Annotated in this window: 96 protein-coding genes (1 of these 96 cut by a window edge); 34 read left to right on the top strand and 62 right to left on the bottom strand. The window is 65.2% G+C overall.

Features of this window, described 5'->3' with window-relative positions:
- Positions 1-160: 160 nt before the first annotated feature.
- The gene (locus BM019_RS20730) at positions 161-3,229 is read right to left on the bottom strand and encodes a D-2-hydroxyglutarate dehydrogenase YdiJ (protein WP_092419757.1); all 3,069 of its coding nucleotides are present in this window, start codon (positions 3,227-3,229) and stop codon (positions 161-163) included.
- A 160-nt stretch (positions 3,230-3,389) separates the two neighbouring features.
- On the opposite strand from BM019_RS20730, the gene BM019_RS20735 reads away from it, so the two are divergent.
- Positions 3,390-4,292 (top strand): LysR substrate-binding domain-containing protein, encoded by a 903-nt coding sequence (locus BM019_RS20735; protein WP_092419760.1) that lies wholly within the window; start codon positions 3,390-3,392, stop codon positions 4,290-4,292.
- 12 nt (positions 4,293-4,304) lie between these two features.
- On the opposite strand, the gene BM019_RS20740 is transcribed toward BM019_RS20735, so the two are convergent.
- The gene (locus tag BM019_RS20740; protein WP_092419763.1) at positions 4,305-5,075 is read right to left on the bottom strand and encodes a phytanoyl-CoA dioxygenase family protein; all 771 of its coding nucleotides are present in this window, start codon (positions 5,073-5,075) and stop codon (positions 4,305-4,307) included.
- Positions 5,076-5,080: 5 nt separating this feature from the next.
- A complete protein-coding gene (locus BM019_RS20745) occupies positions 5,081-5,311 on the bottom strand; it encodes a hypothetical protein (protein ID WP_007925461.1) in 231 nt (76 codons plus the stop codon).
- 289 nt (positions 5,312-5,600) lie between these two features.
- On the opposite strand from BM019_RS20745, the gene BM019_RS20750 reads away from it, so the two are divergent.
- From BM019_RS20750 to BM019_RS20770, 5 genes are all read left to right on the top strand, one after another.
- Positions 5,601-6,992: an S-type pyocin domain-containing protein gene (locus tag BM019_RS20750; protein ID WP_092419766.1), complete on the top strand. Its 1,392-nt coding sequence runs from the start codon at positions 5,601-5,603 to the stop codon at positions 6,990-6,992.
- A 1-nt stretch (position 6,993) separates the two neighbouring features.
- Positions 6,994-7,467: a DUF6392 family protein gene (locus BM019_RS20755; protein ID WP_239691092.1), complete on the top strand. Its 474-nt coding sequence runs from the start codon at positions 6,994-6,996 to the stop codon at positions 7,465-7,467.
- Positions 7,468-7,492: 25 nt separating this feature from the next.
- Complete coding sequence (locus tag BM019_RS20760; RefSeq protein ID WP_092419769.1) at positions 7,493-7,963, top strand: DUF6392 family protein; 471 nt, start codon at positions 7,493-7,495, stop codon at positions 7,961-7,963.
- 39 nt (positions 7,964-8,002) lie between these two features.
- Complete coding sequence (locus BM019_RS20765; RefSeq protein WP_092419771.1) at positions 8,003-8,464, top strand: DUF6392 family protein; 462 nt, start codon at positions 8,003-8,005, stop codon at positions 8,462-8,464.
- Positions 8,465-8,567: 103 nt separating this feature from the next.
- Positions 8,568-8,990 (top strand): NUDIX hydrolase, encoded by a 423-nt coding sequence (locus tag BM019_RS20770; protein ID WP_092419774.1) that lies wholly within the window; start codon positions 8,568-8,570, stop codon positions 8,988-8,990.
- A 37-nt stretch (positions 8,991-9,027) separates the two neighbouring features.
- On the opposite strand, the gene BM019_RS20775 is transcribed toward BM019_RS20770, so the two are convergent.
- The 20 genes from BM019_RS20775 to BM019_RS20870 form a co-directional block, all read right to left on the bottom strand.
- A complete protein-coding gene (locus BM019_RS20775; protein WP_092419777.1) occupies positions 9,028-9,468 on the bottom strand; it encodes a CBS domain-containing protein in 441 nt (146 codons plus the stop codon).
- A gap of 95 nt (positions 9,469-9,563) precedes the next feature.
- Positions 9,564-9,953 (bottom strand): nitrite reductase small subunit NirD, encoded by a 390-nt coding sequence (gene nirD / locus BM019_RS20780; RefSeq protein ID WP_009043980.1) that lies wholly within the window; start codon positions 9,951-9,953, stop codon positions 9,564-9,566.
- The gene (nirB, locus tag BM019_RS20785; protein WP_092419780.1) at positions 9,953-12,514 is read right to left on the bottom strand and encodes a nitrite reductase large subunit NirB; all 2,562 of its coding nucleotides are present in this window, start codon (positions 12,512-12,514) and stop codon (positions 9,953-9,955) included. The genes nirD and nirB overlap by 1 nt, the downstream gene beginning before the upstream one ends.
- Before the next feature lie 393 nt (positions 12,515-12,907).
- The gene (locus BM019_RS20790) at positions 12,908-13,528 is read right to left on the bottom strand and encodes an RraA family protein (protein ID WP_175510696.1); all 621 of its coding nucleotides are present in this window, start codon (positions 13,526-13,528) and stop codon (positions 12,908-12,910) included.
- The gene (locus tag BM019_RS20795) at positions 13,519-14,298 is read right to left on the bottom strand and encodes an IucA/IucC family C-terminal-domain containing protein (protein ID WP_092419786.1); all 780 of its coding nucleotides are present in this window, start codon (positions 14,296-14,298) and stop codon (positions 13,519-13,521) included. The genes BM019_RS20790 and BM019_RS20795 overlap by 10 nt, the downstream gene beginning before the upstream one ends.
- Entirely contained in the window at positions 14,295-15,086 is a 792-nt protein-coding gene (locus BM019_RS20800; RefSeq protein ID WP_092419789.1) for an ABC transporter ATP-binding protein, read from the bottom strand. The genes BM019_RS20795 and BM019_RS20800 overlap by 4 nt, the downstream gene beginning before the upstream one ends.
- Before the next feature lie 10 nt (positions 15,087-15,096).
- Positions 15,097-16,128 (bottom strand): FecCD family ABC transporter permease, encoded by a 1,032-nt coding sequence (locus BM019_RS20805; RefSeq protein WP_092419792.1) that lies wholly within the window; start codon positions 16,126-16,128, stop codon positions 15,097-15,099.
- Positions 16,121-17,110 carry a FecCD family ABC transporter permease gene (locus BM019_RS20810; protein WP_092419795.1) on the bottom strand — a complete coding sequence of 330 codons (990 nt, stop codon included), beginning with the start codon at positions 17,108-17,110 and terminating at the stop codon, positions 16,121-16,123. The genes BM019_RS20805 and BM019_RS20810 overlap by 8 nt, the downstream gene beginning before the upstream one ends.
- The gene (locus BM019_RS20815) at positions 17,107-17,997 is read right to left on the bottom strand and encodes an ABC transporter substrate-binding protein (RefSeq protein ID WP_092419798.1); all 891 of its coding nucleotides are present in this window, start codon (positions 17,995-17,997) and stop codon (positions 17,107-17,109) included. Before BM019_RS20815 ends, BM019_RS20810 begins: the two co-directional genes overlap by 4 nt.
- Positions 17,990-19,858: an IucA/IucC family protein gene (locus BM019_RS20820; protein WP_092419801.1), complete on the bottom strand. Its 1,869-nt coding sequence runs from the start codon at positions 19,856-19,858 to the stop codon at positions 17,990-17,992. The genes BM019_RS20815 and BM019_RS20820 overlap by 8 nt, the downstream gene beginning before the upstream one ends.
- A 4-nt stretch (positions 19,859-19,862) precedes the next feature.
- Positions 19,863-20,636 (bottom strand): HpcH/HpaI aldolase family protein, encoded by a 774-nt coding sequence (locus BM019_RS20825; protein WP_092419804.1) that lies wholly within the window; start codon positions 20,634-20,636, stop codon positions 19,863-19,865.
- Positions 20,630-22,519, bottom strand: a complete 1,890-nt coding sequence (locus BM019_RS20830; RefSeq protein ID WP_175510698.1) for an IucA/IucC family protein — start codon at positions 22,517-22,519, stop codon at positions 20,630-20,632. The genes BM019_RS20825 and BM019_RS20830 overlap by 7 nt, the downstream gene beginning before the upstream one ends.
- An 18-nt stretch (positions 22,520-22,537) precedes the next feature.
- On the bottom strand, positions 22,538-23,953 hold the full coding sequence (locus tag BM019_RS20835; protein WP_092419810.1) for a DHA2 family efflux MFS transporter permease subunit: 1,416 nt from the start codon (positions 23,951-23,953) through the stop codon (positions 22,538-22,540).
- Positions 23,950-25,170 (bottom strand): type III PLP-dependent enzyme, encoded by a 1,221-nt coding sequence (locus tag BM019_RS20840; protein WP_092419813.1) that lies wholly within the window; start codon positions 25,168-25,170, stop codon positions 23,950-23,952. Before BM019_RS20840 ends, BM019_RS20835 begins: the two co-directional genes overlap by 4 nt.
- Complete coding sequence (locus tag BM019_RS20845) at positions 25,163-26,965, bottom strand: IucA/IucC family protein (RefSeq protein WP_092419816.1); 1,803 nt, start codon at positions 26,963-26,965, stop codon at positions 25,163-25,165. The genes BM019_RS20840 and BM019_RS20845 overlap by 8 nt, the downstream gene beginning before the upstream one ends.
- Before the next feature lie 234 nt (positions 26,966-27,199).
- Positions 27,200-28,576, bottom strand: coding sequence for a diaminobutyrate--2-oxoglutarate transaminase (locus BM019_RS20850; RefSeq protein WP_092420455.1), 1,377 nt, complete (start codon positions 28,574-28,576; stop codon positions 27,200-27,202).
- A gap of 360 nt (positions 28,577-28,936) precedes the next feature.
- Complete coding sequence (locus tag BM019_RS20855; protein WP_092419819.1) at positions 28,937-31,351, bottom strand: TonB-dependent receptor; 2,415 nt, start codon at positions 31,349-31,351, stop codon at positions 28,937-28,939.
- Positions 31,352-31,419: 68 nt separating this feature from the next.
- Entirely contained in the window at positions 31,420-32,385 is a 966-nt protein-coding gene (locus BM019_RS20860; RefSeq protein WP_009043996.1) for a FecR domain-containing protein, read from the bottom strand.
- The gene (locus BM019_RS20865) at positions 32,385-32,894 is read right to left on the bottom strand and encodes a sigma-70 family RNA polymerase sigma factor (RefSeq protein ID WP_007925423.1); all 510 of its coding nucleotides are present in this window, start codon (positions 32,892-32,894) and stop codon (positions 32,385-32,387) included. The genes BM019_RS20860 and BM019_RS20865 overlap by 1 nt, the downstream gene beginning before the upstream one ends.
- A gap of 227 nt (positions 32,895-33,121) precedes the next feature.
- On the bottom strand, positions 33,122-35,266 hold the full coding sequence (locus tag BM019_RS20870) for a phosphocholine-specific phospholipase C (RefSeq protein ID WP_009043997.1): 2,145 nt from the start codon (positions 35,264-35,266) through the stop codon (positions 33,122-33,124).
- Positions 35,267-35,556: 290 nt separating this feature from the next.
- Between BM019_RS20870 and BM019_RS20875 the strand changes: the two genes are divergently transcribed.
- On the top strand, positions 35,557-38,271 hold the full coding sequence (locus BM019_RS20875; RefSeq protein ID WP_092419822.1) for a hypothetical protein: 2,715 nt from the start codon (positions 35,557-35,559) through the stop codon (positions 38,269-38,271).
- A 45-nt stretch (positions 38,272-38,316) separates the two neighbouring features.
- Here the strand turns inward: BM019_RS20875 and BM019_RS20880 are convergent, their stop codons facing one another.
- Entirely contained in the window at positions 38,317-39,222 is a 906-nt protein-coding gene (locus tag BM019_RS20880) for a helix-turn-helix domain-containing protein (RefSeq protein WP_009043999.1), read from the bottom strand.
- Positions 39,223-39,384: 162 nt separating this feature from the next.
- Between BM019_RS20880 and BM019_RS20885 the strand changes: the two genes are divergently transcribed.
- From BM019_RS20885 to BM019_RS20900, 4 genes are all read left to right on the top strand, one after another.
- The gene (locus tag BM019_RS20885) at positions 39,385-40,743 is read left to right on the top strand and encodes a glutamine synthetase family protein (RefSeq protein ID WP_092419825.1); all 1,359 of its coding nucleotides are present in this window, start codon (positions 39,385-39,387) and stop codon (positions 40,741-40,743) included.
- Between the two features lie 223 nt (positions 40,744-40,966).
- Positions 40,967-42,055, top strand: coding sequence for a polyamine ABC transporter substrate-binding protein (locus BM019_RS20890; RefSeq protein ID WP_092419828.1), 1,089 nt, complete (start codon positions 40,967-40,969; stop codon positions 42,053-42,055).
- On the top strand, positions 42,052-43,353 hold the full coding sequence (locus tag BM019_RS20895) for an NAD(P)/FAD-dependent oxidoreductase (protein WP_092419831.1): 1,302 nt from the start codon (positions 42,052-42,054) through the stop codon (positions 43,351-43,353). The genes BM019_RS20890 and BM019_RS20895 overlap by 4 nt, the downstream gene beginning before the upstream one ends.
- Positions 43,354-43,498: 145 nt before the next feature.
- Complete coding sequence (locus BM019_RS20900; RefSeq protein ID WP_092419834.1) at positions 43,499-43,813, top strand: YceK/YidQ family lipoprotein; 315 nt, start codon at positions 43,499-43,501, stop codon at positions 43,811-43,813.
- A gap of 65 nt (positions 43,814-43,878) precedes the next feature.
- Here BM019_RS20900 and BM019_RS20905 read toward each other — a convergent pair whose 3' ends face one another.
- The gene (locus BM019_RS20905) at positions 43,879-44,646 is read right to left on the bottom strand and encodes an EAL domain-containing protein (protein ID WP_092419837.1); all 768 of its coding nucleotides are present in this window, start codon (positions 44,644-44,646) and stop codon (positions 43,879-43,881) included.
- 250 nt (positions 44,647-44,896) lie between these two features.
- Here BM019_RS20905 and BM019_RS20910 point away from each other — a divergent pair, with 250 nt between their 5' ends.
- Complete coding sequence (locus BM019_RS20910) at positions 44,897-45,901, top strand: AraC family transcriptional regulator (RefSeq protein ID WP_092419840.1); 1,005 nt, start codon at positions 44,897-44,899, stop codon at positions 45,899-45,901.
- 156 nt (positions 45,902-46,057) lie between these two features.
- Here BM019_RS20910 and BM019_RS20915 read toward each other — a convergent pair whose 3' ends face one another.
- Positions 46,058-46,582 (bottom strand): SgcJ/EcaC family oxidoreductase, encoded by a 525-nt coding sequence (locus BM019_RS20915; protein WP_085530781.1) that lies wholly within the window; start codon positions 46,580-46,582, stop codon positions 46,058-46,060.
- Positions 46,583-46,752: 170 nt separating this feature from the next.
- Here BM019_RS20915 and BM019_RS20920 point away from each other — a divergent pair, with 170 nt between their 5' ends.
- The 5 genes from BM019_RS20920 to BM019_RS20940 all read left to right on the top strand — a co-directional run bounded on the left by BM019_RS20920 (position 46,753) and on the right by BM019_RS20940 (position 55,078).
- On the top strand, positions 46,753-47,937 hold the full coding sequence (locus BM019_RS20920; protein WP_092419843.1) for a sensor histidine kinase: 1,185 nt from the start codon (positions 46,753-46,755) through the stop codon (positions 47,935-47,937).
- Positions 47,934-48,608, top strand: a complete 675-nt coding sequence (locus BM019_RS20925) for a response regulator (RefSeq protein ID WP_092419846.1) — start codon at positions 47,934-47,936, stop codon at positions 48,606-48,608. The genes BM019_RS20920 and BM019_RS20925 overlap by 4 nt, the downstream gene beginning before the upstream one ends.
- A complete protein-coding gene (locus tag BM019_RS20930) occupies positions 48,605-50,947 on the top strand; it encodes an ATP-binding protein (protein WP_092419849.1) in 2,343 nt (780 codons plus the stop codon). Before BM019_RS20925 ends, BM019_RS20930 begins: the two co-directional genes overlap by 4 nt.
- Positions 50,944-51,396 (top strand): response regulator, encoded by a 453-nt coding sequence (locus BM019_RS20935; RefSeq protein ID WP_092419852.1) that lies wholly within the window; start codon positions 50,944-50,946, stop codon positions 51,394-51,396. Before BM019_RS20930 ends, BM019_RS20935 begins: the two co-directional genes overlap by 4 nt.
- 499 nt (positions 51,397-51,895) lie before the next feature.
- Positions 51,896-55,078 carry a hypothetical protein gene (locus tag BM019_RS20940; protein WP_139217382.1) on the top strand — a complete coding sequence of 1,061 codons (3,183 nt, stop codon included), beginning with the start codon at positions 51,896-51,898 and terminating at the stop codon, positions 55,076-55,078.
- A gap of 151 nt (positions 55,079-55,229) precedes the next feature.
- On the opposite strand, the gene BM019_RS20945 is transcribed toward BM019_RS20940, so the two are convergent.
- The 7 genes from BM019_RS20945 to gabT all read right to left on the bottom strand — a co-directional run bounded on the left by BM019_RS20945 (position 55,230) and on the right by gabT (position 63,222).
- Entirely contained in the window at positions 55,230-56,489 is a 1,260-nt protein-coding gene (locus tag BM019_RS20945) for a T6SS phospholipase effector Tle1-like catalytic domain-containing protein (RefSeq protein ID WP_092419858.1), read from the bottom strand.
- 235 nt (positions 56,490-56,724) lie between these two features.
- Positions 56,725-58,080 carry an OprD family porin gene (locus BM019_RS20950; RefSeq protein ID WP_092419862.1) on the bottom strand — a complete coding sequence of 452 codons (1,356 nt, stop codon included), beginning with the start codon at positions 58,078-58,080 and terminating at the stop codon, positions 56,725-56,727.
- A gap of 80 nt (positions 58,081-58,160) precedes the next feature.
- The gene (locus BM019_RS20955) at positions 58,161-59,366 is read right to left on the bottom strand and encodes an acetyltransferase domain-containing protein (RefSeq protein WP_092419865.1); all 1,206 of its coding nucleotides are present in this window, start codon (positions 59,364-59,366) and stop codon (positions 58,161-58,163) included.
- Positions 59,367-59,446: 80 nt separating this feature from the next.
- Complete coding sequence (locus BM019_RS20960; protein ID WP_092419868.1) at positions 59,447-60,217, bottom strand: DUF4198 domain-containing protein; 771 nt, start codon at positions 60,215-60,217, stop codon at positions 59,447-59,449.
- Positions 60,218-60,644: 427 nt separating this feature from the next.
- On the bottom strand, positions 60,645-61,133 hold the full coding sequence (locus BM019_RS20965) for an Lrp/AsnC family transcriptional regulator (RefSeq protein WP_009044015.1): 489 nt from the start codon (positions 61,131-61,133) through the stop codon (positions 60,645-60,647).
- Between the two features lie 43 nt (positions 61,134-61,176).
- A complete protein-coding gene (locus BM019_RS20970; RefSeq protein WP_092419871.1) occupies positions 61,177-61,836 on the bottom strand; it encodes an HAD family hydrolase in 660 nt (219 codons plus the stop codon).
- Between the two features lie 96 nt (positions 61,837-61,932).
- Positions 61,933-63,222 carry a 4-aminobutyrate--2-oxoglutarate transaminase gene (gene gabT / locus BM019_RS20975; RefSeq protein ID WP_092419874.1) on the bottom strand — a complete coding sequence of 430 codons (1,290 nt, stop codon included), beginning with the start codon at positions 63,220-63,222 and terminating at the stop codon, positions 61,933-61,935.
- Positions 63,223-63,494: 272 nt separating this feature from the next.
- Between gabT and BM019_RS20980 the strand changes: the two genes are divergently transcribed.
- Positions 63,495-64,418 carry a 2-hydroxyacid dehydrogenase gene (locus BM019_RS20980; protein WP_092419877.1) on the top strand — a complete coding sequence of 308 codons (924 nt, stop codon included), beginning with the start codon at positions 63,495-63,497 and terminating at the stop codon, positions 64,416-64,418.
- Between the two features lie 137 nt (positions 64,419-64,555).
- On the opposite strand, the gene BM019_RS20985 is transcribed toward BM019_RS20980, so the two are convergent.
- From BM019_RS20985 to BM019_RS21045, 13 genes are all read right to left on the bottom strand, one after another.
- Positions 64,556-65,635, bottom strand: coding sequence for a tartrate dehydrogenase (locus tag BM019_RS20985; RefSeq protein ID WP_062825955.1), 1,080 nt, complete (start codon positions 65,633-65,635; stop codon positions 64,556-64,558).
- A gap of 33 nt (positions 65,636-65,668) precedes the next feature.
- On the bottom strand, positions 65,669-67,126 hold the full coding sequence (locus tag BM019_RS20990) for an NAD-dependent succinate-semialdehyde dehydrogenase (RefSeq protein WP_092419881.1): 1,458 nt from the start codon (positions 67,124-67,126) through the stop codon (positions 65,669-65,671).
- 602 nt (positions 67,127-67,728) lie between these two features.
- Positions 67,729-68,886 carry an acetylornithine deacetylase gene (gene argE / locus BM019_RS20995; protein ID WP_092419884.1) on the bottom strand — a complete coding sequence of 386 codons (1,158 nt, stop codon included), beginning with the start codon at positions 68,884-68,886 and terminating at the stop codon, positions 67,729-67,731.
- Complete coding sequence (locus tag BM019_RS21000; RefSeq protein WP_092419887.1) at positions 68,883-70,037, bottom strand: NAD(P)/FAD-dependent oxidoreductase; 1,155 nt, start codon at positions 70,035-70,037, stop codon at positions 68,883-68,885. Before BM019_RS21000 ends, argE begins: the two co-directional genes overlap by 4 nt.
- Complete coding sequence (locus BM019_RS21005) at positions 70,034-71,440, bottom strand: FAD/NAD(P)-dependent oxidoreductase (RefSeq protein ID WP_092419890.1); 1,407 nt, start codon at positions 71,438-71,440, stop codon at positions 70,034-70,036. The genes BM019_RS21000 and BM019_RS21005 overlap by 4 nt, the downstream gene beginning before the upstream one ends.
- Positions 71,422-71,730 (bottom strand): (2Fe-2S)-binding protein, encoded by a 309-nt coding sequence (locus BM019_RS21010; protein ID WP_092419893.1) that lies wholly within the window; start codon positions 71,728-71,730, stop codon positions 71,422-71,424. Before BM019_RS21010 ends, BM019_RS21005 begins: the two co-directional genes overlap by 19 nt.
- Positions 71,727-73,568, bottom strand: a complete 1,842-nt coding sequence (locus BM019_RS21015) for an ABC transporter ATP-binding protein (RefSeq protein WP_062825960.1) — start codon at positions 73,566-73,568, stop codon at positions 71,727-71,729. The genes BM019_RS21010 and BM019_RS21015 overlap by 4 nt, the downstream gene beginning before the upstream one ends.
- A gap of 1 nt (position 73,569) precedes the next feature.
- Entirely contained in the window at positions 73,570-74,445 is an 876-nt protein-coding gene (locus BM019_RS21020) for an ABC transporter permease (protein WP_092419896.1), read from the bottom strand.
- On the bottom strand, positions 74,442-75,398 hold the full coding sequence (locus BM019_RS21025) for an ABC transporter permease (RefSeq protein WP_092419899.1): 957 nt from the start codon (positions 75,396-75,398) through the stop codon (positions 74,442-74,444). Before BM019_RS21025 ends, BM019_RS21020 begins: the two co-directional genes overlap by 4 nt.
- A 48-nt stretch (positions 75,399-75,446) precedes the next feature.
- Positions 75,447-77,084 carry an ABC transporter substrate-binding protein gene (locus BM019_RS21030; protein ID WP_092419902.1) on the bottom strand — a complete coding sequence of 546 codons (1,638 nt, stop codon included), beginning with the start codon at positions 77,082-77,084 and terminating at the stop codon, positions 75,447-75,449.
- 89 nt (positions 77,085-77,173) lie between these two features.
- Complete coding sequence (locus BM019_RS21035) at positions 77,174-78,451, bottom strand: NAD(P)/FAD-dependent oxidoreductase (protein ID WP_092419905.1); 1,278 nt, start codon at positions 78,449-78,451, stop codon at positions 77,174-77,176.
- Positions 78,452-78,493: 42 nt separating this feature from the next.
- Positions 78,494-79,162, bottom strand: a complete 669-nt coding sequence (locus tag BM019_RS21040; RefSeq protein WP_053261333.1) for a haloacid dehalogenase type II — start codon at positions 79,160-79,162, stop codon at positions 78,494-78,496.
- A 452-nt stretch (positions 79,163-79,614) separates the two neighbouring features.
- Positions 79,615-81,087 carry an aldehyde dehydrogenase family protein gene (locus BM019_RS21045; protein WP_092419908.1) on the bottom strand — a complete coding sequence of 491 codons (1,473 nt, stop codon included), beginning with the start codon at positions 81,085-81,087 and terminating at the stop codon, positions 79,615-79,617.
- Positions 81,088-81,342: 255 nt separating this feature from the next.
- On the opposite strand from BM019_RS21045, the gene BM019_RS21050 reads away from it, so the two are divergent.
- Together BM019_RS21050 and BM019_RS21055 are read left to right on the top strand one after the other, a co-directional pair.
- On the top strand, positions 81,343-82,200 hold the full coding sequence (locus BM019_RS21050) for a GNAT family N-acetyltransferase (RefSeq protein ID WP_092419911.1): 858 nt from the start codon (positions 81,343-81,345) through the stop codon (positions 82,198-82,200).
- 65 nt (positions 82,201-82,265) lie between these two features.
- Positions 82,266-82,991 carry a cupin domain-containing protein gene (locus tag BM019_RS21055; protein ID WP_092419914.1) on the top strand — a complete coding sequence of 242 codons (726 nt, stop codon included), beginning with the start codon at positions 82,266-82,268 and terminating at the stop codon, positions 82,989-82,991.
- A 68-nt stretch (positions 82,992-83,059) separates the two neighbouring features.
- On the opposite strand, the gene BM019_RS21060 is transcribed toward BM019_RS21055, so the two are convergent.
- From BM019_RS21060 to BM019_RS21100, 9 genes are all read right to left on the bottom strand, one after another.
- A complete protein-coding gene (locus BM019_RS21060; RefSeq protein WP_009044034.1) occupies positions 83,060-83,308 on the bottom strand; it encodes a hypothetical protein in 249 nt (82 codons plus the stop codon).
- 194 nt (positions 83,309-83,502) lie between these two features.
- Positions 83,503-84,402: a polysaccharide deacetylase family protein gene (locus BM019_RS21065; protein WP_092419917.1), complete on the bottom strand. Its 900-nt coding sequence runs from the start codon at positions 84,400-84,402 to the stop codon at positions 83,503-83,505.
- A gap of 157 nt (positions 84,403-84,559) precedes the next feature.
- Positions 84,560-85,246 carry a phosphoribosyltransferase gene (locus BM019_RS21070; RefSeq protein WP_009044037.1) on the bottom strand — a complete coding sequence of 229 codons (687 nt, stop codon included), beginning with the start codon at positions 85,244-85,246 and terminating at the stop codon, positions 84,560-84,562.
- 23 nt (positions 85,247-85,269) lie between these two features.
- Positions 85,270-86,160 (bottom strand): universal stress protein, encoded by an 891-nt coding sequence (locus BM019_RS21075; RefSeq protein WP_053261340.1) that lies wholly within the window; start codon positions 86,158-86,160, stop codon positions 85,270-85,272.
- Between the two features lie 132 nt (positions 86,161-86,292).
- Entirely contained in the window at positions 86,293-87,060 is a 768-nt protein-coding gene (locus BM019_RS21080) for an ABC transporter permease (protein ID WP_062825972.1), read from the bottom strand.
- Positions 87,060-88,259: an ABC transporter substrate-binding protein gene (locus BM019_RS21085; RefSeq protein WP_092419920.1), complete on the bottom strand. Its 1,200-nt coding sequence runs from the start codon at positions 88,257-88,259 to the stop codon at positions 87,060-87,062. The genes BM019_RS21080 and BM019_RS21085 overlap by 1 nt, the downstream gene beginning before the upstream one ends.
- A 170-nt stretch (positions 88,260-88,429) precedes the next feature.
- Positions 88,430-89,242, bottom strand: coding sequence for an ABC transporter ATP-binding protein (locus BM019_RS21090; protein WP_092419923.1), 813 nt, complete (start codon positions 89,240-89,242; stop codon positions 88,430-88,432).
- The gene (locus BM019_RS21095) at positions 89,239-90,309 is read right to left on the bottom strand and encodes an acyl-CoA dehydrogenase family protein (protein WP_092419926.1); all 1,071 of its coding nucleotides are present in this window, start codon (positions 90,307-90,309) and stop codon (positions 89,239-89,241) included. Before BM019_RS21095 ends, BM019_RS21090 begins: the two co-directional genes overlap by 4 nt.
- Before the next feature lie 63 nt (positions 90,310-90,372).
- A complete protein-coding gene (locus tag BM019_RS21100; RefSeq protein ID WP_092419929.1) occupies positions 90,373-90,933 on the bottom strand; it encodes a carboxymuconolactone decarboxylase family protein in 561 nt (186 codons plus the stop codon).
- Between the two features lie 104 nt (positions 90,934-91,037).
- Between BM019_RS21100 and BM019_RS21105 the strand changes: the two genes are divergently transcribed.
- On the top strand, positions 91,038-91,961 hold the full coding sequence (locus BM019_RS21105) for an AraC family transcriptional regulator (protein ID WP_092419932.1): 924 nt from the start codon (positions 91,038-91,040) through the stop codon (positions 91,959-91,961).
- Positions 91,962-91,997: 36 nt separating this feature from the next.
- Here BM019_RS21105 and BM019_RS21110 read toward each other — a convergent pair whose 3' ends face one another.
- Positions 91,998-92,945 carry an ABC transporter substrate-binding protein gene (locus BM019_RS21110; protein WP_092419935.1) on the bottom strand — a complete coding sequence of 316 codons (948 nt, stop codon included), beginning with the start codon at positions 92,943-92,945 and terminating at the stop codon, positions 91,998-92,000.
- A gap of 337 nt (positions 92,946-93,282) precedes the next feature.
- Here BM019_RS21110 and BM019_RS21115 point away from each other — a divergent pair, with 337 nt between their 5' ends.
- From BM019_RS21115 to BM019_RS21130, 5 genes are all read left to right on the top strand, one after another.
- Positions 93,283-94,275 (top strand): aliphatic sulfonate ABC transporter substrate-binding protein, encoded by a 993-nt coding sequence (locus BM019_RS21115; protein ID WP_092419938.1) that lies wholly within the window; start codon positions 93,283-93,285, stop codon positions 94,273-94,275.
- Between the two features lie 64 nt (positions 94,276-94,339).
- A complete protein-coding gene (locus tag BM019_RS21120) occupies positions 94,340-95,188 on the top strand; it encodes an ABC transporter permease (RefSeq protein WP_092419941.1) in 849 nt (282 codons plus the stop codon).
- Between the two features lie 18 nt (positions 95,189-95,206).
- Positions 95,207-95,920 carry an ABC transporter ATP-binding protein gene (locus tag BM019_RS21125; protein WP_092419944.1) on the top strand — a complete coding sequence of 238 codons (714 nt, stop codon included), beginning with the start codon at positions 95,207-95,209 and terminating at the stop codon, positions 95,918-95,920.
- Between the two features lie 132 nt (positions 95,921-96,052).
- Positions 96,053-96,214 carry a hypothetical protein gene (locus BM019_RS30845; protein WP_175510700.1) on the top strand — a complete coding sequence of 54 codons (162 nt, stop codon included), beginning with the start codon at positions 96,053-96,055 and terminating at the stop codon, positions 96,212-96,214.
- Between the two features lie 62 nt (positions 96,215-96,276).
- Entirely contained in the window at positions 96,277-96,858 is a 582-nt protein-coding gene (locus BM019_RS21130; protein WP_162136179.1) for a helix-turn-helix domain-containing protein, read from the top strand.
- 49 nt (positions 96,859-96,907) lie between these two features.
- On the opposite strand, the gene BM019_RS21135 is transcribed toward BM019_RS21130, so the two are convergent.
- Positions 96,908-97,864, bottom strand: a complete 957-nt coding sequence (locus BM019_RS21135) for an SDR family NAD(P)-dependent oxidoreductase (protein WP_092419950.1) — start codon at positions 97,862-97,864, stop codon at positions 96,908-96,910.
- A gap of 123 nt (positions 97,865-97,987) precedes the next feature.
- Between BM019_RS21135 and BM019_RS21140 the strand changes: the two genes are divergently transcribed.
- On the top strand, positions 97,988-98,938 hold the full coding sequence (locus BM019_RS21140; RefSeq protein WP_092419953.1) for an AraC family transcriptional regulator: 951 nt from the start codon (positions 97,988-97,990) through the stop codon (positions 98,936-98,938).
- 58 nt (positions 98,939-98,996) lie between these two features.
- Here BM019_RS21140 and BM019_RS21145 read toward each other — a convergent pair whose 3' ends face one another.
- Both BM019_RS21145 and BM019_RS21150 read right to left on the bottom strand, forming a co-directional pair.
- Positions 98,997-99,506: a hypothetical protein gene (locus BM019_RS21145; RefSeq protein WP_062825983.1), complete on the bottom strand. Its 510-nt coding sequence runs from the start codon at positions 99,504-99,506 to the stop codon at positions 98,997-98,999.
- 381 nt (positions 99,507-99,887) lie between these two features.
- Positions 99,888-100,103, bottom strand: a complete 216-nt coding sequence (locus BM019_RS21150) for a TOBE domain-containing protein (RefSeq protein WP_009044054.1) — start codon at positions 100,101-100,103, stop codon at positions 99,888-99,890.
- A gap of 203 nt (positions 100,104-100,306) precedes the next feature.
- On the opposite strand from BM019_RS21150, the gene BM019_RS21155 reads away from it, so the two are divergent.
- From BM019_RS21155 to BM019_RS21180, 6 genes are all read left to right on the top strand, one after another.
- Complete coding sequence (locus BM019_RS21155; RefSeq protein ID WP_092419956.1) at positions 100,307-101,128, top strand: aldo/keto reductase; 822 nt, start codon at positions 100,307-100,309, stop codon at positions 101,126-101,128.
- 147 nt (positions 101,129-101,275) lie between these two features.
- Positions 101,276-104,098: a response regulator gene (locus tag BM019_RS21160; RefSeq protein WP_009044056.1), complete on the top strand. Its 2,823-nt coding sequence runs from the start codon at positions 101,276-101,278 to the stop codon at positions 104,096-104,098.
- Positions 104,085-105,275, top strand: coding sequence for a response regulator cyclic di-GMP phosphodiesterase PvrR (locus BM019_RS21165; protein WP_009044057.1), 1,191 nt, complete (start codon positions 104,085-104,087; stop codon positions 105,273-105,275). The genes BM019_RS21160 and BM019_RS21165 overlap by 14 nt, the downstream gene beginning before the upstream one ends.
- Positions 105,276-105,387: 112 nt before the next feature.
- Positions 105,388-108,600, top strand: coding sequence for a hybrid sensor histidine kinase/response regulator (locus BM019_RS21170; RefSeq protein ID WP_092419959.1), 3,213 nt, complete (start codon positions 105,388-105,390; stop codon positions 108,598-108,600).
- 74 nt (positions 108,601-108,674) lie between these two features.
- Positions 108,675-109,322, top strand: coding sequence for a response regulator (locus tag BM019_RS21175; RefSeq protein ID WP_009044059.1), 648 nt, complete (start codon positions 108,675-108,677; stop codon positions 109,320-109,322).
- A 39-nt stretch (positions 109,323-109,361) separates the two neighbouring features.
- Positions 109,362-109,775: a TIGR03067 domain-containing protein gene (locus BM019_RS21180; RefSeq protein WP_092419962.1), complete on the top strand. Its 414-nt coding sequence runs from the start codon at positions 109,362-109,364 to the stop codon at positions 109,773-109,775.
- A gap of 25 nt (positions 109,776-109,800) precedes the next feature.
- Here the strand turns inward: BM019_RS21180 and BM019_RS21185 are convergent, their stop codons facing one another.
- Positions 109,801-110,427 carry a TetR/AcrR family transcriptional regulator gene (locus BM019_RS21185; RefSeq protein WP_092419965.1) on the bottom strand — a complete coding sequence of 209 codons (627 nt, stop codon included), beginning with the start codon at positions 110,425-110,427 and terminating at the stop codon, positions 109,801-109,803.
- Positions 110,428-110,499: 72 nt separating this feature from the next.
- Here BM019_RS21185 and BM019_RS21190 point away from each other — a divergent pair, with 72 nt between their 5' ends.
- The gene (locus tag BM019_RS21190) at positions 110,500-111,708 is read left to right on the top strand and encodes a serine hydrolase domain-containing protein (RefSeq protein ID WP_092419968.1); all 1,209 of its coding nucleotides are present in this window, start codon (positions 110,500-110,502) and stop codon (positions 111,706-111,708) included.
- Here the strand turns inward: BM019_RS21190 and BM019_RS21195 are convergent.
- Both BM019_RS21195 and BM019_RS21200 read right to left on the bottom strand, forming a co-directional pair.
- Positions 111,693-113,981 carry an ATP-dependent DNA helicase gene (locus BM019_RS21195; RefSeq protein WP_092419971.1) on the bottom strand — a complete coding sequence of 763 codons (2,289 nt, stop codon included), beginning with the start codon at positions 113,979-113,981 and terminating at the stop codon, positions 111,693-111,695. The genes BM019_RS21190 and BM019_RS21195 overlap by 16 nt on opposite strands.
- A protein-coding gene (locus tag BM019_RS21200; RefSeq protein WP_092419974.1) for a VRR-NUC domain-containing protein crosses the window boundary here: on the bottom strand, positions 113,978-114,792 show its 3' portion. Its footprint extends 838 nt past the window's final position; only the last 815 of its 1,653 coding nucleotides appear in the window; its start codon lies off the right edge, out of view — the gene reads right to left on this strand; its stop codon occupies positions 113,978-113,980. Before BM019_RS21200 ends, BM019_RS21195 begins: the two co-directional genes overlap by 4 nt.

The raw sequence follows: 114,792 nt of genomic DNA on the forward strand, positions 1-114,792 counted from the left end.
TTGCCTGTGTAGCCGCTGCCGCAGGCTGCGCACGACCGCGCAGCGGGCGCTGGACCGGACACCACGTTTTTCCAGGCAGACCACGGACTCAGGCTTTACGGCAACTGCGTTGCCGTACGCAACCTCGCGGGCTCGGCAGCGGCTACATCGCCCCCTGTCGTCAGGTCGCTAGCGGGCGTTTACGCAGTTGTTCCAACAGAGCCTGGAGTGGGTGCTGCAGGCCCTGCCCCTCCTGGCGCTTGACCTGGCTGCGGCAGGAATAACCGTCGGCCAGCAGTCGGCCGCCCTGGCCGTGACGCGCCACCAGCGGCTGCCAGGACTGCTGGTAGATCACCTGCGAAGTGGCCAGGTTGCGGCTCTCGTGGCCGTAGGTGCCGGACATGCCGCAGCAACCGCTGGCCAGCACTTGCAACTTCAACCCCATCCGCGCGAACACCTGTTGCCACAGGCCGATGCTGCCCGGCTCGTTGGTCTTCTCGGTGCAGTGCGCGAGGAACTGATACGGCTCGGCCTCGGCGGTCGGGTTCGCTTCGGTCGACGCCTCACTAGGTACTGCAGGCAGCACCCGGGCCAGCCATTCCTGCGGCAGCAGCACTTCGGGCGCCTGAGCCGCCCCCAGGGTCTTGCGGTACTCCTGGCGGTAGACCAGGGTCATCGCCGGATCGAGCCCGACCAGGGGCACGCCGCTGGCTTGCAGCTTCAGCAGCGACTGCGCGTTGTAGCGCGCGGCCCGGGCAAAGGCGCCGAGGAAGCCCTGGACCTGCAAGGGCTTGCCGTTAGGCGCGAACGGCGCGAGGTAGATCTGGAAACCCAGGCGCTCGATCAGCTCCAGCCACTCGGCCGCCAGCGGCGTCTCGAAGAACCGGGTAAAGGCGTCCTGCACCAGGATCACGCTACGTTCGCGCTGTTCGGCGGACAGTGCCGCCAGTTGCGCGGCGTTGGCCATGCGCACGTTGCGCCGGCGGCACACCGCCTGGAAATCCAGGGTGCTGAGCAACGGGCTGTCGACCATCCCCGCCAGGTGCTGGAGCGCCCGGCTCACCGGCGCCGCGCCGATCAGCGCGTTGTACAGCCGCGGCAGGCGCGCGAGATAGGGAACGCTGAACTCCAGGGAACCGATCAGGTAGTCCTTCAGCGGGCGCAGGTAGCGGCCGTGGTACAGCTCGAGAAAGCGCGAGCGGAACTCCGGCACATTGACCTTGACCGGGCACTGCCCCGCGCAGGACTTGCACGCCAGGCAGCCGGCCATGGCGTCGTACACCTCATGGGAGAAGTCCTCGCGCCCGGCCAGCCGCGCCGCGCTGTTGTAGACGCGCCGGGCCAGGTTGGAAAGCCGCGCGCCACCGCCGTTCAGCACATCCACCCCCTGCTCGCCCTGCAGGCGCAGCCACTCGCGGATCAGCGAGGCGCGGCCCTTGGGCGAATGAATGCGGTTGCGGGTGGCCTTCCACGACGGGCACATGGCGTCGTCCGGGTCGAAGTTGTAGCAGGCGCCGTTGCCGTTGCAATGCAGGGCGCTGTCATAGCTTTGCCAGACGCGCTCGTCGATGGTGCGGTCAAGCTCGCCGCGCAGCACCACTTCGTCGACCCGGGTCAGGCGCGCCTCTGGCACCGAGGCCGGGGTGGCGATCTTGCCGGGGTTGAGCTGGTTGAACGGGTCGAACGCGGCCTTCAGGGCCTGCAGCGACGGGTAGAGCTCGCCGAAATAGTCCGGCACGTACTGCGAGCGCAGGCCCTTGCCGTGCTCGCCCCACAACAGGCCGCCGTGCTTGTGGGTCAGCGCCGCCACTGCATCGGAGATCGGCCGGATCAACGCTGCCTGCTCCGGGTCCTTCATGTCGAGGATCGGCCGCACGTGCAATACGCCGGCGTCGACATGACCGAACATGCCGTATTGCAGGCCGTAGCCATCGAGCAGCGCACGGAACTCGAGGATGTAGTCCGCCAGGTTCTCCGGCGGCACCGCGGTGTCTTCGACAAAGGGCTGCGGCCGCGCCTCGCCCTGGACGTTGCCCAGCAGGCCCACCGCGCGCTTGCGCATGGCGTACACCTGGTTCACCGCCTGGGCGCCGATGGCCAGGGTGTGGCCCAGGCGCACCACCGAGTTGTCCTGTTGCAGGTGGCGGACGAAGGCGTCGACCCGCTGCTCCAATTCCTCCTGATCGTCGCCGCTGAACTCGATCAGGTTGATGCCCAGGGTCGGGGTGTCGGCCTGCTCGGGGAAATACCGCGCCACGCCATGCCAGACGATGTCCTGCATGGCCAGCATCAGCACCTTGGAGTCCACCGTCTCGATCGACAGCGGTTTGAGCGCCATCAGCGCCTTGGCATCGCGCAGCGCATCCATAAAGCCGGCGTAGCGCACGTTGACCAGGATCGAGTGCCGGGGAATCGGCAGCACATTCAGCCGCGCCTCGACGATAAAGCCCAGGGAGCCCTCGGAGCCACAGAGCACGCTGTTGAGGTTGAAACGCTCCGGACTCTCGCGCAGGTGCGCCAGGTCATAGCCGGTCAGGCAGCGATTGAGCTTGGGAAAGATCGCCTCGATCAGCTCGGCCTGGTGGTCGGCGATGTCCTGGGCGCAGCGGTAGACCTCGCCGATCCGCCCGGGCTGCGCGGCCTCTTCGGCCAACTGGCGGTTGTCGATCGGCGCGCTGTCCAGGCGGCTACCGCCCAGCAGCACGGTGCTCAACGCCAGTACGTGATCGCGGGTCTTGCCGTAGGTGCAGCTGCCCTGGCCGCTGGCGTCGGTGTTGATCATGCCGCCGACGGTGGCGCGGTTGGAGGTCGACAGCTCCGGGGCGAAGAACAGGCCGTGGGGCTTGAGGGCGGCGTTCAGCTGGTCCTTGACCACCCCGCTCTGCACCCGCACCCAACGCTCCTCGACGTTGATCTCGAGGATCCGGTTCATGTGCCGCGACAGGTCGACCACGATGCCGTCGGTCAGCGACTGGCCGTTGGTGCCGGTGCCGCCGCCACGAGGAGTGAGCACCACCGCGCGATGTTCCGGGCTCGCCGCCAGCCGGGCCAGGCGCTCCACGTCCGCGACATCCCGGGGGAAGACCGCGGCCTGCGGCAGCCGCTGGTAGATCGAGTTGTCGGTGGCCAGCACCGTGCGCAGGCCCAGGTCACGGGCGATCTCGCCGCGAAAACCGTCCGCGGCCAGGGCGTCGAGGAAGCTTTGGTAGTGGGCCAGCGGGTCGCGTTCGGGGGCAAGCAGAGCAATCATCAAAAAGGTTTCCAGGCAGAGAAAAGGCGCAGCGGTGCATGCAAAACACGTATGCTTGCACGCAGCCCGAGGGGCGGTGGCCAGCCGAAAAAGCCTATTTTCCTAGAGCCTTGCACCTTGGGCAAATGTATTTCATGTGCTTTTTTCATGAGTTTTATGAATGAACCCCAGACGTCTCACTCCGTCGATGTCGGTGCTGGTGGCCTTCGAGGCCGCAGCGCGGCATGGCAGCTTCACCAAGGCCGCCGAAGAACTGGCGCTGACCCAGAGCGCCGTCAGCCGCCAGGTCCAGGCCCTGGAGTCGCTGCTGGAAGTGCCGCTGTTCAACCGTGACGGCCGGCATATCGAGCTGACCGCCGCCGGCGCCCTGTATCACCACGAACTGGCGGCGGCCCTGGCGCGGATCCGCAACGCCACCTTGCAGACCATCGCCCACAAGGCCGGCGGCGGCCCGCTGCACCTGGCGGTGCTGCCGACCTTCGGCTCGAAATGGTTGCTGCCGCGCATGCATGACTTTTACGCCAGCCACCCGGGCACCCTGGTGCATATCCATTCGCGGATCGTCACCAGCGACCTGTCGAAGGACACCGCCGACATGCACGCCATCATCTGCGCTGGCACTGGCCACTGGCCCGGCTACGAAGCCCATCGGCTGCTCTCGGAAAAGCTCACGGTGGTGGCCAGCCCCAAGGCCCTGCCCGAGCACGCTTCGATGTCCGTCGGCGACGTGGCCGGGCAGTTGCTGCTGAACGTAGTGTCGCGCCCCGACGCCTGGCCCGAATGGTTCGAGCAGAACGGCCTGCATCCGCGGGCGATGCGCATGGGCCCGGGGTTCGAGCTGACCGCGCACCTGATCCAGGCGGTGGTCGCCGGCATCGGCATCGGTCTGGTGCCGCGCATCCTGGTGCAGGACGAGATCCACAGCGGCGAGCTGGTGGCGCTGTTCGAGCCGGTGGACAGCGGCCGCGGCTATTACCTGGCCTACCCCAGCCGCTATCAACACCTGCCGTCGTTGCAGGCGTTCAGCCGCTGGTTGCTATCGATCCCCTTTCCCGACAGTTGACAGTCCCTTCGCTCAGTCGTATTCCGCTTCCTCATGCTCGCCCAGCAACCGCCGCTGGCGCGCCGAGGCCGCCGCCAGCACCTCGGGGTTGAAACGCCAGTGCAGGTACGGCGAAAACTTCTGCGCCACCATGCGCCGCCCATAGTGCACCTGCAGCAGGTAGCGGATGCGTTCGGCGCTGCTGTTCTCGCTGCCGGCATGCCACAGCTCGCTGCGAAACATCAGCGCGTCGCCGGCCTGGCACAGCACGGCCTGGGCAGTTTGGCCATGCCAATGTTCCTCGCCGGCCCGTGGCGGCCGCCCGGCTCGATGACTGCCCGGCACCACGCGGGTCGGGCACAGGTCCTGGTCGATATCGTCCAGGTACAGGTGGCAGGTGCAGATCTGCATCGGCAACTCGAAGGCCGGATCGCTGAGCAGGCTGCGCGGCAGTCGCATCGCCAGGTAATCCAGGTGCAGGCCCATCCCCTGGAAACCTGGATGGCAGCGCCAGGCGGTCTGGCCGATGACATGGCAATCCTCACCCAGCGCCGCTTCGGCCAGCTCGATCACCCCCGGCAGGTCGAGAAACGGTAGCCACAGCGGGTCGCGGTTGAACACGCATTTGTAGTGTTCGAGCAAGCCGCTGTAGTCCCAGTGCTGGGGCTTGAGGCCGTCGATGGCATGGCGCAGCAAGTTGATCCGGTCCCCGTCGAGCACCCCGGGCAACAGCACGAAGCCTTCGCGGTGCAAGGCCCGCAGGCGTTCGGCGGTCAGTGCTGGCGGGGGCAACACGGAGGTCATGGTGGCTAGTCGATGGGGCCGATATTGATCAGCCGGTCGCTGCCCAGCCCCGGCACCCTGGCCAGTACCCCGACCGGCGTGGCGGCGGAAAACTCGATGACATAGCCCATGCCGCTGCCGTCCTCTTCCATGGCCACCACCCAGCGCGCCACTTCATCGGGGTTCAGGCTCAGCGCCCGCGCCACCCGGCGCTGACGGCGTTCCTCGAGCGTTTCGTCCAGGGAGTCGTCGTTCATCTGGCTCAACCTCCGGCGGCTAACAGCCCCTCCGGGCCTGGTGCGGCCCTTACAACAGCTGTGAAAAACATTGTGGGCAAAAGTTGAATCCCGCTCCGTGCGCCGTGACGAACGGCAGCTTTTAGCGCCAGAAACGGATCGCCGGTTTTATCGCCGGCCCACACAAGCGAGTTTTCTTTCGAGCGTTTCAGAAAGGGCCTAAAGCGCCGCGCCAGGATGGCCCCCTAGGATGCGTGGCTTATCCAGAAGCCGGGGCCGCTCATGCATTTACTGATTTGCGCTTACTGACATGCGCTTGTTGAAAGCCTCCGACCGGCAGGCATGGAATGCGCACGATCCGTATTTCGCCGAAACCCAGGTGCGCATGGCGCTGCAACGCAACCGGTCAAGCCTTGCGGGGCTGGACGAGCTGTTGCGCGAGCACTACAGCATCAACAGCGACCGGGAAATTCTGGCCGCCGTCAGAAACGGCGACTGGGTGCTGGTCACCGACAGTTCCGCAGCCACAGCCAGCGGCAGCCTGCTCTGCCCCGAGCCCGAACCGCAGCCGGTCTACCTTCGGCAAGACCCGTGGCCCGATCCCGTTCCCCGCACCGACCTGGTCTTCGCCAAGTCCATCAGCAGCGTCCCCTGGGGCACCACCCGGGCCGGCAGCGCCAGCGAACCCGCGGGCAATTTCGGCAAGACCATGCTCATGGCCTCCTCGGCCACCGAGGTCGGGCTCGGCAGGGTCGCCGGCGAACGGCTCCTCAGGAACTTCGCCTGGTCAGTGCAGATGGCCGGCACCGCGGCCAGGACCCTCGGTGGCCCGGCGGGACAGGTGCTACTCCTGGCCATGACCCCGACCCGGCTCGGCGACGACGCCTTCTACAGCGAAGAACAACTGCGCGAGCTGCGCGCCGCCACCACCCGGGTGCGCTTCCAGTTCCGCCGCGACCGCCAGGGTGTGCTGCAAATCCATGGCATCCACACCAGCGCCCAGTCGGGCCAGGACAGCGTCCCGGTGATCAAGGCCCACTGGAACGCCGACAAAAACGCCATGCAGGCCCACCTCGGCACGCTCACCATCACCTGGACACCGCACAACGGCCCGGTGGTCACCGCCCCGACCCCCTACCCGGGGGTGACCGACGAACTGGCCAACCTCATGGTCCACCCCATCGCCGAAGGCGGCGACAGCCAACTCCAGGGCGCGCCGATCGACGAGCTCAAGGTCGAAGACTGCATCATCACCTTCCCGGCAGACAGCGGCATCCGCTCCTTGTACCTGGTCTTCGCCAAGCCTCTGGTCAACCCGCTGGAAGTCGGCCCGGCGAATGATCTTTCCAGTAGAAGCGCCAAGGATGGGCTGGATATTGATCACATACCGTCGCAGAAGGCGTTGGAAGCGTTTTTGAAGGCGAACGTCCCGGGCATTGCCCAACGCGACATCAAAGAACATCTACGCAAAGCACCAAGTATCGCAATTCCTCGTAAGGTGCATCAGAAGTACAGTGAGACGTATGGTGGTAGGAACACTAAGAACCAGCAGGCCAAGGATGCAGCTGACCTACGGGCTGCTGTAGACACTAATCTCGATGCCATCAAGCCGTACCTACTGGAAGAAGGCTTTACCGAAGAGCAGATTGAAACGGCACGCACAAACTTGCACGACCTCCATCAGGAACAAAACTGGTATTGATATGAACGCCGCAATGATTGATGACTTTGTTAAAAGTCTCGGGTGTACTTACCCCGAGTTGATCGCCTCTGGAATGTATCTTCCTGGAGGTCCGCCAACAGGTATTTTCGAGGACAGCGACACCCTATCAATGTCGCCTGAGCCTGGTATAGAGCTGGAATTTTGGGCCAGCAACCAGCGGTTTGAAGATCTATTTATTACCTTCCTCGAAACGTTTCCCGGAAGGCCAACCTACAAAGGAGGGCTTCCCTATCAGCTCAAAACCAAGATGAACCAGAGCTGGGTCAGATCACAGTTCGGTGAGCCTCTGGAGTCAAAGGGTCCATATAAAATCCCGGTGCGAGGACTGGTAGGCGGTTGGGAAACCTATCGTTTTCCGGGCATGTCCAAAAACATCAATGTGCTGTTCAAATACAACATTGAAATGGAAGTGGAAGGAATCGTCTTCCGACTAAACGAAAAATCCCACGCTTAGTTTTACGGGGCACACTGGCACGAATATGAACGCCGCAATGATCGATGACCTGATTAAAAGTATGGGGAAGACCTATTCCGAGTTGATCTCATCTGGAATGTATCTCCCTGGCGGGCCACCAAAAGGTATGTTCGAGGGTGATGAGACCTCGTTCATGTCACCTGCAGCCGGAATAGATTTGGGCTTTTCAGGCACTCAGCTCTTTGACTCTCTCGCTATCTACTTGCATAAGACCTCCGACGACGACTCAGTTTACGAGAATGGATTACCGTACCAGCTTCAACGTCGAATGAACCAAGCTTGGGTAAGGTCCCATTACGGAGAGCCTTTGGAGTCAAAAGCACCTTTCAAAATGCCGGTGCTTGGAATGACTGGCGGCTGGGATACCTACCACCTTCCCGGCACGACAAAAAACATTAGAACGGTATTTCAATACAACATGAACATGGAAGTTGAAGGAGTGGTGTTCAGGTCAAACAACAAGTCCAACATTTAACTCTGTGCGGATAAGGCTTGTATTGATATGAACGCTGCAATGATCGATGACTTGGTCAAAAGCCTCGGTCGCACTTACCCCGAAATGATTGCCTCAGGAATGTATCTCCCAGGAGGACCACCAAAGGGCATCTTTGATGACAGCGACAGGGTGACAGTGTCGCCGGAGCCAGGGGTCGAATTGGGCTTTTGGGCCATCACTCAACGTTTTGAAAACCTGTTCATTACCTTTCTTGAGGGTTTTGAAGGAGAGCCCATCTACCGAGGGAGTCTTCCCTACCAGCTCAAAACCAAGATGAATCAGACCTGGGTTAAATCTCAATATGGCGAGCCGCTGGAGTCAGGAGCGCCTTATAGAGTGCCTATCTCCGGCATGACGGGCGGCTGGGATACCTATCGTTTACTAGGCATGTCCAAGAGCATCCACGTGTTGTTCAAGTACACCGTCGACATGGAAGTGGAAGGCATCGTCTTCAGGCTGAACGAAAGATCACATGCTTAGTTCTACCGGGATAATGCTGGTCTTTGGTATGAACGCCGCATCCTCTCCGGGAAGGTTTTTCAGCTGAGCAGGATGCGAAATTACAAGCCAAGAGGAAGATGGCATGACAGTAGATAAAGCCTGTCCGGTAGTGCTACGGAGCAGTGAGACGCTAGAAATTCTGGCGTTTGAGCATCCGCTGGCAGGTCTGCAACTGGTCAAGGGTAGCGTGGAACCCGGAGAGTCAACCGAGATGGCCGCTGCCCGAGAGCTGGTCGAGGAAGCCGGGATTCAAGGCAAGGTGGTACGAGATTTGGGGGCGTGGCGCTCGCCTATAACCGGGCAGATGTGGGCTTTCCATGAATGTCATGTCGCGCAGGACCTCCCTGATACCTGGGTTCATCATACTGAGGATGATGGAGGGCATGAGTTCAGGTTTTTCTGGCATCCATTAATGAGTGAGCCCTCTGAAGCCTGGCATCAAATTTACAAAGATGCCTTGGGGTTCATAAGAGTTAGTCTCGCAAAAGCACCCATGGAGAATTGACACTCAATCCGGCCATCTCACTCGCCCGCCCCTCCCCTCAATCCCCCCGAATATAGTGCTCCAACTGCCGAATCAGACCCGCCTGCTCGACAATCGCTTCCTTCACCAGATCGCCGATCGACAGCAAGCCAATCAGTTGCTCGCCTTCCAATACCGGCAGGGGGCGCAGGTGGCTGTCGGTCATTACGGCCATGCAGCGTTCGATGCTGTGCTGGCTGTCGGCGGTGACCACGGGGGCGCTCATGATGGCGCGGATCGGGGTGCCTACCGATGAGCGGCCTTGCAGCACCACCTTGCGCGCATAGTCGCGTTCGCTGATGACACCGACCACCTGCCCGGCTTCCATCACCGGCAGCGCGCCGACATTTTTCTGCGCCATCATCTGCAGCGCTTCGAGCACCATCTGGTCCGGGCCGATGCTGTGCACCTGGCGGTTTTCCACGGCCTTCAACTTCAGCAATTGAGCAGCGGTTTTCATGGGCGTCTCCGATACCTTGAGCAACAGGGGTTCCGGCCCCGCGCCACGGGGCGCGAAGTCAGGCATGGATCTGGATCGAGTAAGGCGCGCGCGGCTTAGCGCACGCCGATTTCCACCACGTCGCCACGCAGCCGCGCCGGCCAGGTACGCAGGCGTTGCTCCGGGTACTCCAGGCAGGTGCCGTCGGCCAGGCGGAAGTGCTGCTTGTACAACGGAGAGGCGATCACCAGCTCATCCTTGATGCAGCCCACCAGGCCGCGGCCGATCACATTGGCGCCGGACTGCGGGTCGTGGTTGTCGATGGCGTAGAGGGTCTGCTGCGCGGCATCCGGCAGGTAGATCAGCGCCACCTGGGCGCCGTCGTGCCAGACCACCACGCCGCTGTGGCTGACCAGGTCCTGGCGGCTGCACACCGCCTGCCACTGCACGCCGGGCTGCTCGGCGAATGCACTTTCGATAGGTTGCGGGCTTGGCGACAGGCTCATCAGAGCACCTCCTCGGTGACAGGGATCAGGTTGAGTTCGGCGGCCATGATCGGCCGGCGCTGGCCGCGTTCCTCGACAAAATGAATGTCCGGGTCGGGGCGCTGGTCGTTGACGAAGGTGCGGAAGCGCTTGAGTTTTTCCGGGTCCTTGAGGGCGTTGGCCCATTCGCATTCGTAGCGGTCCACCACCAGTTGCATCTGCGCTTCCAGCTCGGCGCCCAGGCCCAGGCTGTCGTCGATCACCACCGCCTTGAGGTAATCCAGGCCGCCCTCCAGGCTCTCGCGCCACACCGAGGTGCGTTGCAGGCGGTCGGCGGTGCGGATGTAGAACATCAGGAAGCGGTCGATGTAGCGGATCAGCGTCTGGTCGTCGAGGTCGGTGGCGAACAGCTCGGCGTGGCGCGGACGCATGCCGCCGTTGCCGCAGACGTACAGGTTCCAGCCCTTCTCAGTGGCGATCACGCCGACGTCCTTGCTCTGCGCCTCGGCGCATTCGCGGGTGCAGCCGGACACCGCGAACTTCAGTTTGTGCGGCGAGCGCAGGCCCTTGTAGCGGTCCTCGATCTCCAGGGCCATGCGCACGCTGTCCTGCACGCCGTAGCGGCACCAGGTACTGCCCACGCAGGACTTCACGGTGCGGGTCGACTTGCCGTAGGCATGCCCGGTCTCGAAACCGGCGGCGATCAGCTCGGCCCAGATATCCGGCAACTGGTGCAACTGGGCGCCGAACAGGTCGATGCGCTGGCCGCCGGTGATCTTGGTGTAGAGGTCGTATTTCTTCGCCACCTGGCCGATCACGATCAGCTTGTCGGCGCTGATTTCGCCACCGGCGATGCGCGGCACCACCGAGTAGGTGCCGTTCTTCTGCATGTTGGCCATGAAGGTATCGTTGGTGTCCTGCAACGGCACCAGGGAACGGTCCATGATCGGCTGGTTCCAGCACGAAGCGAGGATCGAGCCCACCGCCGGCTTGCAGATATCGCAACCGACGTGGCCACGGCCATGCTTGGCGAGCATCTCGTCGAAACTGAGGATGCCCTCCACTCGCACCAGCGCGTACAGCTCCTGGCGGGTATAGGCGAAATGTTCGCACAGGCTCTTGTCGACGCTGACGCCACGGGCGATCAGTTCGTGCTCGAACACCTGCTTGAGCAGGCCGGCGCAACCGCCGCAACCGGTGCAGGCCTTGGTCCGGACCTTGAGCTGGCCGAGGTCGGAACAGCCGCCGTCGATGGCCGAGCAGATCGCGCCCTTGGTCACGTTGTGGCAGGAACAGACCGTGGCCGACTCGGGCAAGGCGCCCGGGCCGAGGGTCGGCGCGCCGGCGCTGGACGGCAGAATCAGGGCGGCCGGTTCGGCGGGCAAGGCGATGCCGTTCTGCATGTATTGCAGCAAGGTGTCGTAGTAGCTGTTGTCGCCCACCAGCACCGCACCGATCACCTGCTTGCCGCTGGCATCCACCACCAGGCGCCGGTAGCTGGCCGTGGCCTCGTCGATGAACTGATAGCTGCGCGCACCCGGGGTCAGGCCCTGGGCGTCGCCGATGGAGCCGACATCCACCCCCAGCAGCTTGAGCTTGGTCGACATGTCCGCGCCCATGAAGGGTTCGCCCGGCTCGCCGCACAGCTGCGCGGCGACGCTGCGGGCCATCTGGTAACCCGGGGCCACCAGGCCGAAGAGGCTGCCGTTCCAGCTGGCGCACTCGCCGATCGCGTAGATGTGCGGGTCGCCACTCAGGCACTGGTTGTCCACCACCACGCCGCCGCGCGGGCCGATCTCCAGGGCGCAATCGCGGGCCAGGGCATCCTGGGCGCGAATCCCGGCGGAGAACACAATCAGGTCGGTCTCGAGGAAATCGTCGCCGGCAAAGTTCATCCGGTAGCGGTACTGCTCGCCGGCGCTGATCGACTGGGTGCCCTTGCCCAGGTGCACGCCGACGCCCAGGGCTTCGATCCGCGCCTTCAACGCGCGACCGCCCTGCTCGTCCAGCTGCACCGGCATCAGCCGTGGGGCGAACTCCACCACATGGGCTTCCAGGCCCAGGCTCTTCAAGGCGTTGGCCGCCTCCAGGCCGAGCAGCCCGCCGCCCACCACCACGCCGCGCCGGGCATTGGCGGCCGCGGCGCGGATGGCGTCGAGGTCTTGCAGGGTGCGATAGACCAGGCGCGAATCGCCCTCGGCGCCCTCGATCGGCGGCACGAAGGGATAGGAGCCGGTGGCCAGTACCAGCTTGTCGTAGTGCACCGGGCCGGCGGCGGTGATGACCTGGCGGTGCTCGCGGTCGATGCGCAGCACCGCCACCCCCAGGTGCAGGGTCAGGCCCGGGGCCTGGTACAGCGCGGCATCGCCCAGGGCCAGGGATTCAGCGTCGCGACCGCTGAAATACTCGGACAGGTGCACCCGGTCGTAGGCGCGCATCGGCTCTTCGCTGAAGACGTGCAGGCGGTACTGCTCGAGGGCGCCACGCGCCACCAGCTGTTCGACGCAATGATGTCCGACCATGCCGTTGCCGATCACGATCAGGGTTTTGTGTGTGTTCAAAGGGGCAACAATGGCATTCATAAATAGCACCCGACCCAAGCCAATCACGGTTTTTTTAAAGCAAAAAAAAACGCCTGAAACCTCACGGTTCCAGGCGCCTTTGCCTGTTATTTGCGGTGTGCGATCGGGCTGCTGTGCCTGACTCACCGAGTGCCCATGGCCGGTTGGCCGATCGATCCGCGTTGACCGAGGGGGCGGCCCGCCCGCGACATGCGCGGTGGGGCGTTAGCGGCTGTCTTGCAGCCTTTGTGCCAGGCTGCGCCGCACGCCTTGAAAGGCCCTGCTGGCGGGCTTGCGCGGTCATTCTGCAAGGCTCCCGGATAGCCTACCCCGGGCCAGGAATCGCCTTAGCCTGGTGCAAGGCCGGAGCCGCGAGCCTTATAAAAGTGCAAACCCGGCCGGTTCGCCGACGCGTCAGCGGATAGCGGCCAGGCGCTGCAAGAACGCCGCGCGCCGCTCGCGGTCCTGCTCTTCCTTGGCCAGCAGCTGCGGCAACAGCGCCTCGGCCCGTTGCCGGTCGAGGATGAACACGCCGTCGTCGTCGCCGATGGCGATATCCCCCGGGTTGACCCGCACCCCGGCCACATCGATGGGCAAGTTAACCTCCCCTTGCTCGCCGATGCCGCGGGTGGTGTAGGCGCTGACGCCACGGCTGAACACCGGCAGGCGATGCTCGCGCAAGGCGGCGACATCGGTGACCGCGCCCTCCACCACCACCCCGGAAAGGCCCTTGATCAACCCGGCCAGGGTCCGCAGTTCGCCCCAGCAGGCGCACGCTTCATCGCCCACGCACTGGATCACCAGCACGTCCCCCGGTTCGCTGAGCAGCAGCGCGTCGCGCAGGATGGCGCCATCCGGGGCGAAGACCTTGACCGTCACCACATTGCCAAGCATGCGCAGCCCGTCGAACAGCGGGCGGATGCCGCGCAGGTAACCCTCGTCGCCAAAGTGGCCAATGGTCGAGGCCGCGATGCCGCGGTAATGCTCGAGCAAAGCAGCGCTGGTGGGTTGTTGGCGCGGAGCGATCATCGGCATTTCCTCGGGCGCAGCAGCGGGCAGGTCGAGCAGTATTCGGCGGGCTCGGTGGCTTCGTAATAGAAGCAGCAGGTGCGGCGAAAGCGGATGCTCTTGCCCTCCTCCAGTTGCGTCGGCGGCCGGCGGAAGTGCCGCAGCGGGTTGTAGTCCAGGCCGAACAGCGCTGGCGCGGCCTCTTGCAGCAGCCAGTCGAAGTCCGCCTCATGACGCAGGCGGATCAGCGGGTCCTCGACCTTGCCCATGCGTTTTTCGTACAGCGAGTAGACCCGCACCGCGGTGTTTTCCCAGAGGATGCGCCGGGAGATGCCGCTGACCCGGTTGAAGGTCTGCCACAGCGGCGCCAGCAGCCCGGCGAACAGCGCCTCGACAATCGCCGTGCGCCAGGCGTCGCGCTCACCCGCGGCATAGGCCTGGGGCGGCCGGTCCGCCAGCGGCATCGACGACGTCCAGAGCCCGTCGTCATGGCCGTACTCGATCACGCAATCGTCCAGGGACAGCAGCAGGCCCTGATCGCACACCGACATGGCGTACAGGCAGGCGCCGGTGGCGAGGAAGGAAAAACGCTTGGCCAGCAGCGAGGCGGTGATCGCCCGGGTCGGCGAACCAATCACCGGCCCCAGCTGGTCGAGCAGCGCGATGCAGGTTTCATCGTCGAGCAAGGCCCGGGCACTCAGGGAGCGCTGGCGGTCGCGTTGCACCATGGGTTTCAGCCGCAGCGGCCCGGATAGCACGCTCCAGTCTTGCGGGTTGAAGGCGGCTTGCAGGTTCATCGCGGCAGTTCCCGGCCAAAGGGAATGCACAGCGGCGTGCCGAAAAACGGATCGGGGATGATCCGGCAATTGAGGTCGAACACCTGCTTGACCAGCTCCTCGGTCAGGATATCCGCGGGCCGGCCCTGGGCGAACGCGGTGCGCTGGTGCACCGCCACCATATGGTCGGCGTAGCGGCAGGCCAGGTTGAGGTCGTGCAGGACCATGACGATGGTCTTGTTTTCCTGGCAATTGAGTTCGCGCAGCAGGTCCAGCACTTCGATCTGGTGCGCCAGATCGAGAAAGGTGGTGGGCTCGTCGAGCAGCACGATCTCGGTGTCCTGGGCCAGGGTCATGGCGATCCACACGCGCTGGCGCTGGCCGCCGGACAAGGCGTCCACCGGCCGCTCCGCCAGCGCCTGCACGCCGGTCTGCAACAGGGCGCGCTCGACCATGGCTTCGTCCTGGGCCGACCATTGCTGCATCCAGTTCTGGTAGGGATAACGCCCCAGCGCCACCAGCTGGCGCACGGTGATGCCTTCGGGGGCGCTGGGCATCTGCGGCAGGATCGCCAGTTCGCGCGCCACCGCCGCGGTGGATTTGCGCTGGATATCCTCGCCATTGAGGATCACCGAACCCTGCTGCGGCTTGAGCAGCCGCGCCAGGGATTTGAGCAGGGTGCTCTTGCCGCAGCCGTTGCTGCCGATCAGCACCGACACCTGGCCCGCCGGCAGTTGCAGGTCCAGCCCGTCGATAATCACCTGGCGCTGATAGCCCAGGGTCAGTTGCTGGGTTGCCATCGAGGACATCGGGAATTCCTTAGTGCCGCTGGTTGATCAAAAGATAAAGAAAGAACGGCGTGCCCAGCACCGCAACAAAGATCCCCGCCGGCAGATCCAGCGGCAGGAACAGGGTGCGCCCGATCAGGTCGGCGAGCATCACCAGGTTGGCGCCGACCAACGCCGCCATCACCGCCTGCCCGGCAAACCCCGGGGCCACCAGGCGCTTGGCGATGTGCGGCGCGATCAGGCCGACAAAGGCAATCGCCCCGCCCCAGGCCACCGCCGCTCCGGCCAGGGCCACGCTGACCAGCAGCAGGCCGGCGCGCAGCCACTGTACCCGCACGCCGATGCCCTGGGCCAAGGCATCGTCCAATTGTTGCACCCGCACCTGGCGGGCCAGCCACACCAGCAACGGCAGGATCGCCAGCAACCAGCCGGCCAGGGCCCGCGGCTCCGGCCAGCTGGCGCCATAGACGCTGCCGGTGAGCCAGACATAGGCCGACAAGGTGGTGGTCAGCGGGCTGAACACCAGGACAAAGGTGGTCACCGCCGCCAGCAGCGCCGACACGCCGACGCCAATCAGTACCAGGCGCAGCGGCGAAGTGCCCTGCTTCCAGGCCAGCAGGTAAATGGCCAGGGCCGCCAGCCCGGCGCCGAGCATCGCCGCCAATGGCAAAAACTGCGGGCCCAGCAGCAACGAAAAGAACGACAGGTACAGCACCGCCGCGGCACTGGCGCCGCTGGTGATGCCCAGCAGATCGGGGGACGCCAGCGGGTTGCGGATGATGCTCTGCAAAATCAGGCCGGACACCGCCAGCGCCGCGCCGACCAGGGCCGCCAGCAGCAGGCGCGGCAGGCGCAGTTGCTCGACGATGAACAGCAGGCGCTCGTCGCCGCCGTGCCACAGCAGCTCCAGCACGGTCAGCGGCGACAGATTGAGCTTGCCCAGGGACAAGGCGCCGAGCATCACCAGCGCCGTCGCCAGCAGCGCCAGCAACAGCCGCCACAGGGTCGCCAGGTCGATACGCCGCGAGAAGCCGGCGGTGCGCAGGGTCAGGGTGTTATTCATAACGGCCTCCACGACGGGCCAGGAAAATAAAGAACGGCGCGCCGAACAACGCGGTCATCACCCCCACCGGCACCTCCTGCGGCAGGATCACCACCCGCGCCAGGGTGTCGGCCAGCAGCAACAGGCTGGCCCCGGCCAGGGCGCAACCGGGCAACAGCCAGCGATGGTCGATGGACAGGCCCTTGCGCACCATGTGCGGCACCAGCAGGCCGATGAAACCGATACTGCCCGCCAGCGCCACCGCGCAGCCGGCCAGGCTGACGATCAGCACGCTCATCAGCAGGCGGATCAGCCCGGTGCGCTGGCCCAGGCCGATGGCGATCGCATCGCCGGCATTGAGCACATTGACCTGCCCGGCCAGCAGCAAGGCCCCGAGCAAGGCCAGGAGCACGCCGACCAGCAAGGGCGCGGCCAGCGCCAGGTCGCGCTCGGACAACGACCCGGCGAGCCAGAACAGCACGGTGTCCAGGCCTTCCTGGTTGACCACCAGCAGCGCCTGGCTGAAGGCGGAAAACAACGCGGTCATCGCAGCGCCGGCGAGCACGATGCGCAGCGGGTTGAGGCTGCCCTGCCCGCGGTTGCCGATCAGCCACACCAGGCTGCCGGCCAGCGCGGCGCCGATAAAGGCGCACCACAGCCACTGCTGCGGATCGTGCAACGCCAGCAGCGACGAGCCGAGGATGATGGCGAAAGTCGCCCCGGCATTCACCCCGAACAGCCCCGGCGATGCCAGCGGGTTGCGGGTCAGCGCCTGCATCAGCGCCCCCGCCACCGCCAGGCTGGCACCGACGGCCACCGCCATCAGGGTCCGTGACAGTCGCGTGGACACCACCAGGCTGTGGGTCGGGTCCAGGGTATCGGGGTGCACCAGGGTGCCGACGATCTGCTGCGGGGCGATCCAGCTGGCCCCGGTCGACAGGCTCAACAGCATGCACAGCAACAGCAGCCCCCCCAGGGCCGAGAGTTTCAGGGCCGGGCTCATGTCGCCGCCGCCCGGGCGATTTCATCGAGCATCAGGTTGGCGCCCAGGATGCCCCCCGACAGGCTCCAGGCCACGCTGTCGACGCGCCACACCAGGCCGGCGCGCGGGGCCCGCAACTGCTGCCACAGCGGGTGCCGGACCAGGTTCTGGTAATTGCGTTGCGCAGCCGGGCTGTCGGTGCGCTGGAAGACGAAAAACAGATCGGCGTTGACCACCGGCAGGCTCTCTTTACTGGTGAGTTTCAGGGATACCCCCCGGGCCTCGCGGGCGGCTGGCGTCCAGGCGAACCCCAGTTCGCTGAGCACCGAGCCGGCGAAGCTGTCCGGCAGGTAGCTGCGAATATGGTCCTCGCGAATATCCAGCACCGCGACGGTCAGCGGCCAGCGCCCGGCGAAGCGCGCCTGCAATTGCGCGCGCAGCTGGCCCAGGCGTTGCTCCCACTGGGCCAGCAGCCCCATGGCCTGGGGTTGCCGGCCGAGCGCCGCGCCCATCAGCGCCAGGGTGCGCTTGAACTCGAACACCTCGTCGAGCATCACCACCCGGCCCATCTGCTCCAGCAGGGGCGCGATACGCTGGTGGCGAAACCGCGAGGCGACGATCAAGTCCGGACGCAACAGGGCGATGTCCTCCAGGCTCGGCTGGGTTTCCAGGCCGACATGGGGCACCCCCTGCACGGCCGGGCGCAGGTAGCGGTACATGGGTTTCTCGCTCCAGGAGTCGACGATGCCGCAGGGCGTCATGCCCAGCGCCACGGCGCTGTCGGTGGCGCCCTGGAACAGGGTGACCAGGCGCAGCGGTTCGGCGCGGGCGATCCGTGGCAAGGCCAGCAACCCCAGGGACAGGCGCAACAGCGTGCGCCTGCAAGGATGGATCAGCGGGTCAGGCATCGGGAGCCAGCCGCTGGAACGGGTTGACCACTTCGCCCTTGCCGAACGGCATGCTGCCCGGGCCACCGGCGCGTTCGATCATTGGCGTCAGCAGCAGCTTCTGCGGCCAGCGCGGCGCTTCGAACAGCTGGTGCTTGATCATCGCCCGGGCCTCGTCGTCGAACTCGATGCTCTGCAACAGCCCGTCCAGTACCTGGCGCAAGGTGCTCCACAGTTCGGTGGCCGGCACGGCGTAGACCTGGGCCAGGGTGTCGATGATCGCCCGCACGTTGACCTGGATCGCCAGGGTCTGCAGCCAGAACAGCAGGTCCTCGGGACGCTGGTGGTACAGGGTGTTGGCGTGGCCCTTCTTGATCCGGTATTCCGGGTCGGCCATGCCGTTGCGTTCCAGCCACGGCACGAAGATGCGCAGCGAATCGTGGTCGCGCAGCAGCAGGCCCTGGGCCTGGCCGGCCTTCCACACCAGCACCGCGTTCTGCCCGTGCACCTCGCCGAGCATGCCGAGGCGGAACATCCGCAGGTTGACGTCGAAGAAGCGCTGGCACAGCTCGCCGAACAGGGTCAGCACCGAAGCCTGGGTCACCGGCAGTTCGCGGTACTGCATCCACTCATCGAAGAAGTGCCGGTTGCTGCCGGGCAATGGCGTGCCCAGGGCGGCCATCGGCAGCAGGCGGCAGTCCGGGTCGTCGAGCAAGGCTTGCGGGTAACCGCGGACCATCGCCGACAGGTGCCGCGGCGCCTCGTCGAACAGGGTCGCCTGGGGCGGCATGAAGGCCCACCACTTGCTCTCGTCGCACAGGTGCAGGCTCTGCTCCAGCACTGGGTCGAGGCGCCGCACCTGATGCAGCAGCGCCTCGCTGAGGCCGCCGTTGATCATCTTCACCGCCGGCAGGTAGCGCGAGGCGCCCAGGGAATAGATGGCCATCGGCAGCTTGAGGTAGTCGGCGCTGGCGAAACACGGGGTCATCGAGCGCAGCGACGAAGTAGCGAATACCGTTGCCTCACTGAAGTCCAGGCGCTGGCAATCGCCACGGGCGAAGGCATCGCCCAGTTGCGCCGGCAACACATGCTCGAACTGCCACGGGTGCACCGGCAAGGCTACGTGGCTGTCACCGATACCGCGCTCGCGCAGCTCCCCGGCCAGGCGTTCCTGCAAGGTTTCCGGCAACAGGTAGCGCGCCGGGTAGACCTGTTCCAGGTCCGCCACGCCCGCGCCGCCTTGCAGCAGGTCCTTGCGCACCGCCACCCAGTTCAGCGCCACCGGCCGGGCGAACTCGGCCTGGTACTGCTGGTATTCGGCCTGCAGCAAGCCCTGCTTGGCCTTGGCCAGCGGGTGGTACGGACGATCGCGCAGCGAAGCCCACTGCTCCATGGTGCGGAAAAAGGTGGCGCCGTCCTGGGCCATCAGGCCCTGGTGGTCGACCCGGTGCTCCAGGGACAAGGCGGTCTGCCAGACGCTGATATGCAGCACTTCGAGAAACAGCGTCAGGCCCTTCTCGTTGTCCTGGAAACGCGGGCCCATGCCAGTGAACACCCGGCGCATGAAGTCCACCGGGCCCAAGGTCGTCCAGCGCTGCTCCTGGCGGGCCAGAACCTGCGTGCCCGGGACCTTTTCCCACTGCTGGGTGATGCCCGGGCGCAGGGCGATGCTGATAAAGCGCTGTTCCTGGGCGTCGCAGCACCATTCCCAGATCCGCTGCCGGGCATCCGCGCCTTCAAGGGGTGGGGCTTCTGGATGGGCCTGGCGCCATTGGCTGGCGGTCAGCAGCGGCAAGGGTTCGCGGCCAAAAAAGTCTTCGGCCAGCAGGCAATCGATCAGGTCCTGCATCACCACTTCAGCGGCCATGGTTGTGAAGTTCATCGGATTATTTTCCTTCTAGAGAAAGGGTGGCCAACCTGGCCTGGAGAGCACGAAAGGCAATGCCGCGTTCGTCGCCGAGGACAAAGGCCCGGACCCCACGCTCGCGCCAGCGTCCCAGGTCGCCGGCCTGCCGGGGAATGGCGCAATACGGCACGCCGGCATGGTCCGCCGCCTGCCAGCTGTCGAGCAGCGCCTGCTGGACCGCCGGCTGGTCGATCTGCCAGGGCATGCCGAGGGATTGCGAGAGATCGGCCGCGCCTTCGAGGATCATGTCCAGGCCCGGCACCGCGGCGATCTGCGCGGCGTTGCGCACGCCGGCGGCGCTTTCGATCATCGCCACCAGCATGATCTGCTCGTTAGCCTGCCCCACGTACTGCGCCAGGCTGTGCTTGCCGAAACTGCCGGGGCGCCCGGCGTTGAGGCTGCGCTGGCCCAGCGGGTGGTATTTGCAGGCGGCAATCGCCGCCTGCAACTGCTCGGCGGACTCGATCATCGGCAGCACGATGCCCTGGGCGCCGCCGTCGAGCAGGCGCAGCATTGTCTTGGGGTTGAGGTCGGCGACCCGCACCAGCGGCGTCAGCTCGTAGGCCTCGGCGGTGCGGATCATGTGCTCGACGGTTTCCGGATTGATCAGCACGTGCTCCATGTCGATGATCACGAAGTCGAACCCGGCCTCGGCGATCAGCTCGATGGCCGCCGGCGCCGGGATCGAACTGATCAGCCCGTACACCGCCTGCCCGGCCGCCAGTTTGCGTTTCAGCTGGTTGCTTCTCAGCATGCTTGCGGCCTGTAGGCATGAAGTGGGTTGGGCACCGACTTGAAGCGCCGCTCGCCGTCGCCCAGCAGGCGGCGCTTGGTCAGCTCTTCGACCTCGTAGCTCGGCGCGAACACGTCGAACAGGCCGAAACGGTCGCGGTGCTGCGGATGGGCGTCCTGATAGTCGAGGATTACCTCGGCGGTCATTTGCCAGAACTGGCCTTCGTCGAGCTGGTAGTGCTGGCGTAGGAAGATCGCCATTTCCGCCAGGCAGATAAAGAAGAAGCAGTCGCAGGAGAAATCCCGTACCGCGTTGACATCGTCGGTGAGGATGAAGGAGTTGCGATTGAGCTTGGCGTGGCTGGCCGGCAGCGGCACCAGCTCCGGGCACAGTTCGGGACGCGCCAGGTGCGCCGGCGAGTAGCGCACGCCGTCGTGGAAGTCCTTGAGGGCGATGCGCTGCGGCCAGCCCTGCTTGACGATCAGCACGATGTTCTGGCCGTGGGATTCCATGCCGATGCCTTCGGCGTAGAGCATGTGGATGATCGGCGGCACCGTCACCTGCAACAGTTGGCGGGTCCAGGCCTGCAGGCCGTACTGGCGGATCCAGGCGTCGATGAACGGCTGCTGCGGCCCTGTGCCGTAGCGGTTCTCCACATGGCTCAGGCCATTGAACGGCACCGCCTGCTCGTCCGCCTTGAGGTACTGATGGAGGCTTTCGCGCCAGATCGCCCCCAGGGTGCCGTAGGCCTGGGGACTGCGGGATTCAGGCAGGTGCTGGTAGTCGAAGCTGACCCCGGCCACCTCGCCGAGGATCACGAAATCCAGCTGGCGCGCGGTGCTGTCGCTGGCGATCAGCTGTTGCAGCCAGTCGGTGATGATCGGCCCGTTCAGCACCGTGTGCCGAGCCAGGATGCGCGTGCTGGAGGTGTTGGTCATGCTCATGGCCAGCTTGACGTAGGGCCGCTGCTTGGCCGTGGCGTTGGCCAGGGTGCGGATCGACTGCTGGGCCTTGTACTCATCAATCGAGGTGCCGAGGTAGATCAGCTCGCCGCTGAGCAGCTCCGGGTAGAAGGTCGAGACAATCAGGTTTTCCCACTGCCACGGGTGCACCGGCAGCAGTTGGTAATCGTCCAGCGCCCTGCCCTGGCTGGCCAGTTGCTGCTCGACCTGCCGCCAGCGCTCGGCGCCCAGTTCCTGGCGGATAAAGGCCGGGAAGTCGAGTTTCTGCGAATGGTTGAGCGAGGCCCGATCGCGCGCGACCGCCAGCCACACCACGGCGATCGGCGTGGCGAACTCCGGGCCGTAGGCCTGGTTGTCCGCCAGGGAAAAGCCGATGCGCGACTTGTAGCACGGGTGGTAGCTGTGGGCGTCCATGAAGTGCTGCTCCAGGGCGTCCACGTCCAGCTCGTGGGCCGGTTTTTCGGCCTGGTAGCCCTGGCTGCGCGCTTGCAGATCCTTGAGCTGGGTCTGCTCCAGCTCCTGGATGAAACGCCCCAGGTGTGGGCTGTCCTGATAGTCGCCGAGCAGCTCGGCCAGGGCCTGGTGCAGGTCCGGCACGCTGCGCCGGCCGCGGCTGTCGAGGCGTTCCAGGCTGGCGGAATCGAGGCGGATCAAATCGAAGCTGGCGCTGAGCAGGCCGTTGCAGTGGTATTCCACCCGCTGCTGCTGGCCGTCGATGCCGCGCACCACGAAACGGCGCTGGCCGCTGTCATGGCCGTGCGAGGCGCCGGTCAGCGGCTGGCTGTCGAACGGCAGCACGCCTTCATACAGCAGGGTCTGCAACAGCTGGCCGACCACCCGCTGCTGGACTTTTTCGCCGATACGCGCATCCACCGTGGCCAGCCAGGCACCGGGGCCGGAGGGCTGGCTTGAGGTTGTCGAGATTGCAGTCGCCATGTTCATACCTTGTGCAAAGAAGGGTTAACGGTGTTCGAGGGCGCCGGGCACAGCCTCGGCGGTCTCGTCGGAAAGGGGAAAACGCCAGGCGCAGGGCAACGCCAGCAGGATCAGCAGGCCGGTGACCACGAACACCTCGCTGATGGCGGACGACATGCCCGCCTGGGCCTGCACGCCGCCATCGACCAGGCGGAACTCCAGCCACAGCGAGGCGATGACAATGCCCAGGGACGACACCAGGCGCCGCGAGATGTTGTTCATCGCCGCGCCCTGGGTGACCATCGGCTCGGGCAAGGCATTCAGCCCGGCGGTGGTCACCGGCATGTACGACAGGCCCAGGCCGGCGCCGCGCAGCATCATCAGCACGAACACCAGGCCGATCGCCGCATTGGCCGGGAGCAGGCCCAGGGCCAGGGTCGACAGCCCGGTCAGTAGCAGGCCGATGGACACCACCCGGCGCGGCCCGTGGCGGTCCAGGGCAGTGCCGCCCATGCGCCCGAACAGGCTGGCGAACACCGCCGTGCAGAGCAGCGCCAGGCCGGTCCAGATGGCGCTGTAGCCGAGCACCGTCTGCACCAGCAGCGGCAGCAGCACCAGGCACTCGAACATGCCCACCGATTGCACCACGGCGATGATCACGCTCAGGCGATAACCGCGCAGGGCGAAGATCCGCAGGTTGAGCAGCGGCGCCTCGCGGCGCAGCTCCAGGCGGACAAAGGCCGCCAGGCACAGCAGCGCCACCAGCAGCAGGCCCAGATTCAGCGGATTGGCCAGCGCGGCGGCGTGGTGCAGGCGGCTGATGGCGATCATCAGCAGGCCGATGCCCGAGGCGATCAGCAGGTAGCCGGCCAGGTCGAATGGCTTGCGCTCGGCCGGCTCGGCAGCCGGCAAGACCGCAAGGCCCATCAGCAGCGCGACGACGCCGATCGGCACATTCATCAAAAACAGCGAGCGCCAGCTGAACCACTCCAGCAGCAGGCTGCCGCACAGCGGGCCCACCGCCGGCGCCAGCATCACCGCCGCGCCCCACAGGCCGGTGACCCGGCCGCGCTCGTCCTTGGCGTACACCGAAAAGATGATCGCCAGGGACAGCGGGATCATCAGCCCGCTGGCGATCCCCTGCACCACCCGCGCGGCGATCACCAGGGCGATGGAATCGGCCAGGGCTCCGAGCAGCGAACCGCCGATAAACAGCGCCACGCCCCACAGGTACAGGCGCCGGCGGCCCAGGCGCTGGCTGAGGAAGCTGGTCAGCGGCATGGTCATGCCCATGCTGGTCATGAACGCCGCGACTATCCAGGTAGCCATCAGCGGGCCGATGGCGAACGCCTGCATGAACGCCGGCAACGCCGGGTTCAGTGAGCTGTTGTTGAGGCTGACGGTCATAGTGCCAAGCAGCACGTTGACCACCACCCAAGCGCGCGGTGCCTTGAAACTCACAGACCGGCTCCTTCGAGCAATTCACCCTGGCGCAGGAAGTGCTGCGCCGGCCGTGGATGACAGAGGAAATCGGCGTGGGAAATGTTGTAGCCATAGGCCCCGGCCATCGGCAGCACCAGCAGGTCACCGACGCTGACACCCTTGAGCGGCTGGGCCCGGCTCAGCACATCCTTGGGCGTGCACAGCTGGCCGACCACGGTCCAGGCCTGCTCCGCGCTGTGCGCCGGTTGCGGCACGCGCGGCAGGTGAATCAGCGGGTGGTCGTGGCTCTGCGCCGCAGGCAGGCGGAACTGATGGGTGCCGCCGCGACACACCAGGAAGTGCTCGCCGTGGCTGGTCTTGGTGTCCAACACTTCGATCACGTAGTAACCGCAGAAGGCGCTGATAAAGCGCCCCGGCTCGAAGCGCAGAATCGGTGCCTGAGCGCCCTGCTCCGCCAGCCGGCGTTCCAGGTAGCGACACAGGCGCTGCCAGTCGAACTGCTGGCCACTGAGGTAATCGACGCCGATGCCGCCGCCGACATTCAGGTGGGTCAGTTGCTCGGGGTGCGCCGCCAGGGCCTTCCACAGCGGCCAGCGTTGCAGATAGAAATCCAGCAACTGCTCATGGCGCTCCACCGACTGCTGGTGGGACATGGCGTGCACATGGAAACCCTTGAGGCGCAGGTGGCTGGCGCGGTCGACCCTTTGCACCGCCTCGGCCAGCTCCGCCTCGTCGATGCCGAACGGCGTGGCGGTGCCGGCCATGGCCAGCCGGCTCGACTGGTTCTGCGGCAACTGCGGGTTGATGCGGATGAATACCGGCTGTACTCGCCCGGCTTCTTCGGCCAGGCGTTGCAGGCGCTCGATCTCGTTGAGGCTTTCCAGGTGCACCGCTTCCACCTGATGGGCCAGGGCCGCGCGCAGGTCGGAATCGAGCTTGCCCGGGCCGGAAAACACATAGGGCTTGCGGGTCGGACAGGCCACCACCCGCTCGATCTCGCCACCCGAGGAAATCTCGAAACCACTGACCAGCGGGGCCAGCGCCGCCAATACCGGCGCCTCGCTGTTGGCCTTGATCGCGTAATACAGCTCGACCCCGGCCGGCAACGCCGCCATCACCTGCCGCACATGGGCCTGCAAGGCGTCCAGGTCGTAGATAAAGGCCGCCAGCGGGTCGGCACTGCCGGCCCGGGCCAGCTCGATGGCGCGCAGGACCGCCTGGGACAACTCAACCATAACGGGCCTCCTCGCTCCACGGCGAACTCAGGCTGACGTAGCCGGCCTGGCGGTCGGCCTTGGCGGCCAGGCGCACCTTGAGGTTGGTCTTGCAGGCAATCGGCTGGCCGGCGATCAGCGCGTCCAGTTCCGGCGCCGGGCGTACCAGCTCGTCACGGATGCGCCGCAACTGTTGCTCGACCCGTTGCCACATCAGCGGCGCCAGGTGCGGGCGTTCCCAGCTCAGGGCCAGCACCGCTTCCGACAGGTTGTTGATCAGCAGGCAATAGGTGATGCGGCTCCAGCCCTGCTCGCGGGAATACAGCAGCGACTGGCGCACCCGCGGGTGCAGGCCGACCTCGATCTGCGCCATGCCCAGCTCATCGGTAAGCTTGACCCCCTCGAAGTCCCGCAGCAGCAGCTGTTGCGGCTGGCCCTGGTCGTGGATCAGCACGCTGTTCTGCAGGTGCGGCTCCATCACCACGCCATGGTTGAAGAACAGCGCCAGCACCGGCCGCAGCAGCAGCGCCTGATACTGGTCGAACCAGTCCACCAGCTGCTCGTCCGCCAGTTCACTGGCGTTGAAACCTTGCAGGAAGTCATGCACCAGCGGCCGCGAATGGATGTCGCGGGCGAACAGGGTGCCGGCCATCACGCTGCGCTCGGCGCCGGCGCGGCGGCAGAAGTTCTCCCGCAGGATCGCTCCGGTCTGCTCGCGGAACCAGTGGGCATCGGCCTCGCTGGCCTGGGCCGGGGCCCAGCTCATGGAGCCCGGCTCGGCCACCGCCGACAGCCCGCCGAGGGTCTCGGCCTGGGTCAGCTGCAGGCGCTGGAACAGCTGGTCGATGATCAGCGTGCTTTCCAGCTCGTACCAGGCGTTCTTGCGCACGCAATTGGTGATGCGCACGTTCAGCGAGCCCTTGATGAAAAAGTCGTGGTCCTCGATGTACCAGGTGCGCATCGAGGCCGTCGGGCTGGCCACCGGCCCGGTGGCCCCATGGTCGATCACCTCGCCCAGCTCCAGCAGGCGCTGCACGCGGCGGTCCTGCATGAACAGCTCGGCCTGCACCGGGTGCATGCAGATCATCGCGTGCCCCGGGCGCGCCCGGCCCTGGTCGGCGAAACCGGCCATCACCTGCTCCTCGCTGAGGCCGCTGGCGGTCACCCGCAGGCCCTGGCGCGGCACTTCGAACAGGTGCAACGCGGTCTCGGCCTGGAATTCCGGGGCGTAGGTTTCCTGGGCCAGGTGTGCCGGCCACAGCCGCGCCTTGGGCGCCGGATGGTTGGGGTGGCCGAACCACAGGCCCTGCTCGCTGGCCAGGTAGCCGCTCAGCGGCGCCGGGCCCTGGCCGTCCATGTTGTGGGCAACGATGGCGGCGGTCAGCGACTGGCTTTGCAGCACCTGGTCCAGCAGCTCGTCGTTGCTGGCCCGGGTCATGTGCTCGCAGGCGCCGAGCAACTGCTCGACGAACTCGGCAAAGGCCAGGCAGCGCCAGGTCTCGCCTGCTTCGCGCCGGGCATACACGTCCGACAGGTAACGGTGGCTGCCCAGATGGTCACGGCGGTCGACCATGACGAAGAACTGCTGCCGGTTGGGCAGGTCGATGGTCAGCGGAATGCCCTTCCATTCCAGGCCGTCCAGGTAACTGCCGGGCGCGATACCCTGCATCTGTGTCGGCCAGCTGTAACTGAGGCAGTTTTCCGGCAAGGCGAACTCTTTGATCAGGCAATTGAGCAAGGCGCGAGTGGTCGCCAGCTCACTGACCATCTTCGATAAAACATGCTTTGATAAAACATCGCGTTCCGAATAATTCATACATGCTCCACAGTAGCCCGTGCGGTCACTGGCTGCGTACTGTCGCGGCAAATAGTTAGTTGCTCTTCGGCCGTACCGAAAGCCGACAGATACCCGTCGAACGAACTCGTCCGCTCGCAATTTCCTGCAACCTTGAACAAGAAAAACCTGTCACCCGACAGTTATTCAACCAAGACTTCAAAGTGTGAAAAACGACACACTTTCATCGAACAGGGTTCATTTCAAAACAGCACTTCAGGCACGTACCTGCAATAAAGCGTCCGCCATTGCGCGGGTAAACCGCTGGATAACTTGCTGGCACTGTTCGTCGTCGATGACCAGCGGCGGCAACAGGCGGATCACATTGCCGCGGCGTCCGCCGCGCTCCAGCAGCAGGCCCTGTTTGAAGCAGTGCTGCTGGATGGCCACGGCCAGGCCCGGGTCCGAGGGGAAATGCCCGTGGCGGTCGGCCGGCTGGCGCTCGTCGACGATCTCGATGCCCAGCATCAGGCCGCGCCCGCGCACCTGGCCCAGGGCCGGATAGGTCTGCTGCAAGGCCGTCAGTTGCTCCTTGAGCCACTGCCCGCGGCGCTCGGCCTGGGCCGCGATGCCCTGGTCGCGCAACACTTGCAGGGTCGCCAGGCCCGCGGCCATGGCCATCTGGTTGCCGCGGAAGGTGCCGGCGTGGTTGCCCGGCTCCCAGGCATCGAACTCGCGCTTGATGCCCAGCACCGCCATCGGCAGGCCGCCGCCCACCGCCTTGGACATGACGATCATGTCCGGCTCGATGCCGGCGTGCTCGAAGGCGAACATCTTGCCGGTGCGGGCAAAACCGGCCTGCACTTCGTCGAGGATCAGCACGATGCCGTGCTGGCGGGTCACTTCGCGGATCGCCCGCAGCCAGCTGGCCGGCGCGCAGTTGACCCCGCCCTCGCCCTGCACCGCCTCGAGAATCACAGCCGCCGGCAGCGACACGCCGCTTTCCACGTCTTCGATGAACTGGGTGAAATAATGGGTCAGCGCCTCGACCCCGGCCTCACCGCCGATCCCCAGCGGGCAGCGGTATTCGTGGGGGTACGGCATGAACTGCACGCCCGGCATCAGGCCGGCGATGGCGTGCTTGGGCGCGGTATTGCCGGTCAGCGCCAGGGCGCCGTGGGTCATGCCGTGGTAGGCCCCGGAGAAACTGATGACGTTGTGCCGCCCGGTATGGGTCTTGGCCAGCTTCAGCGCCGCTTCCACCGCGTCCGCCCCGGACGGCCCGCAGAATTGCAGGCAGTAGTCGCGGCCCTGGCCCGGCAGCAGGCCGAGCAGGGTTTCACTGAAGGCGTCCTTGACCACGGTGGTCAGGTCCAGGGTGTGCATGGGCAGGCCCGAGGCCAGGAAACTGTCGAGACTGGCCATGATCGCCGGGTGGTTGTGCCCCAGGGCCAGGGTGCCGGCGCCGGCCAGGCAGTCCAGGTAGGTCTTGCCTTCGACGTCGGTGACCCAGACCCCATGCGCCTTGGCGATGGCCAGCGGCAACTTGCGCGGATAACTGCGCACATTGGATTCGAACTTGCCTTGCCGGGCCAGATAATCGGCATTGGTTTTTTGCAGAGGACTAGTGCGCAATATGCCATCATTCAACATCTGTTCACCCTCGTTAAATTCGACATGCAAATTATTATCATTAATAAAAGCGCGCAACTACTTATTCAAACTTATTTGGAATAATCGCATGGTACTTGCGGATATAAGTTAATTATCGCGCCCACGCCAAAAACCAAGTTGATAAACTTGGTAAAACGTCATTTATGACGTATGAAACTGCCATGTTATTGCCATCTTTCCGACAACTTCATTAGTTGCCATTAAATGGCCAACACCTCATTCAAGAGGCGAGCAAGTTGATCAACTGATAACGGACATACTTTCTTCCTCGACCAAAGGAACCGGTCATGACCAACACGGCGGTGCGCCCTTCCCTGTGACGCTGGTCCGCTTCGCTTCTTAGAAACCCACGGTGGCCGAGAGCAACAGGGTCCGAGGAGTCGCCAGGGTCAAGCCCGGCTCGCTGTCGTCCGAGGCCCCGGCCGAACTCCAGTAACGCTTGTCCAGCACGTTCTCGACATTGGCGCGCAAGGTGATGTCCTTGTCGTCGAGCTTGAAGGCGTAGCGCGCGCCCAGGTCGAAACGCTCCCAGGAATCGATTTCCTTGCTGTTGGCCTGGTCCAGGTACTGCGAGCTGGAATAGATGCCGCGTGCGGTCAGGGTCAGGCCCTGGACCTTCGGCACGTCCCATTCGGCCCCCAGGTTGACGTTGTACTTCGGCGTGGCCGGCGCGCGGTTGCCGTCGAAGGTGCCGTTGGTGGTGTCCTTCAGTTCGCTGTCGATGTACATCACCCCGCCCAGCAGGCGGAAGCCCTTGAGCGGTTCACCGAACACGCTGAGCTCGACACCGTCGTTCTGGCGCTTGCCGTTCGGGCCGAAAACCCGGGTGGTGGCGTTGGTCTCGTAGGCCGGCTGCTTGATGCGGAACACCGCGGCGGTCAGGGCAAAGGCCCCGGCGTCATACTTGGCGCCGGCCTCGACCTGGCGGCTGATGAACGGCGGGAAGATTTCGTCTTCGTTGATCGAGGTCGACGGCGCGATCTTGCCCTGGCTCAGGCCTTCCATGTAGTTGACGTACAGCGACAACTGGTCGGTGGCCTTGAACAGCAGGCCGCCCGAAGGCGAGACCTTTTCCTCGTCGTAGGCGGTGTCGCCCTTAATACCGTCGCTCCAGTCGTCGACCTTGACCCGCTGCCAGCGTGCGCCGAGGGTCAGCAGCAGGCGGTCATCGAAGAAGCCCAGGGTGTCGGACAGCGCCACGCCGCTGAAGCGGTTCTCGGTGTAGACCTTGGGGTCGAAACGCGTCGGTCGCGACGGGGTCGGCGTCGGCCGTGGGTTATAGAGGTTGCTGGGGGACGCGGCATAGCGCGCGCCGCCGTTTTCGAAATCCATGTAGAAGTAGCTGGCCGCCAGGTTGACCTCATGGCTCACCGGGCCGGTGTGGAACCAGCTGCGCACGCCCGCCGTGGTGGTGCGCACGTTTTCGTCGCGGGTGAAGTCGCGCGGCTGCACGCTGAAGTCGCCGGCGTCGTTGGTGATCGACACGGCATGCCGGAGGAAGTCGTGGTTGCTTTTGCGCGCGCCGACGCCGCCGTACAGCATGATCGAGTCATTGACGTCGTATTCGGCGTTGACCGTACCGAAGGTGTCCTTGGTCCGTGCCTTGCTCCAGGACTGCGCATAGTTGTGCCGCACATCGTCGGCGTCCGGCACCTTGGCGTTGGCGCCTATCTGCACCCGCTCCTGGGGTGCGTCGGTATCGCGCTCGGTGTGGCCGATGTCGGTCGACAGCCGCAGGCGTTCGCCACGGAAGTCCAGGCCCAGCACCGCCATCTCGCGGTCGACACTCTGGTGATCCCACTTGGTATCGCCGGACTGCTTGACCGCGTTCAGGCGCACGCCGAACTTGTTGTCCTCGCCGAAGCGCCGGCCGATGTCCACCGCGCCGCCCACTTGGCTGTCCGAGGCGTAGCTGCCGGTGAATTCGGTGATGGGCTTGTCGGTGGCGCGCTTGGGCACCACGTTGATCCCGCCGCCGACGCTGCCCCGCGGCGAGATGCCGTTGATCAACTGGGTCGGGCCCTTGAGGATGTCCACCCGGTCGGCCATTTCCATGTCGATGGTGTAGGTCGGCAGCACACCGTACAGGCCGTTGTAGGCGACATCGCTGTTGAACAGGCTGAAGCCGCGGATGGTGAACTGCTCGTAGCGGCCGCCCGCCGGGTTGGTGGCGCGCACCGAGGGGTCGCTGGCGATCAGGTCGCCGAGGGTCCGCGCCTGCTGGTTCTTCACCACTTCGCTGGTGTAGGTGGTCATGCTGAACGGCGTTTCCATGAAGTCCTTCGAGCCCAGCAGGCCTTGCGAGCCACGCCGCGCCACCTGGCCACCGGCGAAGACGTCGCTGTCGGTCGCGCCGCTGGCGCCGAGAATCGAAGTCGGCGCCAGTTGCAGGCTGCTGCCTTGCGGCGCCGGGGTCAGGATGTACGCCTGGTCGCCCACCGGTTGCAGTTGCAGGCCAGAGCCTTGCAGCAAGCGGGCAAAGCCCTCCTCCACCCCGTACTCGCCGGACAGGCCGCCGCTGTTGCGGCCGCTGACCAGCTGTGGGTCCACCGACAGGTTGACCCCGGCGAGGCCGGCGAAACGGGTCAGCGCGGCACTCAGCGGGCCGGCCGGCACCTGATAGCTGCGCCGCGCGGCGTCGTCGGCCAGGCTGGCCTGGATGAATAACGGGCTGGAACTGAGTGTCAGGATGAGGCCCAACTGCAACAGTCCGGGGGAAACCGGACGCAAACGGTATGGCAATACTACGGGCATGGGAGGAAGCTCTCGTTTTTTGTTCACTTACCTGGAATGACCGGCGAGGCGAAAAAAAGGGACAGGCTTCAGCCAATATTTTTTTGCGGGGGTTCTTTTGCCGAAGTCAGGGTGACCCAATAACGGGTGCGCGAATGCACCTCCAGCGGCAGGCTGGCGGCCAGCAGCGACAGCACGCGGTCGGTGTTGTCGAGACGGAAGCTGCCGGTGACGCGCAGGGCTTCCAGTTCCGGATCCCAGCGCAGCAGGCCCGGACGATAACGGCCGAGCTCGCGCAGGAAATCCCCCAGGGGCTGGTTCTGCGCCATCAGCACGCCGTCGCGCCAGCCCGGCAACTGCGCGTCGAAGGCATCGATCTGCCCGGCGCCGTCCACCCGCAGCCGCACCCGCTGGCCTTCGCGCAACAGCAGTTGCGGGCCGAACAAGGGTTGCAGCTGCACCGAGCCGCTGACCACCGACACCCGGCAATCGTGTTCGTTGAGGCGCACGCAGACTTCGCTGCGGCTGACGACGATGCGGCCATATGGCGCCTGGATGGTCAGCGGCGCGCTGCCGGTGACCTTGAGCGCCATCTCGCCGCGCACCAGGGTCACCTGCCGGGCGCCCAGGTCGACGTTGACCGCGCTGGCGGTGTTCAACTGCAAGGCGCTGCCATCGGCCAGGGATAATTTGCGATGTTCGCCAGTGCCGGTCTGCAGGTCGGCGCGCCATACGTCCAGGGGCAGCTGGCGCCCCAGCAGCCAGGCGGTCGGCACCAGCGCGGCGACGCCGAGGGCACGCTTGAGGACCGCTCGCCGCGACGGCTCGGGACGCCGGTCCAGGGTAGCCATCGCCAGGGCCGACGGCAGCGCGGAGAAACGCTGGCGCAGCAGCTGCGCCTTCTGCCAGGCGCTTTCGTGACGGCTGTTGCTGTTGCGCCAGTGCTGCAGGCGCGCGTGATCGTCGGCGTTGGCCGCGCCGGACTCCAGCAGCGCCAGCCACTGGGCTGCGGCGCGGGCCACCTCGCGGGTTTCGCTGGACGGCGCCGAGCGCATCACAGTTCCACCAGCAGGCAGTGTTCGTAGGCCTGGGCCATGTAGCGCTTGACGGTGCGTTCCGAGACGTCGAGGCGTTCGGCGATCTCGCGGTAGCCCAGCCCTTCCAGCTGGCTCCAGAGAAACGCCCGGCGCACCAGGGGCGGCAGGCCGTCGAGCAATTCGTCGAGGGCTTGCAGGGTTTCCAGCAGCACCCAGCGCTGTTCCGGGGACGGCACGCTGTCTTCGGGCAGGCTGGCCAGCGCGTCCAGGTAAGCCTGTTCCAGTTTGCGCCGGGTATAGAAGTTGCTCAGCAGGCGCTTGCCCACGGTCACCAGATAGGCCCGTGGTTCGCGCAGGTCGACCAGCTGCTGGGAGCTGGTGAGCACGCGCAGGAAGGTGTCCTGGCTCAGGTCCGCCGCATCCCAGGCGTTGCCCATGCGCTGGCGCAACCAGCTCTCGAGCCAGCTGCGATGATCGCGGTACAGGGCATGTAGGCTTTGCTCCGGTGGCGTCGCTGCTTCAATCATGTCAAGAGCCCTGCGCGAAGGATTATTCAAATGAGACTGATTCTAATTAATATTCATTAGGCAAACCAAGTCCTTTCGTGTGATTGGGTTCTGGTTTTCGTCTGCTGGGGAACATCGGCGGGTGCCCTGGAACCAGGGTCCCAGGGACTGAAGAGATCCAGGTGAAGCACCCGGTCGGCTGTTGAAACAGCGCCCGGCCCCTTGCGGGCCGGGCACGATTGCGCGGTTTACACGCCCATCAACGGGTCGCTGATGCTGTGCGCACCGGTTTCCAGGCGCCCGGCCAGGCGCCGCAGCCAGCCGCCCTCGCCGCGCAGGGTCAGGTCGTACCAGCCGCCGCTGGCCTGGCAGGCGAACATCTGGTGGACCTCGCTGCGCCCGGGCACGTCGAAACGCCATGGCCCCTGATGGGTGTAGGGGCAACGCTCGATGGTGATCGACACCGGCTCCTTGCCCGGGTTGCTCAGGGTCAGCTGCAGGTTGTTGCCGCGGCTGAACATCGACACCTCGGGCTGACGCTCCAGCAGGTTGCCGTGGAAGCTGCGGTGAAAGCCGTTAGGCCCCAGCAGCCACAGCTTGTAGCGGCCCGCGGTCTGCCAGCTGTCCTTGAGCTGCTTGCCCGCCTCCACCGTATAGCGACGGGGAATGTCCAGCAGGTGCAGGCGATCGTAGACATGGAACACCGCGCCCTGCTCGCCGCTGTTCTGCAGGCTCAGGGTCAGGCTCAACGCCTTGCGCTTGGCCTTGGCCTCGACATTCAGCCGATACGGCAAGGCTCGCGATGGCCGGGCCACGCGCTGCTGCTGCGGCAGTTGCTGGCGGCTGGGGTCCGGCAGCGGCACCTGGGCCAGTTGTTCCTGGCGCTGGCGCAACAGGTCCGCGGCCTGGCGGGTGGTGGTGTGCAGCGGCGGGAGGATTTCGCTGTTGGGATTGACGAAGTTGAAGGCCGAAGTCAGGTCGCCGCACACCGCGCGGCGCCAGGCGCTGATGTTCGGCTCGCGCACGCCGAAGCGCTTCTCGAGAAATTGCAGGACCGAGGTGTGGTCGAACGCCTGGGAGTTGACCCAGCCGCCGCGGCTCCAGGGCGACAGCACCAGCATCGGCACCCGCGGGCCGGGGCCGTAGATGCCGCCGTCCGGACGCGGTTGCTGGGTGGTCCCCGGTGGCGCCGGGTGGGTGAACACCTCGCTGTCGAAATCCACCGTGGACTTGCCGGCGAAGCTGCCGTCCAGACGCCGTGAAGGTGCCGAGGGCGACGGCAGGTGGTCGAAGAAACCGTCGTTCTCGTCGTAGTTGACCAGCAGCACGGTCTTGCTCCAGACCTCGGGATTGTCGGTCAGCGCCTTGAGGATTTCCTGGGTGAACCAGCCACCCTGTACCGGGCTGGACGGCCCCGGGTGCTCGGAATAGGTGGCCGGGGCGACGATCCAGCTGACCTTGGGCAGCTTGCCCTGCTGCACATCGTTGCGAAACCCGGCGATCATGCCTTCCAGGTCGCTGCCGCTGCGCGCCGGCAAGGTGTTGCCATTGCCCTTGTACAGCGGCACCCGGGCATTCAGCGCATCGCTGTACGGCACGAAGGCGGTGAAGCCTTCCGGCGGCTGCGCCGGGTTGCCGGCCGCCACGCTGGCGCGGCGGTACTGGCGGAAACCGGCCAGCGGGTTGTCGCCGAAGTTGTCCGGCAGGTACTGGTAGATCTTCCAGCTGACGCCCCGCTCTTCCAGGCGCTCGGGGTAGGTTTTCCAGGTGTAGCCGACGTCCACCGCGCCCGGGCCGTCCCATTCGTTGACCACCGCCGCCACGTTGGCGCCGGTCGGGCCGTTGGTGCCGGTCCAGTGGAACAGGCGGTTGGGGTTGGTCCCGGCGTGCACCGAGCAGTGGTAGGCATCGCACAGGGTGAAAGTGTTGGCCAGGGCGAACTGGAACGGCAGCTCCTGCTCGCGGTAGTAGCCCATGGACGTGTTGGTCTTGAAGGTCGGCCAGGCGCTCATGCGCCCGCTGCCCCAGGCCGCGTGCTCGTCGATCCACGAATGCGGCGTGCCGTTGACCCGCTGCGCGTTGCCCCGCGAGCTGTCCAGATGATACGGCAGCACCACTCGCCCGATGCCCTGCTGCTCCCACACCGAACGCTTGCCGGGCAGCGGGATGGTGAAGCGATCGCTGAAACCGCGGACCCCGGGCAAGGTGCCGAAGTAATGGTCGAAGGAGCGGTTTTCCTGCATCAGGATCACCACGTGCTCGACGTCGCGGATAGTGCCGGTGCGGTTGTTGGCGGGGATCGCCAGGGCCTGGCGGATGGAGTCTGGCAGTAAGGTAAAGGCCGAGCCGATAGCGGCGGCCTGCATGAGCTTCCTGCGAGTGAGAGTAGGCATACGCGGTTGAATTCCTTGAAGTTACAGGGCGGGAAATAGCGACCCACGCAAAGTAGTGACCTCAAGTAACAAGCAAGTTACACGGCGGTTGCAGGCCGCGGTCAAGGCATTCATTGATCTTGATACAGCCGCATTAACTCTCTAAGCCGATGATTTTTAATTACATTTCTAAATAAAGAATATTTCGTGAACTTCATCCCGAGTTGCTCCTTGTATTCGGAAAAATCTGACAGTGTTCTGCTTTAATCCTATTTGCACAATGCCACTACTTCAGTTTGCAAGGAGCAATCATGGACTCGACCCAGCACTACGAGGGGGAAAGGAAGCGCATCGAGAACCGCCGTACTGCATTGGGTCTCAAATACCTTCCCGCGCCGGCCGGCCAGCCTCCCAGGATCTGGGGGCTGGCGCTGTCCGGGGGCGGCATCCGCAGCGCCACCTTTTGCCTGGGGGTGCTGCAGGCGATGGCCCGGGCCGATGCGCCGGAACAGGCCAACCCACGACCGTCGAAGACACCGCAAGACAACCTCACCACCACCCTGCTGCCGCGTTTCGACTACCTCTGCACGGTCAGCGGCGGCGGTTATATCGGCAGTTTCTTCTCCAGCCTGTTCATCCCCAATCGCCTGCGCCGGGAGCAGGCCCAGGAGCGCGCCGAAGCCTCGCACCTGTCGCCCGCCCAGCAAGCGGCCAGGACCGCGGCGGTCAACGCCTATGAGGTCCTGCACTACGAGCCGCCGGGACGTATCAGTACCCACACCGACTACGCCAACGCCAGCGACAAAGACATCGGCAAGGGCCCCACGGCCTGGCTCCGGGAGAACGGCCGCTACCTGACCCCGACCGGCTCGGGGGACGCGCTCTACGCCCTGGCGATCACCTGGCGCAACTGGCTGTCGCTGCACTTTGTCATCGGCATGCCGATTGTCCTGGTCCTGTCGTTGCTGATGCTGTTGCAAGTGAAGTGCGTGCCCAATCTGTTCCTGCTGCCCGGCGCGGTGTTCCTCCTCGGCTTGCTGCCCTGCTGCCTGGCCTACTGGCTGGTGCTGCCGAAAAACAGCCTGAGCAATCCTCCGGCCCTGAGCAACCTGGCGGCCGTGGCTTGCACGGTGATGGTGCTGGTCTTCATCGGTATCTGGGCGCTGCTGCAACAGCCGGACGACAGGCCGAACGTACGCTACCTGTTCCTCGGGTTCGCCGCCATCGCGCTACTGGGCATCGCCTACGCCTGGCTGCTGATCTGGCGCCTGAAATACCGCACCCGCAAGGCCAACGACGAAGACGGAATCTTTACCGTGCGCAACTACCGGGTCGAGGTCACCCGGGTGCTGTCGCAGATCATCATGGCTCTCGGGGTGCTGCTGTTCGCCGCGTTCCTGGTGTCGCTCTCCGAAGCGATCTACCTGCACCTGCAGAGCCTGACCCAGGGCACCATCGGCATTCTCCCGGTGCTGATCTGGCTGGTGCGCCGCGTGGCGCTGTTGCGGGACGAGAAGAGCCTGCCGGGCTGGCTGCGCCTGCTGCCCCTGGAGGTCATGAGCCTGATCGGCGGCGTGCTGTTGCTGGCGGCGGTCTGCCTGGCGTGGATGCTGTTCGTGATATGGGTCACCGCCGATGGCAGCTTCGACCTGCAGGAAGACGGGCATGTGCTGCGGCTGGCCCTGCTGGCCGGGGTGGCGGCGGCCCTGACCTGGGTCAGCAGCCGCTTCGTCGGTTTCCTCAATACCTCGTCCTTGCAGTCCTACTACAGCGCGCGCCTGGTCCGCGCCTACATGGGCGCCACCAACGGCAAGCGCTTCGACGGCACGCCCGAGCAACGGCGCAAGCACATGAGCGTGGCCGAGCCACTGAGCAACGACGACATCAGCGTCGAGCACTACTACGGCACGCCGAACGCCGGCCCGCTGCACCTGATCAACGTGACCATGAACCTCACGGTCGACCCCGCCGAGCAACTGGTGCAGCGCGACCGCAAGGGCAAGCCGCTGTGCCTGGCGCCGGGCAGCGTCAAGGGCGAAGGGGCCTTCATCCTCGACGGCAAGCTCTATCAGCGCGACCTGGAGAATATCCCCGCTTCGGAAATCGCCTACCCGCTGACCATCGGCCAGTGGATCGGTGTTTCCGGCGCGGCCTTCACCACCGGCCTGGGGCGCGCCACCAGCCTGGGCATGTCGCTGCTGCTGGGCCTGGCCAACGTGCGCCTGGGCAACTGGTGGCCCAGCCGCTTTATCGACGCTAAACCGGAAAAGCCCAGGCAATCCCTGGGCCTGAAGCTATCGCGCTGGCTGCCGACCCAGACCTACCTGTTCTACGAATTGACCGCGCACTTCCATGGCCATCGGCGCGCCTATCAGTACCTCTCGGACGGCGGCCACTTCGAGAACACGGCGGCCTATGAACTGCTGCGCCAGGAACGCCAGGTCGAGCTGATCGTGATGTGCGACTGTGGCTGCGATCCCGACTACCGGTTCGACGACCTGAGCAATCTCATCCGCCTGGCGCGCATCGACCACGGCCTGGAGATCAGGGAAGACGCAGCGATCACCGGGGACGAGGTACTGGGCAAAGTGTTCGGGCGCATGGAGGACTTCAAGATCGCGCCGTCACCGGCGGACCCGCATTGCGCGCTGCTGCTCAACGTCTACGCCTGCACCGCGCCGGACACCCTGGTCAGTCGCATCCTGGTGCTCAAGCCCCGGCTGATCCCCTCGGTATCGCCGGACGTGCAGAACTACGCGCTGATCAACACGTCCTTCCCCAACCAGCCCACCGTCGACCAGTTCTTCGACGAGGCGCAGTTCGAAAGCTACCGCCAGCTCGGCTTGAGCATCGGCCAGCAGGTCTTCGGCAAAGGGGTCAACGGCGATGCCATCGCCCGGGCGCTGTGGCGCTACCTGCGCGACCACCCGGCGGCAAGCGCGCACGAGGACGACCAGCCCAAGCCGTCGCGGCCGAGCCGCAATGGCCAGCGCCGCCCTTCGGCAGACAGGCCTCCCCGCGCATGACACTGGAAATGGCGCCGACCCCGGGGGCTCGCGGCCAGGAACAGCTCAACGCTGGCCGCGGCGCAGGGTCTCGCTCGGCAGTTCCTTGAACAGCGCGCGGTAGCTGCTGGAAAACCGCCCGAGGTGCCAGAACGACCAGCGCATGGCCACCTCGGCCACGGTGGTTTCGTCCGGGCCGCGGCGCAGCAGTTCGCGGTGCGCACTGTTCAGCCGGCGCAGGCGCAGCCACTGGGTCGGCGCCATGCCGGCGAAGGCCTTGAACGCGCCTTGCAACTGGCGCAGGGAAACCCCGGCCACCTGCGCCAACTCCAGCAGGTTGAGGCTGTCTTCCGGGCCGTCCGCCGCCCACTGCGCCACCCGCTGCATGATCGCCCGCTCCTCGGCGCGCCGGCGCAGGCCGCCACCGTCCAGGCGCACGCAGGCGTTGTCGAGGATAAACAGGCAATCCTCGAGCAACTGCTGGGTCAGGGCTTCGCGACTCGGTGGGTCGAGGGTCTGCGACAGGCGCGTCAGGGTCGTGCTGAGCCAGCGGCTGAACAAGGCGTTCTGCCCGCAGTTGAGCGGCGCCAGGAACAGGCCGTCGAGGCGCTGCGCGTCGAGGCCGTGGCCGCGGACGAATTCCGGGCCGAACACCACGGCGATTTCCTGGTAGTTCTCCGGGGTGATCCAGATGTTGCGGCTCTCGCCGTTGAGCAGGTACAGGGCGTTGTCGCTGCGATCGAAACAGAACGCCAGGGAATCCTCGGGCGCGCTGAAATTCTGCTCGACCCGGGTGTTCATGCACTCCTCGTAGATCTGCACCCCTTGCAGGTCCAGATAGCGCACCTGCCCGGCGAAATGCCCGGGCGACATCTGCTGGTAATGCTGCACCCAACCCGGGGTGGCACGGATCTGATCGGCCACATCGAAGGTGTTGAAGGCCTGGACCTGGAGAGCTGTCGACGCTGTCATGAAGGGACCTTGCGCACTCTTTTGGTGCGCTTTGGTGCTGCTTAAAGTGGATAGATGGAACCGCGAGGCTTGCCCAAGATAGTCGTCAACGCGCCACAGGGGAAGCCTTGATGGGCGACTCCAAGTGCTGGCGCGTCACCGACAATCATTGACGAGGTCCTTATGAATGCCCCTTTCGATCAGCTGTCTACCTGGCTGAAAGAACACAAGATTACCGAAGTGGAGTGCGTGGTCAGCGACCTGACCGGCATCGCCCGCGGCAAGATAGCGCCCACCAACAAGTTCCTGCATGAGCGAGGCATGCGCCTGCCGGAAAGTGTGCTGTTGCAAACGGTAACCGGGGACTTCGTCGACGACGACATCTACTACGACCTGCTGGACCCGGCGGACATCGACATGGTCTGCCGCCCCGACGCCGCAGGGGTTTACCTGGTGCCCTGGGCCATCGAGCCGACCGCGATCGTCATCCACGACACCTTCGACAAGTTCGGCAACCCCATCGAGCTGTCGCCGCGCAACGTGCTGAAGAAAGTGTTGCAGCTGTACGCCGACAAGGGCTGGCAGCCGATCGTCGCGCCGGAGATGGAGTTCTACCTGACCCAGCGCTGCGAAGACCCGGACCTGCCGCTGAAGGCGCCGCTGGGCCGCTCCGGCCGGGCCGAAAGCGGGCGCCAGTCGTTCTCCATCGACGCCGCCAACGAATTCGATCCACTGTTCGAGGATGTCTACGACTGGTGCGAAGCCCAGGGCCTGGACCTCGACACGCTGATCCACGAAGACGGCCCGGCGCAGATGGAAATCAACTTCCGCCACGGCGACGCCCTCGACCTGGCCGACCAGATCACTGTGTTCAAACGCACCCTGCGCGAGGCCGCGCTCAAGCACAACGTCACCGCCACCTTCATGGCCAAGCCGGTGGCCGACGAACCCGGCAGCGCCATGCACCTGCACCAGAGCGTGGTCGACAGCGCCACCGGCAAGCCGATCTTCGCCGACGCCGAGGGCCGCATGAGCGAGCTGTTCCGCCACCATATCGGCGGTTTGCAGAAGTACATCCCCCAGGTGCTGCCGATGTTCGCGCCCAACGTCAATTCGTTCCGCCGCTTCCTGCCGGACACCTCGGCGCCGGTCAATGTCGAATGGGGCGAAGAGAACCGCACCGTCGGCCTGCGGGTGCCGACCTCCGGCCCGGAAGCCATGCGTGTGGAAAACCGCCTGCCCGGCGCCGACGCCAACCCTTACCTGGCCATCGCCGCCAGCCTGCTGTGCGGCTACCTGGGCATGGTCGAGGGCATCGAGCCGAGCGCCGCGGTGGAAGGCCGGGCCTATGAAAGGCGCAACCTGCGCCTGCCGATCACCATCGAAGACGCCCTGACCCGCATGGAAGAGTGCCCGACCATCGAGCGCTACCTGGGCAGCAAGTTCGTGCGCGGCTACGTCGCGGTGAAACGCGCCGAGCACGAGAACTTCAAGCGCGTGATCAGCTCCTGGGAGCGCGAGTTCCTGTTGCTCAGCGTCTGAGGCCTGCACACCGCGCACACCGTTGTAGCCGCTGCCGAGCCTGCGAGGCTGCGATCGATGGCGCAGCCATCGCCAGACCGTCGCACGCGGTGTACCTGATGCAACGCGGTTGCCGGGTTTACGACGGCTGCGCCGCCGATCGCAGCCTCGCGTTGCTCGGCAGCGGCTACAGGGCTTCATGAATTTGGCAAACACAATAACAACCGCAAAAAGGGGTATCGCTATGCGTCTATGGAAATCGGTGGTTCCGCTGGCCCTCACGGTGCTGTTCGGCGCCACGGCCCAGGCCGAATCGACAGTCAGCGTGTACAACTGGACCGACTATATCGGCGAGACCACCCTCGCCGACTTCCAGGCCAAGACCGGGACCCGGGTCATCTACGACGTCTTCGACTCCAACGAAACCCTGGAGGGCAAGCTGCTGGCCGGGCGCACCGGCTATGACCTGGTGGTGCCGTCCAACCACTTCCTGGCGCGGCAGGTCAAGGCCGGGGCCTTTCTCAAGCTGGACCGCGCGCAGCTGCCGAACTGGCGGAACCTCGACCCGAAACTGCTGGCCCTGCTGGAGCAGAACGACCCCGGCAACCAGTACTCGGTGCCTTACCTGTGGGGCACTAACGGCATCGGCTACAACGTCGACAAGGTCAAGCAGGTGCTGGGCATCGACAGCATCGATTCCTGGGCGGTGTTCTTCGAACCGGAGAATCTGAAAAAGCTCAGCCAGTGCGGGGTGTCGATGATGGACTCGCCGGACGAAGTGTTCCCGGCGATGCTCAACTACCTGGGCCTGGACCCGCGCAGCGAAAACCCCGCGGACTACAAGAAAGCCGAAGCCAAGCTGCTGGCGATCCGTCCCTACATCACCTACTTCCACTCCTCCAAGTACGTCTCGGACCTGGCCAACGGCAACATCTGCCTGGCCTTCGGTTATTCCGGCGACGTGTTCCAGGCCGCCAACCGCGCCAAGGAAGCCAAGAACGGGGTGAAGATCGCCTATTCGATTCCCAAGGAAGGCAGCAACCTGTGGTTCGACCTGCTGGCGATCCCGGCGGACGCCAGCAACCCCAAGGAGGCCCATGCCTTTATCAACTACCTGCTGGACCCGCAAGTGATCGCCAAGGTCAGCGCCTATGTCGGCTACGCCAACCCCAACCCGGCATCGCAGCAATACATGGACCCCGAGCTGGTGAACAACCCCGAGGTCTACCCACCCCAGGCGGTACTCGACAAGCTGTACATCTCCAGCACCCAGAGCCCGCAGACCATGCGCCTGATGACCCGCGCCTGGAGCAAAGTGAAGTCCAACCAATGAACCGGCACAGCCCTGCGCAACACACCCGCTCCTACTACGCCGCCTCGGCCAACGCGCTGCCGGACTACCCGCCGCTGAATGCAGACCTCAGCGCCGATGTCTGCGTGATCGGCGGTGGTTTCACCGGGGTCAACACCGCCATCGAACTGGCGCAGCGCGGCCTCTCGGTGATCCTCCTGGAAGCCCGGCGCATCGGCTGGGGCGCCAGCGGGCGCAACGGCGGGCAACTGATCCGCGGCATCGGCCACGACGTCAGCGGTTTTGCCCGCTACGTCGGCGCCGAGGGCTTGCGTTACCTGGAACAGGCCGGCATCGACTCGGTGGCGCTGGTCGGCCAGCGCGTGCGCGAGCACGACATCGACTGCGACCTGCGCTGGGGCTTCTGCGAGCTGGCCAACACCCCGGCCCAGTTCGCCGCGTTCCAGGCCGAGCAGGAACACCTCGCGGCCCTGGGCTACGTGCATGAAACCCGCCTGGTCGCCCCGCAGGACATGGCCCAGGTGGTGGCGTCCTCGGCCTATGCCGGGGGCCTGGTGGACATGGGGTCCGGGCACCTGCACCCGCTCAACCTGGTGCTTGGCGAGGCCGCCCTGGCCCGGACGCTGGGGGTGCGGATCTTCGAGCAGAGCCCGGTGCTGGAGCTGATCCACGGCGACAGCGTGCAGGTGCGTTGCGCCAGCGGCACGGTGCGCGCCAGCAGCCTGGTGCTGGCCTGCAACGCCCACCTGGATGACCTGGAGCCGCGCCTCGCCGGCAAGGTGCTGCCGGCGGGCAGCTACATCATCGCCACCGAGCCCCTGGCGCCGGCCCTGGCCGCCGAACTGATCCCGCAGAACCTGGCGCTGTGCGACCAGAAGGTCGGCCTCGACTATTACCGGCTCTCGGCGGACCGGCGCCTGCTGTTCGGCGGCGCCTGCCACTACTCCGGGCGCGACCCGGCGGACATCGGCGCCTATATGCGGCCGAAGCTGCTCAAGGTGTTCCCGCAGCTGGCGAATGTACGCATCGACTACCAATGGGGCGGCAAGATCGGCATCACCGCCAACCGCTTCCCCCAGGTCGGGCGCCTGCGCCAATACCCCAACGTGTATTACGCCCAGGGTTACTCCGGGCATGGGCTCAACGTCAGCCACTGGACCGCGCGCCTGCTGGCCGAGGCCATCCACGCAGGGCACAGCCGGGGCCTGGACATCTTCAGCGCAGTGCCGCACATGACCTTCCCCGGCGGCCCCGCCCTGCGCGCGCCGCTGCTGGCGCTGGGCATGCTGTGGCATCGGTTGCGTGAGGTGCTGGGCTAACGATTACCTGGGTGATAGGCGCCAGGCTTGCCGGCGGTGGCGATTGCAAAGGTACCGCCGTCATCGCCGGCAGCTCGCTGCGAGCCTTGCCATTCAGGCTGGCCTGCAGCCTCGAGCGATGCGAAGATGCGCGCCGCAAATCGGCTTGCTAAGGAATGGCATCATCAAAGCGCTCACTGCTCTCGTCCTGCTCGGCACACTCGCCCTCTCGGGCTGCGGCACCCTGATGGCCCGTGCCAGCAATCAGTACATTTCCTACGACCTCTACAAAGGCACCCAGCAGAATATCCAGCTGCTGACCATGCGTGACGCCCGCGGCTACGACGGCTACGACGGCTACGCCACGATCTACTGCTGGATGAGCATCGTCTGCCCGCTGGTGGCGGTGGTCAGCCTGCCGGTGGATGCGGCGGTCGATACCGTGCTGCTGCCCTATGACGCCAAGGGCGTTTATTACTGAAGCCGCGACCGGTCGATGCCGGCCTGGGTGAATGGATCACCGCTATCACTGGCAAACCGCCCCGCTCAATCCGCCACCACAGGCTCGGCCACCACCCCACGCAACCGGCATGGCGCGCCCAGGCGGTCGAGCCGTGGCCGGCCGAACAGGTAGCCCTGGCCCCATTCGCCACCGCAGGCCGTGGCCAGGGCGCGGTCGGCTTCGCTCTCGATGCCTTCGATGATCACGCAGGGCGCCAGGGTCTTGCACAGCTGCACCAGGTGTTTCAGGGTCTGCACGCTGTTGGGTTCGCTGCGGGCGCGTTGCAGGTAACCCTGGTCGATCTTGACCATGTCAGGAAGGCTCTGGCGGATGAATTCCAGGGTGCCGAGGCCGGCGCCGAAGTCGTCCACCGCCACCCGGCAGCCCAGCTCGCGCAGGCACAGGACAAACTCGATGGCCGCCTCGGTGCTCGGCGGCGTGGCGCTTTCGGTGATTTCGATCACCAGCCGCGCGGCCACTGAAGGCACGTCGCGCAACCGCGCAAGGGTGGCGGACCAGAACGGATCGACGATCGCGCTCTGCGCCGAGATGTTGCAGCCCAGGCGCAGATGTTCGTCCTCCAGCAGGCGCTCGATCACGCCCCCCACCACGCTGCGGTCCAGCTCGCGCATCAGCTGATGGCGTTCGAGCATGGCGAACGGGTAGACGCCATTGCCGGGCTGTTCGACATGGCGCAGCAAACCTTCCAGGTACAGCACCCGGCTGGTGTCGGGCAGCCACACCACCGGCTGGAAGGCCAGCGCCAGTCGCCCCTGCGCCAGTTCCCGATAAAAGTCTTTGACGCTTTGCATGACAGATCCGTAGTCGAAGCGGCGACAGCGCGCCGGGTGGGCTTGGCCAGGATGCGTCGGCGCGCCCGACGCGTTAATGGCTCATTGCCACTTATGATCCCCCCTGCCCGGACGGCTCGAAAGTGTTCCCGGATACCTTTCGTTTGTCCTTGGAAACACCGCACCGCCCTTTCTCGACTGTGGCCCGAGGTTTATTGCGATCATGCGCCAGCGCCAATGACATCAATTAGCCACTAGCCCAGGAAGTACTATGCACAGAATGACCGGCACCAGTTTCCGGGTGCTTGCCGATGTCCTGAGCGACGCCGGAGTCAAGGTCGAGGCCTTGCTCAAGCGCCATGGCAGCAGCCACCAGGAGACCTGTGAAAACCCCATGGGCGTCAGGCTGGAGCTGGTCTACGCGGTGCTGCAAGACGCCGTGCACCTGTGCGGCAACCCGGACCTCGGCCTGCTGGCGTACACCAAGGCCCACCCGGCCAACCTGGAAGTGCTCGGCTACGCGCTGATGTCCGGCGCCACCCTGGGCACCGCGCTGCAACGCCTGGTGGACTATCACTCGCTGGTCAGCAACGGCTTCTACCTGTGCCTGGAGCGCAACCCCCAGGCCGTCACCCTGATCGGCTTCGACATCGCCCTCGAACCGGGCCAGGTACCGCGGGCCTTCATCGATGCCGGCGCGGCGCAGACCCTGGGCCTGGTGCACTGGCTGCTGCCCGGGCACAAGCCGCAACCGCTGGCGGCGAGCTTCACCTACCCGCGCCCGCCCGACACCCGTGCCCTGGAGCGCCTGCTGGGCGCCAACCTGCAGTTCGACGCGCCCTACAACAGCCTGAGTTTCAGCCCGCGCGATTGCGCCATGGCCCTGCCCAGCGCCGACCCGGCCCTGGACGTGCTGCACATGGAATACGCGCGAACCCGCCTCAAGCTGCTGCTCGACGGCTCGATGACCGCGCAGGTAAGGCGGGTGTTGTCCGAGCGCCTGGCCCAGGGCGGGCCCAGCGACCTGCGGCATATCGCGCAGTTGGTGGGGGTCAGCAGCCGCAGCCTGCAGCGACGCCTGGGCAACGAAGACATGCACTTCTCGGCCCTGCTCGACGAGGCGCGGCTCATGCTGGCCCACAGTTTCCTGCGCAACTCGGCGCGCAGCGTCAAGTACATCGGCGCCCTGCTCGGCTTTCGCGACCAGAGCAGCTTTCACAAGGCCTGCCGCCGCTGGTTCGGCATGACCCCGGGGCGTTATCGCCAGGAAGGCTGAAGACCGCAAAACGCCGGGCGATCCCCTGTAGGAGCGAGCTTGCTCGCGATGAACTCAAGAGCGCCGCGTTTACTCAAGTAAAGACGCGGTGTCGTTAGCCACCCTCGCGAGCAAGCTCGCTCCTAAAAGATCGGCATCCGGCTGGTCAGATGAAATTCAGCGATGGCTGGCCTGCAGTTGCGGCTGTGCCTGGGGCATGGCCGAGGAATGGTGGTTGAGGATCTTCCACTGGCCGTCGATGCGCTCGTAGAGGAAGGTGTAGCGCGCCTGCACCTGGCGGGTCGCGCCACCGGCCTCGTGCAGGGTGAAGGTATAGACGCCGCTGTCCATGGCCGCGTCCGGGCCCAGGCGGCGGATTTCCCGGTAGTTGATCTGGCCCACCGGCTTGCCCGCGAGGAAATGCTCGAAGTAGTCCTGGATCTGCGCCGGGGTGGTGCGCACCTGGTTCGACACGGTCGGCTGGAGGATCGCGTCGGCGGCGTAAAGACTGGTTACGTTTTTTGCACTGCCGCTTTGCAGGGCCGCGTTCCAGCGATCGAACAGGCCGGCAATCTCCCGGTCTTCCTGATTCTGCGGCTGCGCGGCGACGGTGCGGTACACATAAGGCGTGGCGTCCAGGGCCTGGGCCAGGGGCGCGGTCAGGGCCAGCAACAGGGCAATGGCGGTGGTTGGCAGTTTCATCGGAAGGCTCCAGTGGGTTTCAATGCGCCCACTTTGCCCACCCGTTGCTGCCTCGCCATCGGCCAACCGGTGCCGGCGGCCTATGCCATTCGGCAGATAGGCCCACAGCCGGCAACCGGGTCTAATGCCTGCTCGCGAGCGCACGCCCTTCACGCTGGAGCCTGTTTTTCATGCAAAGCCCGACCCACGACCCCGGCAGCGCCCTGGCCATTCGCAGCCAGTATCGCCAGGCGCAAAGCCGCGCGGCGCGCCTGCGCCTGCTGGTGGACACCGGCCAGGAACTGACCCAGCTGCCACCCGCGGCCATGCGCCAGCGCGCCCTGCAACGGGCCTGTGCCTTTATGGCGATGGACCACGGCCTGCTGCTGGAATGGCACGCCGCCCAACCGCCCCAGGCCACCGCCCAGCACGGCGGCAGCGAACGCCTGGCCGCCCTGCACGAGCTGGCCAAGTCTGCGACCCTGCACCCCGAATGGCTGCCGCAGACCGATGCCGCCCTGCCCCAGGTGCTGCGTATTCCCCTGCCCGGCGCCGACGGCCAGGCCTTCGGCGCGCTGCTGCTGGCCAACAGCGTGGCCCTGGCCGCGCCCGACAGCGAGGACCTGGAATCCCTGCAACTGTTGGCCACCCTGCTGGCGGCGCACCTGGAAAACCAGCGCTTGCTCCAGGCCCTGCAAGCCCGGGAACGCACCATGTCGGAACTGGTGCACCGGCTGTTCAGCGCCCAGGAAGACGAACGCAAGCGCGTGGCCTACGACCTGCACGACGGCCTGGCGCAAACCCTGGCCGGGCTGCACCAGCGCCTGCAGGGGTTTGCCGGGCGCTGCCCGAGATTGCCGCAGGATCTGCACAACGAGTTGCAAAGCATCCTGACCCTGGCCCAGGGTTGCGTCGGCGAGGGCCGGCAGTTGATCGGCGGCCTGCGCCCCAACGTGCTGGACGACTTTGGCCTGTACAAGGCCATCGACAAGGAAGCCGACCGCCTGCGCGACGCCGGTCTCGAGGTGCACTGGCGGCAACAGTCCAGCGCGCGCCTGCCGGGCGCCAGCGAGATCGCCCTGTTCCGCATCGCCCAGGAAGGCATCAACAACATCCTCAAGCATGCCCGGGCCAGCCGCGCCGAACTGAGCCTGCAGCTGGCCGATGGCCAGGCCGCGCTGGCGCTGGCAGACAACGGCGTCGGCTTCGCCCTGGACAGCCCGCTGTCCAGCTGCGGCGGCCAGCACCTGGGTCTGGCGGCGATGCAGGAACGCGCCAGCCTGCTGGGCGGCGAGCTGTCCTGGCACAGCGCCCCCGGCCACGGCACCCGCCTGCTGGCCCGGGTGCCGCTGCCCACTGCGGGAGAGCAGCCATGAACCCTGCCCTGCGCCTGGTGCTGGCGGACGATCATGAAGTCACCCGCACCGGTTTTGTCGCCCTGCTCGCCGGCCACCCGGAGTTCGAGGTGGTCGGCCAGGCCCGCGATGGCCAGGAAGCTCTCGACCTGTGCGAGCGCCTGCAACCGGACATCGCCATCCTCGACATCCGTATGCCGCTGCTCAACGGCCTGGGCGCCGCGCGCCTGCTGCACCAACGGCAACCGGCGATCAAGGTGGTGATCTTCACCATGGACGACAGCCCCGACCACCTGGAAGCGGCGATTGCCGCCGGCGCCGTCGGCTACCTGCTCAAGGACGCCAGTCGCGGCGAAGTGCTCGGCGCCCTGCAGCGGGTGGCCCAGGGCGAGGAAGCCCTCAACAGCAGCGTCAGCGCCCGGCTGCTGCGGCGCATGGCCGAACGCAACGCCGGCGGCAGCGGCGGCGCCCAGGTTGTCGCCCTGACCGCCCGCGAACGCCAGGTGCTGGGGCTGGTGGCCGGCGGTTTCAGCAACCGCGAGATCGGCGAAAAGCTCGGCATCACTACCGGCACCGCCAAGGCCCATGTGGAGCGGCTGATCGGCAAGCTCGGCGCGGCGGACCGCACCCAGGCCGCGGTGCGCGGCATCGCCCTGGGGCTGGTGGCGCAGCCCGCGGGAGACTGGCCATGAGGCTCCTGGCCAGCCGGCACTGGCTCGACCTGCCGCTGCGCGGCAAGGCGCTGGTGGTGATCTCCCTGCCACTGGTGATCCTGCTGCTGTCGCTGGTGCTGATCTACATCACCGAACGCCAGACCGCCCGCGCCGAGGAAGATGTGCGCCGGGTGCTGCTGGTGCAGGGCGACATCCAGACCGTGCACACCCTGCTCGCCGAAGCGGCGGCCAGCGTGCGCGGCTACCTGCTGACCCGTCGCGAAGACTTCCTGCCCAGCTACGAACGTGCCCAGCCGCTGATCCAGGCCGCGCTGCAACGGCTGGACAGCAACATTCGCGATGCGCGCATGCGCGACCACCTCAAGGCCATCGCCCCGCTGATCGGCCACAAGCTCGACGGCCTGGTGGCCCTGCGCAACGGCCGGCCCGACGACAGCGCCAGCATCACCGCGATTCTGATCGAGAACAAACAGGTGCTCGACGTGCTGCGCGAGCAGATCAGCGCCATGCGCATCCGCGAAGACGGCCTGCTCGCCGAACGCAGCGCCGCGGCCTCGGCGACCCGCATGCGCCTGCTGCTGGCCACGCTGTTGGCGGCGCTCTGCGGCTTGTTCGGGGCGATTGTCGCGGTGCTGTTCTTGTCCAAGGGCATAGTCGCCCGGGTGCAGCAGGTGCAAGGCAACGCCCAGCGCCTGGCCCTCGGCCAACCGTTGCGCCCGCAAGCCCCGGAACAGGACGAAATCGGCCAGCTCGGCACCCGCCTGGTGGAGGCCGGGCAACTGCTGGCCGAGCGCGAGCGGGCCCTGCGCGACAACGAAGAACGCCTGCGGCTGATCATCGACGGGGTCAAGGACTACGGGATCTTCGCCCTCGACACCCAGGGCCGGGTCACCACCTGGAACGCCGGCGCCGAGCGGATCAAGGGCTACAGCGAACAGGAAATCCTCGGCCGGCACTTCTCGCTGTTCTACCTGGCGGAAGAATGCCCGGCGCACCCGGACATGGCCCTGCGCGAGGCCACCCGCGACGGCCACTACATGGAAGAGGCCTGGCGCTGCCGCAAGGACGGCAGCCGCTTCTGGGCCAGCGTGGTGATCACCGCGCAGTACGACGCCAGCGGCGCGTTGCGCGGCTTCTCGAAGATCACCCGCGACATCACCGACCGCCGCGCCGCGGAAATCGCCCTGCGCACCGCCCGCGAGGAAGCCGAAAGCGCCAGCCGCGCCAAGAGCGAATTCCTCTCGCGCATGAGCCACGAACTGCGTACCCCGCTCAACGCCATCCTCGGTTTCGCGCAACTGCTGGACATGGACTCGCCGAGCGGCCAACGGCCCCAGGTCGGCCATATCCTGCGCGCCGGCCAGCACCTGCTGACCCTGATCAACGAGGTGCTGGATATCGCCCGCATCGAGGCCGGGCACCTGGCGCTGAATGTCGAGCCGATCGCCCTGGCCGCGGTGCTGCACGAGGCCCTGACCCTGGTCTCGCCGATGGCCACCGACGCCGGTATCCAGCTGGCCGCCCTGCCCGCGCTGAGCGAGCACAGCGGGGTGATCGCCGACCGCCAGCGGTTGATCCAGGTGCTGCTCAACCTGCTGTCCAACGCCATCAAGTACAACCGGCCCCAGGGCCAGGTGCGGATCGCGGTCAAGGTGCTCGACACCCGGGTCGAGGTGGCGGTCAGCGACACCGGCGCCGGCATTCCCCTGGAGCGCCTGGACCAGTTGTTCCGCCCCTTCGAACGCCTGGGCGCCGACCCGCGGGTGGAAGGCACCGGCCTGGGCCTGGCCCTGAGCAAGAGCCTGCTGGAAATGATGGACGGCAGCCTGCGGGTGCACAGCACGCCGGGCCAGGGCTGCTGCTTTACCTTGCAACTGCCGTTTGTCCAGGTGGCCGCGGCCGGCACGCGCCTGGCCCTGGAGCAACAGCTAGTGGAACAACCGGCGGCGGTGCTGCCGGCCCGGGTCGAGGCCGTGGCATACCGCGGCCAGGTACTGTGCATCGAAGACAACCTGTCGAGCCTGGCGCTGATCGAAACCCTGCTGCAACGCCGCCCGGGCATTCGCCTGCTGTCGAGCATGCAGGGCCAGATGGGCCTGGACCTGGCGCGCCAGCATGCACCGCAACTGATCCTGCTGGACGTCAGCCTGCCGGACCTTGCAGGCCTGGAAGTGCTGCGCCGGCTGCGGGAATCGCCGAGCACCGCCAGCACCCCGGTCGTGATGATCACCGCCGACGCCAGCGCCCTGACCCACCGTGCCCTGTTGCAGGCCGGGGCCACGGCGATCCTGACCAAGCCCATTCATATCCCGGCGTTTCTCGCCCACCTTGAGCAACATTTACCGGAGCCCGCATGAACCACGATTTGCGCATCCTGATCATCGACGACCAGCGCCCCAACCTCGAGCTGATGGAGCAACTGCTGGCCCGCGAAGGCCTGCACAACGTGCTGAGCAGCACCCAGCCGCTGCGCACCCTGGAGCTGTTCAACAGCTTCGAGCCGGACCTGGTGATCCTCGACCTGCACATGCCCGAATTCGACGGCTTCGCCGTGCTCGAACAGCTCAACCGACGGATCCCGGCCGACGATTACCTGCCGATCCTGGTGCTGACCGCCGACGCCACCCGCGATACCCGCCTGCGCGCCCTGGCCCTGGGCGCCCGCGACTTCATCAGCAAGCCCCTGGACGCGCTGGAAACCCTGCTGCGGATCTGGAACCTGCTGGAAACCCGCGCCCTGTACAAAGCCCTGCGCCAGCAGGTGCCGGCGCAGCAGATCGAGCTGCTGCGCCGGCATCGGCAGTGAGTACGCCCGGGTCTGTACGAAAGTAAGGTGACAAATACCACAAGGGGCAAACCGGGGAGATCATGGCGCCAGCTTGTCGTATCCCTTACCGATCTATCGTTTTTTCTTTACTCGAAGATATTTGACTCATTGCAACTTATTAAATGCCAGGGTTGATCACATCAAGAGCTGTCAAATATCGCACACCAATGTTTATCCCCTGAAACGTAGGTGAGACAGGGTCTGGTAGCCACCGATACCGTTCGTCTCATCGGGTTGCACTGTCAATATTTCGCAACCTTACTGCTAGTATCAGTTGAAATTTGGTGGCGGTTCGCCACCAAACATTAACAGATACCTAGTGCCACAGTGACGGCAGGATTCGGCGCACCTGTGCAAGCTGCTGAGCATAAAAACGTGGATTTCATTTCGATTTTCTCGACATAAGGAAGATCGACACGGCAGTCGCGTTCTACGGTCAACGCTGTGAAAGCAAGCGCCGTATCTGTCGGAGAACGCCATGAATCCGTTCGCAATGTGGACTCTGCTTGTTGCACTCTGGGCCTTGTGTCACTTCTGGCTTGTACCTCTAAGCAAAGATCGATGGAAGGCGGTCGATCTTCGAGAAAAGATGACACGTGCCGGCAGTTTGGTAGTTCTGGAAAGAGTCCGGGATCTATCGGGTATAGGGTCCATCGTCATTTGTGCAGTGATCCTGTTCGTTTGGACATGCAGTTTCCTGGCATCAAGCTCAAGCCTAGTACCGCAAACGGTCATTCACGCTGCACAATCAATCTACGGAGTGACTAGGGAGATAGGTAGCCAATACGGCACAACGCTAGGCATCCTTGGTTTACTAGGTGCAGCTCTTTCGTTGTACTTTGCAGCTCACCAAGCACGCGAACGTGTTGCTCAAGCTTGGAGCGCCAGAGCTCAAGAGTTACATAGCCAAATAATCGAAGATCCCTCTCTTCTGGAAACTGCTCGTTCAGACTCGGAGCTCAGCCCATTGGTTGCAAGACTGGATGAGTTGGTTGAGCGCCTGGTCGCACACGATAGTGGCGTCGAAGGCTCCGTGCTGTCCCCTCAGGAGCAGGAGCAAACACATAACCTGATATCGGAAGTGCTTTCATTCTTGGCAATCGAATGGGCACGCAAAGATCTCAAACTTGAAGAGGTGATGACCCGTCCAACCGCACAAGAAGCCTTATTACCCCCTAACCGCTGGCGGCGACTGCTGCACATACTTTCTAATGAAAGATTAGGCAAAGATCTCGGTCTGTTGAAGAAGCCACTGTCTTATTTCACCACAGCGTTGCTCATTCTCTCCCTGGTTGGCTGGAGCGCCGAACCACTTGCCAATAGCATGCAACTGATGGTCAACAACCTTCGGATGAATGCAGCAGATCAACAAGCACAACATGAGATGGAAGAAGCGCTATCTGCAATTCCCCCAGCGCCGTCGCTTACCAACTCAAAGCCCATAGAGCAAAGCACTTCCTCTCCCACAGTCCAAGCAGCAACTCAGCTTTTCGTAAGGGCAGCCCTCAGTGAAGTGACACGAAGTGCTGCCCTTGAGCATTGGGCGCAGATAACACGCTCAAACCATGTCGAGTCTGAATTCGTCCGCGCCGCTCTCAACGATCAACACATCGTAGTACCCGACTATGCTAACAGCGCGATGAAAGCCCGGCAGGAAGTCGCAGCGACACTCGGCGATGTTGTCGAGGACAAGACAGGTATTGCTGTAGCCCGAAAAGAGATCGAGAAAGTAATAGAACCTTCTGTAGCTCGTCTTAAACAGGAAAACCCGAATCTCTTCTCAAAATTGACTGCGGCTCTCGAGCATCGCTATAGCACACCGCTTGCACCGTTGGATGCGCAAGGAAAACTCATCGCACAAGTTTTGGACGAAGCCTTTGGAGCCATGGATGTCAAGCCCACGACGGAGTTGGGCAAACAGGCCCAAAAACTGGTTAAGGACTTAGGTAAGGATGCTGTTAAAACTTGGATGCAAGCCTGGGCAAAGAACTGGATGACCGAAGCACTCATTAGCACTGCCCGCCCCAGTGTTATTGCCGTGGCAGCGCGTCAAGCGTCCTTTGAAACGACAGATAGCTCACGGCAATTAATCAAGTCGCTCATGGATACCGAAGGCCAGGGCTGGACTTCAAGTCCTGAAATTTTGCGCGAAGCGAAAGTTGCTGAGGCGGTCAGTAATAAAGTTGCTGATCTCCATCAGCCCTACATGAAAGCGGAATTGCATGAACGCCTAGGTGGCTATGATCAACTGTTCCCAAGTGACTTGCTGGGAGCATCCTCCCCTGGCGGCAGTTTAGGTTCCAACACCGTACTACGCGCAGATAGCAGGTATGCTGCAGATCAAACATTTAATCGCTTACGGGCAACTAACTTCAAAGTGGCCTCCAGAAGTTTTCGCGCTCGAGGGGTATTGATTGGCCAGGACATCCATCCTACGGGAATTGATGCCAACCAGATTCGCTGGACTATTCAGGCGACATCAGACAACACAACAACCAAAGTAACCATAGAGATAATGCTGAATGATCAATGGATAAATCTCGGAATCTACGATGCGGCAATCGTAAACCAAGCATTGCGCTATGCATCAGATGGTCGAGTGGTGGCAGTGACAATTGTTCCTGGTGACGGGAAGCTGATCCACCGTGTTATTCACACTCATCCAGCACTCACTGATACACCTCTGGGGTGCAGGATAGTAGAAGCAGATACTTTTATCGACAGGTTCAGCATCTCCGACAGTAACTCCAGCAGCATTAGAAACATTTCATCAGACCGACAACAGGTCTACCGCTGGTTGTATATTGCCAAATTGACAGAAATGTTGGCAACACTTGACCCGTCTACAACTTGCCCCAAAGAGGACATTGAAAAGTGGCTTTCAATGAGTCACATCGAGGCGGCGCAATTTACCCCTGTGCTGCGAAAATCGCTGGAAGACTTCATAACCCATCAAGAACAGAAGTTGCCAGGCTCCGGTCGTATACTCAGCACATCAAACATCTGCCTGGAAACCAGCAATGATCAGTTGAGCACCTGCTTATGCGAAAAAGCTAAAGGCATGGGCCTACCAGATCACTACTGGTTTCCTGAAGATCACACGTCACAGTTTCGTGAGCGTCCTATGTCAGCAGGACCAGATTGGAAATGGATGAAGCGCTCCCAAGACCAGCTTGGCAACATTGACCTTTGGGTCCATACCACCTTCTCACTCCGCCGTGCGCAAGATCCCGGAACCGTGACCGATGAAACAACTGCCACCGCATTGGATTTTCCTCCAGAGGAACTCCAACAATTACGTCAAGAAATATCAAACCGTCTACCAGGCTACTTGAAAACTCAATTAAAAAGCCCTTCATACAGCGAATTTATGGCACCACTGGAAGACTTTGTGCTACTGCAACGCTTCTTTCGTACAGCTCTGACGGGTGGTTTCGGACAAGACTTCCCGATACTTAGGCTGATAGATCTGGAGCGTGCAACACACAAATATGTTCCCTACCAACCGACAATTCGTTGGCAAGAAGTACCTGATGCCAAGCTGATGGAAGTCCTTCAACAGGCAGATCCCAAAGCGCAAGAGAATTATCAGCGCTGGTATCAGGATCTTTTTTTACGTTTGGCGACCAATCAGGCGATGTGTGATCGCGTGTCGAAATGACAGATGTTAACCAAGGCGTTCAATTTTATTGATCGCCTTGGGTTCCGTTGCTAAACCAAGCAGTAGTACCAAAATGGTTCAGTGTCGTGGTCCATATCCGCCAGTAGGCATCAATTGCGCGAGATATCCCATTGCCTACGGTCTTTCACCCTTACAAGTTGTACTCATCCAGCCTCGGCGAGTCGCCCACCTGCTCGATCAGCGCGGCATCGATGCGCAGCAGGTTTTCCGGCTGGTAGGTCAGCTGGCTGCCCCAGGGCTGGTCGTCGGCCAGGGAGCCTTTCAGGCGGACGGCCACGGAGTCATGCACCCGGACTTTCTGCCCTGGTTTATCCGTGAGAATCTCCCGCGACCTGGGTTTACCGAACGGCGGCATCGAACCGTATTCGCGGACTCGCTTGTGGGTTTTCGGGTTCCAGACCAGGCGTGGCACCCACTCGGCGATCAGCCAGTTGCGGGTCAGGGAATCGTGGGCCTGGGCCAGCGGATCCCGTAGCACCGAGGATGCTGGATAAAGTTGCGCGCGACAGGCTTCGACATCGATGCTCAACCCGGCCTCCAGGCACTCGCCGACCATCCAGCGCAAGGCAATCAATGCCAGCTGCGATTCGCCGGCGGGGTAACCGCCGCCCACATCGGCATGCACGCCGGCGAACCAAACCTGCTTGAGGTTCACGCCCTGGCCTTCTGTCCAGAGGTTCTGGCGGAAAAAGCTGCGGCGTTCGTCCAGGGACACCGCATGGCGGATGATCTTCACGTCCTCGTTCCGCCGCGTGTAGGGAACGATCAGCGGGTCGTACACCCAGCCCACCGAACTCACTGTGTCGAACAGCCCGAGAAAGTGAATGCTCACCTTCCGGGCAAAGCTGGCCTTGAACGCTTCCATCAAATCGAAATCCGGTTTTTTATCCGCGCTCATGCGCCACCAGGCGTAACTCATGGCGCGTTGGCGATTCGGCTTGGAATTATCAGCGGATTTCAAGCGAGTGGTCAGCAGCGACCAGGCAAAGTCCATCAGCTGGAGCTGATGGGCCGGCAACAGGCCGATGGTGTGCAGCAGCGCCGCCAGGACCCGCACCGCGTAGGAGCCGCGGGAGAAACCGAAGAGGAAGATCTGGTCGCCGTCCCTGTAGTTCTCCATCAGGAAGCGGTAGGCATTGAGCACGTTGCGCTTGATGCCCCAGCCGAACATCAGCCCGGCGATGCGCGACGGCACCTTCTGCCATTCGAACAGGGTTTCGCTGAGCCCGAAGGTGCCCACGCCCTGGTCGTAATAGGCCAGCAGCGTTTCGCTGTCCTTGGGTAGCGAGCGAAACAGCCGGACCACGTTGGTCGGTTCGTCACTGAAACGGTTGTTGGTGCCATCGATGCAGACAATCAGCTGGCGCGCCTTGATCCTTGTGTTCTCCACGACCTGGTTCCCTCGAGAGTCGTCAAGTGAGGTCCCCGCGCGGCCAATCGGCCAGGCACGGACCGGTGTCACCCTACGTCCGTGTCATGACAACTGCTGCGGTAAAGCGTGAAGGGCTCTCCAAGGCATAGCAGTATTAACGGCGCCCGGCCATAAAGCCCCGGGCAATAAATGTCCGGACCATGAAACCCCCTCCGCAAGGAGGGGCCGGGCGCTGACGAGCCGTGCCTGGGCGCTAGAACCTGCCGCCCAACGGATACTCGATCGCCAGCCGCAACTGGTCGGCATCCAGCTCGGCCTGGGATTTATTGCCGCGGTGCACGGCGTGGCGCAGGGTGACGGCGAGGTTTTTCGCCGGGCCGGACTGCACCACGTACTTGGCCTGCAGGTCGCGTTCCCAGTGCTTGCCGCCTTCGCCGTAGCCCAGCCAGGCGTAGCCGCCGCGCGGGTCCATATGGCTGCCGTCGATGCCGCTGCCGCGCACGTACAGGGCGCTGAAGGTCAGGCCGGGCACGCTGTAGCCGGCCATGTTGAGGTCGTAGCGGGCTTGCCAGGAGGCTTCCTCAGGGGCGTTGAAGTCCGACAGGGCCACGGCGTTACTGAGCAGGATCGCGCCACGGGTGACGTAGTCGTAAGGCGTGTCGCCGTCGACCTTCTGGTAACCCAGGCCAAAACTGTGGGCGCCGCGCTTGTAGGTCGTCATCAGGCTCCAGGTGGTGTTGTCGATGCGCCCCGACAGGGCCTTGCCGGTGTCCTGGGTGCGGTACAGGTTGAAGTCGAACGTCAGGTCCTGGCCCGGGCTCAACGGCAGGTTGTAGAGCGCGCCGAGGTACTGCTGGCGCCAGGTGTCTTCGTACAGGGCGCTGAACAGGCTGGCGTTGAGGCCCTTGATTGCAGTATTGCGCACACCGATCAGGTCGAAGCTGTCACCCTGCTGGCCATTGGAGTAATTGACCACGAACCCCTGGTCGTGGCTGGTGGCGTTGCGGTCGGTGCTTTCGTTGAAGTGGCCGCCGTACAGGGTGGTGTCGCTCAGCTCGCGGCTGGTGAGGAACCAGCCGGTGGCGGTCTCGGGCAGCAGGCGGCTGTCGGAGGAACCGAACACCGGGGTCTTGACCCGCTGCTCGCCGTAGCGCAGTTCGGTGGAGGAAAAACGCAGCTTGGCCACCGCGCCGCCGCGACTGAACTCGTCCTTGGGATGGCCGTCGTTGTCCACCCCCAGCAACCGCGCCTTGCCGGCCCGGCCACCGCCGCTGTCGAGTTTCCAGCCGGAATACACATGGGCGTCCAGGCCGAAGCCGAGCGTGCCCCGGGTAAAGCCGGAGCTGTAGTCGGCCATCAGGCCGTAGGCCCACTCCTCGGCCAGGTCGCTGCGTTCGGCGCGGGGTTTGTAGGCGTTGCGCGCGCCGTTGCTCAAGGAGCCGTGCCGATAGTCGCGACGGTCGTAGAGGCTGCGGTTGAACAGGCTCCACTGGCTGTCTTCGATAAAGCCCTTGGCATTGTCCTGCTCCGCGGCCAGCGCGAGCAGGCTCTGGCCTCCCCAAGGCCAAAAAAATGCCAACAACAGGGTGTGTCGGGTCAAGGTCTTCACTGTGGAACTCCCGAAAATCGATAAATGACAGGCGATAGGAAGCAGTGCGCCGCTATACGGGCGCACCACCGGGATCCCACTCAGAGGTATTTGAGGATCGCGATATCGCGGCGACGCTGCTTGAGGCCGGCGAACCAGCGCGTCGGGAAGAACAGCAGCACGCCGAGGATCAGGCTCCACAGCCAGACGCCGGACAGGTTGTCGAAGCCGTAGTAAGTGCCCTGGTTGGCGCCCCAGATGGCCACGGCCACCAGGTACATGGCCTTGAGCACGTACAGGTGCAGCAGGTAGAAGAACATCGGCGCGCCGCCGTAGATCGCCAGTTGCGCGGTCGACCAGCGTTCCTGGACCTTCTCGAAGTACGCCAGGAGGATCAGCCCCAGGCCCAGGGTCGGCATCAGGAACATCAGCGACGGCGGGTACTTCCTGGCGCTCATGAAGCTCATGAAGGTGCGCAACGCATCGCCGGTCTGCACCCAGGGTTTCTCGCCGTAGACGTTCAGGTAGCGGATGAACACGAAGGCCACCAGCAGGCCGACGCCGACCTTGAGCAGCCGCGAAATGCGCACCGCCGGCTGCACGTCCTTGCCGAACCACGGGCCGATGGCCCAGCCCAGCAGGATCACGCCGATCCACGGCAGCACCGGGTAGGTGGTGCGGGCCCGGGTGAATTCGGTGATGTCGATGAACACCCGCTGGTGCAGGATCGACCAGGGCACGAAGAACGGCGACTCGGGGCCCACCACCACGTCATCCAGCAGGTTGTGCCCGGCGACGATGGCCACCCCCAGCACGATCAGCCAGCTGCGTTTGAAGTGCAGCAGGCCGGCCAGCACGATCATGCAGATGCCGATGCACCAGATCACCTGCAGCCACAGGGTCTTGGGCGGGAACTCGGCGTTCCAGGCAAAACACACGAAGGTCAGTTCGAGGAACACCAGGAACAGGCCGCGCTTGAGCAGGAACACCGAGGTTTCCCCGAGGCTGTGTTTCTGGCTGTAGAGCCAGGCCGACAGGCCGGTGAGGAAAATGAACACCGGCGCGCAGATCTCGCTGAGCAGGCGGGTGAAGTACAGGTCCGGGGTCACGCTCAGGGCGTCGATCGGGTCGGTGACCTGGCGATGCAGGAGGAAGGTCTCGCGCACGTGGTCCACCAGCATGCACAGCATGACGAAACCACGCAGGGCGTCGATCGCCAGCATCCGCGTATTGGCCTTCGCCACGCTGCCCGCCAGCGCAGGGGACGCAACCCCCGCCTGCCCTGTCAATCCAGTAGAAAGAGTCATATCAGTCACTCATGTTGAAGGTCGTTGAACCTGGGCAAATACCCTGTCGCCGACTCGGCACAGGGGGTCGGGACACGGGGTCAGGATTGCTTTTTCAAGCGCGCGACTTCCGAGGCCGGCAGCGTTGAAGGCGCCCGTGGCAACGGCGGCTTGCCCTGTGGCTGGTGGAACGACAGCGTGGAACTGAAGCTCTTGAGGTCGTAGGCCTCGGCCTGGTTGTCCGGGCCCTGGCGGGTACCCGGGGTGCGGTCCTTGTATTCGGCGGCCACCACGTAGGTGCCCTGCCACGGCAGCGCGAAGCTGACCTTGCCGTCCTTGTCGCTGGTCTGGGTGAAGACTTCGCCCGAGCCGGTTTCCAGGATCACGTCCTGGGCGGCCAGCGGCTTGAGTTCATAGAACACCTGGAACTGCGCCTGGCCCGCGGCGGCCACGCCGGTGGGGACGATGTCCAGCGCCAGTTCCGGCTGGCGCGCGCGCAGGTCGCCGACCCAGCGGGTGGCGGGTGTCCAGTAGGTCTTGAGGGTCTTGCCGCCTTCATGCAGGTCGAAGATCGGATACTGCGTGTCCTGCGCCAGCAGGCTTTCGTCGGCCTTGGGCTGATGGCCGACGCTGAACGACTGGCGTTGCAGGCTCAGCCCCAGGGCAGGATTCGCCGCCGACCAGCCCTTGAGCTGGCGGAAGCGGTCGAGGCCGCCGGGGGTCACTTCCAGCATGTTCTTGTCGTACTCGCCGTAATACAGCGTCAGGGGCTGCCCCGGCGCGTGCTCGTACCAGATCTGGTGGGCCTGGGTACCGCCGGCCAGCATCAGCGCGCCCAGCCCTATCAATGTGTTTGCCGTGCTCTTGTGCATCGTGTTGCGCTCCTTTGTGCTCTCATTCAACGAATCGCCGCCCCCGCTCTGATGGCGTTGAACTTCCCGGGGAGACGATGCGCACCTACCACTGGCTGGCATTACAGCGCAGGCCGTTCTGTGCTTTGTTCCGATTTGCCGCGGCACACGCCCGTCGCCTGCTGTTTTCTCAAGGCAAACAGCGATTTATGCGGTGTGCGCCAGGCTGAAGCATCCGGGGGTCAGCGGTGCGTGGATTGTCCGATCGGGGTGCACGCGGGGCTTTTCATGCCCGGTGTTGCTTCCTTGCGCGCCACCCGCTGTCACTCACGGGTCCGGCAAAAGGCCGGCCCAGACGCAAGCGCGCCCGGTTAGGGGCGCGCGTGAGGGTGATTGATCAGGCGACAAAATGTTATCAGATAACATTTCATTTTGAGAGAAGAACGCGTCAGTGGCGCAACAATTTACGCAGGGGCACGCCGTCCTTGAGGACCGGCGACTTGATGACGATGTAGCTGAAGTACTTGGAGATGCCGATGTTCTTGTCCAGCAGGCTTTCCACCACCTCCTGGTAATGCTGGATGCTGCGGGTCATGAACCGCACCAGATAGTCGTAGCCGCCGCTGATCAGGTGACATTCGAGCACCTCGTCCACCAGGCGGATATTCGACTCGAACTTGGCGAAGTCTTCGCGCTTGTGGTCGCTCAGGGTGATCTCGGTGAACACCATGACCGAGTCGGTGATCTTGGCCAGGTTCAGGTGCGCCTTGTAGCTGGAAATGTAGCCGGCCGACTCCAGGCGCTTGACCCGCTGCAGACACGGACTGGCCGACAACCCCACGGCGTCGGCGAGGCTGACATTGGTCATGCGTCCGTCTTTTTGCAGCTCAACCAAGATGTTGATATCAATACGGTCCAGTTTGACTAAACCTTCCATCGTTTACCTCTTGATTGCTGTGGGATGCAATCGACAAGCAAAATCAGCGCCGTAACGATGCCTGATGCTGGGCCACCAGGTCGGCCATGCTGTTGATGCAGTAGTCGGCGGCGCAGGGTTGCGGATTGCGACTGCCGGCGCGGCAAATCAGGCACAGGCCCGCCGTCGCTTGCGTCGCGGCGGCCGGCGGTCGGGTCACCTGGAGAATGTCCTCGGTGCGCAGGTCGTTGTCCGCCAGCCACTGGCGATCCTGCAGCGGCTGGCTGGCCAGGGAGATGAAATCGTCCTGGGCGATCCCCAGCCGCTCGCACAACAACGCGCGGTCCTCGGCATCGCGATCGCCCTGCACCAGCAGCCGATAGAACTTGCGCAGGTACAGCATCGCCCCCGGCGCGTCCTCGAACAGCGACCAGACCGGCACCGAACGGGCGAAGCTCATGCCCTCCTCCCAGGACGCCTTCAGGCCCCAGCGCTCGGCCAGTTGGCGATGGGCGAAACACAGCAGGCCGCTGAACCCCAGCTCGGCGAAACGCGGGTACAGGCCCCGCACCGTTTCGGCGAATTCGCCCAGCACCTGTTCCTTGTCCGCCTGCCCGCGGCGACTGTCGAGCAAGGGCTGCAAGGCGGCCCAGACCCCCGAGTCGCGGTCCACCAGGACCGCGTCGCAGTCGATCAGCAACGCACGATAATCAGTCAGCCCCATGGCGTGTACAGCCTCCTATGATGCGTTCCATCGATCCATGCTCCAAAAATGCCCACCGGTGGCGCCCGGCAGCCCGGCGCCGACCGGGGCATCAGCTCAGTTCAAGACTCGTGCCAGCGCGGCGTCGAGAATCGCCAGGGCTTCGTCGATCTGCTCGGGGGTTGTTACCAGCGGTGCCAGGAAGCGCAGGACGTTACGGTGGACCCCGCACTTGATCACCAGCAACCCGCCCAGGCGCGCCTGGTCGATCAGCCGCTGCGTCAGCTCGGCATCCGGGCTGCGCGCCGCGTCGTCCTTGACCAGTTCCAGCGCCAGCATGAAGCCGCTGCCACGCACATCGCCGATGCACGGGTACAGCCGCTGCAGGCGCAGCAACCCTTCGCGCAGACGCAAGCCCAGCGCCACGCCGCGGGCCAGCAACTGTTCCTCTTCGTAGGCATCCAGCACCGCCAGCGCCGCGGCGCAGGCCAGGGCGTTGCCGCCGTAGGTGCCGCCAAGGCCGCCGGGCAGCGGCGCGTCCATGATCTGCGCCTTGCCCACCACGCCGGACAGCGGCAAGCCGCCGGCCAGGCTCTTGGCCACGGTGACCAGGTCCGGCTGGATGCCGGCGTGCTGGAAGCCGAACCAGCTGCCGGTGCGACCGAAGCCCGTCTGGATTTCATCGAGGATCAACACGATGCCGTGTTGCGTGGCCAGGGCGCGCAAGGCCTGGAGGAATTCCGCCGGAGCGGCGAGGAAACCGCCGTCGCCCTGCACCGGCTCGATGATGATCGCCGCCACGCGTTCGGGCGCGACCTGGGTGGCGAACAACTCCTGCAATGCCTGCAGGGCCATCTCGCTGCTGACCCCGCGATAGGCATTCGGGTACGGCGTATGGAACACCTCGGGGGCAGTGCCGAAGTTCTGTTTATACGGCTGGCTCATGCCGGTCAGCGTGCTGCCGAGCAAGGTGCGGCCATGGAAACCGCCACGAAAGGCGATCACCGCCGGACGCTGGGTATGGGCGCGGGCGATCTTCACCGCGTTCTCCACGGCCTCGGCGCCAGAGGTGAAGAACGCCGCCTTGTAGGGCTCGGCGCCGCCGATCATCTGGCTCAGACGCCGGGCCAGGTCCAGGTAGGGTCTGTAGGCCACCACCTGGAAGCAGGCGTGGGAGACTTTCTGCAACTGCGCCTGCACCGCCGCCACCACCCTGGGGTGGTTGTGGCCGATGTTCAACACGCCGATGCCGCCAACGAAATCCAGATAGCGCTCGCCGTCCACGTCCCACACCTGGGAGCCCTCGGCGCGGTCGATGACCAGCGGATGGGCAGTGACCAGGCCCCGCGGCACGAACCGATCGCGCTGCTGGAGCCAATGAGGTGTTTCGTCGACCTTGCTATTCATGGCGTTCCTCATACTGAGCCAGGCAACCGGGAAGCGGTTGCGATGGCTTCAGATTAAGGCTTCGGCGGAACCGACTCAGCCGAACTTGGCCCCTGAGAAATCCGGATCCACTGTTTTCACCCCGGCAAACGGCAGATTCCTTCAGCCCCGCCGAATCTGCCGGCCAGGGCCGCGAAGCGTGCTGTACAAGGCTTTCGGACGCGGCCTTTCGACAGATCCTGCTTTGCCGTTGCGGCATCATGAAAGCATCCCCCGTCGATCAGGAGCCGCCCATGGCCCTTCTCTATAAAGCTGACCCCGTGCGTGGCGAACACTGGCGGGCGCTGTTCGCCGAACAGGCCCCGGACATTCAATGGCGCGCCTGGCCGGACCTTGGCAACCCCGAGGAGATCCGCTATCTGGCGGCCTGGCAGGCACCGGACGACCTGAGCCTGTTGCCTAATCTTGAGGTGCTGTTCGCCCTCTCGGCCGGGGTCGATCAACTGGACCTCGCGCGCCTGCCGCCGGACTTGCCGGTGGTGCGCCTGCTGGACCCGGGCATCACCCGGGGCATGTGCGAATACGCCAGCTTCGCCGTGCTCAGCCTGCACCGCGACATGCTGCGCTACCGGCAGCAACAGCTCGCCCGCTGCTGGCAGGCGCACCTGCTGCAACCGGCGGCGCAACGCCGGGTCGGGGTCATGGGCCTGGGGCAACAGGCGCAGCAGATCCTCGCCACCCTGCGGCCGCTGGGGTTCGCCCTGTCCGGCTGGGCCCGCAGCGCCCACCGCATCGACGGCGTGCAGTGCTTCGCCGGCAACCAGCAGTTGCCGGCCTTTCTCAGCCAGTGCGACATCCTGCTGTGCGTACTGCCTCTGACCGAACAGACGCAGGGCATCCTCGACCGCGAGCTGTTCCGTCAGCTACCCCGTGGCGCAGCGCTGATCAATATGGGCCGTGGCGGCCATCTGGTGGAACAGGACCTGCTCGACGCCCTGGCCAGCGGCCAGCTCAGCGGCGCGGTGCTCGACGTCCTGCAACAGGAACCGGCCCCGGCCGAACACCCGTTCTGGGATCACCCGCAGATCCTCCTGACCCCGCACATCGCCGCCATGACCCAGCCGCAAAGCGCCTTCGCCGTGCTGCTGGACAATATCCGTCGCCACCAGCGCGGCGAACCGATGCTCGGGCAGATCGACCGAACCCAGGGCTACTGACCCCCACGATCGCTGTAGCCGCTGGCGCAGCCTGCGATCGGCGGCGCAGCCGTCGTGAAACCGCTGATCGCGTGCATCAGGCCGATCCGGGATACAGCCTTGGCGGGCTAGCGCCCGATCGCAGCCTTCGGCAGCGGCTACAGGGCTTCGGCAATCGCCGCGCCGACGTCTTGGGTCGAGGCCTGGCCGCCCAGGTCCGGGGTGATCGGGCCCTGGGCGATCACCTGTTCGATGGCCTTGAGAATGCCGTCGTGGGCGTCGCGGTAGCGCTGCTCGCCATTGCCGAGGAAATCCAGCATCAGCGCGCCGGACCAGATCATCGCGATCGGGTTGGCGATATTGCGCCCGTAGATGTCCGGCGCCGAGCCGTGCACCGGCTCGAACAGCGACGGGAAGCGCCGCTGCGGGTCGAGGTTGGCCGAAGGCGCGATGCCGATGGTGCCGGCACAGGCCGGGCCGAGGTCAGAGAGAATGTCGCCGAACAGGTTGGAGGCCACCACCACGTCGAAACGCTCCGGCTGCAAGACAAAACGCGCGCAGAGAATATCAATGTGCTGCTTGTCCCAGCTGACCTGCGGGTACTGCTCGGCCATCAGCGCCGTGCGCTCGTCCCAGTACGGCATGCTGATGGAAATCCCGTTGGACTTGGTCGCCGCGGTCAGGCGCTTGCGCGGCCGGGCCTGGGCCAGGTCGAAGGCGTACTGGAGAATGCGGTCCACGCCACGCCGGGTGAACACCGACTCCTGCAGCACCAACTCATGCTCGGTGCCCTCGAACATCTTGCCGCCCACCGAGGAATACTCGCCCTCGGTGTTCTCGCGGATCACCACGAAATCGATGTCCCCCGGCTCGCGCCCGGCCAACGGGCACGGCACCCCGGGGAACAGCCGCACCGGGCGGATATTCACGTACTGGTCGAAGTCGCGGCGGAACTTGAGCAGCGAACCCCACAGGGAAATATGGTCCGGCACCTTGTCCGGCCAGCCCACGGCGCCGAAGTAGATGGCGTCGAAATCCTTGAGCCGCTCGAACCAGTCCCCGGGCATCATCTGCCCGTGTTCCAGGTAGTAATCGCAGTGCGCCCAGTCCAGCACCTCGATCTCCAGGTCCAGCCGCCACTTGTGCGCCGCCTGCCGCAGCACCCGCAATCCTTCCGGCAACACTTCCTTGCCGATCCCGTCGCCGGCGATGGCGGCGATCCTGAATGCCTTGCTCATGTCGCGTGTCTCCTCGAAGTCGGTGCGGGCGGGTCACAGGCCGCCGATGTGGAACGCCTTGATCTCCAGGTATTCGTCCAGGCCGTACTTGCTGCCTTCGCGGCCCAGGCCCGATTGCTTGATGCCGCCGAACGGCGCCACTTCCATGGAGATGATCCCGGTGTTGAGGCCGACCATGCCGAACTCCAGCGCTTCGCCGAAACGCCAGGAGCGGCGCAGGTCCTGGGTGAAGTAGTAGGCGCCCAGCCCGTAGGGCGTGGCATTGGCGATGGCCAGCGCCTCGGCCTCGTCGTGAAAGCGCATCAGCGGCGCCACCGGGCCGAAGGTTTCCTCATGGGCCAGGAGCATCTCGGTGCTGGCCTCGCCCAGCACCGTGGGCAGTACGAACTGACTTTCGCCCTGGGGAATCCCGCCGCACAGCAGGGTCGCGCCCTTGCCCAGGGCGTCGTCGATATGCCGGGCGACCTTGCTCACCGCCGCGGCATTGATCAACGGGCCGATGCTGACGCCCGGCTCCAGGCCATTGCCGACCTTGAGCTTGGCCACCTCCTCCACCAGGCGCTGGGCAAAACGTGCGTAGATGCCGTCCTGGACCAGGATGCGGTTGGCGCAGACGCAGGTCTGCCCGGCGTTGCGGAACTTGCTCTGCATGATCCCGGCGATCGCCTGTTCCAGGTCGGCGTCGTCGAACACCACGAACGGCGCGTTGCCGCCCAGCTCCAGGCTCAAGCGCTTGATGTGCTCGGCGCTCTGGCGCATCAGCAGGCGGCCGACCGCGGTGGAACCGGTAAAGGAAATCTTGCGCACCGCCGGGTTGCCGGTCAGCTCTTCGCCAATCCCGGCCGGCATGCCGGTGAGCACACTGAACACCCCCGCCGGAGTCCCCACCCGCTCGGCCAGCACCGCCAGGGCCAGGGCCGACAGCGGCGTCAGGTCCGAAGGCTTGACGATGATCGGGCAACCGGCGGCCAGGGCCGGCGCGCATTTGCGGGTGATCATCGCGTTGGGGAAATTCCACGGGGTGATCGCCGCACAGACCCCCACCGGCTGCTTGAGGGTCAGCAAGCGCCGATCGCCAGCGGGTGCCGGCAGGGTGTCGCCGCAAATGCGCCGCGCCTCCTCGGCGAACCATTTGACGAACCCGGCGCCGTAGCGGATTTCGCCCTGGGCTTCGGCGAAGGGCTTGCCCTGTTCGGCGGTCATGATCAGGGCCAGGTCGTCGAGGTTGTCGAGCATGGCCTGGTACCAGCGCTCCAGCAGCTGTGCCCGCTCCGCCGCCGGGCGCGCGCGCCAGGCCGGCCAGGCGCGTTCGGCGGCGGCGATGGCCAGGCGGGTCTGCGCGCCCTGCAGGGCCGGGACCCGGGCCAGGCATTCGCCGCTGGCCGGGTCGAGCACCGCCAGGGTCGCGCCATCGTCGGCGGCCACCCACTGCCCGTCGATGTAGGCCAGTTCCACCAAGAGGCTGGGGTCTTTCAAACGATTCTTGAGCATGGTCGAGTCCTGTTCCGAGACAGCCCCCAGTCTAAGCAGGCATCGCAGCCCAGGATGCTGAAAGCGCCGGGCCGACAGCGTCGGATGCTGAAAAACGCGGCGTCACAGCAGCCTCTACCGAGAACCTGAACACCACCCTGTAGCCGCTGCCGAAGGCCGCGATCGGCGGCGCAGCCGTCGTAAAACCGCTGACCGCGGTGTATCAGGCCGACCCGGGATACAGCCTTGGCGGGCTCACGCCCGATCGCAGCCTTCGGCAGCGGCTACAGGGGCCGGCGTTCGCCAGGAAAACCGGGATCGCTGTAGCCGCTGGCGCAGCCTGCGATCGGCGGCGCAGCCGTCGCAAAACAGATAACCGCGGTGTATCAGGCCGATCCGGGATACAGGCTTGGCGGGCTGGCGCCCGATCGCAGCCTGCGGCAGCGGCTACAGGGGCCGGCGTTCGGCTGGAAACCGAGATCGCTGTAGCCGCTGGCGCAGCCTGCGATCGGCGGCGCAGCCGTCGCAAAACAGATAACCGCGGTGCGTCAGATCGATCCAGGATGCAGGCTTGGCGGGCTGGCGCCCGATCGCAGCCTTCGGCAGCGGCTACAGGTGACGGCTCAGCGTTTCAGGGAACCCAGCAAGCCTTCGAGAAAACGCTGGCCGGCGTCCATCTGGCTGACCTCGATGAACTCGTCGGGCTTGTGCGCCTGCTCGATGGAACCCGGGCCGCAGACCACCACCGGGATGTCCAGGCGCTGGTTGAACAGGCCGCCTTCGGTGCCGAAACCGACCTTGGCGTAGCCGGTGCCGGGCGCGGCGAAGTCATGGAGGAAACGCACCGCCTCGACACTCGGATGGGTCTCCAGCCCCGGGTAGACATTCAGGGTTTCGATCTCGATGGCCGCCACCTCGGAAAGCTGGCGCGCCTCGCGCACGATCAGCTCGGCGCGTTCGCGCATCTGTTCGAGAAACTGCTCGAGATCGTCCGCCGGCAGGTTGCGCACCTCGAAATCCAGGGTGCACAGGTTCGGCACTATGTTCAGCGCCTTGCCCCCGCCAATCTGCCCGACGTGCACGGTGCTGTAGGGAATGTCGTAGTCGGCGTCCCGCGCGCCCTGCTCGCGCAGGCGCTGCTGGCTGTCGCGCAAACCGGCGATGAAATCGCAGGCCAGGTGAATCGCATTGGCCGCCAGCGGCGCCAGGGAAGAATGCGCTTCCTGGCCACGGCAATGGGCGCGGTACGAGCCCTTGCCCTTGTGCCCGAGCACGAACTGCATGTGGGTGGGTTCGCCGATCAGGCACAGGAACGGCCGCACCGGCGCCAGGTGCAGCACGTCCAGCAGCCGTCGCACGCCGACACAACCGATTTCCTCGTCATGGGACAGCGCCAGTTGCAGCGGCCGGCTCAAGGTGCAGTCCGCGGCATCGAGCATGGCGTCTATGGCCAGGGCGATAAACCCCTTCATGTCGCAGCTGCCGCGCCCGTAGAGGCGCCCGCCCTGCTCCGTGACCTGGAACGCCGGCAGGCTCCAGGCCTGGCCGGCGGCGGGCACCACGTCGGTGTGCCCGGACAGCAGGACCCCCGGCAGTTCCCGGGGCCCGGTGCTGGCGAACAGGTTGGCCTTGCGCCCGCTTTCGTCCTTGACGATCAGCGACTCGATGCCCTTGCTCTGCAGCAGCTCGCGCACGTATTCGATCAGCGCCAGGTTCGACTCCGAGGACACGGTGTCGAAGGCGATCAGGCGCTTGAAGATCTCCAGTACCCGGGGTTTCATGAGGCCTTACTCCGTTGTGCGGTGGTGCCGGCGAAGCGGCGAATCGAAAAGGCGTCGATCGAGGTGCCGGTGCTGCCGGTGGCGATCAGCTCGGCCATCACGTCGCCGACGCCCGGGCCGAGCTGGAAGCCATGGCCACAGAAACCGAAGGCGTAGTACAGGCCGTCGACCTGGCCGCTGGGGCCCATGATCGGCAGCGAATCGGGCAGATACCCTTCGATGCCGCTCCACACCCGGATGATGTTGAGGTTGCCGACGCCCGGCAGCAGCCGGCGCATCTGCTGGATCTGGTTGAGGATGCTGCGCGGTTCGACCTGGGCGCGCCTTGTGAGCATGTCCGGTTTGCTGCGGTAGCCACCGCCGATGATGATGTTGCCGCGGGGAATCTGGCGGAAGTAGATCACCTCCTCGGGGATCTTGGTGTAGACCCCGATCACCGTCGGCAAGGCGTAAGGCACCGGCTCGGTGACCGCCATCTGCGGACCGTTGGTGTCCAGCGGCACCGGTTCGCCGAACTGCTCGGAGAGCTTCTGGCCCCAGGCGCCGGCGGTGATCAGCAGGCGTTCGGCGCTGAACTGGCGACCATCGGTGGTGCCGACCAGGAACCCGCCGCCGACCTTCTGCACCTCGCTCACCTCGGTGCGCTCTTCGATCCGCGCCCCGGCGCGCACCGCCGCCCGGGCAAAGGCCGGGGCCGCCAGGCGCGGGTTGGCATGGCCGTCATGGGGCGCGTAGGAGCCGCCCTTGACGTCCGGCCCGAGAAACGGAAAACGCTCGTGCAGCTCGCGGCCGCGGTAGATCTGCAGGTCCAGCTCACGCGCCTCGGGCGCCGCGGCATAGGCTTCCAGTTCGGCGATCTCGTCCTCGCGGTAGCACACCCGCATATGCCCGCTGGCGATGAACTCCAGGTCGTCGTCGATCAGTTCCGGCAGGCGCTTCCACAGGGCCCAGGAACGGTTGGCCAGCTCCAGCTGGCCGAGATAACGGCCCTGGCGCCGCACGTTGCCGAAGTTCACCCCGCTGGCGTACTGGCCGATCTGGTCACGCTCCAGCAGGGTCACCGACTGGCCGCGCCGGCGCAGGAAAAACGCCGCCGCCGAGCCCATCAGGCCGCCGCCGACAATCAGCACATCGGACTGTTGCACGGTCATGGCGTCACCTCCCCGGTGAGCATCGAAAGGGGTTTGACCGGGGCCTGGCCGCGCTGCCGGCCCACCTCCTGTACCGCGACCCCGGCCGCGGCGGCGATCACCTCGGCCCCGGCCTGGGAACAGTAGCGGCCCTGGCAGCGGCCCATGCCGACCCGGCTGAAGGCCTTGGCGCGGTTGACCTCGCAGGCGCCCTTTTCGCGCACGGTGCGGCGCAGTTCGCCGGCGCTGATCATCTCGCACCGGCAGACGATGGCCGTGTCCGGCAGTGCCTTGGCCTGGGCGCTCGGCCAGGGAAAGGCCTGGGCCAGGCCCAGGCGGAACTGGTCCATCACCGCCAGGGCCTGGCGCTGTTCGTCCAGTTCCGCGGCGTTGACCGGCAGTTGCAGATCCTCGAGCAGTGCCAGCGCCGAGAGGCGCCCAGCGTGTTCGGCGGCGTCGGCGCCACGGATCTTCGCCCCGTCGCCGGCGGCGTAGACCCCGTTGACGCTGGTGCGCCCGGCCTCGTCGAGTTCCAGCAGCCATTGGCTGGACGCCGGGTCGAAGGCCAGGCGGCAACCGGCGAGGTCGGCCAACTGGGTTTCCGGACGCAGGTGATAGCCCAGGGCCAGGGCATCGCACTCGACATCCAGGCTGTCGCCCTTGGCGGTCTTGACCTGCACCAGGCTGATCCCGCCCTGGGCATCGCCCAGTACCCGGATCGGCTGGATGCCCAGGTGCACCGGGACCCGGGCCAGGCACAGCCGCGCCAGCAGCTTCATGCCGGTCCAGAGCAATCCCGGGCGCGCCAGCAGCTTCGGCAAGGCGCCGATGCGCTTGCCCAGCGGCGAGGTGTCGAGCACCGCCGCGACCTGCGCCCCGGCCTTGAGGTACTGGCTGGCCACCAGGTACAGCAGCGGCCCGCTGCCCATGAACACCACGCGGTGGCCGATGGACACCGACTGCGCCTTGAGGGCGATCTGCGCGCCGCCGAGGCTGTAGGTGCCCGCCAGTTGCCAGCCTTCGAGCGGCATCAGGCGGTCGGTGGCGCCGGTGCAGAGGATCAGCGCGTCGTAGTCCAGGGTGAAGTGCCGGCCCTGGCTGACGCAGCACAGCTGCCCCGGGGTCAGGTTCCACGCCAGGGTGTCCGGGCGATAGTCGATGCGCGGGCGCAGGCGCTCGAAGCTGTCGTGCAGGGCCCGGGCCTTGTGCGCTTCGCTGCCGTACAGGGTGGCGTAGTCGCGGCGGAAACCTTCGGGCTGGCGACGGTAGATCTGCCCGCCGTCACGGCGGTTTTCGTCGACCAGGGTCGGCACGATGCCGGCCGCCAGCAGGGTTTCGGCGCAGCGGGTGCCGGCCGGGCCGGCGCCGACTATCACCACCCGCGGCGCGCTGCCGGACGGGATGTTCAGCCGTGCAGTGGCCATATCGCCTCCGGTTGTGTGGTGAGAATGTCCAGGCCCTCGCGGACCTCGCTGGAACAGGCGCGCAGGCGCTCGCCGGCGCGGGTCCAGACCCAGCAGTCCTGACAGGCGCCCATCAGGCAGAAGCCGGCGCGCCGGCCGGAATCGAACTCCGACTGGCGCAGGGCCGCCCCCTGGGTCAGCAACGCCACCATCAACGTGTCGCCCTGCAATGCCTCGATGGGCTCCCCGTCCACCCGCAGCCGTACCGGCGCCCGTTCGCGCTCGCCCAGCCGTACAAAACGCCCCTTCATGCGTAGGCTCCCTCGGTCATGCCATTGAAGTTCTGTTGGCTCTGCAGCAGCTCGCCGCTGTCGCGGTGGCAGAGGATCTCGCTGCCGCCGTCGATGGCGCGGCGGTTCGGCGCGGTGCGGTTGCACAGGCCGTCGATGCGCACCGGGCAGCGATTGAGGAAGGTGCACAGCTCCGGCACATTGGCCTTGGCGCCGATCGGCGGCAGGCTGGCGCAGGTGCTGCCGCAGCTTTCCAGCCAGCCCTGGCACAGCTCCGGCACCGAGTGGATCAGCAGGTCGGTATAAGGATGGAACGGCGCCTGGCCGAAGGCCGCGCGGCCGCCGGCCTCGACCTTGTGCCCGCTGTACATCACCACGATGTCGTCGCACAGCGCGCGCACCGTGGAAATGTCGTGGCTGATGAACAGGTAGGACACCCCCAGCTCCTGGCGCAGGTCACGCAGCAGTTCGAGAATCGCCGCGCCGACCACGGTATCCAGGGCCGACGTCACCTCGTCGCAAAGGATCAGGTCGGGCTTGGCCGCCAGCGCGCGGGCCAGGTTGACCCGCTGCTTCTGCCCGCCGGACAGCTCGTTGGGCCGCCGCTGCGCGAGCGTGCGCGGCAGCCGCACCAGGTCCAGCAGCTCGTCGATGCGCTGGCGCAGCGCGGCGCCCTTGAGGCCGAAATACATCTTCAGCGGCCGGCTGAGAATGGCGCTGACGCTGTGCATGGGGTTGAGCGCGGTGTCGGCGTTCTGGAACACCATCTGGATCCGCCGGAACTGCTCGTCGGTGCGGCTCGACAGGCTGCCGCCCAGGGGCTGGCCGTCGAAGGTCAGGTTGCCCAGGGCCGGGGCCAGCAGGCCGGCCACCACCCGCGCCAGGGTCGACTTGCCCGAGCCGGACTCGCCGATCACGCCGATGGCCTGGCCACGGCGCACGGTCAGGTCGATGTCCTCCAGCACGCGGATCATCGGCATGCCTTGCAGGTTCTTGTTGCCGTAGCCGGCGGTCAGGCCCTTGATGGTCAGCAGCGGCTGGTCCTCGGCGATATCGCTGGGCGGGCGAATGGTCGAGTCCGGGCGCGCGGCCGCCAGCAGGCTGCGGGTGTAATCGTGGGCCGGGCCCTCGAGCAGCGGCGCGGTGGCGCTCTGTTCGAGGATCTGGCCGCCGTTGAGCACCACGATCTGATCGGCCATCTGCGCCACCACCGCCAGGTCGTGGGACACATACACCGCCGTGGCCCCGCGTTCGCGCACCACCCGTTTGAAGGCGCGCAGCACGTCGATCTGGGTGGTGACGTCGAGCGCGGTGGTCGGTTCGTCGAGGATCACCAGCAGCGGGTCGCTGATCAGCGCCATGGCCGCCATCACCCGTTGCAACTGGCCGCCCGAGACCTGGTGCGGGTAACGCTGGCCGATGTGTTCCGGGTCCGGCAGGGCCAGGTCGCGGAACAGTTCGATGGCCTTGGCCTCCAGGTTGGCGCGGCTGTCCAGGCCATGGATCAGGGCGCCCTCCAGCACCTGGTCGAGCAGGCGTTTCGCCGGGTTGAAGGCCGCCGCCGCGCTCTGGGCGATGTAGGACACGCGATTGCCGCGCAGGCCCTGCAACTGCTCCTCGCCCAGGGCCAGCATGTCGTGTTCGCCGACCCGCACCACCCCGGACGCCAGGCGACAACCGCGGCGGGCATACCCCAGCAGGGCCAGGGCGATGGTGGTCTTGCCCGAGCCGGACTCGCCGATCAGCGCCAGCACCTCGCCCTGCTCCAGGGCGAAGCTCACGCCCTTGACGATCTCCACTTCGCCGCCCTCGCCGTCGGCGACCACCCGCAGGTCTTGCACTCGAATCAACTGGCTCATTTCAATGACCTCCCGGACGGCGGCTGCGGCGCGACGAGATCCTGTCGATGAACAGGTTCACGCCAATGGTCAGGGTGCCGATGGCCAGCGCCGGGATGACGATGGCCGGCGCGCCCTGGTTGAGGCCGCCGATGTTCTCGCGCACCAGCGAACCGAGGTCGGCGTCCGGCGGCTGCACGCCCAGGCCAAGGAAGCTCATGCCGCTGAGCAGCAGGACGATAAAGCCGAAGCGCAGGCCAAGGTCGGTGAGCACCGGGTTGAGCATGTTCGGCAGGATCTCCGCGCAGGCGATGTACAGCCGGCGCTCGCCGCGGGTGCGGGCCACCTGCACGTACTCCAGGGCTTCGATATTCACCGCCAGGCTGCGGGCGATACGGAACGCCCCGGGGGTGAAGCTCAGCACCGCGGTGCACACCAGCAGCACCACCGAGGAGCCGAAGGCCGAGACCATGATCAGCGCCAGCATCTTGCTGGGGATGGAGATAAAGGCGTCCATCAGGCGGCTGATGACTTCATCCAGCCATTTCGGCGCGACCACCGAGAGCAAGGCGCAGGCGGTGCCCAGGCCGCTGGCCAGGACCGCGGAAATCAGCGCCAGGCCGACGGTGAACCGCGCGCCCACCAGCACCCGGCTGAGCATGTCGCGGCCCAGGTAATCGGTGCCGAACGGATAGGCCGCGCCCATGGCGTCGAACACATTGACGGACACCACTTCGCCCACCGGGTGCGGCGCCAGCCAGGGGCCGAACAGCGCCACCAGCAGCCACAGCACACACATCGCGGCCCCGGTCAGGCCGAGCCAGGAAGGCCCGTGGGACACCTTGCCCAGCGCCAGGTCAGGCGTGGCCGGCGTCGACTTCACCATGAGATTGGTCATTGGTTTCTCAGCCTCGGATTGGAAAGAATCGCGCACAGGTCGGCAATCAGCACCAAGCCCAGGTAGGCCGTGCAGAACAGCATGGTGCAGGCCTGCACCAGCGCCATGTCGCGGTTGGTCACGGCGTCGACCATCAGGCTGGCGATCCCGGGATAGTTGAAGATGGTCTCGACGATCACCACCCCGCCCAGCAGGTACGACAGGCTCAGCGCCACCGCGTTGGCGATCGGCCCGATGGCGTTGGGCAAGGCGTGGCGCAGCACGATGCGCACCGGGCTGACGCCCTTGAGCCGGGCCATTTCCACGTAGGGGCTATCGAGCTGGTCGATCACCGCGGCGCGGGTCATGCGCGCCATTTGCGCGACGATGACGAAGCACAGGGTCATCACCGGCAAGGCGTAGGTGCGCAGGAACTGCAGCGGCGAGTGGGTTTCGCTGGCGTAGGACAAGGCCGACAGCCAGCCCAGGTTCACCGCGAACACCAGCACCGCCAGGGTCGCCACCAGGAACTCCGGCACCGCCACCAGGGCCAGGGTGATGAAGCTCAGGAGGCTGTCCAGGCGCCCGCCGCGGCCCATGGCCGAGCCGATGCCCAGGGTCAGCGCCAGCGGCACCGAGACCACCGCGGTCACCGCCGCCAGCATCAGGGTGTTGGGCACCCGCCCGGCCATCAGCTCGCTGACCGGCATGGCGTTGGACACCGAGGTGCCCATGTCGCCGGCCAGCAGGCTGAACAGCCAGTGCAGGTAACGCACCACACCGGGCTGGTCCAGGCCCAGTTTCAGGCGCAGCGCCGCCACCTGTTCCGGCGTGGCGAACTGCCCCAGGGCCTGTTGCGCCGCGTCCCCCGGCAGCACCGCGGTGATGGCGAACACCACCATGGACACGATCAACAAGGTCACGACCGCGGCGCCCATGCGCCGCGCGATCAACCACAGTGTGTTGCTATTCATCGCCCTTCCCTCCTGCCTTGCAGCCCCGACGGAACCTGCTTTCGCCCCTCACGCGTCCAGCCACACCTGCTCGGCGAACATGTAGCCCATGAAGCCGCCCAGGGGGTTGCTGCCATAGCCCTTGATGCGCTGGTCGACCCCGTCGATGTTGCTGATGAACACCGGGATGCCGATGCCGCAGTGGTCGTGCACCAGGGTCTGCATGTCGGCGTACATCGTGCTGCGCTTGGCGTCGTCGGTCTCGCCGCGGGCCAGCATCAGCAACTGGTCGAACTGCTCGTTCTTCCAGCCCGATTCGTTCCATGGCGCGCTGGACTGGAAGAACTGCGAGAAGATCACGTCGGCGTTCGGCCGCGGGTTGATGTTGCCGAAGCTCAGCGGGTGCTTCATCCAGTGGTTGGACCAGTAGCCGTCGCTGGGCAGGCGGTTGACGTTGAGGGTCAGCCCGGCCTGCTTGGCCGACTGCTGCAAGAGCACGGCGATGTCCACCGAACCGGTGGCGGCCGGCGAAGCCACCAGTGGCATGCTGACCTTCTCCATGCCGGCTTTTTTCAGCAGGAAGCGGGCCTTTTCCGGGTCGTACGGGGTCTGCGGCAGGTCGGCGTTGTAGTAACGCGAGCCTGGGGCGATCGGGTGGTCGTTGCCGACCACGGCGTAGCCACGGAACACCGCGGACTTGACCTGTTCGCGGTCCAGCAGGTGCTTCAGCGCCTGGGTGAACTCCGGGCTCTGGCCGGGCAGCTGGTCCTGGCGAATGATCAGGTCGGTGTAGTTGCCCGACGGCGCGTCCACCACCCGGTGCCCGGCGCTGGCGGCGATGCGCGCGGTGGAACGCGGGTTGACCTCGTTGATCAGGTTCACGTCCCCGGAGAGCAAGGCGTTGACCCGCGACGGCTCGTCGGCGATGGCGATGAACTCGATCTCGTCCAGGTACGGCAGGCCCGGCTTCCAGTAGTTCGGGTTGCGCGCGGAGACCGAGCGCACGCCCGGCTTGAACTCCTTGACCTTGAACGGCCCGGTGCCGATGCCCTGGCTGAAGTCGGTGGTGCCTTCGGGCACGATCAGCAGGTGCGAGACCGCGAGGATCGACGGCAGCTCGGCGTTCGGCGCCTTGAGGCGGATCTGCACCTCATGGGTGCCGGTGGCCTTGATCTCGGCGAACTGCTCCATCAGCGGCATGACCTTGGAACCGGTGGCCGGGTCCTTGTGCCGCGACAGCGAGAACACCACGTCGGCGGCGGTCAGGCCCTTGCCGTTGTGGAAGGTCACGTCCCTGCGCAGGGTGATGATCCAGAGGGTGGCGTCGGTATTGTCGATGCGCTCGGCCAGTTCCAGCTGCGGCACCAGGTGGCTGTCGAAGCGGGTCAGGCCGTTGTAGAACATGAAGTGCCGCACATAGTCGGTGGACAGCGCGCCCCGGGCCGGGTCGAGGGTGTCGGCGGTGGAACTGGACATCCCGGCGACGCGGATGCGCCCGCCCGGCTTGCCCTTGGCTGGCGCCGCGCTGTCGCTGGCGAGCAAGGTGCCGGCACTGCCGAACAGGCTGCCGGCGCCCGCGGCGGCGACACCGGCCACGCCGAGCATGCGCAAGGCGCTGCGACGGGACATGCCACGGTTCAGGCCTTCGAAAACCCGCAGGCTTTCTTCGCCGGAAATCAGTTGCGGATCGACTTTGTTGTCAGTCATAGCAGTTCTACCTGTCGAATAATGAGAAGGCTCGAGTGCTCGCGGTTGACCGGAGCGTCCTGGAAACGCAAAACGACGGTGAAGCAAACTCAGTGCAGATAGTCCTGGAAGCGGTAGTAAGCGCCTACCAGCGGCAGGAACCAGGGCTTGCCGAAGTGCCCGGGAATCGCCGGCCATGCCAGGTCTTGCCAGGGGTTGAGGGATGGATTGGCGCCGTCCATGACCTCGGCCATGACCTGGCCCATGTGCACCGACATCTGCACCCCATGGCCGCTGTAGCCCATGGCGTGGTAGATGCCGTTGCGTTCGCCGGCCCGGGGCAGCCGGTCGCTGGTCATGTCCACCAGCCCGCCCCAGCAGTAGTCGATAGCGACCCCGGCCAGTTGCGGGAACATCTGCACCATGGCCGCCTGCAGCACCTTGCCGCTCTTGGCATCGGAACTCGGGCTGGACATGGCGAAGCGCGCCCGGCCGCCGAACAGCAGGCGGTTATCCGGGGTCAGGCGGAAGTAGTTGCCGATGGTGCGGCTGGTGACATAGGAGCGCTGCTGCGGCAGCAGCCGCTCGACCAGGGCCTGCGGCAGCACCTCGGTGGTCACCACGAAGCTGCCCACCGGCACGATGCGCCGCCGGTACCAGCCGAGGTCGCCATGCTGGCAGGCGCCGGTGGCCAGCAGAATCTGCCGCGCCTGCAACGAACCGCGCGCGGTGTCGAGCCGGTAGCCGCCACTGTTGCCCTGCCAGCCTTGGACCGCGCAGTCCTGATAGATCAGCGCGCCATGGCGCGCCGCGGCGTGCGCCAGGCCGATGCCGAAGCGCCCGACGTGCATCTGCACGCCGTTGCGCTGCAACAGGCCGCCGTGAAAACCGGCAGAATCGACTTCGCCGCGCACCTGCTCGGCGGACAGCAGCTCGACATCGGCATCGACCTCGCGGCGGATCAGCTCGCAGGTGCGCGCCAGCCCTTCGTAATGCAGGGGCTTGGCCGCCAGCTTGAGCTTGCCGTTGCGCTTGAGGTCGCAACCGATGCCCTCCTGCGCCACCAGCGCCACCACGCTCTGCACCGCCCGCTCATAGGCCTGGTAATAGGCCCGCGCGCGTTCGGCGCCGAGGCTGGCGCTGAGGGCGGCGTAATCCTGGGCCACCCCGGTGTTGCACTGGCCGCCGTTGCGCCCGGAGGCTTCGCCGATCACCCGCCCGGCTTCCAGCACCACCACCCGGGCGCCCTTCATGGCCAGCGCGCGGGCCGCGGACAGCCCGGTGAAACCGCCACCGACGATCGCCACGTCGACGCTGTCCGGCAGCGCGCCGCTCTGTGCCCCGGTGAAGGCCGGCGCACTGTCGAGCCAATAGGATTCACTGCCCATGCCTGACTCCCTGACCCTGCCTTGAAGAACGCCCATGACCGATCAGAGCCCGACCAGCCCAGCCAGGCCGCCGATGTCCGGGATCTGCTGGTAGCCGTAGATGGCGTTGGCCGGCTGTTCGTGGCCACGGGCGACGAAAGCCTTGTGCTTGATCTTCATGTCGTGGGCCGGCATCAGGTCGTAACGGAAGCTGGAGGACACATGCAGGATGTCTTGCGGGCCGCAGCCGAGGTTGTCGAGCATGAACTCGAAGGCCGCCAGGCGTGGCTTGTAGGCTTGCGCCTGCTCGGCGGTGAAGACCTTGTGGAACGGCGCGCCGAGCTTGTCGACGTTGGACATGATCTGGCTGTCGCTGGCGTTGGAGAAGATCACCAGGGGGATCTTGTCGGCGATCTTCGACAGGCCGGCCGGCACGTCCGGATGAGGGCCCCAGGTCGGCACGGCGTCGTAGTACAGCTGGCCTTCGCCGCGGTACTCGACGCCCCAGCGCTTGCAGGTCCGCGCCAGTGCGGTCTTGAGGATCTCGTCGTAGGGCCTCCAGTCGCCCATGACCTGGTCCAGGCGGTAGGCCGAGAAGTCCTTGACGAACTGGTCCATCTGTTCAGGACCGACGCGGTCGGCGAACAGCTCGCGGGTCATGGTGCCCATGTGGAAGTTGGTCAGCGTACCGTAGCAGTCGAACGTAATGAATTTGGGACGAAGAAAGCTCATTGAGTGCGGTCCTGAAGTTCGTTGAGGTCATGGCGTGACACGCAAGAGCGCGGCTGCCGGAGCCCTGATGCAGCGTTGCAATCACAGCTTCATTACAACACCGTGAAATCAGCAGATGGCGTTAAAAGCGCGGGCTGCTCGATACAAACCACCGTTTTTCGGGGCGCCCTCAGCAGACTTTGCGGGGCGCGCCAGCCTTGGGCAAAGCCCGTATTCATGCGCTTTTATGGACCTTTGCCGGCCGCCGGGGCTCAAGTCCGGGCCCGGTCGCCGCAGAACCTGCGCCGGCCCCAACGAAAACGGGCGCCCCCGTCTGGAAGCGCCCGTTTCGCTGAATCGCAGAGTGTCTGCCGGTCGATCCACAACCGGTGGCGGCCGGCCTGCGGCCGCGCCGGCAGGTTCAATGCATACTTCGTACCGCGCCGCTCACCCGCCCCTGTCGATCACGGTTTTCAGCCGGCGATATCGATCAGCACGCTCTTGAAGCGCAGGTTGGCCTCGAAGGCTTCGCGCCCCAGGTCCTTGCCGATGCCGGAGCGCTTGTAGCCGCCGGTGGGCAGGATGTAGTCGTTGCTGCGCCCGTAGCGGTTGACCCACACCGTGCCGGCTTCCAGGCGCCGGACCAGGCGCAGGGCGCGGTTGATGTCGGCGGTGTGTACTCCGGCGGCCAGGCCGTAGGTGGCATGCTCGGCCAGGGCCAGGGCCTCGGCTTCGTCGTCGAAGGCCTGCACCGTCAGCACCGGGCCGAAGATCTCCTCGCAGACCGCCGGGTTGCGGTTGTCCAGGCCGGTCAGCAGGGTCGGCTGGTAATAGGCGCCGCCCAGGCCGTCGAACAGCCCGCCGCCGCAGAGCACCTCGGCGCCGGCCTGGCGCGAACGCTGGACGATGCCGTCGATGCGGTTCGCCTGCTGCCGGGAAATGATCGGCGACAGCGTGCTGGCCGACGACCAGGTCGGCCCCGGGCGCAATTGTTCGAAGTACGCCCGCAGGTGCTCGACGAAGGGCTGCATGACCGAGCGCTCGATCAGCAGCCGCGAGCCGGAGACGCACACCTGCCCGGCATTGCCGGTAATGGCCATGGCCACGGTGCGCGCGGTCCTGGCGAGGTCCGGCACGTCGGCGAACACCAGTTGCGGGCTCTTGCCGCCCAGCTCCAGGGTCACCGGCTTGGGGCCGACCAGGGCGCAGGTGGACATGATGCTCGACCCCGTGGCGGTGGAACCGGTGAAGGTCACCTTGGCCACCCGCGGATGGCGACACAGGGCGTCGCCGGTGACCCGGCCGTCGCCCTGCACCACGTTGAAGATGCCCGCCGGAACCCCCGCCTGCAGCGCCAGTTCGGCGAACCGCAGGCTGGAAAACGGCGTCAACTCCGACGGCTTGAGCACCACCGCGTTACCGGCGGCCAGGGCCGGGGCGACTTTCCACGAGGCCATGCTCAGCGGGAAATTCCACGGTGCGATGGCGGCGATCACCCCGTAGGGTTCGGCGATCTGCATGCCCAGGCGGTCGGTCTGGGTGGCGGCCAGCGAACCGCCGTGCTTGTCCGCCAGCTCGGCGAAAAAGCGGATGCCTTCGGCGACATAGGGAATGTCCCAGCCGATCACATCCTGATGCGGCCGAGTCGAGCCCACCGCCTCCAGCGGCGCCAGGATCGCCGCGTCGGCTTCCACCAGGTCGGCCCAGCGCCGCATCACCCGCGCCCGCTCCCGGGGCGGACGGCTGGCCCAGTCGGAGCGGGCGAATGCCTGCCAGGCGTTGTTCACCGCCTCGTCCACCAGCCCGGCGTCGGCGATCGGCAACTGCCCGTAGGCCTGGCCGTCCGACGGTCGCGAGACCTCCAGCCCGGGCGCGGCGTCGCGGTACTGGCCGGCAATGAAATGAGCGCTGCGCACAGCGACAAGACGAGGATCGAAGCTATCCATGGAGCACTCCACTTGAAGGCGGCAATAAGGTCGGCGAAGGCCGGCCCGGCCGGTAAAAACCAGGCCTCCATCCTAGGAAAAAAGCTCAAGCATTTGCTGCCGACCTTGGGCCCCTTTTAAGTAGTTACTGTGGTCTGCCGGCCGGTCTTTTAGGGATTCTGCCGAATCGCCGCGGGGCTCTTGCCAGGCGTGATCGCAGATGGGATACAGGCGCATCGCCGACGATCGCGCTTATCTTTTTCACGGAGTCTTGCCATGTCCGCCACCCCTCGCCCTGCTTATGTGTACCGCCCGATGACTGTCGCCGACTTGCCGGCGGCCCACGCCCTGTCCGTGCAATTGAAGTGGCCCCATCGCCTGGAAGACTGGGCGATGTTGCAGCGGGTCGGCCAGGGCTTCGTGGTGGAAGACGGCGAGCGCCTGATCGGCAGCGCCTTCGCTTGCCTGCAGGGGGACTACGCCACCATCGGCCTGGTGATCGTCAGCGGCGACTACCAGGGCCAGGGCATCGGCCGGGCCCTGATGGAAAAGGCCCTGCACGCCTGCGAGTCGCGCACGCCGATCCTCAACGCCACCCTGGCCGGCGCGCCGCTGTATGCCAGCCAGGGCTTCGTCGAGTTCGGCGTGATCCAGCAGCATCAGGGCCAGGTGCGGGTGCCGGAGGTGGGCGCCCTGCCCGCCGGTGAAAGCTGCCGGCCGCTGCGCAAGGCCGACCGCCTGCGCCAGTTGAGCCTGGCCAACGCCGGCAGCGGCCTGGACCGCCAGCAGGTGCTGGAAGACCTGTTCGCGGTGGTCGAGCATGGCGTCGGCATCGAACGCGACGGCCAGTTGCGCGCCTTTGCCCTGCTGCGGCCGTTCGGCCGTGGCCGCTGCATCGGCCCGGTGGTCGCGGAAACCGCCGAGCAGGCCCGGCAGATGATCGCCAGCCTGCTGAGCAAGGTTCCCGATGCCTTCGTGCGCATCGATATTCCGGCCGACTGCGGCCTGGCCAAATGGCTGGAAAGCGCCGGCCTGAAACAGGTCGACCAGGTCGCGCAGATGGCCCGCGGCACCCCGCCCCGGGCGCTCGGCAACGTGCATCAGTTCGCCCTGGTGACCCAGGCCATCGGTTGACCCACAACGCCGCGCGCCCCTGGGTCGCGGCGCTTTTTTTCCAACACCCCCAGAGAGTCCTTTACATGTCCACACCCGCCGCTTTGCTGCTGGCAGGCGCCGACGGCCGCTTCGACGCCAGCCTGTTCACCCCTGCTGCCCTGGGCAGTGACGACCCCTTCGGCGCCGATCGGCTGGTCGCCTATAACGGCAGCGACGGCATTGCCGCCGGTGTCGTGCGCACCAGCGGACGTTTTGCCAGCGAGGATTTCCCCCACATCGAAATGCTCGTGGTGCACACCGGCAAGGTGTTGCTCTACAGCGCCGAGCCGTCTGGGGAACTGGCCCTGGAACTGGCCCCCGGCGCCAGCGTGGTGATCGGCCGCGGCAGCGCCTTCAAGCTCGAGGCCGAGCCCGGCACGCTCTGGGCCTTCTGCGCGGTGAACCGTGCCGCGGCGGGCGCCGAACCGGGCCTGACGCTGCTCGACCCGCGGGCCATGCTCTCGCCCTCGGCGGCTCCCGAGCCGCAGATCCTGATCGGCGCGGAACCGCAATGCCGCTCGCGCAACGCCTTCGAGGACGACGCCTGCGACCTGCGGATCGGGGTCTGGGATTCCACGCCGTACCGCCGCCATGGCCGGCCGCACAAGCTCAATGAACTGATGCACCTGGTGGAAGGCAGCGTGACCCTCGAGGGCGCGGACGGCAGCCGCCTGAGCGCCGGCCCCGGCGCTACGCTGTTCGTTGCCCAGGGCACGCCCTGCGCGTGGCACAGCACAGCCTATGTGCGCAAGTTCTATGCGGTGAAGTAACGCCCGGCACACACGACAACGGCGCCCTCGGGCGCCGTTGTCAGGTCGGGCGAAAAGCGCCCGGCGACTCAATCATCATCGTCGTCATCGTCACGGTCGCGACGATAGCGCCCGTCCTTGTCCCGCCGGTCGTAGCGGCGGTCGTAACGGTCGTCGTCACGATCGCGGTCGCGGTAGTAATCGCGGTCATAACGGCTGTGGTCGCGCCAACCGTCATGGTCGCGATCGTAGCGTCGGCCGTCCTCCCAATGGGGGTAGCAGCCACCCAGCAGCAGCGTGGAGCAAAGGGTCAGGGTGAGTGTCGCGAGTCGCTTCATGGAAGTGTCCTAGAACCTGGGTCAGAACGATGGGTTGGCAAAGCTGCCCGGCAACGCAGCGGGCCCTGTGCGAACCGGCGGCGCCGGCACCTGCAACCACCCATGTGACTGTAAAATCAGCGTTTTATTCGATCCTGGCGAGGCACTGGCGGACCGACGGTCATGTCTTGTCCAATGCGAACGGTCACGCCTGCTCAGTGGGAATTCCTGTCCCACAGCCAGTTCCACAGCCCCGGCAACCGCACCGGCTGTTCGCTGTTGCTGACAGTGCGGGCCATGACCGCCCGTTGCAGCGCCGCGGTATCGTCGTAGAACGGCTTGGGCGCAGTCGCAAGGCCAGTGGCCTGGGCGCTGTCGAGCAGGATCTGCAGGTATTCCCGGGTGTGGCGGGCGGTGTAGCGATTGAGGTCGTGGAAGGTCACCACCAGCGGGATCGCTCCGTCCACCGTCGGCAACTGGCCCAGGGCAATGCGTTCGCGCACTTCCGACAGCTGGCGCAGCATATTGGCCCGGCGCCGTGGGCTGGCGTTGAAACCCCAGACCTTGCCATCGTTGGCGCTGAGGTCGGTGAGCAGCACATGCAGGCCATGCCGTTGGTAGGCGGCGAAGGTGCGCTTGTCGTAGTTCCAGAATGGCGGGCGCACCAGGCTCGGCGGCACGCCGGTGATCAGCGCGATATCGGCGCTGCCGTTGTTCAGGGACGCCTCCAGTTCCGGCGGGGCGAGCGAGCGATGGTTGGTGTGCCTCGGCGTGGCGGTATGAAAGCCCAGCACATGGCCCTCGGTATGTTCGCGGGCCATCAGCTGTCGGCCGATGTCGCTGCCGCCGGCCCGCGAGGCCCGGGTCTGGACGAAGAACACCGCCTTGATCGCCGGTTGCAACGGGTTGTCGAGCAGGTCGTCGAGCACCCGTTCGGTCGGGTTGTAGAAACTGGAAGCGCTGGGGCCGTCGTCGAAGGTCAACAGAAAGCGGATCGGCGCCTGGGCGCGCAGGCGTTGCTCGGTCTGCGCGGTCATTTCGATGGGAGCAGCAATGCAACCGCCCAGACCAGCGGCGAGCAACACTGCGCAGAGAAGCTTGAAGCCTTGTTTCATGTTTTGCCCTGTGCCGGACCGTTGCGGTCGTCACCTCAATGGCAAAAATCCCTCGCCCATGGATCCCTCGCCCGGCCTGCACGCAGCGCCGGGCACAGCTTGGAGGGGCAACGGCGGTTTTGGTTCCGGAGCGCCCGCGTTCAGGCAGCCCGGGCCTTCATGCCGAACCGCCTTCGCAGGGTCGCTGCCAGGCGCGCTGCAACAGGTCGATCACCTCCTCGTCCGAGGTCTGGGCAAAGTCCGCGTAACCATTGCCGATCGACACGAACCACAGGGGCGTGATCGGGCAGATCAGCTCGTCGACCTCGAAACTCAGGGTGTCGACGGTTTCCTGGGGCGCCAGGGGCACGGCCACCACAATCCGCGCCGGGTGCTGCAGGCGCGTCGCCTGTACCGCGGCGTGCATCGAGGCGCCGGTGGCCAGCCCGTCGTCCACCAGGATCACCACCTGGTCACGCAGGTCGGGCGCGGCCCGGTCGCCACGGTAGACCCGTTCGCGGCGCTGCAACTCCTGGGTTTCCCGTATGGTCACCGCTTGCAGCGCGGCATCACCGAGGTGATGGCTGCCCAGGACGTCCTGATTGAGGATGCGGATACCACCGCTGGCGATGGCGCCCATCGCCAGTTCTTCATGGCCGGGCACGCCAAGCTTGCGCACCAGCATCAGGTCCAGCCGCACCTCCAGGGCCCGGGCGATTTCCCAGGCCACCGGCACCCCGCCCCGGGGCAACGCCAGCACGATCACCTCGGGCCGGCGGCTGTATTTCTGCAACGGCGCGACCAGCCCTTGCCCGGCCGCCTGACGGTTGCGCAGGGTCATCTGCAATGACGGATATTCGCTCATGTCTCACCTCCCAAGGCGCCCGGCTACAGCGCCAGCAGGCTGCAGGGCACCTGATACAACGCGTGCTCGGTGGTGCTGCCCACCAGTTTCTCCAGGCCCTGGCGATGCACGCGGCCCATGACCAGCACGTCGGCCTGGTTCTCGGTGACGAAGTTGGCCAGCACGGTGACCGGTTGTCCGAGGATGAAATGCCGGCGTTCCTCGGGCACGCCATAACGCTCGGCCAGTTCCAGGAAGGCTTTTTCCAGGGTCACCCGCAGTTCCCGGGTCAGGTCCGCCAGCACCAGGCCACCGCCCCCGGCATCGCCCAGGTAGACCGACGACACGTCATAGGCATGCAGCAGGTGCAGCTCGGCATCGCATTGCAGGGCCAGGCTGTTGGCTTCGTGGATGATCCGGTCGTTGAGTCCGTTGTGCTGGTACTCCGGCCGCGACGGGTCGACCGCCGCGACCACCATTTGCGGCAACGTATGGCCGTGGCGACCCATCAGGTACAGCGGTACCGGGCACTGGCGCAGCAGGTGCCAGTCCATCGGCGTGAGAAAGGCGCGTTTGAGCGCCGGTTCGTGCTGCACGTCCTTGATCAGCAGGTCGGGCTGGATTTCCGCGACGTGCTGCAGGATTTCCTCCAGCAGGTCGTCGGCCCAGGCCACCTCGCCGTTGACCTTGACACCATGGCCGCGCAGGCGATGCACCTCCTCCTGCAACCATTCCTGGTGCCCCAGGCGGTAACGTTCGCGCGCCTCATTGCGCACGTTGTGCTCGAACAGGGAAAGAATCGACGCCGGTTTCAGCAAGGCCGCGATATGCAGGCTCGCCCCGCTGGCCTTGGCCAGGGCAGCGGCACGCGGGATCGCGGGGGACTGGCGCATTGCCGGGTCGATGACCAGCAACAAGCGTTGATACTGGCTCATGGCGCACCTCCAGATAGGCTGGACGCCCACGCCGGCCACCGGCGCCCGCTTCTCTATACGCCAGTGCGTCAACGCCGGATCGAACGCCAGCATGACTTCAGACTTCCCACTGACAATGCGCCCGTCGCGGCGTTACGGCAAGTGCGTCCAGCGCCGGTGCAGACCACGGGCCAGGCTGTCCAGGGCAAAGCCCAGGGCGCCGATCAGCAGGACCATGGCCATCAGTTCCGAATAGGCCAGGCGGTCGCGGGTATCGAGGATGAAATAGCCCAGGCCGGCGCTGACGCCAAGCATTTCGCAGGGCACCAGGACGATCCACAGTATGCCGATGGCCAGGCGCACGCCGGTCAGCACATGGCCCAGCACCCCCGGCAGGATCACCTTGCGCAGGGTTTCCCAGCGGGTGGCGCTGAGGCTGCGGCTCAGTTGCAGCCAGCGCGGGTCGAGCTGGCGCACCCCGGCCGCGGTGTTGAGCAGGATCGGCCAGACCGCGGCGAAGGCCAGCAGGAAGTAGATCGGCTGGTCCCCGACCCCCATCAGCATCACCACCACCGGCATCCACGACAGCGGCGAGATCATCCGCAGGAACTGGAACGCCGGGGTGGTGGCCGCCTCCAGGTGACGGTAGCTGCCGATCAGCAGGCCCAGGGGCACGCCGACCAGCAAGGCCAGTGCCAAGCCAACCAGGATGCGCTTGAGGCTGACCAGCACATGCTCGTACAGCTCGGCGCGGCCCAGCAGTTCCAGCAGGCTGGCCAGGGTCGCCGCCGGCGAAAAACGCGCCGCGAGCCCGTCGGCGCTGCCAAACAGGCGCACCCCCAACCACCACAACAGCAGCAGGCACAGCAGCCCCGCCACGCCCAGCAGCCCATGCAGGCTCGATGCGGATCGCTTGGCCATCAGAGGCTGAACTCCTCGCTGCGTTCGAAGCTGTCGGGCAAGCCGAATGCCTTGAGCCCGCCAACCGACGCGATGGCGTTGCGCACGAAGCGCTCGTCCACCAGATCGCGGGCGGTGTGCTGCGGGTCGAGGCTGGCCAAAAAGCCCTTGTCGCCTTCGATCAGGGTGTCCTTGAGGCGCTTGACCAGTTCCTCGGTGTAGCTGGGGAACGGGTACGGCTGGAAATCGATGCGCTGCTCGTCCCACTGCGCGTGCTGGATCGCGCCGTCGGCCAGGTACTGCTGGCGTGCGCTGGCACTCGGCGCCAGGACCCGGCTCAGCACCTGGGGCGCATGCGGGGTGTAGCGGTTGGCGCCGTCGCGGGACAGCAGACTGGCGGCCTCGGCGCGGTGGTCGCGGGTCCACAGCTGCGCCTTGACGATGGCGTTGACCACCTTCTGCGACCATTCGGGGCGATTGTTCAGGTCCTGCTCGTGCATGAACACCACGCAGCAGGCGTGGTTGCGCCAGATGTCCCCGGTAAAGCGCTGCACCCGGCCGACCTTGAGCTCCTCGGCCAGGGCATTGAAAGGCTCGGCGACTATGTAGCCGGCGATGCGCTTGCTGGCCAGGGCCGGCGGCATGTCCGACGGCGGCAGCACCAGCAGATTGACCTCGTTGGCTGCCAGCGGACTGTTGGCTGGCCGGCTCACCGGGGTCAGGCCGTTGTCGCGCAGCAGTTGCTGCACCACCACGTTGTGAATCGAGTACCAGAACGGAATCGCCAGCGCCTGCCCGCCCAGCTGCCGCACCTCGGTGATGCCCGGCGCCACGGTCAGGCCGGAGCCGCCAACGTGGTTCCAGGCCACCACCTTGGCCGGCACCTTACTGCCATAGCGAGCCCAGACGGTCATCGGCGACAGCAGGTGAATCACATTGACCTGCCCGGAAATGAACGCCTCGATCACCTGCGCCCAACTGCGCAGCAGCACCGGGCGCTCGGAGCGGATGCCCTCAGCCTCGAACAGGCCGTTGTTATGGGCCACCAGCAAAGGCGTGGCGTCGGTGATCGGCAGGTAGCCGATGCGCACCGGCGCGTCCGGCTCCGCGGCGGCGCGGGCCTGCAGGCTACCCAGCAGCGGCAAGGCGCCGCCGGCGGTGAGCAAGGCGCTGAGCTTGAGGAAGTCGCGACGGCTGTGGGTGAAGTCATCCAGGCACATGGTGTATCTCCGATCATTCAGGCAAGGGGTTGAACCCGGCCATTACCGCCTCTTGCGGCTCTTCCGGCTCTTATGTAGTAGCGAAGCTTGCTCGCGAATGACCTCAACGCTGACGGGGTGTCTGGGACCCTGCGCCGCACTGAGGTTTTTATCGCGAGCAAACTTCGCTCCTACAGAGACAGAGGTTCAGGCAGGGCCAAGGCTTGGGGTTGTGTAGCGCGGCTCGCCCGCCGAAGGGTTTTGAGAATCTCGATACGCAGGGCGCCCAGTTCTTCCACCAGCTCGGCGCGCGGCTGAGGCAGGTCGATGCGCCACTCGCCGAGGGTCCGCGCCGGGCTGTTACCCAGTAGCAGGATCCGCTCGGAAAGCAGCAGGGCCTCGTCGATGTCGTGGGTGATCAGCAGCGCCGCGGTGCGGTGCTCGGCGATCACCTTGAGCAGTAGTTGCTGCATGTCGGCGCGGGTCACTTCGTCCAGCGCGCCAAAGGGTTCGTCGAGCAACAGCACCTGGGGCTGGCGCGCCAGGCAACGGGCCAGCGCGGTGCGCTGGGCCATGCCGCCGGACAGCTGCGCCGGGTAATGCCCGCGGGCATGCTGCAGGCCGACCTCGGTAATCGCCTGGTCGATCCGCGCCTGGCGCTGCCGGGCGTCCAGCGCCGGCTGGCGGGCGAAATCGAGGCCGAAGGCGACGTTGTGTTCCAGGTTCAGCCAGGGCAGCAGGCTGGGGTCCTGGAAGGCCACGGCCACCCGTGGATGCGGCCCGTCCAGCGCCTGGCCCAACAGGCTGACGCTACCACTGTGGGGCGCCTGCAGGCCGGCCAGGACCCGCAACAGGCTGGACTTGCCGACGCCGCTGGGGCCGAGGATCGACACCACCTCCCCTGGCTGCAAGCTCAGGTCAAAGCCTTCCAGCACCGCTTGCCAGCCTGCTTCACCGGGGTAGCCGAGGCTGATCTGCCGGGCTTCGAGCAAGGCCGCGCTCATGCCGCCGCGTCCCGGGCCTGGCGCTGCAACTCGGCGCGCAACTGCACCAGGCTCGGCGTGACGATCGGCACGAAGGCCGACTCGCGCCAGCGCCGGGCAAAACCGCCGCCATGCTCGCTCAGGTAGGCCTTGCCGCCGCTGGCCTGCAACTCCAGTTGCACGGCGTTGGCGGCGGCTTCGGCCAGGGCGATGCGCAGCCGGAACAGCGCTGCTGGCTGGGTCAGGAAACGCCCCTCCAGCAAGCCGCGCTTGAGCTGGTCGACGCTCTCTTCCAATTGCTGGCGTTGCTCCTGCAACGGCTCGCGCAGGATCGAACGCCCGCTGTGCAGATGGGTTTGCACTTCATCCAGCGCGCGCCGCGCCAGGCCGATGGCCATGCCGCATTGCAGGCCGAGAAACGCCGGGCGCACCGCTGGCAGAAAGGCCTTGGCATCCTCGTGCAGCAACCAGTCGTGGCCGACCTCCACCTGCTGCAGCTCCAGCGCCGCGGTGTTGCTCGACTGCAAGCCCATCAGTTGCAAGTCCTCGGAACGTTGCAAGCCGGCCAGGCCCGCGGGGATCGCCAGGACAAAGGGCGCGCCGCCCTGCTCGTGCTCGATGGCCGCGGCCACCACAAAACCGCTTTTGCGCAGATTGGTCACCCAGTGCAGGCGCCCGTTCAGATTCCAACCACCCGCCCGTGGCTGCGCGCGGACTTGCAGGGCCTCGATGCCGGAGAGGAACTTCATGGCGTTCGACAGCCCGGTGGCCCCCGCCAGTTCGCCGCTGAGCAGGTCCGGCAACAGACGCTCGCGCAAGGCCGCGTTGGGGCTGTGCAGCAGGTATTCGATAAAGGCCCGCTGGCCCCAGAACACAAAGGCCGCCGCCAGGGAACGGCTAGCCACCGCGGCCAGCGCCTCCACGGCGTCGCCCAGGTCGCCGCCGCTACCGCCCTGCCCGGGCGGAATGCCGATGCGCAGCACCTGCGCCTCGGCCAGCCGCGCCAGCACCTGCTGCGGGTCGCAGTGGCCCTGGTCCAAAGCCTGGGCCTCGGCGTCCAGCCATTGACTGAATGCGGGGTTGAGCATGTGGTTTTCTCCTTTTTTACGCGGCAGCGGCCCAACGGCCGTGCCTTGAATCAAGCCGCTGCATCATTGCTGCGGCGCTTGCCAGCGGTACTTGGCCAGTTCCGGGTTCAGCGGCGTGCGGGCGAACACGTTGGCGAAATTGCACAGGGTCGCCAGGCTCACCCCGAGTATCACTTCCAGGGCATTGCCCTCGCTGTAGCCGGCGGCCTTGAACGCTGTGAACGTCGGCTCGCTGACGTTGCCACGGGTGGCGATCACCTCGGCGGCGAAGGCAGCCAATGCCTGCAGTTTTTCCTCCGGCAAGGGGCTGCGCTCACGCAACGCGCTGATCACTTCGTCCGGCAGTTTGGCCTTGTTCTGCGCCACCGCAGTGTGCCCGGCCACACAGAAATCGCAACCGTGGGTGGTGGCGGCCACCAGTTGCACCACCTCCCGTTCGGCCAGGCTCAGCTCGGCCTTGCCATTGAGCGCCGATACCGTAACGTAGGTCTCCAGCGCCGCCGGGGCATTGGCCAGGATGCCCAGCAGGTTGGGAATGAACCCCGAGTTGTTCTGGGCGTTCTGCAAAAACGGCCGGGCCGCTTCGGGAGCGCTTTGCAGGCTGTGTAGAGTGATGCGCGACATGCGGTGGACTCCTGCTGTGTAGGTGTCCGGCCAGTCTGTTGGTTATAAAAATTTCGATCCATATTCTAAAGTAGCGATTACTTGCTCCTGAGTGTTTCCATTAGATGATTTCGTCCAGCCCACTGGTTGATTGGTTATTAGAAAGCCTCGAACTCGACGCCAGCCTGTTCCATGTCGGCCGCTACTGCGGCGGCTGGCACGCCAGCACCCACGGCCTGGCCCGGGCCAGTTTCCACCTGATCGTGCAGGGCCATTGCTGGCTGCATATCGAGGGCCATGAGCCGGCCCAGCGCCTGAATGCCGGGGATGCGCTGTTCCTGCTGCGCGACCTGGACTATCGCCTGTCCAGCGCCGAACAGCGTAGTGCCGCCCTTGAACTGCCACGCAGGGCCATGCAGGCGCTCGACACTCACGCACAAGATCAGGCCGAGGATGGCGTGGGCCTGGTCTGCGGCTTCTTTCATTTCAAGTCCGGGCTGTCGTCGCTGATCATCGACGGCCTGCCGGACTGGATCGTGCTGCGCGCCGGCGACCCGTCCCTGAGCGCGGCCCGGGCCCTGTTCGAGTTGATCCTGCAAGAGTGCCGGCGCACGCCCGCGCCCTCCTCGGCGCTGCTGGAGCGCCTGAGCCACCTGCTGTTCCTCTATGTGCTGCGCCAGCAAGTGGCCGATAACCAGGGCCTTGGCGGGCTGGTGGCGCTGGCCCGGCACCCGGCCTTCGCCGCGCTGCTGGAACAGCTGATCGAACACCCCGAACAGCCCTGGCCCCTGGAAAGCATGGCGGCCTGCACCGGGCTGTCGCGCTCGGCCTTCTTCAAGCGCTTCAACGAACTGGCCGGGCAATCCCCGGGCCAGGTCCTGCTGGCGCTGCGCATGCGCCATGCCTGCCAGTTGCTCAAGGCCAACCACACCGTGGAACAGGTTGGCGCGGCTGTGGGTTATCAATCGGTCGCGGCCTTTACCCGCGCCTTCGCCAAGGCCGTGGGCGTACAGCCGGGAGCTTATCGGCGCCAGCACGAAGGGCGTTGAATGCACCGGGGCCTGTGACCTGGCCCCGGCAAGGCGTCACTGGCTCAGGGCCTGGGTAAAGGAAGTGTCGACAACAGTCGCGGTGGCCAAGGGCGCCGGCAGCGCCTTGACCTTGAACAGGAAGTCCGCAGCGCTTTGCAGGTCGGCGGCGGCCTGCGGGTCCACCGGGCCGACGCTCATGTGCGCCTGGCGCAGCCAATGGCGCGAGACGTTCGGGTCTAGGTTGGCCTTTTTCGCCCACAGGTCGGCGTACTGGTCGGTGTGGCTGTCGACCCAGGCGCGGGCCAGTTTCAGGCGGCCGAGGAAGTCGGCGATGGCTTCACGCTTGCTGTCGATGGCCGGGGTCGAGGCGGCGATGGCGCTGAGGCCGGGCATCAGGTTCTTCGCGGTGAGGATCGGCCGCGCGCCGGAGAACAGGATCTGCTGCGAAATATAGGGTTCCCACACCGGGAAGGCGTCGATGCTGCCCTGGGGCAAGGCCGCGGCGGCATCGATCGGCATCAGCTTGATGAACTCGACATGGTCCTCCGGCAGGCCGGCCTGCTCCAGGGCGCGCAGGGTCAGTTGCTGGCTCCAGGCACCGGGCCAGTAGGCGACTTTCTTGCCCTTGAGGTCGGCGATGGTCTGCACCGGCGAATCCTTGGGCACCAGCAAGGCGATGGTGTCCGGGTTCTGCCGCGAGACGCCGATCAACTTCACCGGCGCCTGTTTCGCGGCGAGGAACAGAAAGCCCGAATCCCCGAGAAAGCCCAGGTCCAGGGCGCCGGTGTTCAGCGCTTCGGCCAGGGGCGCGGCGGCCTGGAAGTGTTTCCAATCGACCTTATAGGGCGCGCCTTCGAGCACACCCGAGGCCTCCACCGAGGCGCGCACGTTGTAGTAGTTCTGGTCGCCGACCTGCAGCACCAGCGGCTCGGCGGCCTGGGCCAGGGGCGCTGCGAACAGGGTGCTGAGGAGCAGACGGCGCAGGCGTCGGGAGAGCGTCATGGGAAATTCCTGGATGATTGGAAAAGCGGATTTTCTAGAACATAACGCTCTTAGAATCCGATTATGAAATTCTGTTAACGCATAAGCTCATAGCCGCTTTTGCACCCGCGCCAGAAGGCTGTTGGTGGAGAAACAGCGCGGCAACAGACTGTTGGCCAGGCAACATCGCCAGAGGCTTTTTTCCTGTTGGAACACCTTGAAACCGCCCTTCCCCGGCTATGGCACAGAGCCTGCAATATTCCTTTCCGGCAGGATTTATTCCTGCCTTCCGCGACTTTTGAAATAAGCAGCGGAAATAACGACATTGCCCTCTCGCCGCCTTGTCCGGAGCCGCTCCATGAAACCCGTCTTGCGTTTCCCCCTGGCTAGCGCCAGATACCTGCTCAGCGCCTGCGTCCTGGCGCTAGGCCTGCAACCCCTGGCCCAGGCCGCGGAAAACCCGCCGGCCGAAGTGCACCTGGACTACGCCTATTACTCGCCGGTCAGCCTGGTGCTCAAGCACTTCGGCTTTCTCGAAAAGGCCCTGCCCCAGACCAAGGTCGGCTGGGTCCTCAGCCAGGGCAGCAACCGCTCCCTGGAATACCTCAACAGCGGCGGCGTCGACTTCGCCTCGTCCGCCAGCCTGGCGGCGGTGCTGAGCCGGGCCAACGGCAGCCCGATCAAGTCGGTGTATGTCTACAGCCGCGCCGAATGGACCGCCCTGGTGGTGCGCAAGGATTCGCCATACCAGACAGTCGCCGACCTCAAGGGCAAGAAGATCGCCGCCACCAAAGGCACCGATCCCTACCTGTTCACCCTGCGCAGCCTGCAACAGGCCGGGCTGAAAAAAGACGATGTGGAACTGGTGCACCTGCAGCACCCGGACGGCCGTACCGCCCTGGAGAAAGGCGACGTCGACGCCTGGGCCGGCCTCGACCCGCACATGGCCGCCAGCGAAGTGCAGGCCGGCTCGCGCCTGCTGTACCGCAACACTGCCTTCAACAGCTACGGCGTGCTCAGCGTCACCGAGCAGTACGCCAAGGAACATCCGCAGACCATCGCCAGCGTGATCGCCGCCTACGAGCAGGCCCGCGAATGGTCGGTCAAGCACCCGGACGAGCTGGCCAAACTATTGGCCGACGAATCCGGCCTGCCACTGGAAGTGGCCCGGCTGCAACTGTCGCGCACCGACCTCGGTAACCCACGGTTGAGCGCCGAGGATGTGCTGGCCTCCAAGGCCGCCGCGCCGATCCTGGTGTCCGAGGAACTGGTGCGCCGCGGGGTGAACGTGGACCAGGTGATCGACCAACTGCTCGACACCGGCGTCAAGCAGGCCGTGGCCCGTCAATAACCTACCGCCCAGGCGACGACCGAGCCCGTGCCTGGCGCGGATTCGGCGTTGCCGGAGAATCGCCATGAGCAGCGACAGCAACAACCTCTCGACCCGCCTGGCCCTGTCCGCGCCGGGCAAGCTCCCACGCTTCGACCCCGCCCGCTGGCGCCTGCGCCTCAAGGGCCTGGCCCTGCCGGTAGTGATCATCCTGCTGCTGGAGTTCGTGGTGCGCATCGGCTGGCTGCCGTCGTACCAGATGCCGGCCCCCAGCGAGATCGCCCTGACCCTCGGCGACCTGGCCGAAGGCGCGCTGTGGAAACACATCGGCGCCAGCCTGCTGCGGGTGCTGCTGGGCTTTGCCATCGGCGCCGGCCTGGCGCTGGTCTTCGCCGCCTGGGTCGGCCTGAGCCGGGAAGCCGAAGCCTACATGGAGCCGACCTTCGCCGGCCTGCGCTCGATCCCCAGCCTGGCCTGGGTGCCGTTGCTCCTGCTGTGGCTGGGCATCGACGAAACTTCGAAGGTGGTGCTGATCGCCATCGGCGCCTTCTTCCCGGTGTACCTCAATGGCGTGGCGGCGATTCGCGATATCGACCGCAAGCTGGTGGAGGTCGGCCACATGTACGGTTTCGGCCGGCGCCGGCTGGTGCGGCGGATTCTCCTGCCGGCCGCCCTGCCCGGCCTGTTCACTGGCTTGCGCAGCGGCATGAGCCTGGCCTGGATGTTCCTGGTGGCCGCCGAACTGATCGCCGCCACCAAGGGCCTGGGTTATCTGCTCAGCGACGGCCGGGAAACCTCGCGGCCGGACATCGTGCTGGCGGCGATCATCGTCCTCGCGGTGCTGGGCAAGCTCAGCGACGGCCTCCTCGCCGGCCTGGAAAAACGCTTCCTGACCTGGCGCGACACCTTCAATGGCCAAGGCGGCAACGACTAACACACAGAGGATCGAGCCATGACCCAAGCCCTGCTGGACATCCACGTGGAACGCAAGACCTTCGCCGCCACCACCGTCCTCCACGATATCCACCTGCAACTGCAACCGCGGGAAACCGTGAGCCTGCTGGGCCCCAGCGGCTGCGGCAAAAGCACTCTGCTGCGCATCGTCGCCGGCCTGGAGAAGGACTTTCAGGGGCAACTGCGCAGCCATACCGAACGCCTGGCCTTTGTCTTCCAGGAACCGCGGCTGATGCCCTGGCTGACGGTGGAACAGAACATCGGCTTTGGCGACGACGCGCATTACGACCGCGCCTGGGTCGCGCAACTGATCGAGGAAGTCGGCCTTTCGGGTTTTGCCCAGGCCCTGCCCAAGGCGCTGTCCGGCGGCATGGCGCAGCGGGTGGCGATCGCCCGCGGCCTGTACGCGCGGCCACAGGTGCTGTTGCTCGACGAGCCCTTCAGCGCGGTGGACGCCTTTACCCGGATGAAACTGCAGGACCTGCTGCTGCAACTGGCCGAGCGTCACGCCATCGCCCTGCTGCTGGTGACCCACGATGTCGACGAGGCGCTGTACCTGAGCGACCGGGTGCTGGTGATGGACAACCGCCCCAGCCGTATTCGCCAGGAACTGGCGGTGCAACTGAGCCACCCGCGGGACCGCCGCGACCCGCTGCTGGCCCGGCTCAAGGCGTTGTCCCTGACCGAATTGCACAAGGCCCATGTGATTTGAGCGGGCTTTGCCACGGCCCGGCCTCTAAGAACACAAAGGAATTAATAAATAAATAATCAGTATTTATGGTTATAAATATAACCACGTACTCTCAGCTCATCCCGCCCATTGGTCACGACAGTGAAGTGCCTTATGAAACCGACCGACAACGTTATCGACTTCGCCCAGTTCCGCAAACGCAAGCAGGCCCAGCAACTGGCCCGGGCCATGTGGGAGATGTACGCGCGCAATGCCGGTTACCAGGCGTTCCAGTGGGTTCAGGCGGCCCGGCCGATCAGGACCTACCACGCGTGAGCGCCCAGGAACCCTCGCGCTTTCTGGCGAGCGCCGACGAACCCGGCCTTGATTTGACCCACCTGGAGACTCAGGAAGAGGACCCCATCAGCGAACGGGTCGCGCAGAACCTGCAACGCCTGCGCAGCAAGCGTCATCTGTCCCTGGATGCCCTGGCCCGCCAGTGCGGGGTCAGCCGGGCGATGCTGGCGCAGATCGAATCCGGGCGCAGCGTGCCGTCGATCAAAGTGCTGTGCAAGATCGCCAAGGGCCTGAAGGTGTCGGTCGCGGCCTTTCTCGAACACCGCGCCTTCGAAGGCGTGGCGGTGCTGCCGTCAAGCCGGAGCAAACGCCTGGTCAGCGCCAACGGCGCCTTTGTCAGCCGTGCCCTGTTCCCCTTCGACGTGGCGCGCCAGTCGGAATTCTACGAACTGCGCCTGAGCCCGCTCGGCGAAGACCAGTCCGAAGGACACGGACCGGGGGTCCAGGAAAACCTGGTGGTGTCCCAGGGCGTACTGGAAATCAGCGTCAACCAAGAGCGCTACCTGCTCTCCACCGGCGACTCGATCCTGTTCTACGCCGACCAGCCGCACCGCTACCGCAACCCCGCCGACAGCGAAGCGGTGGCCTACCTGGTGGTGACCTATCCGGAACGCCTGGACTGAAGGTGGAGTTGCGCTACGCAAATCTCTACCGCGAAAAACACACCACGGCTCATGAGAAGGCATCCACCCGGGTCAATTCGGCCGACAGGCGCCAAAGACGTTCGGCCTGTTCCGAATCGACTGCATGGGGCCTTACGCCAACGAACGACGCCGGCTCGCTCTCGTCGAGCCTGGCCACCTCGCAGTCTTCGCAATACAACCCACCCAGGCCATCCAGCTTCGGCGATGTCGCAGCCCAGACCTGGGTGGCGGCGCCTTGCCGAGTGTTCTTGAAGGCCGGGTTCGCCGGATTGCCCTCGGCGTCTATCCAGCCCAGGGCGACCATTTCCTCCTTGGGCAGGTAACGCTGCAGAGGTGTGGCGATCATGCCGGGGTGCAGAGAGAACGCCCGCACGCCCTGCTCGCGCCCCAACCGGTCCAGGTGCACGGCGAACAGCGCGTTGGCGGTTTTCGACTGGCCGTAGGCAAGCCACTTGTCGTAGCCCCGATCGAACTGCGGGTCGTCCCAGCGAATGGCGGATGAGTGATGGCCCGCGGAGGACACCATCACCACCCTGGCGCCGCCTTGCAACGCCGGCCAGAGCCGGTTGACCAGCGCATGGTGGCCCAGGTGATTGGTCGCGAACTGCGCCTCCCAACCGGGTCCCACTCGGGTTTCAGGGCAAGCCATGATGCCGGCGTTGCCCATCAATATGTCCAGGTGCGTACCGCTCGCCAGAAACGCCTCCGAGAAACGCTTGATGCTCGCCAGGTCGGCCAGGTCCAGCCCATGCACCTCGACATTGGCGAGACCTGCAACCTGGGCCTGGGCCGCCTGGCGATCACGGGCCGCCACTATGACCCGTGCCCCGGCGCCGGCCAGCGCCCGAGTGGTTTCCAGGCCCAGGCCGGAATGCCCTCCCGTTACCAGAGCCGTGGTTCGGGAAAGATCGAGGCCTTCGAGTACCTCGGATGCCGTCGAAGCTGCGCTGAAACCGGAATGAACAGGCGTCTGTCTATGGGTCATTGCAATGTCCTTTACGAATGGAAACCAAGCTGCCAATTTGAAGCGCTTTCATTCTGCGAGCCCGAACCTGGAGCGTGAATGCAATGGCGTCCTACTTTCTATCGAGAGCGTCCGGTTTGACACATGGATCCCCTATCAGAAGTCCTCACCCAGCTCAGTAGCCAGCATTCCTTTTTCGGTGGTTTGAAAGCCGGCGGCGACTGGGCCGTGCGCTTCCCGGCGCCGGAGGGCGTCAAGTTCAACGTGCTTGTGCGGGGGGCTTGCTGGCTGGCCGTGGAAGGAGAAGCAGAGCCGATATGGCTGCAAGCAGGCGACTGTTTCCTGCTATCCCGTGGGCGCCCCCTGTTGATTGGCAGCGATCTTTCGCTGCCAGCGATCGCTGCCGAGGAGATCTACCCTCACGCCGTTAACGGCGTGGCGCACTGCGGCAGTGATGAAGATTGCTTTCTGGTCGGCGGGCGTTTCGCCTTTGGCGACGAAGCCGAGCTTTTGTTCGACAGCCTGCCACCGGTCGCGGTGATCAAGAGCGAGTCGGACCAGGCATCCGTATTGCGCTGGGCCTTGCAGCGGCTGGCGCACGAACTCTCCACCCCATCCCCGGGCGGCGCCCTGATGGTCCAGCACCTGGGCCACATCATGCTGGTGCAGGTACTGCGCATTTACCTGGAGCAGGAAGGAGGCAATACACCGGGCTGGCTCTCGGCGCTGTCCGAACCGCGTATCGGTGCCGCCGTTCAGGCCATTCACACCCGCCCTGCCCAACGCTGGACGGTCGAGGCCCTGGCCAGAGTGGCGGGTGTCTCGCGCTCGACGCTGGCGCTGCGTTTCAAACAGGCCGCCGGCTTTTCGCCCCTGGAATACGTGTTGCGTTGGCGCATGCAACTGGCGACCCGGTCCTTGCGCAACACCCACCTGACAATTTCCTCGATCGCCCAGGCCCTGGGCTACGAGTCCGACAGCGCGTTCAGCAATGCCTTCAAGCGCATCATCAAATGCTCGCCACGGCAGTACCGGGAACGAGCAAGGACCGTCGCCCAACCCCAGGGGGAATCCGAAGTTCGAGTGGGTGCCTGAAATAAAAAAACCCGGCGGGATCGTCCCGGCCGGGCTTTTTCTGTGCCGCTGCGAGGAATCAGCAGGTGCAGCACATCATCGGCATGCCGTTGCAGCTCATCATCATCGGCATGCCGCAGTCGTTCATCATCTTCATCATCAGGGCGCAGCAGCTTTTCATCATGTCCATGTTCATGCCGGCCATTGGCATGATCTTGCACATCATGCAGTCGGCCTCGACGGTGCACTCCATCACGCATTTCATCGACGGCATCGGCATGCCCATCATCGGCATTGGCATCATGGCGCCCATCATCGGCATGGCCATGCTCGCCTGGGACATGCACATCATGCTCATGTTGGCGCAGTGCATCATCATCGGCATGCCGCAGTTCATCATCATCTGCATCATTTGCGCGCTGTTCTTGAACATGGCCATGTCCATGCCCGCGGCCGGCATCATCTTGCACAGCATGCCGTCGTCCATCATTTCGCAGCTCATGGTCGCCATCATCATCGGCATGCCCATCATTGGCATCATCGGCATGTTGGCGTTCATCGGCATTTGCATCTGCATGGCATTCATCATGGTGAAACTCCCTAAGCGATTCGATAGTTGGACGAAGCTGATGGGGCGGATTCTAGGGAGTGGCGAACGCCGCACAAGATGCCGATCGAACAGCAATCGCGGCTGCCGGGACAGCTTCAGCGCAGCCGCTCGCGCGGGATTTTCCGCTTCAGCAGCCGGATGGATTTCATGGCGGACGGGAGCAGGACAACAGCGTGTTTTCCGCTGCGATGGATATGCGCGAATCAGCGCATCCCATAACCCAAAGAAATAATCATTCTAAAGAGGCCCGACTTTTCTCGGGAAAAGGCGCCTTGCCAGCCTCGCCGGTGCCCTGTGACAGGGTTCGGCGAGGGTCGCGAGCGCGGTGCGGGGCATGACGCGGGGGCGGGATCGCGGGTCTCAGAGCTTGGCGATCGACACTTCGGTGGATTTGACGAAGGCGATGACCTCGCTGCCGACCTTCAATTCCAGGTCGCGCACCGAACGCGTGGTGATCACCGAGGTGACGATGCCCGAGGCGGTCTGCACATCGATCTCCGAGACCACCTGGCCTTCATGGATCTCCTTGATGATGCCCTTGAACTGGTTGCGAACATTGATTGCCTTGATGGTCATAATGGGCCTTCCTGTCTGGGGTGGGCACTGGCGCAGCGCCGTGCAGGCCTCTAAGGTGCCCTGTGTCTTTTCATATTAAAAGGAATAAATAGTAGTTATTTTATTCCTTAAATGAATATGAAAGTTTCTCCCGCCTCTTCGTTACCTTGACCGGCCCCCGCGCCTTTGCTTCTCTGGATCCCTAACCCTTTCAGGAGATTGTCATGCGAACACTCGAGCTGGCGGGCGTGCCCGTCCCGGTGATTGGCCAGGGTACCTGGCGCATGGGCGAGGAGCGCCACCAGCGCAACGCCGAGATTGCCGCGCTGCAGGCCGGTATCGAACGGGGCATGAGCCTGATCGACACCGCCGAGATGTACGCCGAGGGCGGCGCGGAGGAAGTGGTTGGCGCCGCCATCACCGGCCAGCGCGACCGGGTGTTCCTGGTCAGCAAGGTGTACCCGCACAACGCCAGCCGCAAAGGCATTCCCCAAGCCTGCGAGCGCAGCCTGCGGCGCCTGGGTACCGACTACATCGACCTGTACCTGCTGCACTGGCGTGGGCAGTACCCGCTCGAGGAAACCGTGGAAGCCTTCGAGCGCCTGCGCGAAGACGGCAAGATCGGCCGCTGGGGCGTTTCCAATTTCGACCTCGATGACCTCGAGGAACTGGCGAGCCCGGCCTGCGCCACCAACCAGGTGCTGTACAACATCGAGGAACGCGGCATCGAATTCGACCTGCTGCCCGCCGCGCGACAACAGCGCTTGCCGCTCATGGCTTACTGCCCTATCGCCCAGGCCGGCAAGCTGCTGCGCCACCCCACGCTGCAGCAGGTCGCCGATCGCCATGGCGTGACCACCGCCCAGGTCTCGCTGGCCTGGGTCCTGCGCCAGGACGGCGTGATCGCCATTCCCAAGGCGGTACACCCCGAGCATGTCCGGCTGAATGCCGAGGCGGCCGGGTTGCGCTTGTACGACGAAGACCTGGCGGCCATCGACCAGGCCTTCCCCGCGCCACTGCGCAAGCAGCGACTGGCAATGGTCTGAGCCGCTGTCGCGAGGCATGCCCCACTGAAAAAACCTGGCGCCCGTGCCAGGTTTTTTTCGTCGTGTATCAGGCTGGAAGCGGCGAAATACCGCGACTTTAAGGATCGTCCTATCCCGGATTAATGAGGGTTTATTTAGAGTGGGTCAATGAGATTAAAGACCTACCTTCATCAGATCAGTCCCCTATTTTCCAGTCCTGAAGCCGCCAGCAGGTTGCTGCGTCTTTTCGCGCTCATTCTTTTGGTCGGCATCCTCGGCGCCGTCTACAACTTCCTCAATTCCACCCTCAGCAACGACATTTCCCGGCGCCGCGGCTACATGAGCAGCGCCATCGCCGAAGCCCAGACCTTCTTCACCAGCCGCGAGGCCTTGCTGGAAAGCCTCAGCCTGTCCGCGGTGCGCCGATCCAAGCAGGTCCAGGGGTATCCGCCTTCCAGCGAAGAACTGCACCTGCAACTGGGCGACATCGATGATCCGTGGAGCATCTGGCTGAGCCAGCGCATGCGCGAATACTTCAAGGCCAAGCAGGTCAACCTGCTCTATGTAAGCCCTGGCCCCGAGGCCCGGGTCATGCGCCTCTACAGCAGCAACCCGACCTCCCCCAACCTGCCCAGGACCATCCTCTCCAAGCTTGAGGTCCTGAACCATGGGGAGCATCCGGACACCGACGAGCTGTGGCTGACCGACCCGTCCACGCAGACTTCGCAGCTGTACATTTTCACCCGGCTCGACGAGCGCACCGATGACTCCGGCTGGCTGGGCCTGGAAATGGATGGGCGGGAAGTGCTCAAGGCCCTCAGCGACCAGAGCGCCGGCGAGTTCATGATGTTCAACTCCGAAGGCGCGCTGCTGTTCACCAACACCCCGGCCGGGCGCCTGGGGCAGGCCCTGCAGCAACTGCAAGGCAGCAACTTCTTCGGCTTTGTCGGCAGTGGCTGGTGGCCCGATCACCTGGTGATCCGCAAGCAACTGATGACCTCCGACTGGCAACTGGTCTACTCCTTCAGCCTGCAGTCCCTGCTGATCGCGCTCTGGCCGCAGCTGGCCGGCGCCCTGGCGTTCTGCCTGTTCAGCATCAGCCTGATCTGCCTGCTGACCCGCCGCATCGAGCACCGCTTCATCACCCCTGCGCTGAGCCGTATCCAGGCGCTGGTCGAGAGCGAGCTGTTCAGCCGCGACGTGATCCAGACCGCGCCCGTGGCCTTGTGCGTGCTGCGGCGCACCGATGGCCAGGTGGTCCTGGAGAACACCCTGGCGCAGCAGTGGCTGGGCGATGGCGTCGAACGGGAAATACTCTGCGCCGGCTGGATCCAGCAAGCCTTCAAGAGTCACGAACCGAACCGCTTCGACTACTTCGAGACCACCGACGGGCGTCATCTTTACCTGAGTTCCGCGCCCACCCGCTACAAGGGCGAGGACGTATTGTTCTGCGCCTTCAGCGACATCAGCGCGCGCAAGCAGGTGGAAGCCGCGCTGGAAGAAGCGCGGCAGATGGCCGACGCCGCCAACGAAGCCAAGACCCTGTTCCTCGCCACCATGAGCCATGAAATACGCACCCCGCTCTATGGCGTGCTGGGGACCCTGGAGCTGCTCGCGCGCACTCAACTGGATACCCAGCAGCGCGATTACCTGCGCGCCATCGAGTGTTCTTCCTCGACCCTGTTGCAGTTGATCTGCGATGTGCTGGACGTGTCCAAGATCGAGGCCGGGCAACTGGCCCTGGAGCTCAATGAGTTCTCGCCACTGGACCTGGTCCACGAGCTGATCCAGGGCTATTCCGCGGCGGCGTCGAACAAGGGCCTGCTGCTGTATTCCTGCGTGGACCCGCAAATCCCCGAGCGACTGATCGGCGACGTCACCCGGATCCGGCAGATCCTCAGCAACCTGCTCAACAACGCGGTGAAGTTCACCGACCTGGGGCGCATCGTGCTGCGGGTCAGCCTGCTGAGCCGCGACGGCGAGCGCTCCAGCATCCTGTGGCAGGTCTCCGACACCGGCAAAGGCATTGCCCAGGATCATCAGCCGTTGATCTTCGAACCCTTCTATCAAACCGGCGGCAACGCCAACGTGGTGGCGGGTACCGGCCTGGGCCTGCCTATCTGTCAGCGTCTCACGCAATTGATGAACGGCAGCCTGCGCATGGTCAGCGAACTGGGGCTGGGCAGCAGCTTCTCCCTCACCCTGCCCCTGGAAGCGGCGATCGATGGGCCGGTCACCCTGCCCGCCACGCAGCTGCTGCCGGAAACCATCTATGTGATGTCCAGCGTCCGCGAGCTGGCGGAATCCATCGGCGGCTGGCTGCGCCAATGGGGTGCTCGGGTGCAACTCTGCCATCCCTCGAAGATCGCGCCGACCAGCGATTGCCTGCTGGTCGAAGTTCACCCCGGCGAACTGGAACAACGCCTGCAGCCCGACTGGCCCGGTCCGCTGATCCTCGCCACCGGGGCAGGCAACAACGAACCGCAGGTTCGTGCCGGGTGCTGGCATGTGAACCTGAACCACCTGCGTTCCATTCATCAGGCGGTCAGCCAGGCCCAGGGGCTGTGGGTGGCCAAGGCCGAGAATCACAACGAACACTGGACGTTGAAGCAACTGAACCTGAACGTGCTGGTGGCCGAAGACAACGTCATCAACCAACTGATCCTCAGGGATCAGCTGGAAGAGCTGGGCTGCAGCGTGGAGCTTGCGTCAAACGGCGAGGAAGCCCTGTCGATGTGGGACCCCGAGCGGTTCGATCTGGTCCTCACCGACGTCAACATGCCCATGATGAATGGCTATGAACTGGCCAAGGAGTTGCGACGCCGTGGCTGTACGGTCCCGATCATCGGTGCCACGGCCAACGCGATGCGTGGAGAAGAAGAGCAATGTCTGGCGGCCGGAATGAACCATTGCCTGGTCAAACCTTTTGCATTACGCGCCCTGTTCAATTACCTAGCGCCCTATGAAAGAGCGAAGAATGAAGCCCTGTAGCATATTGATCGTTGAAGACCATCCCTTCCAGCACATGTACCTGCAACATCTGTTCGGTGAGCTGGGCCCCTACTACCTGGAAGGCGCCCGGGATGGCGAAGAGGCGCTGGAACGCTTGAAATGGCGCAAGTTCGACCTGGTGCTCACCGACCTGTTGATGCCGGGAATGGATGGCGTGCAGTTCATCCAGGGACTGGCCGCCCTGCACTCCAAGCCGGCGCTGGCGATCATGAGCTCGGCTTCGCGGCGCATGCTGATGAGTGCCAGCCTGGTTGCCAAGAACCTCGGGGTGAAAGTCATCGGCCTGATCTCGAAACCGGTGAACCTTGCCGCCTTGCAGACCCTGACCACTCAATTGAGCATTTCGCAGCCGAGCTCGCCGCGCCCCTTGCCCACCTCCATGCTCAGTCGGGCGGCGCTGGCCCAGGCCATCGAGCAAGAGCAGTTCGAAGCCTGGTTCCAGCCCAAGAAATCACTGTTCAACGGTCGCATCGTCGCCGCCGAAGCCCTGGTCCGCTGGATGCATCCGACACAGGGCATGCTGCTCCCCGACACCTTCCTGCCCGCCCTCAAGTCCTTCGACCTCGAGGAGGACCTGCTGTGGCTGGTCCTGCGCCAGGCGATCCAGGCCCAGGCACGCTGGCGCCAGCAGGACTACGACATTCCGGTGTCGATCAATCTGCCGACCCATCTGCTCAACAGCCACGACCTGGCGGACCGCCTGTTCGACTTTGTCATGGAACATCAGGGAGTACCGGGGCAGATCTGTTTCGAACTCATGGAGTGTTCGGTGCCCCAGGACATCAGTAACTTCTATGCCGGTGCCTGCCGCTTGCGCATCAAGGGCTTCGGCCTGTCCCAGGATGACTTCGGCAAGGGCTACAGCTCGTACATGAACCTGGTTTCCACCCCGTTCACCGAACTGAAGATCGATCGCGCCCTGGTCCAGGGATGCCACGCCAGCGAAGAACTGACCAAGGCCCTGACCAGCATCATTGCCCTGGGTCGCCAGCTGGGCCTGACCGTGGTGGCCGAAGGCGTGGAAAGCGCCGAGGAGCTGGCGCTGCTGCGCAAGATCGACTGTAGCCAGGTGCAGGGTTTCCTGATCTCTCGCGCAGTCCCCTCCGAACAGTTTCAACAGTTGCTGGTGAACGACGGTCCAGCCGCCAGTTATTGACCCGAGGACATCCGCCCCTTCAGGATTACATGCCCCACATCACTGACAAGTCGTTGTTTAAAGGTAAAATCCTCAAGGCTTCGACTTTTTCATGCTTTTTTGGATACCAGTGATGAACCACCAGGACACGCTCATCGAGAATCTGAAACGATACTCGACTCGCCTGAACAAGGGATTGTTGATTTTCCTCGGCTTGACCCTGTTGTTGATCGCCATCAGTTACTGGTCGTCGCACAAACTGCTCGAAGAACAACACGGCAGGTTCAAAGCGCATTTTGCGCGGATGATGGAAGACATCCGCGAGCATGAAGACTTCCTCCGGGGCGTGGCCGTACAAAGTAGCAAGATCCCCCTTCACGCCAACGACTCGGTTTCATACCTGAAAAGCGCCTTGCCCGAAGAGGGGCCGCATAACTACCTGGGCCAGGAGTTTGCCTTTTCCACGCCCTTCAGCCTCTCTGTCAATCACCAGAGCGTCGAGCCTGACACCTTGGCCCGGCTGGCCGACCTGGGAGAGCACCTGACCGACTATTACAGCGCCTTCTGGTCCACTTCCCATTACCAGTCACCGCCGTTTTTCCTGTTCGATGCCGTGGGCAACTTCAATATCGGCATTCCGGCCGCCGGGCATTCACGCGACCCGCTCTGGAAAAACGACACCCCCAACAAGACCCTCGTCCTGCAAACGCTCAAGCATCTGCTGGCGAAAGATTCGGCACGGGCCGATGGCGTGGTCGATTGGCAACCCCTCGTCCCCCATCAGGCCAACGAGGCGCCCGTCCGGCTGCTGGCCTATGTCAGCACCCATCTCGGGCCGCAATGGTCACGAGTCCAGGACAGCGGCAAGCAGATCGGCGTCGCGTCGCTGTTCAGCATGGATCTGGTCAATGACATCAAGCGACTCATGCCGTGGTCGACCTATGACCATGTCGCCCTGGTCGCCCCCTCCGGAAAGGTGCTGAGCGGTTCGCTGCAACCGGGCGTCGTGCTGCATGACGGGCTGAACATCACCAGCGACGGCATGGTCTTCAAAGTCTCGAGCCATTCCGCCGAGCCCTGGAGCGCCCTCTACACCATCGGTTTCAAGAGCTACTTCAACTACACCCTGTGGCCCTTGCCGGTCTTGCTGGCCCTGCTGATCGGCGGCATTGGCTGTGGCTGGCTGGTCAGTCGCCGGTATCAGTCGCGTATCGTCAAACCGGTCTACGAGGCTTACCAACGCACCGCCGAGAGCGAGGCCTTCAGCCGGGCCGTGATCGATAGCGCGCCCACCGGCCTGTGCGTGGTGCGTCGCTCGGACTTCAAGGTCCTGCTGGAAAACCGCAAGGCCCAGCAATGGCAAGGCAGCACAAAACTGCGGATGGCCCTGGAGAGCCGGCAGGACCTGTGCGTCGCCGGTGAAACCCGGCTGGACATCGACGGTACTCACCTGCAGGTAGGGTTCGTGCCCACCCGTTACCAGGGCGAGGATGCCTTGCTCTGTGCCTTCCACGACGTGACCAGCCACATCGAGGGCGCGGCCATGCTGGAGCAGGCGCGACGCTCCGCCGATGCGGCGAGCGAAGCCAAGACGCTGTTCCTCGCCACCATGAGCCACGAGATACGCACCCCGCTCTACGGCGTGCTGGGCACCCTGGAACTGCTCGGGCTGACGCGCCTGGATGCCCGCCAGCGCGAGCACCTGCAAACCATCCAGCGCTCGTCCAGCACCCTGTTCCAATTGATCAGCGATGTCCTGGACATTTCCAAGATCGAATCCGGGCAGATGGCGATCGAGTCCCAGGCGTTCTGCCCACTGCAGATGATCGAGGACACGCTGCACGCCTACAGCGTCTTCGCCGAAAACAAAGGCCTGCTGCTGTATGCCTGTATCGATGCGGCGTTGCCCGACCAGTTGCTGGGCGACCCGGTGCGGATCCGGCAGATCCTCAGCAACCTGCTCAGCAACGCCATCAAGTTCACCGACACCGGGCGCGTGGTATTGCGCGTCAAGCTCCTGCACTGCGTGGATGGCCAGGCCAGCCTGGAGTGGCAGGTCACCGACTCCGGTATCGGCATTTCACCGGCGCAACAGGAACGCCTGTTCGACACCTTCTACCAGGTACGCGACGCCTCCAGCGAGGCCGGAGCCGGACTCGGCCTGGCGATATGCCGCTGCTTGACGGAAATGATGAACGGCCAGATACGCGTGGTCAGCGAGCCCGGCCTGGGCAGCAGCTTCTCGCTCCGGCTGGGGCTGAAAGTCATGCCGGGCGCGCTGGAAGGTTGCACGGACATCCTGCCGAGCACCCAGGCGGTGTATGTGCGGGCTCCCGCCGTGGAGCTGGCGCAGAGCACCAGTGACTGGCTGAATCGCCTCGGCGTGGTCGCCAAGCCGTTGCCGGCCTTTGTCGAAGAGTCGCGCCAGGCCAACCTGCTGGTCGATGTCCAACCCTCCGACAGCCTGCCGGCCTGGGCCGGGCCACGGGTCCTGTGCGTCGCCGGCGAACACCCGGCACCGCCACCGCGAGGTTGCACCGTGGATGCCCATGATGTGCGGGCCATCGCCAGGGCCGTGTCCCTGACCCTGCACGGGAAAACCATCGCGCCCGCCGCTCCCGAATGCGACCTGAGCAGCAGGCTCGGCCTGCATATCCTGGTGGCCGAGGACAACGCGATCAATCAGGCGATCATCAAGGAGCAACTCGAAGCCCTGGGTTGCACGGTGACCGCCGCCTCCAATGGCGAAGAAGCCTTGCAGCTCTGGCAGCCGCAGGTGTTCGACCTGGTGCTGACCGATGTGAACATGCCGCTGCTCAACGGCTATGAACTGACCCGCGCCCTGCGTGAGCGTGACCGGGAGACTCCGATCGTCGGGGTCACGGCCAATGCCATGCGCGAAGAAGGCGCCCGCTGCATGGCTGTCGGCATGAATGCCTGGCTGGTCAAACCCTTGAGCCTGCAGACGCTGCACCAGTACCTGTCGAATCTCTGCGCGAATGCGCCTGCCCAGGAGCCGCAACCGATGATCGATGCAACGCCTTCCCCCGCGACCGGCGACACAATGATCGAGCTGTCCCCGAAAATGCGTGAGCTGTTCATTACCACCATGCGCCAGGATGTCCAGAGCGTGACCGACGCCCTCGATGCCCAGGATCCCAAGCGGCTCGCCGAACGGCTGCACAGCGCCGCCGGGGCGCTGGGTGCCGTGCAGTTGAGCGGGCTGGCGAAAAACTGCGCCGAACTGGAGTCCCGGATACTGCAAAGCGCGATCACCTCTTCCGTGACCCTTGAGGTGAAAAGCCTGATACAAAGCTTGACGGATATTCTTAATGCACTTGAATGAGACGCGACAAGATTTGATGAGCGCAATCCTTTACTCTTTCTCCTTACCAACCGGCGTATTACGAGTGGCTAGTCATGGAAAAATTTAAAGTAGTCATCGCCGACGATCATCCGATTGTTCTGCTCGGCGTTCGCGAGCTGATGGAACGGGAAAGCAACTTTGAAATAGTCGGTGAGGCCATCAGCTCACAGGGCTTGATCGAGATTCTCGAACAACAGCCGGTCGATATCGTCATTACCGACTACAACATGCCCGGGGACTCTCCCTACGGCGACGGCCTCAAGCTGGTCGAGTACCTCAAGCGCCACTTCCCGCGCCTGCAGATCCTGATCCTGACCATGATCTCCAACCAGTTGATCCTCACGCGCCTGCATGAGCTGGGGGTGGTCGGAGTGATCCAGAAAAGCCAGCTGCACAATGAAATCCAGGTGGCGCTCAAGACCATTGTCGAAAGAGGTTCCTATCAGAGTATCGAACCTGCGCCGAGCTCGGTCATCGAGTCCAATGCAAGCATCGACGACCGGATTTCCATGCTCTCGCCCAAGGAGTTTGAAATCCTGCGGCTGTTCGTTTCCGGCAAGAGCGTCAGTGACATTGCCCGCAGCCAGAACCGCAGTTCGAAGACCATCAGCGCGCAGAAAATCTCCGCCATGCGCAAGCTGGAAGTCGAGAGCGACCAGGACCTGCTGACGTACTGCATCGGTCGCAACATTTTCAACTGACCCCCTCTTATCCAGCGAAGACAGAAGGCTCGAACGACGATGACCTGCGACGACCAGTTCGACCTGCAACAGCTTCAAGGTGCCTGGGAACAGGTGGAGTACGAGGACAACGGGGTCAGCAACCCGCCTGACGAACATGGCGCCCCAGGAGCTCTTACCCTGATCCAGGGGCAAGGGTTCCGCGTCGTGACGCTCGAAGGCGAGCTGTTGCTCGCGGGCAGTTTCACCCTCGATACCCGGACCACGCCGAAATCCATTACCTGGGTCGACTCCATGGGCGCCGACACCGGCAAGCACTTGCCTGCCAGCTATCGACTGGACGGCGATGACTTCGTCTTCATCGCCGCGGACGAGGGCCACCCCAGGCCCACCGAGTTCCGAACCGGGCCGGGTGAAACCCTGCGCCGGTTCATCCGCGTCTCACAGGATGGAACAGGCCTCGGCAGCCGCTGAGGTTCGCTCGTTGGCCAGCATGCCGTCAGGCCCTGGCCCGCTGTATTTCCCGCCCCGCCAACTCGCCGATTGCCAACAACGCTGCGCAATCCGCACCATCCTGGGCCTGTACCGACATGCCTTGAATGATCGCCCCGATATACCGGGCCAGCGCCGCTGCCTGGGTATCGGCGCGCAGTTGCCCGTTGGCGATGCCCTGCTCGATATGCGCTTCAAAGGCCTTGAGGGTGTTGGCCCTCAGGGCACTGACGAATTCCCGCAGCGCATCGTTTTCCACCGCGCAGGTCAGGGTCGCGGTGGAAATCATGCAGCCCCGCGGCCGCCCGGGCAGGCTGTATTCATGGGCCGCCTCGCGCAGCAGACGGAGGAAACCGTCCACCACATCCGCCTCCTCGCACAGTGCCCGCTCGGCAAAGGCGCCAGTGCTGCGCTGGTAATGCGCCAGCGCCTGCTGGTAAAGCTCGGCCTTGGACCTGAACGCGGCATACAGGCTTTGCACCGTGATGCCCATGGCCGCCGACAACTCCGGCATCGAGGCGCCTTCATAGCCCAGGCGCCAGAACACCTCTGCCGCAAGGCCCAGGACCTGGTCGCGATCAAAGGCAATCGGCCGTCCACGACGGCGCACCACGGCAGCAGGATTATTTATCATAGTGATCACTATTGAAATTAGAACGAATGCCGGTTAATCATAGCGGACATTGTGATTATAGAGGCTCCCCCCATGGATCGACCCCATAAAGGCCTGCTCGCCCTGGCAGCCACTCTCGGTGCTTCGCTGGCCAGCGCCGCCACGCCGGACGAGGAACTCGGCAGGCGCATGGACACGGCCATCGAACGCGCCATCGGCGAACAGCGGATCGTCGGCACCGTGGTGGTGGTGATGCGCGATGGCCAGGTGGTGTACCAGCGCGCCGCCGGTTTCGCCGATCGGGAAGCGGCCCGGCCCATGACCGGCGACACCATCCTGCGCCTGGCCTCTATCACCAAGCCCATGGTGTCCGTGGTCGCCATGCGCCTGGTGGAACAGGGCACGCTGTCCCTGGACGATAGGGTCAGCCAATGGCTGCCGGATTTCCGCCCAAGGCTGGCCGACGGCACCCGCCCGCCGATCACCCTCAAGCAATTGCTGACCCACACCGCCGGCCTGAGCTATGGCTTTCTCGAGGCCGAGCACGGGGCGTATCGCACGGCCGGGGTGTCGGATGGCCTGGCCGAGCCGGGCATAAGCCTCGAAGACAACCTGAAGCGCATTGCCAGCGTGCCCTTGAGTTATCCGCCGGGCACGCAGTGGCGCTATTCCATGGCCATCGACGTGCTCGGCGCCGTGCTGGAAAAGGCCAGCGGCAAAAGCCTGCCAGCCCTGACCGAGGAGCTGGTCACCCAGCCTTTGCACATGAACGACACCGCATTCTCGGTCAAGGACCCTGCCCGCCTCGGCGCGGTTTACCGCGATGACCGTCCGCGGCCGAGCCGGATGCAGGACGAGGCGGCGATCCGGGTCGGCGAAAGCACCACGCTGTTCTCCCTCAAGCGGATCTTCGACCCACGCGCCTACCCTTCCGGTGGCGCCGGCATGGCCGGTACCGCCATGGACGTGGCGCGTTTTCTCGACACCTTGCGCCAGGGTGGCGGCCCGCTGCTTTCCGCCCGCAGCGTGCAGGCGATGATGACCGACCAGGTCGGCGCCCAGGCGCAGACCCAAGGGCCGGGCTGGGGCTTCGGCTACGGCTGGGCGGTGCTGGACGATCCGGCCCTGGCCGGCACCCCGCAATCCAAGGGCACCCTGCAATGGGGCGGCGCCTACGGCCACAGCTGGTTTGTCGACCCGCAGGCCAGGCTGACCGTGGTGGCGCTGACCAACACCGCCTTCGAGGGCATGTCGGGGGCCTTTACCCGGGAGATCCGCGACGCCGCCTACCCGGCGCCCTGAAGCACCTCGTCGCCCGGGGCGTCGAGCGACCACCAGCCCGGCAGCAATTGCCGGACCCGGGGCTCGGCGAACCGGTCGTCGATCAGCATCACTACGCCGCGGTCCTGCTGGCTGCGAATCACCCGGCCCGCGGCCTGCACCACCTTCTGCAGGCCGGGGTACAGGTAGGTGTAGTCGTAACCGGCGCCAAAAATCGCCGCCATGCGCCGTTTCAGCTGCTCGTTCACCGGGTTCAGCTGGGCCAGGCCGAGGGTGGCGATAAAGGCGCCGATCAGCCGCGAACCCGGCAGGTCGATACCCTCGCCGAACGCCCCACCCAGCACGGCGAACCCCACCCCCTGGCCATCGGCGTCGAAGCGCTCGAGAAACCCCTGGCGTTGCCCTTCATCCATCCCGCGCGACTGTTGCCACAGAGGGATATCCGGATGATGTTCGGCCAGCAGGCTGGCCACCTGCTGCAGGTAATCGAAGCTGCTGAAGAACGCCAGGTAGTTGCCGGGGCGCTGGCGGAACTGGCTGGCGATCAGCTCGACGATGGGCGCCAGCGACGCCTGGCGATGGGCGAAACGGGTGGAGATCCGGCTGACGATGTGCACGTCCAGCTGCGCGGCACTGAACGGCGACTCCACGTCCACCCACACCGTGGTTTCCGGCAGCCCCAGCAGGTCGCGGTAGTAATGCCAGGGGTTGAGGGTCGCCGAGAACAGCACCGTACTGCGCGCCGCGCTCAGCCGCGGCGCCAGCAACCCCGCCGGCACCACGTTGCGCAGGCACAGCTCGGACAGGCTGCGCCGGGCGTTGAGTTCGCGCTTGCTGATATCGAACAGGAACTGCCCATCGAACAGTTCGGCCACCCGGGCGAATTGCAGAGCATCGAAATAGAAGCCCTGCAACCGGCTGTCCAGCCCTTGCGGGTGGTCGCCCAGGTAATCGCCGATCGCCGAAATACACAGCGACAGCGCCTTGAGCAACGGGGCCGGCGCCTGGTCGTAGGCCTGGTACGGCCGCAGCTGTTCCTTGTGCAGGGCATTCCATTCCCGGTTGAGCCGTTGCAGCGGCTTCTTCAGCGGCTCCGGAGCGGCCTGGCGCACACAGTGCAACTGGTACTGGTCGAGGCTGGCGCTGTACATCGAGCGCCCGCGCTCCACCAGGTTATGCGCTTCGTCCACCAGCGCGGCGACCTTCCATTGGTTGGCCTGCGCCAGGCCGAACAGCAAGGCGCTGAAATCGAAGTAGTAGTTGTAGTCCGCCACCAGCAGATCGCTCCAGCGGGCCATTTCCTGGCTCAGGTAATACGGGCACAGCCCATGCGCCAGGGCGATCTCGCGCAGCGCCTGCTGGTCCAGCAAGGATCGCTGGCTCGCCGCCTGCCGCACCGCCGGCAGACGGTCGTAGAACCCCTTGGCCAGCGGGCAGGACTCGCCATGACAGGCCAGTTCCGGGTGCTCGCAGGCCTTGTCCCGCGCCACCAGTTCCAGCACCCGCAACGGCAGCCCGGGGCTGCGCTCGAACAGCACCCCTGCGGCATCCAGCGCCAGTTTGCGTCCCGGGGTCTTGGCGGTGAGGAAGAACAGCTTGTCCAGTTGCTGCCCCGGCATCGCCTTGAGCATGGGAAACACCGTGCCCAGGGTCTTGCCGATCCCGGTCGGCGCCTGGGCCATCAGGCAGCGCCCGGTGCTCACCGCCTTGTACACCGACTCGGCCAGCGCGCGCTGCCCGGGGCGGAAGTCGGGATGGGGAAAACCCAGCGCCGCCATGGCCTGGTCGCGGGCGTGCCTGTGGGCCAGTTCCTGCTCGGCCCATTGCAGGAACAGGCTGCATTGCTGGTTGAAGAACTGCTCCAGGGCCTCGGCCTCGTGCTCTTCCACCAGCGACGTCTCACGCTCGCTGAGGATGTCGAAGTACACCAGCGCCAGGCGGATGCTGCTCAACTGCAACTGCTGGCACAGCAGCCAGCCATAGATCTTCGCCTGGGCCCAATGCAGCTGGCGATGGTTGGCCGGCATGCGCTCCAGGTCGCCGCGGTAGGTCTTGACCTCTTCCAGCAGGTTGGCGTCCGGGTCGTAGCCGTCCGCCCTGCCCTTGACCGTCAACGCGCCGAAGCTGCCTTCGAGGGGCACCTCGCTCCGATAGTTCGCGCTGCGCCGCGCCGCCACCGTGCGATGGCCCTGGATGCCCTCCAGCGCGGTGGGCGACGGGGTGAAGCGCAGGTCGAGGTCGCCGACCTTGGCGGTAAATTCGCACAGCGCCCGTACCGCGATGCGGTAGTTCACCCGTCCTGCTCCGCCCATTGCACGTAGCAGACCGCCACCGGCATCTGGTGCTGCCGACAGAACTCCAGCCAGCGCAGCTGGTTGTCCTGCAGGCGGTCGCCAGGACCCTTGACCTCGATCATCCGGTAGGTTTTCTGCTGCGGCCAGAACTGGATCAGGTCCGGCATGCCGGCGCGGTTGGCCTTGATGTCCTGCAGCAGGCGCTCGAACCAGTGCTTGAGGTGCTCGGCCGGCAGGCAGGCCAGTGCCTGCTCCAGCAATTCTTCGTCGAGGGCGCCCCAGAACACGAAAGGCGACTGCACGCCCCACTTGTCGAGGTAGCGCTGGCGGATGGTCTGCGCATAACGCCCGTCATCCAGTTCCGCCAGGCAGGCCTGGAACAGTTCGGCGCGACGGCTGTGGAAGTCCTCGCTCAACAGGTCGGCCGGGCCGCGCTGGAACGGGTGGAAGAACGCCCCGGGCAGCGGCGCGAAGATCGCCGGCCAGCAGAGCAGCCCGAACAGCGAATTGATCAGGCTGTTCTCCACGTAATGCACCGGCGCCTGCTCCTCGTGGAGATGGGCCTGCACATGGAACTCCACCGACAGCGCCGGATCGACCCGCGGCAGGCTGAGGTCCAGGCGCAGCGTCGGCTGGGTGCCGCCACGCGGCGTGGCCGGGCCGCCCAGCTTGCGCCGCAACCTGGGCAGCAGGCGCAGCAGTTGCTGCTGCTCGGCCGCGTTGTGCGGAGCCAGCACCGCCGCCTCGGCCAGGGCCAGCGCCTGCGGGTAATCGCCACTGCGCTCGAAGACGCGGATCAGCCGCGCTCTCG

Origin of the sequence: Pseudomonas sp. NFPP07, from assembly GCF_900115645.1 — a bacterium.
Classification (GTDB): domain Bacteria; phylum Pseudomonadota; class Gammaproteobacteria; order Pseudomonadales; family Pseudomonadaceae; genus Aquipseudomonas; species Aquipseudomonas chlororaphis.

What these genes read in the sequence shown, in the direction of transcription:
- BM019_RS20810 (WP_092419795.1), bottom strand. Translation starts at nt 17,110, where the DNA reads ATGAGCCCGGCCCTGAAACTCTCGGCCCTGGGGGGGCTGCTGTTGCTG.
- BM019_RS30845 (WP_175510700.1), top strand. Translation starts at nt 96,053, where the DNA reads ATGAAACCGACCGACAACGTTATCGACTTCGCCCAGTTCCGCAAACGC.
- BM019_RS21105 (WP_092419932.1), top strand. Translation starts at nt 91,038, where the DNA reads ATGATTTCGTCCAGCCCACTGGTTGATTGGTTATTAGAAAGCCTCGAA.
- BM019_RS20895 (WP_092419831.1), top strand. Translation starts at nt 42,052, where the DNA reads ATGAACCGGCACAGCCCTGCGCAACACACCCGCTCCTACTACGCCGCC.
- nirB (WP_092419780.1), bottom strand. Translation starts at nt 12,514, where the DNA reads ATGAATGCCATTGTTGCCCCTTTGAACACACACAAAACCCTGATCGTG.
- BM019_RS21015 (WP_062825960.1), bottom strand. Translation starts at nt 73,568, where the DNA reads ATGAGCCAGTTGATTCGAGTGCAAGACCTGCGGGTGGTCGCCGACGGC.
- BM019_RS20855 (WP_092419819.1), bottom strand. Translation starts at nt 31,351, where the DNA reads ATGCCCGTAGTATTGCCATACCGTTTGCGTCCGGTTTCCCCCGGACTG.
- BM019_RS21030 (WP_092419902.1), bottom strand. Translation starts at nt 77,084, where the DNA reads ATGACTGACAACAAAGTCGATCCGCAACTGATTTCCGGCGAAGAAAGC.
- BM019_RS20970 (WP_092419871.1), bottom strand. Translation starts at nt 61,836, where the DNA reads ATGGGGCTGACTGATTATCGTGCGTTGCTGATCGACTGCGACGCGGTC.
- BM019_RS20805 (WP_092419792.1), bottom strand. Translation starts at nt 16,128, where the DNA reads ATGAATAACACCCTGACCCTGCGCACCGCCGGCTTCTCGCGGCGTATC.
- BM019_RS21145 (WP_062825983.1), bottom strand. Translation starts at nt 99,506, where the DNA reads ATGATGAATGCCATGCAGATGCAAATGCCGATGAACGCCAACATGCCG.
- BM019_RS21085 (WP_092419920.1), bottom strand. Translation starts at nt 88,259, where the DNA reads ATGTGCCTGGATGACTTCACCCACAGCCGTCGCGACTTCCTCAAGCTC.
- BM019_RS21065 (WP_092419917.1), bottom strand. Translation starts at nt 84,402, where the DNA reads ATGAAACAAGGCTTCAAGCTTCTCTGCGCAGTGTTGCTCGCCGCTGGT.
- BM019_RS20730 (WP_092419757.1), bottom strand. Translation starts at nt 3,229, where the DNA reads ATGATTGCTCTGCTTGCCCCCGAACGCGACCCGCTGGCCCACTACCAA.
- BM019_RS20800 (WP_092419789.1), bottom strand. Translation starts at nt 15,086, where the DNA reads ATGTCCTCGATGGCAACCCAGCAACTGACCCTGGGCTATCAGCGCCAG.
- BM019_RS21160 (WP_009044056.1), top strand. Translation starts at nt 101,276, where the DNA reads ATGAGATTAAAGACCTACCTTCATCAGATCAGTCCCCTATTTTCCAGT.
- BM019_RS20770 (WP_092419774.1), top strand. Translation starts at nt 8,568, where the DNA reads ATGACAGTAGATAAAGCCTGTCCGGTAGTGCTACGGAGCAGTGAGACG.
- BM019_RS20990 (WP_092419881.1), bottom strand. Translation starts at nt 67,126, where the DNA reads ATGCTCAAGAATCGTTTGAAAGACCCCAGCCTCTTGGTGGAACTGGCC.
- BM019_RS20825 (WP_092419804.1), bottom strand. Translation starts at nt 20,636, where the DNA reads ATGCTGAGAAGCAACCAGCTGAAACGCAAACTGGCGGCCGGGCAGGCG.
- BM019_RS20755 (WP_239691092.1), top strand. Translation starts at nt 6,994, where the DNA reads ATGAACGCCGCAATGATTGATGACTTTGTTAAAAGTCTCGGGTGTACT.
- BM019_RS21000 (WP_092419887.1), bottom strand. Translation starts at nt 70,037, where the DNA reads ATGACCGTGCAACAGTCCGATGTGCTGATTGTCGGCGGCGGCCTGATG.
- BM019_RS20910 (WP_092419840.1), top strand. Translation starts at nt 44,897, where the DNA reads ATGCACAGAATGACCGGCACCAGTTTCCGGGTGCTTGCCGATGTCCTG.
- BM019_RS21180 (WP_092419962.1), top strand. Translation starts at nt 109,362, where the DNA reads ATGACCTGCGACGACCAGTTCGACCTGCAACAGCTTCAAGGTGCCTGG.
- BM019_RS21190 (WP_092419968.1), top strand. Translation starts at nt 110,500, where the DNA reads ATGGATCGACCCCATAAAGGCCTGCTCGCCCTGGCAGCCACTCTCGGT.
- BM019_RS21010 (WP_092419893.1), bottom strand. Translation starts at nt 71,730, where the DNA reads ATGAAGGGGCGTTTTGTACGGCTGGGCGAGCGCGAACGGGCGCCGGTA.
- BM019_RS20865 (WP_007925423.1), bottom strand. Translation starts at nt 32,894, where the DNA reads ATGATTGAAGCAGCGACGCCACCGGAGCAAAGCCTACATGCCCTGTAC.
- nirD (WP_009043980.1), bottom strand. Translation starts at nt 9,953, where the DNA reads ATGAGCCTGTCGCCAAGCCCGCAACCTATCGAAAGTGCATTCGCCGAG.
- BM019_RS21115 (WP_092419938.1), top strand. Translation starts at nt 93,283, where the DNA reads ATGAAACCCGTCTTGCGTTTCCCCCTGGCTAGCGCCAGATACCTGCTC.
- BM019_RS20940 (WP_139217382.1), top strand. Translation starts at nt 51,896, where the DNA reads ATGAATCCGTTCGCAATGTGGACTCTGCTTGTTGCACTCTGGGCCTTG.
- BM019_RS20815 (WP_092419798.1), bottom strand. Translation starts at nt 17,997, where the DNA reads ATGCCTGACCCGCTGATCCATCCTTGCAGGCGCACGCTGTTGCGCCTG.
- BM019_RS21175 (WP_009044059.1), top strand. Translation starts at nt 108,675, where the DNA reads ATGGAAAAATTTAAAGTAGTCATCGCCGACGATCATCCGATTGTTCTG.
- BM019_RS20845 (WP_092419816.1), bottom strand. Translation starts at nt 26,965, where the DNA reads ATGAATTATTCGGAACGCGATGTTTTATCAAAGCATGTTTTATCGAAG.
- BM019_RS21075 (WP_053261340.1), bottom strand. Translation starts at nt 86,160, where the DNA reads ATGAGCCAGTATCAACGCTTGTTGCTGGTCATCGACCCGGCAATGCGC.
- BM019_RS20790 (WP_175510696.1), bottom strand. Translation starts at nt 13,528, where the DNA reads ATGCCGATGATCGCTCCGCGCCAACAACCCACCAGCGCTGCTTTGCTC.
- BM019_RS21035 (WP_092419905.1), bottom strand. Translation starts at nt 78,451, where the DNA reads ATGGGCAGTGAATCCTATTGGCTCGACAGTGCGCCGGCCTTCACCGGG.
- BM019_RS20935 (WP_092419852.1), top strand. Translation starts at nt 50,944, where the DNA reads ATGAACCACGATTTGCGCATCCTGATCATCGACGACCAGCGCCCCAAC.
- gabT (WP_092419874.1), bottom strand. Translation starts at nt 63,222, where the DNA reads ATGAATAGCAAGGTCGACGAAACACCTCATTGGCTCCAGCAGCGCGAT.
- BM019_RS21060 (WP_009044034.1), bottom strand. Translation starts at nt 83,308, where the DNA reads ATGAAGCGACTCGCGACACTCACCCTGACCCTTTGCTCCACGCTGCTG.
- BM019_RS20875 (WP_092419822.1), top strand. Translation starts at nt 35,557, where the DNA reads ATGGACTCGACCCAGCACTACGAGGGGGAAAGGAAGCGCATCGAGAAC.
- BM019_RS20760 (WP_092419769.1), top strand. Translation starts at nt 7,493, where the DNA reads ATGAACGCCGCAATGATCGATGACCTGATTAAAAGTATGGGGAAGACC.
- BM019_RS20965 (WP_009044015.1), bottom strand. Translation starts at nt 61,133, where the DNA reads ATGGAAGGTTTAGTCAAACTGGACCGTATTGATATCAACATCTTGGTT.
- BM019_RS21110 (WP_092419935.1), bottom strand. Translation starts at nt 92,945, where the DNA reads ATGACGCTCTCCCGACGCCTGCGCCGTCTGCTCCTCAGCACCCTGTTC.
- BM019_RS20905 (WP_092419837.1), bottom strand. Translation starts at nt 44,646, where the DNA reads ATGCAAAGCGTCAAAGACTTTTATCGGGAACTGGCGCAGGGGCGACTG.
- BM019_RS20745 (WP_007925461.1), bottom strand. Translation starts at nt 5,311, where the DNA reads ATGAACGACGACTCCCTGGACGAAACGCTCGAGGAACGCCGTCAGCGC.
- BM019_RS20750 (WP_092419766.1), top strand. Translation starts at nt 5,601, where the DNA reads ATGCGCTTGTTGAAAGCCTCCGACCGGCAGGCATGGAATGCGCACGAT.
- BM019_RS21125 (WP_092419944.1), top strand. Translation starts at nt 95,207, where the DNA reads ATGACCCAAGCCCTGCTGGACATCCACGTGGAACGCAAGACCTTCGCC.
- BM019_RS20885 (WP_092419825.1), top strand. Translation starts at nt 39,385, where the DNA reads ATGAATGCCCCTTTCGATCAGCTGTCTACCTGGCTGAAAGAACACAAG.
- BM019_RS20930 (WP_092419849.1), top strand. Translation starts at nt 48,605, where the DNA reads ATGAGGCTCCTGGCCAGCCGGCACTGGCTCGACCTGCCGCTGCGCGGC.
- BM019_RS21185 (WP_092419965.1), bottom strand. Translation starts at nt 110,427, where the DNA reads ATGATAAATAATCCTGCTGCCGTGGTGCGCCGTCGTGGACGGCCGATT.
- BM019_RS20765 (WP_092419771.1), top strand. Translation starts at nt 8,003, where the DNA reads ATGATCGATGACTTGGTCAAAAGCCTCGGTCGCACTTACCCCGAAATG.
- BM019_RS21080 (WP_062825972.1), bottom strand. Translation starts at nt 87,060, where the DNA reads ATGGCCAAGCGATCCGCATCGAGCCTGCATGGGCTGCTGGGCGTGGCG.
- BM019_RS21095 (WP_092419926.1), bottom strand. Translation starts at nt 90,309, where the DNA reads ATGCTCAACCCCGCATTCAGTCAATGGCTGGACGCCGAGGCCCAGGCT.
- BM019_RS21120 (WP_092419941.1), top strand. Translation starts at nt 94,340, where the DNA reads ATGAGCAGCGACAGCAACAACCTCTCGACCCGCCTGGCCCTGTCCGCG.
- BM019_RS20860 (WP_009043996.1), bottom strand. Translation starts at nt 32,385, where the DNA reads ATGCGCTCGGCGCCGTCCAGCGAAACCCGCGAGGTGGCCCGCGCCGCA.
- BM019_RS21045 (WP_092419908.1), bottom strand. Translation starts at nt 81,087, where the DNA reads ATGGATAGCTTCGATCCTCGTCTTGTCGCTGTGCGCAGCGCTCATTTC.
- BM019_RS20980 (WP_092419877.1), top strand. Translation starts at nt 63,495, where the DNA reads ATGGCCCTTCTCTATAAAGCTGACCCCGTGCGTGGCGAACACTGGCGG.
- BM019_RS20915 (WP_085530781.1), bottom strand. Translation starts at nt 46,582, where the DNA reads ATGAAACTGCCAACCACCGCCATTGCCCTGTTGCTGGCCCTGACCGCG.
- BM019_RS21050 (WP_092419911.1), top strand. Translation starts at nt 81,343, where the DNA reads ATGTCCGCCACCCCTCGCCCTGCTTATGTGTACCGCCCGATGACTGTC.
- BM019_RS20850 (WP_092420455.1), bottom strand. Translation starts at nt 28,576, where the DNA reads ATGTTGAATGATGGCATATTGCGCACTAGTCCTCTGCAAAAAACCAAT.
- BM019_RS21100 (WP_092419929.1), bottom strand. Translation starts at nt 90,933, where the DNA reads ATGTCGCGCATCACTCTACACAGCCTGCAAAGCGCTCCCGAAGCGGCC.
- BM019_RS21140 (WP_092419953.1), top strand. Translation starts at nt 97,988, where the DNA reads ATGGATCCCCTATCAGAAGTCCTCACCCAGCTCAGTAGCCAGCATTCC.
- BM019_RS20840 (WP_092419813.1), bottom strand. Translation starts at nt 25,170, where the DNA reads ATGGTTGAGTTGTCCCAGGCGGTCCTGCGCGCCATCGAGCTGGCCCGG.
- BM019_RS20820 (WP_092419801.1), bottom strand. Translation starts at nt 19,858, where the DNA reads ATGAACTTCACAACCATGGCCGCTGAAGTGGTGATGCAGGACCTGATC.
- BM019_RS21090 (WP_092419923.1), bottom strand. Translation starts at nt 89,242, where the DNA reads ATGAGCGCGGCCTTGCTCGAAGCCCGGCAGATCAGCCTCGGCTACCCC.
- BM019_RS20890 (WP_092419828.1), top strand. Translation starts at nt 40,967, where the DNA reads ATGCGTCTATGGAAATCGGTGGTTCCGCTGGCCCTCACGGTGCTGTTC.
- BM019_RS20985 (WP_062825955.1), bottom strand. Translation starts at nt 65,635, where the DNA reads ATGAGCAAGGCATTCAGGATCGCCGCCATCGCCGGCGACGGGATCGGC.
- BM019_RS21040 (WP_053261333.1), bottom strand. Translation starts at nt 79,162, where the DNA reads ATGAGCTTTCTTCGTCCCAAATTCATTACGTTCGACTGCTACGGTACG.
- BM019_RS21135 (WP_092419950.1), bottom strand. Translation starts at nt 97,864, where the DNA reads ATGACCCATAGACAGACGCCTGTTCATTCCGGTTTCAGCGCAGCTTCG.
- BM019_RS21055 (WP_092419914.1), top strand. Translation starts at nt 82,266, where the DNA reads ATGTCCACACCCGCCGCTTTGCTGCTGGCAGGCGCCGACGGCCGCTTC.
- argE (WP_092419884.1), bottom strand. Translation starts at nt 68,886, where the DNA reads ATGAAACCCCGGGTACTGGAGATCTTCAAGCGCCTGATCGCCTTCGAC.
- BM019_RS20925 (WP_092419846.1), top strand. Translation starts at nt 47,934, where the DNA reads ATGAACCCTGCCCTGCGCCTGGTGCTGGCGGACGATCATGAAGTCACC.
- BM019_RS21165 (WP_009044057.1), top strand. Translation starts at nt 104,085, where the DNA reads ATGAAGCCCTGTAGCATATTGATCGTTGAAGACCATCCCTTCCAGCAC.
- BM019_RS20955 (WP_092419865.1), bottom strand. Translation starts at nt 59,366, where the DNA reads ATGACTCTTTCTACTGGATTGACAGGGCAGGCGGGGGTTGCGTCCCCT.
- BM019_RS21170 (WP_092419959.1), top strand. Translation starts at nt 105,388, where the DNA reads ATGAACCACCAGGACACGCTCATCGAGAATCTGAAACGATACTCGACT.
- BM019_RS20740 (WP_092419763.1), bottom strand. Translation starts at nt 5,075, where the DNA reads ATGACCTCCGTGTTGCCCCCGCCAGCACTGACCGCCGAACGCCTGCGG.
- BM019_RS21155 (WP_092419956.1), top strand. Translation starts at nt 100,307, where the DNA reads ATGCGAACACTCGAGCTGGCGGGCGTGCCCGTCCCGGTGATTGGCCAG.
- BM019_RS21150 (WP_009044054.1), bottom strand. Translation starts at nt 100,103, where the DNA reads ATGACCATCAAGGCAATCAATGTTCGCAACCAGTTCAAGGGCATCATC.
- BM019_RS20920 (WP_092419843.1), top strand. Translation starts at nt 46,753, where the DNA reads ATGCAAAGCCCGACCCACGACCCCGGCAGCGCCCTGGCCATTCGCAGC.
- BM019_RS20960 (WP_092419868.1), bottom strand. Translation starts at nt 60,217, where the DNA reads ATGCACAAGAGCACGGCAAACACATTGATAGGGCTGGGCGCGCTGATG.
- BM019_RS20795 (WP_092419786.1), bottom strand. Translation starts at nt 14,298, where the DNA reads ATGAACCTGCAAGCCGCCTTCAACCCGCAAGACTGGAGCGTGCTATCC.
- BM019_RS20830 (WP_175510698.1), bottom strand. Translation starts at nt 22,519, where the DNA reads ATGAACATGGCGACTGCAATCTCGACAACCTCAAGCCAGCCCTCCGGC.
- BM019_RS21070 (WP_009044037.1), bottom strand. Translation starts at nt 85,246, where the DNA reads ATGAGCGAATATCCGTCATTGCAGATGACCCTGCGCAACCGTCAGGCG.
- BM019_RS21005 (WP_092419890.1), bottom strand. Translation starts at nt 71,440, where the DNA reads ATGGCCACTGCACGGCTGAACATCCCGTCCGGCAGCGCGCCGCGGGTG.
- BM019_RS20775 (WP_092419777.1), bottom strand. Translation starts at nt 9,468, where the DNA reads ATGAAAACCGCTGCTCAATTGCTGAAGTTGAAGGCCGTGGAAAACCGC.
- BM019_RS21020 (WP_092419896.1), bottom strand. Translation starts at nt 74,445, where the DNA reads ATGACCAATCTCATGGTGAAGTCGACGCCGGCCACGCCTGACCTGGCG.
- BM019_RS20880 (WP_009043999.1), bottom strand. Translation starts at nt 39,222, where the DNA reads ATGACAGCGTCGACAGCTCTCCAGGTCCAGGCCTTCAACACCTTCGAT.
- BM019_RS20735 (WP_092419760.1), top strand. Translation starts at nt 3,390, where the DNA reads ATGAACCCCAGACGTCTCACTCCGTCGATGTCGGTGCTGGTGGCCTTC.
- BM019_RS21025 (WP_092419899.1), bottom strand. Translation starts at nt 75,398, where the DNA reads ATGAATAGCAACACACTGTGGTTGATCGCGCGGCGCATGGGCGCCGCG.
- BM019_RS20870 (WP_009043997.1), bottom strand. Translation starts at nt 35,266, where the DNA reads ATGCCTACTCTCACTCGCAGGAAGCTCATGCAGGCCGCCGCTATCGGC.